This window comes from Candidatus Sodalis endolongispinus, from assembly GCF_018777395.1.
In the GTDB taxonomy this organism is placed as follows: Bacteria; Pseudomonadota; Gammaproteobacteria; order Enterobacterales; family Enterobacteriaceae; genus Sodalis_B; species Sodalis_B endolongispinus.
Genome location: NZ_JAFJYC010000001.1, coordinates 230,081 through 345,423, shown reverse-complemented (window position 1 = coordinate 345,423; position 115,343 = coordinate 230,081). Strand labels below are relative to the sequence as shown.

84 protein-coding genes and 38 pseudogenes (2 of these 122 running past the window's edge) are annotated in these 115,343 nt (G+C 57.4%); 48 read left to right on the top strand and 74 right to left on the bottom strand.

Annotated elements, in window-relative coordinates:
• From flgK to flgB, 10 genes and pseudogenes are all read right to left on the bottom strand, one after another.
• A pseudogene (gene flgK / locus JZM24_RS01800) lies at window positions 1–170 on the bottom strand (flagellar hook-associated protein FlgK) (it extends 1,471 nt beyond the left edge of the window).
• A 121-nt stretch (window positions 171–291) separates the two neighbouring features.
• A pseudogene (gene flgJ, locus JZM24_RS01795) lies at window positions 292–1,163 on the bottom strand (flagellar assembly peptidoglycan hydrolase FlgJ).
• Entirely contained in the window at window positions 1,163–2,269 is a 1,107-nt protein-coding gene (locus JZM24_RS01790; protein ID WP_215668365.1) for a flagellar basal body P-ring protein FlgI, read from the bottom strand. Before JZM24_RS01790 ends, flgJ begins: the two are co-directional and overlap by 1 nt.
• 8 nt (window positions 2,270–2,277) lie before the next feature.
• Window positions 2,278–2,955, bottom strand: coding sequence for a flagellar basal body L-ring protein FlgH (locus JZM24_RS01785; protein ID WP_215668364.1), 678 nt, complete (start codon window positions 2,953–2,955; stop codon window positions 2,278–2,280).
• A 1-nt stretch (window position 2,956) separates the two neighbouring features.
• On the bottom strand, window positions 2,957–3,739 hold the full coding sequence (gene flgG, locus JZM24_RS01780) for a flagellar basal-body rod protein FlgG (protein ID WP_215668363.1): 783 nt from the start codon (window positions 3,737–3,739) through the stop codon (window positions 2,957–2,959).
• An 18-nt stretch (window positions 3,740–3,757) separates the two neighbouring features.
• On the bottom strand, window positions 3,758–4,510 hold the full coding sequence (gene flgF, locus JZM24_RS01775; RefSeq protein WP_215668362.1) for a flagellar basal-body rod protein FlgF: 753 nt from the start codon (window positions 4,508–4,510) through the stop codon (window positions 3,758–3,760).
• An 18-nt stretch (window positions 4,511–4,528) separates the two neighbouring features.
• The gene (gene flgE, locus JZM24_RS01770) at window positions 4,529–5,734 is read right to left on the bottom strand and encodes a flagellar hook protein FlgE (RefSeq protein WP_215668361.1); all 1,206 of its coding nucleotides are present in this window, start codon (window positions 5,732–5,734) and stop codon (window positions 4,529–4,531) included.
• Between the two features lie 54 nt (window positions 5,735–5,788).
• Window positions 5,789–6,454 carry a flagellar hook assembly protein FlgD gene (locus tag JZM24_RS01765; RefSeq protein ID WP_215668360.1) on the bottom strand — a complete coding sequence of 222 codons (666 nt, stop codon included), beginning with the start codon at window positions 6,452–6,454 and terminating at the stop codon, window positions 5,789–5,791.
• A gap of 13 nt (window positions 6,455–6,467) precedes the next feature.
• The gene (gene flgC, locus JZM24_RS01760; RefSeq protein WP_215668359.1) at window positions 6,468–6,872 is read right to left on the bottom strand and encodes a flagellar basal body rod protein FlgC; all 405 of its coding nucleotides are present in this window, start codon (window positions 6,870–6,872) and stop codon (window positions 6,468–6,470) included.
• A 66-nt stretch (window positions 6,873–6,938) separates the two neighbouring features.
• Window positions 6,939–7,298, bottom strand: coding sequence for a flagellar basal body rod protein FlgB (gene flgB / locus JZM24_RS01755; RefSeq protein WP_215668358.1), 360 nt, complete (start codon window positions 7,296–7,298; stop codon window positions 6,939–6,941).
• Between the two features lie 536 nt (window positions 7,299–7,834).
• Here flgB and JZM24_RS01750 point away from each other — a divergent pair.
• The 4 genes from JZM24_RS01750 (at window position 7,835) to JZM24_RS01735 (ending at window position 9,541) form a co-directional block, all read left to right on the top strand.
• On the top strand, window positions 7,835–8,419 hold the full coding sequence (locus tag JZM24_RS01750; protein ID WP_215668357.1) for a hypothetical protein: 585 nt from the start codon (window positions 7,835–7,837) through the stop codon (window positions 8,417–8,419).
• Window positions 8,364–8,738, top strand: coding sequence for a flagellar basal body P-ring formation chaperone FlgA (gene flgA, locus JZM24_RS01745; protein WP_215668356.1), 375 nt, complete (start codon window positions 8,364–8,366; stop codon window positions 8,736–8,738). The genes JZM24_RS01750 and flgA overlap by 56 nt, the downstream gene beginning before the upstream one ends.
• An 83-nt stretch (window positions 8,739–8,821) precedes the next feature.
• Window positions 8,822–9,118 carry a flagellar biosynthesis anti-sigma factor FlgM gene (flgM, locus tag JZM24_RS01740; protein ID WP_215668355.1) on the top strand — a complete coding sequence of 99 codons (297 nt, stop codon included), beginning with the start codon at window positions 8,822–8,824 and terminating at the stop codon, window positions 9,116–9,118.
• Between the two features lie 3 nt (window positions 9,119–9,121).
• Window positions 9,122–9,541 carry a flagellar protein FlgN gene (locus JZM24_RS01735; RefSeq protein WP_215668354.1) on the top strand — a complete coding sequence of 140 codons (420 nt, stop codon included), beginning with the start codon at window positions 9,122–9,124 and terminating at the stop codon, window positions 9,539–9,541.
• A 261-nt stretch (window positions 9,542–9,802) separates the two neighbouring features.
• Here JZM24_RS01735 and JZM24_RS01730 read toward each other — a convergent pair whose 3' ends face one another.
• From JZM24_RS01730 to JZM24_RS01620, 22 genes and pseudogenes are all read right to left on the bottom strand, one after another.
• Complete coding sequence (locus JZM24_RS01730) at window positions 9,803–10,255, bottom strand: flagellar protein FlhE (protein ID WP_215668353.1); 453 nt, start codon at window positions 10,253–10,255, stop codon at window positions 9,803–9,805.
• Window positions 10,255–12,261 (bottom strand): annotated as a pseudogene (locus JZM24_RS01725) (flagellar biosynthesis protein FlhA). The gene JZM24_RS01730 and the pseudogene JZM24_RS01725 overlap by 1 nt, the downstream one beginning before the upstream one ends.
• Before the next feature lies 1 nt (window position 12,262).
• Window positions 12,263–13,397: pseudogene (gene flhB, locus JZM24_RS01720) on the bottom strand (flagellar biosynthesis protein FlhB).
• A 234-nt stretch (window positions 13,398–13,631) separates the two neighbouring features.
• The gene (cheZ, locus tag JZM24_RS01715) at window positions 13,632–14,267 is read right to left on the bottom strand and encodes a protein phosphatase CheZ (protein WP_376775503.1); all 636 of its coding nucleotides are present in this window, start codon (window positions 14,265–14,267) and stop codon (window positions 13,632–13,634) included.
• 12 nt (window positions 14,268–14,279) lie between these two features.
• Window positions 14,280–14,669 carry a chemotaxis response regulator CheY gene (gene cheY, locus JZM24_RS01710; RefSeq protein ID WP_215668352.1) on the bottom strand — a complete coding sequence of 130 codons (390 nt, stop codon included), beginning with the start codon at window positions 14,667–14,669 and terminating at the stop codon, window positions 14,280–14,282.
• Between the two features lie 35 nt (window positions 14,670–14,704).
• Window positions 14,705–15,388: pseudogene (locus JZM24_RS01705) on the bottom strand (chemotaxis protein CheB); the annotation flags it as partial.
• A 56-nt stretch (window positions 15,389–15,444) separates the two neighbouring features.
• Window positions 15,445–16,095: pseudogene (locus JZM24_RS01700) on the bottom strand (methyl-accepting chemotaxis protein); the annotation flags it as partial.
• Between the two features lie 147 nt (window positions 16,096–16,242).
• On the bottom strand, window positions 16,243–16,731 hold the full coding sequence (locus tag JZM24_RS01695) for a Tar ligand binding domain-containing protein (RefSeq protein WP_215668351.1): 489 nt from the start codon (window positions 16,729–16,731) through the stop codon (window positions 16,243–16,245).
• Window positions 16,732–16,774: 43 nt separating this feature from the next.
• A pseudogene (locus JZM24_RS01690) lies at window positions 16,775–17,845 on the bottom strand (methyl-accepting chemotaxis protein); the annotation flags it as partial.
• A 221-nt stretch (window positions 17,846–18,066) separates the two neighbouring features.
• Window positions 18,067–18,390 carry a Tar ligand binding domain-containing protein gene (locus tag JZM24_RS01685; RefSeq protein ID WP_215668350.1) on the bottom strand — a complete coding sequence of 108 codons (324 nt, stop codon included), beginning with the start codon at window positions 18,388–18,390 and terminating at the stop codon, window positions 18,067–18,069.
• Window positions 18,391–18,511: 121 nt separating this feature from the next.
• Window positions 18,512–19,003: a chemotaxis protein CheW gene (gene cheW, locus JZM24_RS01680; protein ID WP_215668349.1), complete on the bottom strand. Its 492-nt coding sequence runs from the start codon at window positions 19,001–19,003 to the stop codon at window positions 18,512–18,514.
• A 36-nt stretch (window positions 19,004–19,039) separates the two neighbouring features.
• Window positions 19,040–20,704 (bottom strand): annotated as a pseudogene (gene cheA / locus JZM24_RS01675) (chemotaxis protein CheA); the annotation flags it as partial.
• A gap of 279 nt (window positions 20,705–20,983) precedes the next feature.
• Window positions 20,984–21,368: pseudogene (locus JZM24_RS01665) on the bottom strand (Hpt domain-containing protein); the annotation flags it as partial.
• A 97-nt stretch (window positions 21,369–21,465) separates the two neighbouring features.
• Window positions 21,466–22,320 carry a flagellar motor protein MotB gene (gene motB / locus JZM24_RS01660; RefSeq protein ID WP_215668348.1) on the bottom strand — a complete coding sequence of 285 codons (855 nt, stop codon included), beginning with the start codon at window positions 22,318–22,320 and terminating at the stop codon, window positions 21,466–21,468.
• Complete coding sequence (motA, locus tag JZM24_RS01655) at window positions 22,320–23,219, bottom strand: flagellar motor stator protein MotA (RefSeq protein WP_215668347.1); 900 nt, start codon at window positions 23,217–23,219, stop codon at window positions 22,320–22,322. The genes motB and motA overlap by 1 nt, the downstream gene beginning before the upstream one ends.
• 108 nt (window positions 23,220–23,327) lie before the next feature.
• Window positions 23,328–23,909, bottom strand: a complete 582-nt coding sequence (flhC, locus tag JZM24_RS01650; RefSeq protein ID WP_215668346.1) for a flagellar transcriptional regulator FlhC — start codon at window positions 23,907–23,909, stop codon at window positions 23,328–23,330.
• A 2-nt stretch (window positions 23,910–23,911) separates the two neighbouring features.
• On the bottom strand, window positions 23,912–24,262 hold the full coding sequence (gene flhD / locus JZM24_RS01645) for a flagellar transcriptional regulator FlhD (protein ID WP_215668345.1): 351 nt from the start codon (window positions 24,260–24,262) through the stop codon (window positions 23,912–23,914).
• 1,821 nt (window positions 24,263–26,083) lie between these two features.
• On the bottom strand, window positions 26,084–26,446 hold the full coding sequence (arsC, locus tag JZM24_RS01640) for an arsenate reductase (glutaredoxin) (RefSeq protein ID WP_215668344.1): 363 nt from the start codon (window positions 26,444–26,446) through the stop codon (window positions 26,084–26,086).
• A gap of 459 nt (window positions 26,447–26,905) precedes the next feature.
• Window positions 26,906–27,403 (bottom strand): FidL-like protein, encoded by a 498-nt coding sequence (locus JZM24_RS01635; RefSeq protein ID WP_215668343.1) that lies wholly within the window; start codon window positions 27,401–27,403, stop codon window positions 26,906–26,908.
• A complete protein-coding gene (locus tag JZM24_RS01630; RefSeq protein WP_215668342.1) occupies window positions 27,400–28,221 on the bottom strand; it encodes a winged helix-turn-helix domain-containing protein in 822 nt (273 codons plus the stop codon). Before JZM24_RS01630 ends, JZM24_RS01635 begins: the two co-directional genes overlap by 4 nt.
• Window positions 28,222–28,368: 147 nt before the next feature.
• A pseudogene (locus JZM24_RS01625) lies at window positions 28,369–29,567 on the bottom strand (IS3 family transposase).
• 573 nt (window positions 29,568–30,140) lie between these two features.
• Window positions 30,141–31,161 (bottom strand): annotated as a pseudogene (locus tag JZM24_RS01620) (phosphotransferase enzyme family protein).
• A 293-nt stretch (window positions 31,162–31,454) separates the two neighbouring features.
• Here JZM24_RS01620 and JZM24_RS01615 point away from each other — a divergent pair.
• Window positions 31,455–32,663, top strand: coding sequence for a pyridoxal phosphate-dependent aminotransferase (locus tag JZM24_RS01615; protein WP_215668341.1), 1,209 nt, complete (start codon window positions 31,455–31,457; stop codon window positions 32,661–32,663).
• Between the two features lie 123 nt (window positions 32,664–32,786).
• On the opposite strand, the gene JZM24_RS01610 is transcribed toward JZM24_RS01615, so the two are convergent.
• Window positions 32,787–34,235 (bottom strand): glycosyltransferase family 39 protein, encoded by a 1,449-nt coding sequence (locus JZM24_RS01610; RefSeq protein WP_215668340.1) that lies wholly within the window; start codon window positions 34,233–34,235, stop codon window positions 32,787–32,789.
• A 183-nt stretch (window positions 34,236–34,418) separates the two neighbouring features.
• Between JZM24_RS01610 and yajD the strand changes: the two genes are divergently transcribed.
• Entirely contained in the window at window positions 34,419–34,760 is a 342-nt protein-coding gene (yajD, locus tag JZM24_RS01605) for a YajD family HNH nuclease (RefSeq protein WP_215668339.1), read from the top strand.
• Window positions 34,761–34,775: 15 nt separating this feature from the next.
• Here yajD and JZM24_RS01600 read toward each other — a convergent pair whose 3' ends face one another.
• The 7 genes and pseudogenes from JZM24_RS01600 to JZM24_RS01565 form a co-directional block, all read right to left on the bottom strand.
• Window positions 34,776–35,375 (bottom strand): hypothetical protein, encoded by a 600-nt coding sequence (locus JZM24_RS01600; protein ID WP_215668338.1) that lies wholly within the window; start codon window positions 35,373–35,375, stop codon window positions 34,776–34,778.
• A gap of 61 nt (window positions 35,376–35,436) precedes the next feature.
• Window positions 35,437–36,039 (bottom strand): hypothetical protein, encoded by a 603-nt coding sequence (locus tag JZM24_RS01595; RefSeq protein WP_215668337.1) that lies wholly within the window; start codon window positions 36,037–36,039, stop codon window positions 35,437–35,439.
• A 25-nt stretch (window positions 36,040–36,064) separates the two neighbouring features.
• Window positions 36,065–36,532: a type III secretion apparatus protein OrgA/MxiK gene (locus tag JZM24_RS01590; RefSeq protein ID WP_220098803.1), complete on the bottom strand. Its 468-nt coding sequence runs from the start codon at window positions 36,530–36,532 to the stop codon at window positions 36,065–36,067.
• Between the two features lie 113 nt (window positions 36,533–36,645).
• Window positions 36,646–36,831, bottom strand: coding sequence for a hypothetical protein (locus JZM24_RS01580; RefSeq protein ID WP_215670174.1), 186 nt, complete (start codon window positions 36,829–36,831; stop codon window positions 36,646–36,648).
• A gap of 335 nt (window positions 36,832–37,166) precedes the next feature.
• Window positions 37,167–37,586 carry a tetratricopeptide repeat protein gene (locus JZM24_RS19065; RefSeq protein WP_281418175.1) on the bottom strand — a complete coding sequence of 140 codons (420 nt, stop codon included), beginning with the start codon at window positions 37,584–37,586 and terminating at the stop codon, window positions 37,167–37,169.
• A 277-nt stretch (window positions 37,587–37,863) separates the two neighbouring features.
• Window positions 37,864–38,948 (bottom strand): annotated as a pseudogene (locus JZM24_RS01570) (IS3 family transposase).
• Between the two features lie 96 nt (window positions 38,949–39,044).
• Window positions 39,045–39,423 (bottom strand): annotated as a pseudogene (locus JZM24_RS01565) (EscU/YscU/HrcU family type III secretion system export apparatus switch protein); the annotation flags it as partial.
• A 141-nt stretch (window positions 39,424–39,564) separates the two neighbouring features.
• On the opposite strand from JZM24_RS01565, the pseudogene JZM24_RS01560 reads away from it, so the two are divergent.
• Window positions 39,565–40,592, top strand: a pseudogene (locus tag JZM24_RS01560) (IS3 family transposase).
• Here JZM24_RS01560 and JZM24_RS01555 read toward each other — a convergent pair.
• The 14 genes and pseudogenes from JZM24_RS01555 to JZM24_RS01490 form a co-directional block, all read right to left on the bottom strand.
• Window positions 40,584–41,192: an EscU/YscU/HrcU family type III secretion system export apparatus switch protein gene (locus JZM24_RS01555; protein WP_312884873.1), complete on the bottom strand. Its 609-nt coding sequence runs from the start codon at window positions 41,190–41,192 to the stop codon at window positions 40,584–40,586. The pseudogene JZM24_RS01560 and the gene JZM24_RS01555 sit on opposite strands and share 9 nt — an antisense overlap.
• A 54-nt stretch (window positions 41,193–41,246) precedes the next feature.
• Window positions 41,247–41,978 carry a type III secretion system export apparatus subunit SctT gene (gene sctT, locus JZM24_RS01550; protein ID WP_215668334.1) on the bottom strand — a complete coding sequence of 244 codons (732 nt, stop codon included), beginning with the start codon at window positions 41,976–41,978 and terminating at the stop codon, window positions 41,247–41,249.
• A 3-nt stretch (window positions 41,979–41,981) separates the two neighbouring features.
• Window positions 41,982–42,242, bottom strand: a complete 261-nt coding sequence (locus tag JZM24_RS01545; protein WP_215668333.1) for an EscS/YscS/HrcS family type III secretion system export apparatus protein — start codon at window positions 42,240–42,242, stop codon at window positions 41,982–41,984.
• Window positions 42,239–42,916: an EscR/YscR/HrcR family type III secretion system export apparatus protein gene (locus JZM24_RS01540; RefSeq protein WP_246579970.1), complete on the bottom strand. Its 678-nt coding sequence runs from the start codon at window positions 42,914–42,916 to the stop codon at window positions 42,239–42,241. The genes JZM24_RS01545 and JZM24_RS01540 overlap by 4 nt, the downstream gene beginning before the upstream one ends.
• A gap of 7 nt (window positions 42,917–42,923) precedes the next feature.
• Window positions 42,924–43,184: a FliM/FliN family flagellar motor switch protein gene (locus JZM24_RS01535; RefSeq protein ID WP_215668331.1), complete on the bottom strand. Its 261-nt coding sequence runs from the start codon at window positions 43,182–43,184 to the stop codon at window positions 42,924–42,926.
• Window positions 43,185–43,208: 24 nt separating this feature from the next.
• Window positions 43,209–44,081, bottom strand: a complete 873-nt coding sequence (locus JZM24_RS01530; RefSeq protein WP_215668330.1) for a hypothetical protein — start codon at window positions 44,079–44,081, stop codon at window positions 43,209–43,211.
• Complete coding sequence (locus JZM24_RS01525; protein WP_215668329.1) at window positions 44,078–44,296, bottom strand: hypothetical protein; 219 nt, start codon at window positions 44,294–44,296, stop codon at window positions 44,078–44,080. Before JZM24_RS01525 ends, JZM24_RS01530 begins: the two co-directional genes overlap by 4 nt.
• Window positions 44,297–44,880: 584 nt before the next feature.
• Window positions 44,881–45,342: a SpaM family type III secretion system protein gene (locus JZM24_RS01520; protein WP_215668328.1), complete on the bottom strand. Its 462-nt coding sequence runs from the start codon at window positions 45,340–45,342 to the stop codon at window positions 44,881–44,883.
• A pseudogene (locus JZM24_RS01515) lies at window positions 45,326–46,003 on the bottom strand (EscN/YscN/HrcN family type III secretion system ATPase); the annotation flags it as partial. The pseudogene JZM24_RS01515 and the gene JZM24_RS01520, both read right to left, overlap by 17 nt.
• A 144-nt stretch (window positions 46,004–46,147) precedes the next feature.
• Window positions 46,148–46,798: pseudogene (locus tag JZM24_RS01510) on the bottom strand (secretin GspD/PilQ domain-containing protein); the annotation flags it as partial.
• Between the two features lie 99 nt (window positions 46,799–46,897).
• Window positions 46,898–47,491, bottom strand: a complete 594-nt coding sequence (locus JZM24_RS01505) for a secretin N-terminal domain-containing protein (protein ID WP_215668326.1) — start codon at window positions 47,489–47,491, stop codon at window positions 46,898–46,900.
• Window positions 47,492–47,593: 102 nt separating this feature from the next.
• Window positions 47,594–47,857, bottom strand: coding sequence for a helix-turn-helix domain-containing protein (locus JZM24_RS01500; RefSeq protein ID WP_215668325.1), 264 nt, complete (start codon window positions 47,855–47,857; stop codon window positions 47,594–47,596).
• A 28-nt stretch (window positions 47,858–47,885) separates the two neighbouring features.
• Window positions 47,886–48,299 carry a hypothetical protein gene (locus JZM24_RS01495; protein WP_215668324.1) on the bottom strand — a complete coding sequence of 138 codons (414 nt, stop codon included), beginning with the start codon at window positions 48,297–48,299 and terminating at the stop codon, window positions 47,886–47,888.
• Window positions 48,300–48,654: 355 nt separating this feature from the next.
• Entirely contained in the window at window positions 48,655–49,536 is an 882-nt protein-coding gene (locus tag JZM24_RS01490) for a winged helix-turn-helix domain-containing protein (protein ID WP_215668323.1), read from the bottom strand.
• Window positions 49,537–50,443: 907 nt separating this feature from the next.
• On the opposite strand from JZM24_RS01490, the pseudogene JZM24_RS01485 reads away from it, so the two are divergent.
• From JZM24_RS01485 to JZM24_RS01470, 5 genes and pseudogenes are all read left to right on the top strand, one after another.
• Window positions 50,444–51,620: pseudogene (locus JZM24_RS01485) on the top strand (MdtA/MuxA family multidrug efflux RND transporter periplasmic adaptor subunit); the annotation flags it as partial.
• On the top strand, window positions 51,606–51,890 hold the full coding sequence (locus tag JZM24_RS18240) for a hypothetical protein (protein WP_246580052.1): 285 nt from the start codon (window positions 51,606–51,608) through the stop codon (window positions 51,888–51,890). The pseudogene JZM24_RS01485 and the gene JZM24_RS18240, both read left to right, overlap by 15 nt.
• Window positions 51,887–55,027: pseudogene (locus JZM24_RS01480) on the top strand (efflux RND transporter permease subunit). Before JZM24_RS18240 ends, JZM24_RS01480 begins: the two are co-directional and overlap by 4 nt.
• A pseudogene (locus tag JZM24_RS01475) lies at window positions 55,024–58,106 on the top strand (efflux RND transporter permease subunit). Before JZM24_RS01480 ends, JZM24_RS01475 begins: the two co-directional pseudogenes overlap by 4 nt.
• Window positions 58,107–58,126: 20 nt before the next feature.
• A pseudogene (locus tag JZM24_RS01470) lies at window positions 58,127–59,533 on the top strand (efflux transporter outer membrane subunit).
• 142 nt (window positions 59,534–59,675) lie between these two features.
• On the opposite strand, the gene JZM24_RS01465 reads toward JZM24_RS01470, so the two are convergent.
• Window positions 59,676–60,350, bottom strand: coding sequence for a TetR/AcrR family transcriptional regulator (locus tag JZM24_RS01465; protein ID WP_215668322.1), 675 nt, complete (start codon window positions 60,348–60,350; stop codon window positions 59,676–59,678).
• 236 nt (window positions 60,351–60,586) lie between these two features.
• On the opposite strand from JZM24_RS01465, the gene JZM24_RS01460 reads away from it, so the two are divergent.
• On the top strand, window positions 60,587–60,838 hold the full coding sequence (locus JZM24_RS01460; protein WP_215668321.1) for a YdgH/BhsA/McbA family protein: 252 nt from the start codon (window positions 60,587–60,589) through the stop codon (window positions 60,836–60,838).
• 1,506 nt (window positions 60,839–62,344) lie between these two features.
• Window positions 62,345–63,227: pseudogene (locus JZM24_RS01455) on the top strand (PhzF family protein).
• A 122-nt stretch (window positions 63,228–63,349) separates the two neighbouring features.
• On the opposite strand, the pseudogene JZM24_RS01450 reads toward JZM24_RS01455, so the two are convergent.
• From JZM24_RS01450 to JZM24_RS01435, 4 genes and pseudogenes are all read right to left on the bottom strand, one after another.
• Window positions 63,350–64,286, bottom strand: a pseudogene (locus tag JZM24_RS01450) (lysylphosphatidylglycerol synthase domain-containing protein).
• Between the two features lie 113 nt (window positions 64,287–64,399).
• Window positions 64,400–65,644 carry a cardiolipin synthase ClsB gene (gene clsB / locus JZM24_RS01445; RefSeq protein ID WP_215669960.1) on the bottom strand — a complete coding sequence of 415 codons (1,245 nt, stop codon included), beginning with the start codon at window positions 65,642–65,644 and terminating at the stop codon, window positions 64,400–64,402.
• 14 nt (window positions 65,645–65,658) lie between these two features.
• A pseudogene (locus tag JZM24_RS01440) lies at window positions 65,659–66,412 on the bottom strand (endonuclease/exonuclease/phosphatase family protein).
• Window positions 66,413–66,525: 113 nt separating this feature from the next.
• On the bottom strand, window positions 66,526–66,789 hold the full coding sequence (locus JZM24_RS01435; protein WP_215668320.1) for a helix-turn-helix domain-containing protein: 264 nt from the start codon (window positions 66,787–66,789) through the stop codon (window positions 66,526–66,528).
• Window positions 66,790–67,095: 306 nt separating this feature from the next.
• On the opposite strand from JZM24_RS01435, the pseudogene phoA reads away from it, so the two are divergent.
• Window positions 67,096–68,535: pseudogene (phoA, locus tag JZM24_RS01430) on the top strand (alkaline phosphatase).
• Window positions 68,536–68,700: 165 nt separating this feature from the next.
• Here the strand turns inward: phoA and JZM24_RS01425 are convergent.
• Complete coding sequence (locus JZM24_RS01425; protein ID WP_215668319.1) at window positions 68,701–69,165, bottom strand: GNAT family N-acetyltransferase; 465 nt, start codon at window positions 69,163–69,165, stop codon at window positions 68,701–68,703.
• A gap of 493 nt (window positions 69,166–69,658) precedes the next feature.
• On the opposite strand from JZM24_RS01425, the pseudogene JZM24_RS01420 reads away from it, so the two are divergent.
• The 4 genes and pseudogenes from JZM24_RS01420 to dmsD all read left to right on the top strand — a co-directional run bounded on the left by JZM24_RS01420 (window position 69,659) and on the right by dmsD (window position 74,427).
• Window positions 69,659–72,103, top strand: a pseudogene (locus JZM24_RS01420) (DmsA/YnfE/YnfF family dimethyl sulfoxide reductase).
• Window positions 72,104–72,113: 10 nt separating this feature from the next.
• Window positions 72,114–72,733: pseudogene (locus JZM24_RS01415) on the top strand (DMSO/selenate family reductase complex B subunit).
• A 1-nt stretch (window position 72,734) separates the two neighbouring features.
• Window positions 72,735–73,580, top strand: coding sequence for a DmsC/YnfH family molybdoenzyme membrane anchor subunit (locus tag JZM24_RS01410; RefSeq protein ID WP_215668318.1), 846 nt, complete (start codon window positions 72,735–72,737; stop codon window positions 73,578–73,580).
• A 209-nt stretch (window positions 73,581–73,789) separates the two neighbouring features.
• Window positions 73,790–74,427: pseudogene (dmsD, locus tag JZM24_RS01405) on the top strand (Tat proofreading chaperone DmsD).
• 151 nt (window positions 74,428–74,578) lie between these two features.
• Here dmsD and JZM24_RS01400 read toward each other — a convergent pair.
• On the bottom strand, window positions 74,579–75,166 hold the full coding sequence (locus JZM24_RS01400; protein WP_215668317.1) for a helix-turn-helix domain-containing protein: 588 nt from the start codon (window positions 75,164–75,166) through the stop codon (window positions 74,579–74,581).
• Between the two features lie 217 nt (window positions 75,167–75,383).
• Here JZM24_RS01400 and JZM24_RS01395 point away from each other — a divergent pair.
• A pseudogene (locus tag JZM24_RS01395) lies at window positions 75,384–76,572 on the top strand (benzoate/H(+) symporter BenE family transporter).
• A 66-nt stretch (window positions 76,573–76,638) separates the two neighbouring features.
• Here the strand turns inward: JZM24_RS01395 and ada are convergent.
• From ada to JZM24_RS01380, 3 genes and pseudogenes are all read right to left on the bottom strand, one after another.
• Window positions 76,639–77,730 (bottom strand): bifunctional DNA-binding transcriptional regulator/O6-methylguanine-DNA methyltransferase Ada, encoded by a 1,092-nt coding sequence (gene ada, locus JZM24_RS01390; protein WP_215668316.1) that lies wholly within the window; start codon window positions 77,728–77,730, stop codon window positions 76,639–76,641.
• A gap of 335 nt (window positions 77,731–78,065) precedes the next feature.
• Window positions 78,066–78,677: pseudogene (locus JZM24_RS19575) on the bottom strand (ATP-binding cassette domain-containing protein).
• A 45-nt stretch (window positions 78,678–78,722) separates the two neighbouring features.
• Window positions 78,723–79,319 (bottom strand): HlyD family efflux transporter periplasmic adaptor subunit, encoded by a 597-nt coding sequence (locus tag JZM24_RS01380; RefSeq protein WP_215668315.1) that lies wholly within the window; start codon window positions 79,317–79,319, stop codon window positions 78,723–78,725.
• Between JZM24_RS01380 and JZM24_RS01375 the strand changes: the two are divergent.
• The 10 genes and pseudogenes from JZM24_RS01375 to JZM24_RS01320 all read left to right on the top strand — a co-directional run.
• Window positions 79,234–80,179: pseudogene (locus tag JZM24_RS01375) on the top strand (MFS transporter); the annotation flags it as partial. The gene JZM24_RS01380 and the pseudogene JZM24_RS01375 overlap by 86 nt on opposite strands.
• A gap of 17 nt (window positions 80,180–80,196) precedes the next feature.
• Window positions 80,197–81,339, top strand: a complete 1,143-nt coding sequence (gene bglB, locus JZM24_RS01370; RefSeq protein ID WP_215668314.1) for a beta-galactosidase BglB — start codon at window positions 80,197–80,199, stop codon at window positions 81,337–81,339.
• Between the two features lie 185 nt (window positions 81,340–81,524).
• Window positions 81,525–81,725 (top strand): winged helix DNA-binding protein, encoded by a 201-nt coding sequence (locus JZM24_RS01365; protein ID WP_215668313.1) that lies wholly within the window; start codon window positions 81,525–81,527, stop codon window positions 81,723–81,725.
• Complete coding sequence (locus JZM24_RS01360; protein ID WP_215668312.1) at window positions 81,726–81,983, top strand: MarR family winged helix-turn-helix transcriptional regulator; 258 nt, start codon at window positions 81,726–81,728, stop codon at window positions 81,981–81,983.
• 6 nt (window positions 81,984–81,989) lie between these two features.
• Window positions 81,990–84,045: pseudogene (locus tag JZM24_RS18230) on the top strand (FUSC family protein).
• Window positions 84,042–84,251 carry a DUF1656 domain-containing protein gene (locus tag JZM24_RS01340; RefSeq protein ID WP_215668309.1) on the top strand — a complete coding sequence of 70 codons (210 nt, stop codon included), beginning with the start codon at window positions 84,042–84,044 and terminating at the stop codon, window positions 84,249–84,251. Before JZM24_RS18230 ends, JZM24_RS01340 begins: the two are co-directional and overlap by 4 nt.
• A gap of 6 nt (window positions 84,252–84,257) precedes the next feature.
• Window positions 84,258–84,488 carry an HlyD family secretion protein gene (locus tag JZM24_RS01335; protein ID WP_215668308.1) on the top strand — a complete coding sequence of 77 codons (231 nt, stop codon included), beginning with the start codon at window positions 84,258–84,260 and terminating at the stop codon, window positions 84,486–84,488.
• A gap of 12 nt (window positions 84,489–84,500) precedes the next feature.
• Window positions 84,501–85,187 (top strand): HlyD family secretion protein, encoded by a 687-nt coding sequence (locus JZM24_RS01330; protein WP_215668307.1) that lies wholly within the window; start codon window positions 84,501–84,503, stop codon window positions 85,185–85,187.
• Entirely contained in the window at window positions 85,172–86,023 is an 852-nt protein-coding gene (locus JZM24_RS18225) for a TolC family protein (RefSeq protein WP_215668306.1), read from the top strand. Before JZM24_RS01330 ends, JZM24_RS18225 begins: the two co-directional genes overlap by 16 nt.
• The gene (locus JZM24_RS01320; RefSeq protein ID WP_215668305.1) at window positions 85,992–86,735 is read left to right on the top strand and encodes a TolC family protein; all 744 of its coding nucleotides are present in this window, start codon (window positions 85,992–85,994) and stop codon (window positions 86,733–86,735) included. Before JZM24_RS18225 ends, JZM24_RS01320 begins: the two co-directional genes overlap by 32 nt.
• Before the next feature lie 248 nt (window positions 86,736–86,983).
• Here the strand turns inward: JZM24_RS01320 and JZM24_RS01315 are convergent.
• Window positions 86,984–87,986 (bottom strand): annotated as a pseudogene (locus JZM24_RS01315) (NAD(P)-dependent alcohol dehydrogenase).
• Between the two features lie 102 nt (window positions 87,987–88,088).
• Window positions 88,089–88,727, bottom strand: a complete 639-nt coding sequence (locus JZM24_RS01310) for a TetR/AcrR family transcriptional regulator (protein WP_215668304.1) — start codon at window positions 88,725–88,727, stop codon at window positions 88,089–88,091.
• An 869-nt stretch (window positions 88,728–89,596) separates the two neighbouring features.
• Here JZM24_RS01310 and bhsA (JZM24_RS01305) point away from each other — a divergent pair.
• Together bhsA (JZM24_RS01305) and bhsA (JZM24_RS01300) are read left to right on the top strand one after the other, a co-directional pair.
• Complete coding sequence (gene bhsA / locus JZM24_RS01305; RefSeq protein WP_215668303.1) at window positions 89,597–89,854, top strand: multiple stress resistance protein BhsA; 258 nt, start codon at window positions 89,597–89,599, stop codon at window positions 89,852–89,854.
• A 192-nt stretch (window positions 89,855–90,046) separates the two neighbouring features.
• On the top strand, window positions 90,047–90,307 hold the full coding sequence (gene bhsA, locus JZM24_RS01300; RefSeq protein ID WP_215668302.1) for a multiple stress resistance protein BhsA: 261 nt from the start codon (window positions 90,047–90,049) through the stop codon (window positions 90,305–90,307).
• 191 nt (window positions 90,308–90,498) lie between these two features.
• Here bhsA (JZM24_RS01300) and JZM24_RS18220 read toward each other — a convergent pair whose 3' ends face one another.
• Both JZM24_RS18220 and JZM24_RS18215 read right to left on the bottom strand, forming a co-directional pair.
• Window positions 90,499–90,786: a hypothetical protein gene (locus JZM24_RS18220; RefSeq protein ID WP_246579850.1), complete on the bottom strand. Its 288-nt coding sequence runs from the start codon at window positions 90,784–90,786 to the stop codon at window positions 90,499–90,501.
• 154 nt (window positions 90,787–90,940) lie between these two features.
• Entirely contained in the window at window positions 90,941–91,426 is a 486-nt protein-coding gene (locus JZM24_RS18215; protein WP_312884868.1) for a LysR family transcriptional regulator, read from the bottom strand.
• Window positions 91,427–92,377: 951 nt separating this feature from the next.
• Between JZM24_RS18215 and JZM24_RS18210 the strand changes: the two genes are divergently transcribed.
• The 5 genes from JZM24_RS18210 to JZM24_RS01275 all read left to right on the top strand — a co-directional run bounded on the left by JZM24_RS18210 (window position 92,378) and on the right by JZM24_RS01275 (window position 95,577).
• A complete protein-coding gene (locus JZM24_RS18210) occupies window positions 92,378–92,518 on the top strand; it encodes a hypothetical protein (RefSeq protein WP_246579849.1) in 141 nt (46 codons plus the stop codon).
• Window positions 92,493–93,350: an agmatinase gene (locus JZM24_RS01290; protein ID WP_246579848.1), complete on the top strand. Its 858-nt coding sequence runs from the start codon at window positions 92,493–92,495 to the stop codon at window positions 93,348–93,350. Before JZM24_RS18210 ends, JZM24_RS01290 begins: the two co-directional genes overlap by 26 nt.
• Before the next feature lie 61 nt (window positions 93,351–93,411).
• Window positions 93,412–94,074, top strand: a complete 663-nt coding sequence (locus JZM24_RS01285) for a transporter substrate-binding domain-containing protein (RefSeq protein ID WP_246579847.1) — start codon at window positions 93,412–93,414, stop codon at window positions 94,072–94,074.
• 89 nt (window positions 94,075–94,163) lie between these two features.
• Window positions 94,164–94,913, top strand: coding sequence for an amino acid ABC transporter permease (locus tag JZM24_RS01280; RefSeq protein ID WP_246579846.1), 750 nt, complete (start codon window positions 94,164–94,166; stop codon window positions 94,911–94,913).
• A complete protein-coding gene (locus JZM24_RS01275; RefSeq protein ID WP_281418173.1) occupies window positions 94,816–95,577 on the top strand; it encodes an amino acid ABC transporter ATP-binding protein in 762 nt (253 codons plus the stop codon). Before JZM24_RS01280 ends, JZM24_RS01275 begins: the two co-directional genes overlap by 98 nt.
• A 61-nt stretch (window positions 95,578–95,638) precedes the next feature.
• Here JZM24_RS01275 and JZM24_RS01270 read toward each other — a convergent pair whose 3' ends face one another.
• The 3 genes from JZM24_RS01270 to JZM24_RS18200 form a co-directional block, all read right to left on the bottom strand.
• Window positions 95,639–96,064, bottom strand: coding sequence for a GNAT family N-acetyltransferase (locus JZM24_RS01270; protein ID WP_215668301.1), 426 nt, complete (start codon window positions 96,062–96,064; stop codon window positions 95,639–95,641).
• A gap of 90 nt (window positions 96,065–96,154) precedes the next feature.
• Complete coding sequence (locus JZM24_RS18205) at window positions 96,155–96,385, bottom strand: cupin domain-containing protein (RefSeq protein ID WP_376775530.1); 231 nt, start codon at window positions 96,383–96,385, stop codon at window positions 96,155–96,157.
• Window positions 96,386–96,406: 21 nt separating this feature from the next.
• Window positions 96,407–96,715: a helix-turn-helix domain-containing protein gene (locus JZM24_RS18200; RefSeq protein ID WP_246579844.1), complete on the bottom strand. Its 309-nt coding sequence runs from the start codon at window positions 96,713–96,715 to the stop codon at window positions 96,407–96,409.
• Window positions 96,716–96,784: 69 nt separating this feature from the next.
• Here JZM24_RS18200 and JZM24_RS01260 point away from each other — a divergent pair, with 69 nt between their 5' ends.
• The 6 genes and pseudogenes from JZM24_RS01260 to JZM24_RS01235 all read left to right on the top strand — a co-directional run bounded on the left by JZM24_RS01260 (window position 96,785) and on the right by JZM24_RS01235 (window position 101,843).
• Window positions 96,785–97,336, top strand: coding sequence for a GNAT family N-acetyltransferase (locus tag JZM24_RS01260; protein ID WP_215668300.1), 552 nt, complete (start codon window positions 96,785–96,787; stop codon window positions 97,334–97,336).
• 324 nt (window positions 97,337–97,660) lie between these two features.
• A complete protein-coding gene (locus JZM24_RS01255; protein WP_215668299.1) occupies window positions 97,661–98,239 on the top strand; it encodes a histidine-type phosphatase in 579 nt (192 codons plus the stop codon).
• Window positions 98,229–99,143: pseudogene (locus JZM24_RS01250) on the top strand (aryl-sulfate sulfotransferase); the annotation flags it as partial. The gene JZM24_RS01255 and the pseudogene JZM24_RS01250, both read left to right, overlap by 11 nt.
• A gap of 36 nt (window positions 99,144–99,179) precedes the next feature.
• Window positions 99,180–99,950, top strand: a complete 771-nt coding sequence (locus JZM24_RS01245; protein WP_215668298.1) for an ABC transporter permease — start codon at window positions 99,180–99,182, stop codon at window positions 99,948–99,950.
• Between the two features lie 14 nt (window positions 99,951–99,964).
• Window positions 99,965–100,768, top strand: a complete 804-nt coding sequence (locus tag JZM24_RS01240) for an ABC transporter ATP-binding protein (RefSeq protein WP_215668297.1) — start codon at window positions 99,965–99,967, stop codon at window positions 100,766–100,768.
• A gap of 277 nt (window positions 100,769–101,045) precedes the next feature.
• The gene (locus JZM24_RS01235; RefSeq protein ID WP_215668296.1) at window positions 101,046–101,843 is read left to right on the top strand and encodes an ABC transporter substrate-binding protein; all 798 of its coding nucleotides are present in this window, start codon (window positions 101,046–101,048) and stop codon (window positions 101,841–101,843) included.
• A gap of 178 nt (window positions 101,844–102,021) precedes the next feature.
• Here JZM24_RS01235 and JZM24_RS01230 read toward each other — a convergent pair.
• Window positions 102,022–103,677 (bottom strand): annotated as a pseudogene (locus JZM24_RS01230) (glucan biosynthesis protein D).
• 398 nt (window positions 103,678–104,075) lie between these two features.
• On the opposite strand from JZM24_RS01230, the gene JZM24_RS01225 reads away from it, so the two are divergent.
• A complete protein-coding gene (locus JZM24_RS01225; protein ID WP_376775502.1) occupies window positions 104,076–105,326 on the top strand; it encodes an MFS transporter in 1,251 nt (416 codons plus the stop codon).
• A 2,127-nt stretch (window positions 105,327–107,453) separates the two neighbouring features.
• Here the strand turns inward: JZM24_RS01225 and JZM24_RS01220 are convergent.
• A complete protein-coding gene (locus JZM24_RS01220) occupies window positions 107,454–107,732 on the bottom strand; it encodes an Rpn/YhgA-type helix-turn-helix domain-containing protein (protein WP_215668295.1) in 279 nt (92 codons plus the stop codon).
• A 450-nt stretch (window positions 107,733–108,182) separates the two neighbouring features.
• On the opposite strand from JZM24_RS01220, the gene JZM24_RS01215 reads away from it, so the two are divergent.
• Window positions 108,183–108,722 carry a GNAT family N-acetyltransferase gene (locus tag JZM24_RS01215; protein WP_312884864.1) on the top strand — a complete coding sequence of 180 codons (540 nt, stop codon included), beginning with the start codon at window positions 108,183–108,185 and terminating at the stop codon, window positions 108,720–108,722.
• A gap of 84 nt (window positions 108,723–108,806) precedes the next feature.
• Here JZM24_RS01215 and JZM24_RS01210 read toward each other — a convergent pair.
• Window positions 108,807–111,224, bottom strand: a pseudogene (locus JZM24_RS01210) (DUF3772 domain-containing protein).
• A gap of 331 nt (window positions 111,225–111,555) precedes the next feature.
• On the opposite strand from JZM24_RS01210, the pseudogene JZM24_RS01205 reads away from it, so the two are divergent.
• From JZM24_RS01205 to JZM24_RS19345, 3 pseudogenes are all read left to right on the top strand, one after another.
• Window positions 111,556–112,644, top strand: a pseudogene (locus JZM24_RS01205) (glycerol dehydrogenase).
• A gap of 7 nt (window positions 112,645–112,651) precedes the next feature.
• A pseudogene (locus JZM24_RS01200) lies at window positions 112,652–113,937 on the top strand (DUF445 domain-containing protein).
• Between the two features lie 193 nt (window positions 113,938–114,130).
• Window positions 114,131–115,343, top strand: a pseudogene (locus JZM24_RS19345) (glycoside hydrolase family 15 protein); it runs 667 nt beyond the window's last position.

Here is a 115,343-nt window from a genome sequence, read left to right as displayed (position 1 = left end):
ATGGTCACGCCATTGCCCAGCGCCCCGCTTTGCTGGGCCTCACTCAGCGTCACGCGCTGCAAATTATAGCCGTCGACATAAGCGTTGCTGATATTGTTAGAGGTCGTGGCCAGCGCTATCTGGGCGGCTTTTAATCCGGAAGAAGCGATACTGTATAATGGGCTGGACATAACTTTTCCTTTCTTCCTGGTGGTAAATAAAAAAACCGGCGGATAATAACGGCAATTAAAAAAATAACGGCGCTAAGGGGCAAAACTTTAGAGCGCATAAAAAAGAATTCGCCGGGCGTTATTAAAACAGCGAGCTTAAATCATGGGTATAGTCTTTTACCGCCCGGTGGGCGGTATCTTTCAATTGGCCGATTATCTGCACCAGTTTTTCCCCATAGCCGGGATCGGTGGCGTAGCCGGCGCGCTGCAGCGCATAAGCCCCCACTTCGGGTTGCCGGGCGTTGACCACCTCACGATAGCGGGGATTGGTGGTGAGCAGCGAAATATAGTCTTCGATGGCTGACAAATAAGAGTCGTATACTTTGAAACGCTGAGGGATTTTTACCGCCCTGCCGTTTTCATATTCCGTCGTCATCACGGTGGTCGATGCGCCCTGCCAATCAGGCGTGGCTTTAATGCCGAAGACGTTATGGCTCGGTTTTCCGTCGGCGGTAGGGATTTCTCGCTTACCCCAGCCGGATTCCATCGCCGCCTGTGCCAAAATTAGATGATGGGAAATACCGCTGCGGGCACCGGCGATCATTGCGGGGATGGCCAGCCGCTCGGTGAAGCTGCCGCCGCCGGTACCTTTATGCCGCCTGCGCTGCTGGGGGAAATGCTGCGGCGCGCGATGCCTCAGCAAGGAGGGAGAGTCGCAGACCTCAATTGCTTCACCATCATATCCGCCAGCCACAGCCCTTTGGCGGAGAGCTGCTGGGCTATTTGCTGATCATACAGGCTGGTGTAGAGCTGTGTTTGGTGATTATCCAGCAGCCCTTCCTGCGGCAGCGCATAGCGCATGCTTTTTAGCATCATCTGCACAAACAGGCACTCGACCTGTTTCGCCACCGCTTTCAGGGCCTGCGGTGACTGGGCCGCCGCCTGCTGATGGAGTTTATTCAGCGCGTTGGCGTCATAAGCGGGGGATAAATCCATACTCTCCAGCGGCGGCATCAAATAATCTCCAGTTCGGCCTGCAGACAGCCGGCGCTTTTCATCGCTTGCAGGATCGACATCAAATCGTTCGGCGTCGCGCCCAGGGCGTTCATCGCCCGGATAACATTATTCAGGCTGGCGCTGGATTCCACTTTTTGCAGCGAACCGCCGTTTTGCCGTACCGAAATCTGGGTCTGCGGCGTGACAACCGTATTGCCGTTGGTGAACGGCGTGTCCGGCTGGCTAACGTTCAGTTGGCTGTCCACCACGACGGAAAGATTGCCCTGCGCCACCGCGCAATTCTCCAGGGTGACATTCCTGTTCATCACGACCGAACCGGTACGCGAGTTGATAATCACCTTCGCATCCATCTGGCCGACGGCGATATCAATATCCTGGATTTGCGCCAGAAAACGAACCTGCGCGCTGTTGTCGGCCGGTAGGCTGACTTCCACGGTGCGGCCATCCAGCGCCAGGGCAACCCCCATCCCGTTAAAGCGATTTATGGCGTCGCTAATGCGCTGGGACAGACTGAAGTTTTCCGTCTTGAGCTGCAACGATAACAGCGGGCTGCGGCCAAAGGTGCTGGGTAATTCCAGCTCAATCACCGCGCCATTGTTTATCCGTCCTCCCGACAGCTGATTGATTTGAACCCGGCTGCCGCCGGCACTGGCGCCCGCGCCGCCGACCAGCAGGTTGCCCTGGGCCAGCGCATAGACCTGACCGTCCGCGCCCTTGAGCGGCGTCATCAACAGCGTGCCGCCGCGCAGGCTTTTGGCCGAACCCATCGACGATACCACGACATCGATGGTCTGGCCGGCGCGGGCAAAAGCCGGATAATTCCCGGTCACCATCGCCGCCGCGACGTTTTTCAGTTGCATATTGGTACCGCTCGGCACGGTGATCCCCAACTGCGATAACATATTTTTCAGGCTTTGGGTGGTAAACGGCGTCTGGGTAGTCTGATCGCCGGTGCCGTCCAGGCCCACAACCAGGCCATAGCCAATGAGCGGGTTATCCCGCACGCCCTGGATATACACCAGATCCCGCAGACGTTCGGCACCGGCGGGCGCCACCAACAGCGAGATGAGCAGCGCGGCGGCGGCGGACGGGTTCCTGGTCATGATGGCCTCTAATAAGGAAGAACATTCAGGAAAAAGCGCTGTAGCCAGCCCATTTCCTGTGCTTCGTTGATATACCCTTTACCCACGTACTCGATGCGGGCGTCCGCCACCTGCGTCGACACCACCGTGTTATCGCCGTTGATGGTGCGCGGGTTTACGACGCCGGAAAAGCGAATGTATTCGGTGCCATGATTGATAGCGATCTGCTTTTCGCCCACCACTCTCAGGTTGCCGTTAGCCAGGACCTCGGCCACCGTCACGGTCATGGTGCCGGTAAAGGTGTTTTTCGCCGAGGCGCCGCCTTTACCGTCAAAATCATTGGTGCCTTTCGCATCCAGGTCCGCTTTCTGGTTACCAATCAACCCGTTAAGCATTTTCGGCACCGTGGCGAACTCAAGCGTGTTGCTACCCTCGCGCGACGCGTTGGCCGACGAGCTTTTGCTGGCGCTGACATTCTCTTGCAAGGTAATCGTCAGGATGTCGCCCACATTACGCGGCCGCCGATCCTCAAATAGGGGTTGATAGCCATAATTCATCGGCTGGACGCCCTGAAAAATCGACCCGTTCGCTACCGGCATCGACGCCGGGGCCGGCTGGGCGGAGGTAGGCCCTGCCACCAGATCTTTGTGGGGCAGATACGCGCAGCCCGCCAGACACAACGCACCCGCGCCGTAGGCGTTCATCATGTTAAAGTTGCGTCAGTTTCTGCAGCATGGCGTCGGAGGTACTGACAGCTTTGCTGTTGATTTCGTAAGCGCGCTGCACCTGGATCATATCCACCAGCTCTTCCGCCACGTTGACGTTCGAGGTTTCCACGTAGCCCTGGTTGAGCAATCCCGCGCCGTTTTGCCCGGGGGTGGACTCATTGGGCGCGCCTGAACTGTCGGTCTCCTGGTACAGGTTCTCCCCCAGACTTTGCAGCCCCGCCTCGTTGATAAAGTTGCTCAGCGTTAACTGCCCCACCTGCGTGGCGTTGGCCTGCCCCTGCACCGTCACGCTCACCACGCCGTCGCGGGCGATGGTCACGGTCAGGACATTGTCGGGAATGGTGATAGCCGGTTGAATCGGGTAGCCACTGGAGGTCACCATCTGGCCGTTTTGATCGACCTGAAACGAGCCATCGCGCGTATAGGCGGTGGAGCCGTCCGGCATTTGCACCTGGAAAAACCCCTTGCCGTTGATGGCTACATCTTTGCTGTTGTCGGTTTGCTCCAAGTTGCCCTGGCTGTGCAGCCGCTCGGTGCCGACGGTACGCACCCCGGTGCCCAATTGCAGCCCCGAGGGCAGCGAGGTCTGCTCCGACGATTGCGCCCCCGGTTGACGGATAATTTGATACAGTAGATCCTCGAACACCGCGCGCTGGCGCTTAAAGCCGTTGGTGCTAACGTTGGCCAGGTTGTTCGATATCACATCCATGTTGGTCTGCTGGGCATCCAGTCCCGTTTTGGCAATCCACAGAGAACGGATCATCCGTTGACTCTCCTGAAATTAGCTAAGGGACAAAAGCTGGTTGGCCTGCTGGGCGTTCTGATCCACGCTGGCAATCACCTTCATTTGCATTTCAAAACGACGGGCGGTGCCAATCATGTCCACCAGGGTTTCGGCCGTATTGACGTTGCTGCCTTCCATCACGCCGGACATGACGCGGACGGCATTATCATTCGGCAACGGCGCCTGTGCGCCCTGGCCGTCGTCGTACTGATGAAACAGGCCGTCATCGCCGCGCACCAGCGCGCCAGTATCGTCGGTTACCCGCTTCAGTTGCCCTACCGGCCCCACGGTGTTCAACGCATCGCCATCGCCCAACGCCGACACGGTACCGTCATCGCCGATAGTGAGGGAAGCCTGCGTCGGCACCGCCAGCGGGCCGTTTTGCCCCATGAGCGGATAACCCTGCACCGTCAGCTGCCCATCGGCATCCTGCTGAATATTGCCGTTGCGGGTATAGGCTTCCTGACCATCGGTCAGTTGCACCGCCAGAAAGCCGTCGCCGCCGAGCGCAACATCCAGCGGACGGTCGGTGGTCTGAATTGGCCCGGGCGTCATTAGCGCGCCCGGCGTCGAGGCTACGCTCAGGGTTCGGGTCGGCAGGGATTCCCCCTCCACCGGCACCGCGCGCGCTGCAGACAGCTGTGCGCGGAAACCCGTGGTAGACGCATTGGCGAGATTGTTGGCAATCACCGCCTGGTGGTCCAACGACGCCGCGGCCGCGCCCATGGCGGTGTAAATAGCGTGATCCATAGGGTTGTTCCGTTACGGTTAGCGCAGGCTGACCAGCGTTTGCAAAATCGCGTCTTGGGTTTTGATGGTTTGCGCGTTGGATTGGTAATCACGCTGGGCGACGATCATGTTCACCAGTTCCTGACTGAGGTTGACGTTGGACGTCTCCAGCGCACCGCTGGTCAAGGTGCCGAACGTCCCGCTACCGGCGGTGCCGACAATGGCCTGACCCGAGGCGGCGGTGGCGGACCACAGGTTGTTGCCGTCGGATTGCAGCCCCTGCGGGTTGGCAAAATTCGCCAGTACAATCTGGCCCAACAGCTGGGTTTTGCCGTTGGAGTAGGTACCGGAAATGGTTCCATCGTCATTAATGGTGTAACTGGTCAAATCGCCGGCGCTGTAGCCGTCTTGGGTCTGGCTGCTCACGCTACTGCTGCTGGCATATTGCTGCCGGGTGCCGTCAAAGGAGAGATTGAAGGTCTGCGCCGGCGCGCCGTTCAGCGCGGCCATATTGATGGAAAACGTATCGGTGCCGGTTAACTGGCCGTTGGTGTCAAAATTGAGCGTGCCGACGTCGTTAACGGTACCGTCGCCGTCACTGTTGTCCACGCTGTAGACTTGCCAGGTGTTATCGTCGGTTTTGGCGAAATACAGGCTCACGTTGTGCGGGTTGCCCAGGCTGTCATAGGTGGTCAACGGCTGGAAAAAACTGTAGGTGCTGCTATCGTCGGGATCAAAGGTGGCCGTGCCGACGGACGTCGCGCTGGAGGTCAGGCTCATCACCATCGAGCCGGTGGTAGTGGCGCTGGCGGACAACCCTTGGCTGGGGATGGTCAGCGCCACCGGGTCGGCCCCCTGCTGGATGGTGGCAGGGTTGCCGCTGGCGGCATAGCCCGTGACCACGTAGCCGCTGCTGTTGACCAACTGGCGATCCGCGTTGAGGGAAAATTCGCCGTTGCGGGAGTAGTATACGGCGCCACTGCTGTCGACCAGCCGGAAAAAACCATTATTGGAGATGGCGACGTCGAGACCATTGTCGGTGGAGCTTACCGTGCCATCATTAAAGTTCTGGGTCACCGAGGCCACCTTCACCCCCAGCCCGACCTTCGAGCTGGAAAATACATCGGCAAACGAGACCGAGCCGGCTTTAAAGCCGTTGGTTTCGGCGTTGGCGATGTTATTGCCAATGACGTCCAGATTGCTTGATGCGGCGTTTAACCCGCTGACCGCCTGTGAAAAACTCATTGATACTCTCCTGTGGGAGTGGCCGCGGCATGCCCTGCGCGCTTTAATTAGTCGTTAAATAATTTGTTTGATCTTATCGAGGGTGACATTTCCAGACAGGCCGAGATTCAGCTGCGTGGTGCCGTTGCTATTACTGACGCCATACACCTCGGCGTATTTCAGCGCCGTCGCGGTGGTGGTGCTGCTACTGACGCTAAAGCTGTAGGAACCTTCGGCCACCGCTGTGCCGGCATCGTCGGTGCCGTCCCAGCTATATGCGTGCGCGCCGGCGGTCTGGCTGCCCAGGTTTACGGTTTTAACCGTGTTGCCACTGGCATCCTGAATAGTGACCACCACATCGCTGGCGGCGGCATCCAGTTCTACGCCGAAAGGCGTGGTGGAGCTATCGCTGCCGACCAGGATGGTATCGCCGTCGATCATCACGCCGTGTCCAACCAGGGTGGTCGCTTGCAGGTTCTGGCTGGTAGTGAGCTGGCTGGAGATCGATCCCAGCGTGGTATTGAGATTTTCGATGCCGCTCAGAGTGCTGATCTGCGCCAGTTGGGTGGTCAATTCGGCGTTATCCAGCGGATTGGTGGGATCCTGATTACGCAACTGCGCCACCAACAGCGTGAGAAAGTTATTCTGCAAATCCGCGCTGCTTTCACTCCCGCTGCTGGACGTCGCGCTTGCGGCACTGGCGCTGGAGGCGGTTTCATTCAAATTCACGGCTAAACTCATTTTTGGCCTCCCGTTACTGACCGAGCGTCAGCGTTTTCTGCATCAATGTTTTGGCGGTATTCAACACTTCGATGTTGGCCTGGTAGCTGCGCGACGCGGACATGCTGTCAACCATTTCATTGACCACATTGACGTTGGGCATGCGGACATAGCCCTTGTCGTCAGCCAGCGGATTGCCAGGCTGATACAGCAACTTATCCGGCTGCGTCGACTCGATAACATCGCTGACCTGGACGCCGCCCATCACCTGCCCGGCCGGCGCGGCGACCTGAAATATCACCTGCTTGGCCCGGTACGGCTGATCGTCAGGACCAGACACACTGTCGGCGTTGGCCAGATTGCTGGCGGCCACGTTCATGCGCTCGGACTGGGCATTAAGCGCCGAGCCAGCGATGGCGAAAATCGAGGTCATCCCCATGGCTTATTACCCCTGTAATACGCTGTTCATACCTTTGATCTGGCCCCCCAGCAGGGTCAGGCCGGTTTAGTATTGCAGGCTATTTTCCGCAAAGGCCGTGCGTTCCCTGTCCATGTTGACGGTGTTGCCGTCCATTGCCGGCTGGTCGGGAATGCGGTACAGCAGCTCGGTTGCGGGTTCAATCTTGCTGGTCCCGGCAATATGGGCGGCGGAAGTGGTGGTAAGCGCTAACGTCTCGCCGCTGGCCCGTCCTTGCGTCAGGGCTTTGGATAATTCCGCCGAGAAATCGATATCGCGCGCTTGATAACCGGGGGTATCGGCGTTGGCAACGTTGGCAGCGATGATGCTTTGGCGCTGCGCGCGTAAGTTGAGGGCTTCTTGTTGAAACCGCATCATGTCATCGAGCTTATACAAGCATATTTGCATATTATTTTAAGGATAATGATTAATGGAACACAGCTTATGCTTAATGCAGCCAGCCCTATCGCCCGAATAAGGGCGAAAAGAAGGGCTATTTTCTCCATTGGGCTGCTGGGGGAAGGGTAAACTACTTGCCACCGGCGGTATCGCCGGCGGCGGCGCCAGGCCCGAAGCCGGAAACCAGAAACCGGAAACCAAAACAGAAATTAGAGACTAAACCAGAAGTCCAAATCGGGAGGCGAACAGCGGGTTCCGTAGCCGCATGCGACAACGCCAAAGTGCGGTGCCGATAAACTGGACGACTACGCTAAGTGCGGTGCCGGTAAACAGGACGGCCACGCCAAAGTCGGTGTCGGTAAACTGGACGCTGTATTCACAGGGCGGTTAGTGGGCACCCGGCATGCGGCAGCCGAAGAGAGGGTCCCGGCGTTGGGTGTTAATAGGTGGGAAAGGGCGCCAGAAGACGGATGCCCTAAATCGCACGTCGTAACATGCCGTTCGCAAATGACAAATCGCAAACCAGCAGAATGGGAGAGGCAGGGGTGACAATAAACATGACTTCCGACGTCTGCGCGCAACGTCACAGCGACGCGGGAGGGGACGCTGGCCAGCCCGTCGGTAAGGTGTCTGTTCCTACCCTGCCTATCGAATGCGGGGGCGCGTCGCGGTTTTGCCCGCCGGCCCGCCTCACCCGTATTATAACGCGGCAGTGGAAAGCGTCATCACACGCCGCCGACGCTGTCGCGCGGCAGCTGGCAACGTTGCCCATCACATCCTGCGACAGGCCGCAACGGCGCAGGCTGGGCTATGCACTGACCTGCATGCTGCTGCTCAGCGCCACCCAGGCCGTCGCCGAAGGGACGCTGACCGCGCAGCTAACGGCGTTTATGCAGCGCCAATTCACGCCGGCGCCGTTGTCGCTGCGGGTGCAGGTAATGACGCCCGCCGAACGGCGATTGACCTGCGCGCAGCCGTTATTTTCACTGCCCGCGCGCACCCGGGTGATGGGCAATCTCAGTCTGCGCATGGTATGTGGCGGCCAGACGCGTTACCTACAGGTCTCCGGTGCAGGTGACCGACCGCTATCTGGTAGCGGCGCGACCCATTGCGGCGCGCCAGACGCTTAGCGATGCCGACATTGACTGGCGCACCGGCCGGCTGGATCTGCCGCCGTTGCGCGATCGCGACGCGGTCACCGGCAGTGTTAGCGAGCGCGTTATCGGCAGCGGCCAGCCGCTGACCGCTGCCTTGCTGCGTCGCGCCTGGCTTATTCACTCGGGACAGAGGGTGACGGTCATCGCCGGCGGCGACGGTTTCGCGCTGCACAGTTTAGGCAAAGCCCTTGGCAACGGCGCCGCAAACGACACCATCAGGGTGAAAATGGATTCCGGCCAACAGGTCAGCGGCACGGTCACTACCGCTGGACAAGTGCGTGTCTTATTATAAATGACTAAAGTTTTCGCGCCTGGCGCCGATAATTAGGTAATAGCGCCGTTCCAATTACCGAACTCAACGTAAGCGAGGCTTGTATGAGTATTGAAAGTAGCCGTCCTGTTCAATCCCTGGCACCGCTGCAAAACATCGACGGCAACACCGTGCAGGCGCAGAAAAACAAAACTGCCGCCAGCGCCGGAAACCAAGATAACCAAAGCACGGTCAGTCTGAGCGACACGCTGGATCACCTGCAAAAGCAAGACAGTCAGGATATCGATGTGGCCAAAGTCGAGCGTATCAAAAATGCCATTCGTGACGGCTCACTGACCATGGATAGCGGTAAAATCGCCGAAGCGCTGATAAGCCAGGCGCAGTCGATGTTGGATGATTAAGCCATGAAAACGTTGCTGGCCGCGATGGCCGAACTGGAGGCAACGCTTGCCCAGGAACAGCAATTATTAAGCGCCGGACAGGTCAATGCGCCGCTGCTGCACCGCACCACCGAAACCAAAGATGAGCAACTAAGCACGCTACAGCATATGAATCATCAGCGTCAGGCGCTGGAACAAGAGACGGGATGGCAGGCGCCTTACGTTAACGATGCCAATCTTCAGGCCGGATGGGAGACTATCGTCGGCCAGACCCGCACGCTACAGCAGCACAATCAGCGTAACGGCCTGCTGCTGGATGTTCATCTCAAATTGAATCAGCGCGGCTTGTCCTCCATGACGGAGCAGCGCAGCCTGAGCAGAATGTACGATCCCAAAGGGCACGCCAGCGCGCATGCATTGCTAGGCCCCAAATTCAGCGTCTAGCGCTATTCCGCAGGTGGTCGCATTCTGCGGGTAACGCTATCCGGCAGGGGGTCACATTCAGCACGTCGCGATATTCAGCATGCGCTCGCATTCAGCGGGTAGCGCTATCCGGCAGGGGGGCACATTCAGCGGATAACGCTTTCTAGCAAGTGGTCACATGTTGCCAGTGACGATACGCAGTTGGTGGTTACATTTATCCTACAACGATAGCCAGCATGTGGTCACTGTCAGCCAATAACGATATTCAGCAAGTGGTTACCTTCAGCGGGTAACGACGCTCCTCCCTGCGCTTTGGTAGTTTATCAGTAGCCGATAGTGCAGCAGACGCACCGGCGGCACAATCGCTCCACGCCCCGACCATTTCAGCCACAGCGTCACCGAATTGCCGGCGGGCTGCCCCGTCAGCGCCAGACTGCGCCCGGCCAATCCATCGGGAAAAAAGCACCGCTCTCCCTGACAAATCGCCAGCCGTACGCCCGCCGCCAGCGGTCGTTCGCTCTCGAGATGCCAGCTGACAGAGGTGACAACGGCATCCGCCGGCGGCGGACGGCGCGGGCGCAGGGCCGGACTGACAACGGCGCCGCCGCGCTGGGTAAGGATTAACTGCGTGCCGCTCCCCTGCCAGGCGCCGTCCACGGCCCGCGCCAGCGGCGCTATCGCCAGTAGTCCCAAGAGCCAGCAGGTCGATACGCCCCCCCCATGCCGCCACTCCATTACGCCTGCCCGCCAATCACGGCGGTCATCCGCAAACGTCGTTCATCGCCGATCTCCTGCGTGGAGAGCACGGCCAGTTGCGGCAACGCGCGGCGTAAAAAGCGGGCCAGCAGCGGCCGCAGCGCCGGCGCCACCAATAATACCAGCGGCGCGTTAAGGCTTTCTTGCCGCTGTACTGCGGATTGCGCCTGTGCCAGCAGCCTGTCCGCCATGCCAGGCTCCATCCCGCCGCCGTTTTGCAGCGCCTGCAGCAATACGCGTTACAGCGTGACGTCCAGGCCGATCACCTGGATCTCTTCACTGTCCTGGAAGTAGTGCTGGGTAATGGCACGGCCCAACGCGCCGCGCACCACCTGGGTCAAATCGGCGGCATCTTTTTTCACCGGCGCATGTTCGGTGAGCACTTCAATAATGGTACGCATATCGCGGATGGGGATACTCTCCGCGAGCAGATTGCGCAGCACTTTCTGAAACTGCGTTGGCGGCAGGGTGGCCGGGATAAAGTCCTCGGTCAATTTGGGCATCTCTTGCGTAACGCGTTCCAGCAGCTGCTGCGTTTCCTGCCGCCCCAACAGCTCGCTGGCGTATTTGCCTATCAGATGGTTTAAATGGGTCGCTACCACGCTACTGGCTTCCACTACGGTATAACCTTGAATCTGCGCCCGCTCTTTTAGTGCGCTATCAATCCACACCGCCGGCAGGCCAAAGGCCGGATCGCGGGTCACATCGCCGCTCAACGCCCCTTCCGCATTGCCGGTATTGATCGCCATCCAGCGGCCGGGAAAGGCTTCGCCGCGCCCGATCTCCACCCCTTTGAGCAAAATGCGGTACGCCGCCGGCTGCATTTCCAAATTATCGCGAATATGCACCACCGGCGGCAAAAAGCCCATTTCCTGAGCGAATTTCTTACGGATGCTGCGGATCCGACCCAGCAGCTCGCCGTTTTGTAGCGCGTCCACCATGGGAATTAACCGGTAGCCCACTTCAATACCCAGCGGATCTTCCAACTGTACGTCGCGCCAGCTGGCCTCGGCCATCTGCGGACTGTCCTCGCGTCGGGCCACCGGCGCGGAGACCGGCGCCGGCGCATCCAGCCGGCCCAACAGCCACAGCACGCCGGCGGCCAGCAACATCACCTGCGGTTTACTGAACAGTTGACTGACCATTTGCTGGCCGACATCCTGATGGGTACCAACGCGGGTCACGATCACGCCGGCGGCGGTGGAGATCACCAGCGCCGGGATTTGCGCCACCAATCCGTCGCCGATGGTCAAGAGGGTATAGCTTTGCGCGGCCTGCCCCAACGCCATATCATGCTGCAATAACCCGACCATCAGACCGCCGACGATATTGATAACCATGATCAATATGCCGGCAATGGCATCGCCGCGTACAAACTTGCTGGCGCCGTCCATCGAGCCGTAAAAGTCGGCCTCCTGGGTAACCTCGCTGCGGCGGCTTTTCGCCTCGTCCTCGCCGATAAGGCCGGCATTGAGGTCCGCGTCGATAGCCATCTGTTTGCCGGGCATACCGTCGAGCACGAAGCGGGCGCCCACTTCGGCAATACGCCCGGCCCCCTTGGTGATGACTGTAAAGTTGATGACCACCAAAATGATAAACACCACAATACCGATGGCGAAATTGCCGCCGACCAGGAAATGGCCGAAGGCCTCCACCACCCTCCCCGCCGCATCCGTGCCGGTATGGCCCTGCAGCAAAATGATCCGCGTGGAGGCCACGTTCAGCGACAGGCGCAGCAAGGTGGAAAATAGCAGCAGGCTGGGAAAAGCGGCGAAATCGAGCGTGCGGCGGGTGAACATCGCCACCAACAGCACAATGATCGACAGCGCGATGTTGAAGGTAAACAACAGATCCAGGATGAACGCCGGTAGCGTCAGCACCATCATCGACAAGATCATCAGGACTAACACCGGTCCCGTCAGGATCTGCCACTGACCGGTATTCATATTGGTGGGCAAGCGCAGTAGCGCAACCAGATTAGCCATATCACTCTTTCTCTGGATCAAAATCCAGCGCCTCAGGCACCGGTAGGTCGATGGGTTTTTTCGGCATGAAGCCCCCTTGGCGCTGCCAGCGACGCAGCTGATAAACCTAGGCCAGCACCTCGGCCACCGCCGCGTACAGCGCGGTGGGAATGGTCTGGCCTATCTCGCTGTGGCGATACAGCGCGCGGGCCAGCGGCGGCGCCTCCAACTGGGGAATGCGGTGCTCCGCCGCCACCGCGCGGATACGTAATGCGATTTCGCCGAAGCCTTTGGCCAGCACTTCCGGCGCGCTGCGTTTACCGTCCTCATAGCGCAGCGCCACCGCAAAATGGGTGGGGTTGGTAATCAACACATCCGCCTTGGGTACATCGGCCATCATACGGCGCCGGGCCATGGCCAGCTGCTGCTGGCGGATGCGGTTTTTTACCTGAGGGTCGCCTTCCTGATTTTTAAATTCATCGCGGATGTCCTGGCGGCTCATGCGCAGTTTTTTCAGGTGACTCCAAAGTTGCCAGAACACGTCGAAACCGACGATGGGGCTAAGGCCGACGATGATAAACAGCATACAGGCGGTGATTGTCCACATGGCATCACCCAGCGCCGGCACCGCGGGCTCCATAACCAGATGCAGCATACGCGGCCAGTTGTGCCATAAAAAGCCGCCGGTGATGCAGCCAAATACCACCGCTTTCAGTATCGCCTTGAACAGCTCCGCCAGGACTTGTGAGGAAAACATCCGCTTTAGTCCGCTGAGCGGATTGACTTTTTTGATATCAAACTTGATCAACGACGGATTGAACGTGATCCCACCCAGCAACATCGGTGCGCCGAGGGCCACCAAAATTAGACCTGCGAACAGCGGTATCAGCGCCAGAACGGTCTGGCTGAGCAGCGGCGGTCAGACTTTGGCGATCGTTGCCGATCAAACCATGATCGAAATGCAGGCCCTGGGCGAGCATCGCCGCCAGTTGGCGGGCCAGGTAAGCGCCGTCCAGCCAGAGCATGGCGCACCCCACCAGCAGCATCAGCATAGAGGTCAGCTCACGCGATCGGGGGATCTGTCCCTCTTCACGGGCTTTTTCCTGCCGGTGCTGGGTGGGCGCCTCGCTTTTTTCTACATCACTGTCTTCCGCCATCCAGGATCCCGCAAGCACAGCGCCGGTTGGAATAATGGGCGTAAGAATGCCAAAAATAGCGCTATTTTTATGGCGCGAACATAAGGCTAAACCGCAGGCTATTCAGCGGATAGATCGGCGTCGCCAACAGGGCCGGCCAGTTGCCCGGTGACACTAGCACGCCTGAGGGTACGGCCACGCCGGCACGCCGCAGAGGGGCCGACCAGCCGCCCGGTGACGCCGCAGATGTCGGTCTTAAAAACCGAGGCTGTCGAGCAGATCGTCCACCTGATCCTGATTCGCCACCACGCCGGCGGCGGTATGATCCAATTGCGGGCCATTGAGCAGCCGTTCACTACCCCGAGGCTGGGCCGGCTTGTCGGGCATGTTTTCCAGCAGCACCATCAGCAGCTGCTTCTCGATTTCCTGTACCACATCCATCATGCGTTTTATCACCTGCCAGGTCAGATCCTGGAAATCCTGCGCCATCATAATTTCCAGCAATTGGGCGTGGGTGAAAGCGGTCTGCTCCGGCACATCGGCCAGATACTGGCGCGTTTCATCCACCAGCTCGCGGGCTTGTTCCAGCGGCATCGGCTCGGCGAACCACGCATCCCAGCGCGACGTCAGCGTGCGCGCCCCTTGCTCAAGCGCGGTTTGGCGAGGTTGTGCGGCCTCGAAGCAATTCAGCGCCCGTTCGGGCGCCTGGGCGGTCATTTGCACCACATAATCCAGCCGATCGCGCGCATCGGGAATGGCTTCTGCCGCCTGGGCGATCGCCTGCTCCAGACCCAGCTCGCGCAGGCTGGTACGCAGCATACGGGTCAATTGTCCGATGCGGGCGATGATATCCGTACCGTTAGCGTCTGAGATATCCATTGGGGTCGTCATGGTCGCTCCTGGTTACATGCCCAGCTTATCGAAAATTTTGCTCAACTTTTCCTCAAGGGTAGCCGCGGTAAAGGGTTTCACCACATAGCCGCTGGCGCCCGCCTGCGCTGCCGCCACTATGTTTTCCTTTTTGGCTTCAGCGGTCACCATCAGTACCGGCATCGCCGCCATGGCGCCGTCGGCGCGAATGGCCTGCAACAAAGACAAGCCATCCATGTTCGGCATATTCCAGTCTGAAATGACAAAGTCGAACGGCGCCGCTTTCAGCTTGACCAGCGCATCGGCGCCGTCCTCAGCCTCTTCAACATTATTAAAACCTGGCTCTTTCAGCAAGTTGCGAACAATGCGCCGCATGGTGGAAAAATCGTCCACCACCAAAAACCTGAGTTCTTTATCTGCCATCACTCCTCCTCACACCCTCTGTACCCTGCCGGGCTTTAGATACGTAACGCCTGAGCGGTACCGATTTGCGCCAGCATCCGCTGGCGCAGATGAGCCAGCGGTACCACTTCATTGCAGGCGCCCAGCGCTACCGCCTCGCGCGGCATCCCATAGACCACGCAGCTGGCCTCATCCTGGCCCAGCGTCCAGGCGCCGGCCTGGCGCATCGCCAGCAGGCCCGCCGCGCCATCGTTGCCCATACCGGTCAAAATAACGCCAACGGCGTTGCGGCCGGCGAATTTCGCCACCGAATGAAACAGTACGTCCACCGATGGACGATGACGGTTAACCGGCGGTCCATCGTGCAGCCGGATCACATATTTGGCGCCGCTGCGCGCCAGTTCCATATGACGGGCGCCGGGGGCGATGTAGGCGTGTCCCGGTAATACCCGCTCCCCTTCCTCCGCCTCTTTCACCGCAATCTGGCAATGTTTGTTTAGCCGATTGGCGAACGAACAAGTGAAGCCGGCGGGCATATGTTGGGTTATCAGCAGCGCCGGACTGGTCACCGGCAGCGGTTCCAGCACCTGGAGAATCGCCTCGGTGCCGCCGGTCGAGGCGCCGATGGAAAACAGCTTTTCGCTGCTGAGCAGTGGACCGTCCAGGATAACCGGCGCCGCCGGCTTCGGGCGATGCGGCGGCAGCCGGACGCGGGCCGCCGTGCGAATTTTTTCGCCAACACGCGGGTAACCGAGCGCACGATTTCATTCATGGTATCGCCGGCGGCGGTCACCATGCGCGAGCCTTGCTGTACCCGGCTGACCGATTCATCAATCAGGCCCTTAATTTGCTTGGCCGCCTGGGCGCTGCGCTGGGCCAAATTGCGCACTTCCCCCGCCACCACCGCAAACCCGCGCCCCTGTTCACCGGCGCGCGCCGCTTCCACCGCGGCGTTAAGCGCCAGGATGTTGGTCTGGAAAGCGATACCGTCAATTACGCCGATGATGTCACCGATTTTCAGCGAGCTGGCGTTAATCTCGGCCATATGTTTCACCACATCGCCGGTGATGGCGTTACCCTTGTTGGCCGCCGAAGACGCCGCCCTGGCCAGATCGCTGGCCTGATGGGCGTTGCCGGCGTTCTGTTTCACGGTCGAGGTAAGCTGTTCCATACTGGTAGCGGTTTCTTCCAGCGACGCCGCCTGTTGCTCGGTACGCGAGGACAGATCGTTGTTGCTGGCGATAATCTCCGACACCCCGCTCAACATGGCATCGGTACCGTTTCGTACCGCGCTGACCGTCCCGGCCAGCTCGTCACGCATCGCCTGCAATTGGCGAAACAGCTGGCTGATTTCATTACTGCCGTGTACCAGAATATGCCGGCTCAGATTGCCGCGGGCGATAGCGTCGAAGTGTTCGCGCATCTCGGTCAGCGGCCGCAGCAACATGCGTTTTAGCCAGATCAGCGCCAGCAACGCCAGCCCCAGCGCAACGCACACAAAAACGCCATTAAGCCAGCCGGAGTAGACATTGATATCGACAATCTCTCTGCCCGCCATGTCAATACTGGCATCGAGCGAAGACAGGTTGGCTTTTTACGCGGCTTCAAAGACATCCTGCGCGCCCTGGGTCGGGCTGGCGATAAAAGCGTCGACGTTGCCGTTATCGAGAAAATCAATCAACCCCTGCAGGTTTTCGGTCAAACCATTAAACGCCTGTACCGTCCGCTCATGCAGGGCTTGCCCGCGGGCGTCGCCGACCGGCATCGTGCTATAGGATTTGAATTGCTTTTCCGCCTCGGCGAGCGTTTGCTTGGCGCTGTCCATCAGCGGTGTAATCAGTGTCAGCGGACTGTGGTAAACATAACGCGTCGCCGCCCGGTTCAGGGTGTTGCGGGTTTGCAGTAAGCTGGACCAGGTCTGATTCAGGTTGTTGCGTTGCTGATTGACCCGTTGCACGCTCTGATTAAGCTCGGTACCGCTGCGCAGGTTATAGTAAGAAACAGCGGCCACCACCACCTGCATCAGGCTAAACAGCACCACCAACACCACCATACTGGTGGAAATTTTGATACGCGATAACATCGAAAACCCCTTACCGTAGCTACAAATAGATAAATCAATACGCTTAGAAACTTTCCCAATTGTCGGCCGAGAGCGCGGCGCTGACCGGCGCACGCGCCGGCGTCCGGCTGGTGACGACCTCGGGTTTGCGGGTAGGGGATTGCGCCTCGGGGGTCGGTTTAGGTCCGCCTTCCGACGGCGCGGCGGCCGCGTCCAGATGGAATACCGACACTGCTTGGGTCAGCCGTTCGGCCTGCTGCTGTAAATTTACCGCGGCGGCGGCGGACTGCTGCACCATGGCGGCGTTTTGCGACGTCGCGCGATCGATATCGATAACCGCCTGGCCAACCTGATCGATGCCGCGGCTCTGTTCGTCCGAGGCGGACGAGATTTCGCCCATAATGTCGGTCACCCGGGTCACCGCCGTGACGATCTCCTGCATGGTTTCGCCGGCGCTTTCCACCAGTACCGATCCTTCTTCCACCCGGCTGACCGAATCGTCGATCAAGGTTTTAATTTCTTTGGCGGCCTGGGCGCTACGCTGGGCCAGATTACGCACCTCGCCGGCCACCACCGCAAAGCCGCTGCCCTGCTCGCCGGCGCGGGCCGCTTCCACCGCCGCGTTAAGCGCCAGGATGTTGGTCTGAAACGCGATACCGTCGATGACGCCGGTGATATCGGCGATTTTCTGCGAACTGCCGGCAATGTCCTGCATAGTATGCACGACGTTGTCCACCACTTTGCCGCCGTGACGCGCGGAGTCCGAGGCATTCATCGCCAATTGTTTCGCCTGACGCGCGTTATCGGCGTTCTGCTTCACGGTAGCGGTCAACTGCTCCATGCTGGCAGCGGTTTCTTCCAGCACCGACGCCTGTTGTTTAGTGCGCGCGGACAAATCATTATTACCGGCAACGATTTCGCCGGTGCCGTTGTAAATCCCGTCGGCGCTGCCGCGGACCGCCATAACCGTATCAATAAGGCTTTGCTGCATCTGACGCACATTGTGCGCCAGCGTGCCCATCTCATTGCGGCTGTCGATGGCCAAACGCTCGGTGAGATCCCCGGCGGCAATGCGCTGTATGTGTTCGATAATGCGGTGCAGCGGCGTCATCAGCACCCGGCTGATGGCAAACCAGAGCACTACGCCCACCGCCACCGCGCACAGGAAGATGCCGAGCATGATGGCCACCGAGCGGTAAATGACCTGGCCGGTTTGCCCCACCGCCCGGTCGAACTGCTGGCTATTGCCGTTCAGAAACTGGCGATAGGCTGCGTCGAATTGCGTCAGCGATGCCTGCAGCGCCGCGCCGTCTACGGTATCGTCGCCGCTGTCTTGCAACGCGAGAGTGGCCTGCTCTAGTGGGTCATGCAGGCGGGTAAAGGTCGTTTGCAGGGCGGTAAAATTGTCGGGTGTCGCCGTGTCTGCCTGCACAGCTCCTCCGGACCGGCACCGTTTAGCACCGAAATGCGCGCTTGATTGAAGCCGTCACGCGCCTGCAGAATGCATACCCAGCTGGCGCTGAGCTGCGTTTGCTGTTCGCGCAGCGTTTGGTAAACCTTGAAATAGTGTCTGTCCTGCGTCTGGACCGAATAGAATAATCCGCCGCTAATTATTTGAATCAAGCCATAGCACACCAGGGCGATTAAAATAACGTCAACCACTTTCAATCTGTTTAACATGTCATTGGTTCCTGATTCACCTAATGCTGTTTTATCGGCATGGGGCCGGCAAACTTTATGGCCGGCGGCAGAAAAAAAGGCGGAAGCCCCGCTTCCGCCTTTCGTTGTCCAGCCCCTGCTATCAGGCAACGCTGTCCACCAGCGCCATCTCTTCGCTTGTTAGCAATCGCTCAATGTCCACTAGGATCAGCATGCGGTCTTCCAGCGATCCCAGGCCGGTCAGATACTCTGTCGCCAGCGTCACCGCGAACTGGGGCGCCGTCCGGATTTGTTCGGCGCTCAGGGACAGGACATCAGATACGCCGTCCACCACAATGCCCACCACCCGCTGTTGAAGGTTCAGTACTATCACCACCGTATTGTCGTTATAGCTGATGTCGCTTTGCGCAAATTTGATCCTGAGATCGACAATCGGCACGATGACGCCGCGCAGGTTGGTCACCCCTTTAATAAACGCCGGCGTGTTGGCGATGCGCGTGACCTGGTCGTAGCCCCGGATTTCCTGGACCTTAAGAATATCGATGCCGTACTCTTCGCTCCCCAGGGTAAAAACCAGAAATTCTTCTCCCGCGCTCTCGCCGGCTAATGTCGTTATATTTGCAAGTCCTGCCATGGTTTACCCTTTTAGTCAACGTGAGTGAAAATCAGGCTAAGCGGCGCTGGCCTGGCATTTGTCACGATTCAGGGACTGCAGAGCGGAAACATCCACAATCAATGCCACGCTGCCATCGCCCATTATGGTCGCGGCGGAAATCCCCGCCACCTTGCGGTAATTGCTTTCCAGATTTTTCACCACAATCTGATGCTGGCCGACCAACTGGTCCACCAGCAGCGCATACCGCCGCCCCGCGCTTTGCAAAATGACCGCGATGCCCTCGGTAGGGTAGGTCTTGGCGCCGGAGACATTGAAGATATGGTGCAGCGCAACCAGCGGCAGATACTCCCCCCGTACCTGTAACACCAACTCATCGCCGCCCATGCGATAAAGATCCTGCGCCTGAGGTTGAAGCGATTCCATCACCGTATTCAGCGGCAAAATAAACGCTTCATCGCTGACCCGCACCGACATGCCGTCAAGAATGGCCAGCGTCAGCGGCAACAGAATACGAACGGTGGTGCCTTGGCCCGCTTCGAACACAATATCGACATGGCCGCCCATCGCCTAAATATTACGTTTCACCACATCCATACCCACGCCGCGCCCGGAAACATCGGTCACCGCTTCAGCGGTGGAGAAGCCCTGCGCGAAAATCAGTCTGCCGACGTCATCATCGCTAAGATGTTCACTGACCACCATGCCCTGTGCGCTGGCCTTGGCGAGGATCTTCGCCCGGTTAAGGCCGGCGCCGTCATCACGCACTTCGATACAGATATTGCCCCCCTGATGCTCGGCGGCCAGCACCAGGGTTCCGACGGCGGATTTACCGGCCGCCAGACGGACGTCGGGAGATTCCAGACCATGATCGAGGCTGTTGCGTACCAGATGGGTCAAGGGATCGATGATGCGTTCAATCAAGCTTTTATCCAATTCAGTGGAGCTTCCCTGCATCTCCAGCCAGACCTCTTTACCGAGTTTGGCGGCTAGATCGCGTACCAGCCGCGGGAAACGACTGAACACGTATTCCATCGGCATCATGCGAATCGACATCACCGACTCCTGCAAATCCCGCGCGTTTCGCTCCAGTTGCCCCATACTGTTGAGCAGTTCGCTGTAGCGGGCCGAGTCCAGCTCGCTGGACCGCTGCGCTAACATGGATTGGGTGATAACCAGTTCACCCACCAGATTTATCAGCTGGTCCACTTTCTCCACCGCCACGCGCAGGCTACCGTCGGTGCTCTTAACCGCCATTTTCTGCGCTGCGGCCGGGGCGGCGGACGCCCCCTGCCGGCCCACGGACGCCGCATCCTGCAACACGACGGCGGCGGCAGGGGTGGTGGCGGACGCCGCCGCCGCATCAACCAAGGCATGGTCCGGTTGCTGCCCGGCGGGCGCATTCTGTTCGCCGGCGGCAGCCTCTGCGGAAACCGGCGGCGCATCGACCGAGGCGTCGGCCGTTTCCTGCCCGGCATGCGCATTTTCGCCGGCAACCGCCTCCGCGACGGCTGTCGTGTGCCGGTCCTGCCCGGCGGCGTTAGCAGGGGTGAAACCGATCTGTTCCGGCTCCAGCACGAAACACAGCACGGCGACGATATCCTCCTCGCCGAGCGTAGTTTGCAGCCGCACGCTGAGGCTGTCCTCGGTTTCACTCTCCGCCAGCAGGTCACCCAAATTCGCCAGTTCGTCGCGCATTAAGGCGATTTCCTGCCGGTTTAGCCCGCTGAGCACGATCCCATGCACGATTTCATCCGTGGTCGCCTGGCCGGCACCGTTACCCGCTAGCGCGGCCACCTTAGCGCTGGCATCCACCGTCAGCGGATATTGCCCCTGCCGCGCCGGAATCGGTTTCTACGGACCTGGCACCTACAGTGCCGGCATCGCCGGCGGCGGACATTGCCCCCCCGTTTTCTGTGGTGATTGTCTCTGCAGCGCCGGAAGCGGCATCAGTGGACGTCGTGCCGGCGGCCGGCTCAGACGCACTACTCTGCTCGCCTCGCGCCGTTCGCGCCAATTCGCGTAATGCTTCGCAAATATACCGGTAACTCTCTTCATCGGGTTGCCGGGCCATTTTGTAGGCGTCCAATTGATCCTGCATAATATCCTTGGTCTTCAAAAACAGATCGACGCTGTCGGTATTCAGGGACATCTCACCGCGCCGCGCCTCATCAAGCAGGTTTTCCAGCAAATGCGTGGTCTCCTGCAATGCGCTAAAACCAAAGGTTCCCGCCCCGCCCTTGATGGAATGCGCGGCCCGAAATATGGCGTTCAATTGCTCGCCGTCCGGTACCTGCGGATCCAACTGCAACAAATGTTGCTCCATGTCGGCCAACAGCTCATCGGCTTCATCAAAAAACGTCTGATAAAAAGCACTTAAATCCATGCTCACGGCTTCACCTCTGCGATGGAAAAATTCATTTTGTCGTCGCAGCGCCGGGCGCGGCGGGGATATCCCGCAGCAGCTCCGGCCGCTGGCGCGCCTAGGTGCCATCAAAGATCACCTCCTGACTCTGGCCGTTTTCATGGGCCAAAGACCGCTCGGTCCGCTTATTCAATACCAATAGGCTAATGCGGCGGTTGATGGCCGCGTCTGGATGCTGATTATCCAGATTGAACGTGGACGCCATCACCACCACGCCCAGCACCTTGTTTTCAGCGAGGCCGCCCAATACTAATTCCCGCCGCGACGCATTAGCTCTGTCCGCAGAGAGTTCCCAATTACTGTAACCGTGACCCGCGTTGGCATACGTCGTGGCGTCGGTATGGCCAGAAATGGAGATCTTGTAGGGAATATCATTCAGCACCGGCTCGATGGTACGCAGGATCACGCTCATATAGGGCGCCACTTCCGCGCTGCCGTTGCTGAACATCGGGCGATTTTGGTTATCGATAATTCGTATCCGCAAACCTTCTTCCACCAGACCGATAAGCAACTGAGGACGCAGCTTTTGCAGACGGGGATCGTTGGCAATTAATTGCTCCAATACGTCCCGCAACTGTTTCAGTTTTACCGCATCCTGGCCGGCCTCCGCTGGCGCAAGCGCTTTATGCACATTGCCTTCCTGGCGGGTAGGATCCTCACCGCCGCCCGGTATCGGGCTGAAATCCGAGCTGCTGCTCTCGCCTTTGGTTAGCGCCACTTCCAGCGGCGTACGGAAATATTCGGCCAGACGCGTCAGCTCTTGCGGGCTAGCGATCGCCAGCAACCACATCACCAGAAAAAAGGCCATCATGCTGGTCATGAAATCAGCGAAAACGATTTTCCAGCTGCCGGCGTGGGTACCCGAAGAACGCGCGGGCTTACGCTTGCGAACGATGACAATAGGCTTTTGCATTACGCCGCTTCTTGCACCCCATCCTGCGCTGCCGCTTTAATCAATCCACGCGCCTGTTTGACATGGTTCTCCAGTTCGAGGAACGAAGGTCGCTCGGTGGTAAAAAGCGATTTACGGCCGAACTCGATGGCGATCTGCGGCGCATAACCATGCAAATTGGACAGCAGTGTGATTTTGATGCATTGCAGGACTTTGACGGTTTCGGTTTTCTTCAGGCGCAGCAGCGAGGCCAGCGGTGAGATGAAGGCATACGCCAGCAAAATACCGAGCAGAGTGCCGACCATTGCCTGGGCAATTAACACGCCCAGCTCCACCGCAGGGCGATCCACCGATCCCAGAGCGTGCACCATGCCAAGCACCGCCGCCACGATACCGAAAGCGGGCAGAGAGTCGCCCAGCAAATTGATACTGTTGGCCGGGATGTCGCACTCCTCCTCAAAAGTGTCGATCTCCACGTCCATCAGCGCTTCGATTTCAAACGCGTTCATGTTGCCGCTTATCATCAGCCGCAGATAGTCAGTGATAAAATCCACCAAGGAGGGGTCGTTAAGAATGCGCGGATACTGCTTAAATATATCGCTTTCGGCGGGGTTTTCGACATCGCGCTCCAGGCTGAACATCCCCTGCTGGCGCGACTTTACCATTAGCCTGAACAGCAACGTCATCAGGTCCATGTAGCGGGCTTTGGAGTATTTGGCGCTGCGAAACAACAGCGGTAGCGCCCGGAGCGTGGCTTTAATGGCCTTGGCATTGTTACCGACGATGAAGGAGCCGATACCGGCACCGCCGATGATTAAGAATTCAGCCGGTTGAAACAGCGCGCCAAGATGGCCGCCTGCCATCAGAAAGCCACCCAAAACGGTCGCAATAACAACAATGTAACCCAGTATGACTAACACGATAGCGCTCCTTCGGCGAAGAGCAGGCAAGCAAAAGCGACCCGGCTGGCACCCTCAGGCTACCCCCCTTCTCCGCCGTGGCGGCAGATACCCCGCTGCCTCAGGCGGTCATACCGCGACGCTTCTCTGCTCATCTGACAACATAGAACTATTATCGGCAGCATCCGGCAAAAGTTTACGTCTTTTTACCGCCCGCGACGGCGGCTGGCAGAGACTGCACACAAAACTCTGGCTTGGCTGGTGGGCGTAGGTGATGAAATGTCCATGACAATGGGCACAGGGGGTCGATTGCAGCATGCCGCTGTCGACAAATTTCACCAGCGTCCAGGCGCGGGGCAGCGCCAGCAACGGAATATCGCCATCCTGCTCCGGGCACTGCTCCAGATAGAGACGATAGGCGCCAATCACGGCCTCCACCCACGAGCAGCGCCCATGATTCAGCAGCACCTGGTAGATGTTGTAGAACATCGACGAATGGATATTGTGTTCCCAGGTCATAAACCAATCGGTGGAGAACGGCAGCATCTCCTTCGGCGGCGGATTACCTCGGATCTCTTTGTAAAGCTTTATCAACCGGCCCCGGCTAAGCTGCGTTTCACTTTCCAGCATCTGCAACCGTGCGCCAAGAGAAATCAACTCCATTGCAAGCTGGATTTCTTTTACCTCTTGGACAATACTTTTTTCGGCCATGTTTAACTCTTTCTTTTAAGCGTTGAGCCAGCTTTCGTCGTTAATTGCTCATTTAGTCGGCTGGACAACAAAATACTGGCGTGTATTTGATTAAGATCTTCCACCCGTGAATCCTGTGTCAGTTGGGTAATTGCTTTCGGATCTTCAAAACGAAAAACGCAGAGAAGCTGATTTGTTTCTGCCAGTTTTACCATTTGCGCCATGGTTAATTTCTGCAAAGTCTCCGCCATGGTTTCGCTAATACCTAAGCGAAACATCGCAGAGGATTTATCATTTTGAATTAAACGTTGCGCTAGTGATAAATAAGACAGATTGATACCATAGATATTCTTCAGCACTTCACTGGTATTCATTTTACATCCCTAATGACTATGTTTAGGTGTAGTCGGGTCATCATAATCTCCCTGGAATATGAGGATGTGATCGATAGAACAGGATATTGGCCAAATTGTGATCACGTGGCCAGCGTACTTTCAGGGCGTACGCCGTTATTACCGTCTGCAAAAAGTGAGGCGACAATAGCAGAGCCGCTGACGTTAGCCTTGTCGGCCCGCCAGGACTCATCCATAAGATTCAGTAACAAATTATACGATTAATCCGAAAGTTGGCTGACTCTACCGCTGAATCTGGCTGTTACACAATCAGTGAAGTGGAAATATTTACTAAAAACGTGATACGAATCACACTTTTGGAACATTTTAGCTGATTTTTCTTAGTCTGCTAGCAGATTTCACATTTGAGTCAAGAATTTTGTCGCTCAAAAGAATTGCCTAAGAATCGTATGATAAAAGCCCAAAATTAGTGATTTAATTCTAAAACCCGTCCTTTAGCAGATCAAATTTCTGACTTTCATTATTTTATAGTCGACTATGCCAATATCAGCTCCATCATTAGACGAAATTACTAATCCATCCGATATGATCATTTTTTAAGCAAAAAAACGACCAATTTCACCTGACGCCCGGCATACAGGGTGCTGATGACGCCTGTACCCTGGCCGCAAGCGTAATCAGCGCTTAAGAAAGCGTGGCGAAAATGTTGGCGTTTAGCGTTGAAGAGTAACCGTGTGTGTACTCATGAGGCAGAGGCTGCGGTCTTTTCGAGTATTAGCCCCAGCATGGACGTTATTATTCATGGCTTATTGTTTTGGAAATGTTATAAAAGTTGCGGTTTCGTTATTTCACTACAGCACTTACGCCAATAACACGGTTATTTGCCAAAACGCGCTGGTGGCATTGGCGCGCTAACCATTAGCGCAGCAGTCGAAGCAGGTAGGGAGTCCTATTGTATATTTTCCTTAAACAACGTTGTCCCAAGCAACGCCCTCTCCCTTATCCTTTATCGCTTTGTCGGCGGGATATGACCTATATACCCCCTTTATTGTTATGCGAACCAGTTCAAATACTGGCCATTATTCGTCTAAAATATAAGCTAATGCGTTGCCGGTGCCCGTTGGCTTCGCGCAATAAGACAGGATTAACGTCTTAGTGATAATAATATTTATCCCATAATAATATACTTACCATAAGGCTTATTAATTCACTCTTTATCACGCGCAACGTTAATTATCGCCGCAAACACAGCGGGATAAACATCTTTATTCGTGGAACAAATCGTCGTACGCCTTTAGTAAAGTCTGGAGTCAGGGTTTAGCTATTACCTTTCTTTAATCACTTGTAACAGGTGTCTGAGAGAGACTATGGCCTGTTAGGCAAATAACACTTATCCCGTTTTAAATAGTAATAAGCGCTAACGTTTGCCGCTTGTGATTTGCTTGCGTGACGCAAAGGCGCGCTGTCCTCAACACATGCCGCGGGCGATAAATAGAAAGCATCGCGCCTGCTCCCGCCAAGAGGCGCCGCAGAATAACCCTCATTGCCTGAAGCATTGCCGGCTGCCCGGCCGTTTTATCCAGCGCGCGTCGGCGCCCGATCCTGATGATATCAAGCAGAAGGCAACGAAGGTTTAGCGATAATGTCTGTTAACGCCGGCTGCCCCACCGTTTTATCAAGCACGCGTTGGCGCCTGCCCCTGATGATAACGAGCAGACGGCAACGCACGTTTAGCGATAATGTCTGTTAACGCCGGCTGCCCCGCCGTTTTATTAAGCACGCGCGGCGCCTGCCCCTGATGATACCGAGCAGACGGCAACGCACGTTTAGCGATAACGTCTGTTAACGCGGCGCTGGTATTATTTCCAGCACGGTTTCCGCAGGGCGGCATAGCCGGGTGCCGAGCGAAGAGACCACGATTGGCCGATTAATCAGGATAGGCGCCTTAAGCATAGCTTCTATGAGAAAGTCTTCGCTATGATGACTCGCATCCAGCCCCTTTTGTTGATAGGGCTCTTCCTTGGCACGCAATAGTTCACGAGCGCTTAATCCCATGGCGCTGAGCATCTCTTTTAGCTGCGTTCGGCTGGGCGGTTGTTCAAGATAGAGGATCACGGTGGGTTCAATCCCGCTGTCACGGATCAAGGCAAGCGTTTTGCGCGACATGCCGCAGGCGGGGTTGTGATAAATCGTTATCGAGGTCATAGTCTTTTCCTGTTGTACCAAGCACGATATGTGTCATACCTGCCCCGCTTTGGGGTAGGCTTGACCTAACAGCGCGTGTTCCGGCCGCATCGTCATCAAATATGTCAACGGATTGCCGTTTAGGCCCGCCGAAGGGGTCGGAAACACTGTCGAAGAGGGTATTATGACCGAACTGTTCTTTCAGGCACACCGCAGTAGCCTGATTTCTCTTTCTCTCTTCGTCTAGATAGTCAAGGTACCGCCCTGCAGTGACGACAGCCCCCGCCTGATTGATCGCATGCGCTGCGAGCGATTGCTCTGCCCTGGCGCTAGCGCAGGTGCCTTCGGCCTCAGCTCGATTATGTCACCTTTATATAAAGAAACGCCTGTTGAGACTGCGGGTGCCGATTTTGTCATGTGCAAATTGAAGTCATCCGCCAGCGGGCCTGTCCCCTGCCGGTCATGCCAACGGGGCGGCGTCTATTGCACAACGCAGGTAAACTGGGGAGAGAAGGCGCTGCTGAAAAGGTAGCTATTACGCGTTAACGGTGACACTGAAAGCAGGAGCACATTTTTGTCGGCAGTGTTTTCGCTCCAAAATTCGTCGAATACGGCTTCCTGAGTCTGGTCTAGTGGCGATTTAACCACATCGTCGATTTGATAACGGTAGGCATCTTTCCCCACCCGCTGCGCATGGCTAAGATAAACCGTGCGGGCGAAATAACTATCACTACCGTTATAATTTATATACCCTTCATAGTACAATATTCCCTGTCCCTTGCCGAATAAGCGTGCACGGACATTGAGGGAAAATCTAATGCGTTGATTATCGTCATCAAGATTATTTACCGTGAAAGCTTTGCAATCAATCTGCGGCGTTCGGTTGAAAAGGTCATCGTCAGCGCCCAGAGCGTGTAACAGTCCGCTAGCGACGACGACGACCGCCAATGCAATCAAAATAAGACGTTTAACCTTCATAACATTTTCCGGTTGTAATAATAGAAATTCTCACAGCTGATATTTTCCTGCTTAGCGCCGATGTGACATAGCGAAAGCAAGGTGCGGCCAAAACTGGCGGGGTCATTATCTTTTTCGCTGACGAAATAGACACGTTTATCCTTATCACACACCCTATGGTTTTCCTTGATGATGGCATTCACTTCTTGCAGCTTACGGGCGCGTGCGGCTGCAGGCAAATCGCGCAGGAAAGTGATTTCGCATTTCCCTGACGCGGGAAGTGTAAGCGTGTTGGCAGCCTCCGCGCCCGAGGTCGACCAAAAAGAATAGCTCAGCCCGCCAAGTATCATCATCAACGCCAGACCCCCACCCAGGGCTAAATGGCGTTGATGATTGCGGTTCGGCCCAGGCTGATGACCGACAACAGGCGGCGGCGCAGGCTCACCCGCATCGGCTAGCCTCTCAAGGTCGTTAAGCGGCGTGTGTTGCCCCATTATCGCGTCCGGTGGCGGAGTGATAGTCATCGCCGGATTCAATTTGAATCCGACCTTCGGTAAGGTATTGATAAAGTTATTGATGCCAAGCCCCGCCAGCGTGCGCCGTAGTACGCTAACGTATTGATTAAGATTATTGCCGGAGGCGGTGAGACCGTATTTACTCCACACATTCTCAAGCAATGATTCGCGGGTGAGAATTATGCCGCCGTAGTTGACGAAATACTCCAGCAAATGCGAGGCGGACAAGGTAAGCGGTATCACATCGCCGGTGTGGATATAGACGAGGACATATTCATCTGCGTTAAATTCAATGATATCATTGATAATATATTTTTTAAGCACGATAAGTTGCACCTGTATGACCTAAGTCAGATGGGTAATGGGTATGAAGCCAGGCAGGTCGCCTTTACAGGCAGATTCATTAGCGATAATTAAGCATGACGGGATAATTCTGATCTTGCCCCGCCATCTCCGTACAGCTTTTGTATCTTAAGTTAACGAAGCCCGCTGCCGCCGGTATTCTCTCGGAGAGTGATATCCCAGCGCGCTGTGCGGATGGTTTTCATTGTAATGCGTGAAAGCTGCTGCAAGGTTTCGCAGGGCTGTTCTCGCATCCGGTTTTGGCATGAACTCGATATAGTCTTCCTTCATCGTCTTCACGAACCGTTCGGCCATGCCATTGCTCTGCGGGCTGCTCACCGCTGTTGTGCAGGGCTCCAGATCCAGTTCTCTGGCGAACCTCTGCGTTTCATGCGCGGTATACGCTGAACCGTTGTCCGTCAACCACTGCACCGCTGTATCGGGTAACCTGTCGCCGAAGCGCTTTTCTACCGACCTCAGCATCACATCCTGCACGGTCGAACTGTCGTAGCCTACAGTGCTCGCAGACCAGTCTATGGCCTCTCTGTCGCAGCAGTCCAGTGCGAACGTGACCCGCAGTTTTTCACCGTTGTCGCAGCCGAACTCGAAGCCATCTGAACACCAGCGCATATCGCTTTCTGCCACCGCGATCCTGCCCTTATGCTCACGCCTCGGCCGCTCTGGTTTTCAATGTAATAACAGCAGGTTATGCTCACACATGATCCTGTAAAGTCGTTTCGCATTTACCGGCGGCAGTCCCTCTGCGCGACGTTGTTTACGCAGGATGCCCCACACCCGCCGATAGCCGTAGCTGGGCATATCGCTGATGATGTCGAGGATGTCCGACAGTATTTCAGCGTCTGCTTCGTCATTACGCCGGTTACAGCGCCTGTCCTGCCAGTCGGCAGAACGCTTAATCCGCAGTGACAGCGGCGCACGCGACACGCTCATGGCGCGGCTGACCTGTGCTATTCCCCGGCCTTTGGCAACAAGGGCGCGTGCGCTATCCATTTTCGTGACTGGCCGTACTCCACGGCTTCTTTTAGGATCTCAATCTCCATCGTCTTCTTACCCAGAAGGCGCTGGAGCTCCCGGACCTGCTTCAATGCAGCTGCAAGCTCAGAGGCAGGAACAACGTCCTTCCCGGCAGTGAGGCTGCCTTCCTGATATTGCTTTTTCCACTTAAACAGCAGGCTGGGCTGGATACCGTGCAGTCGTGCGAGATGGGAGACATTCATGCCGGGCTCCATCCTCTGCTGAATAATGGCCATTTTTTCCTGAGGAGTTTTACGTTTACGGACTTCTTGACCTAACAGGATCCCGGTCATATCAAAATTGGCGTTAGTGTTAGACATATATTCAAGCCTATCTCTTATCTGGAGATACAGCTACTGTCTGGTGTTTCAGGGGATAAATCAATGACGGGATAATTCAGGCGTAATGACCATTGCACTGAAAATCTATCTTTCGGCACAAAAAAGTAACATTCTCCACAAGCCATTAAAATATGAAACCCTGACTTCACAATAAGTAAATTCTAAATACTTATTGGTGATATCAATCATTACACATAAAAAATGATTTGATTATTAAAATACTATAAATTCATTTAATTTACATTTATTGATTGGTCTACTTACTATTAATCGCTTTATCACTTGATAACATAACTCACCCTTCCCGGCCCGTCGTCTCAGGCGTTAAATCGAACCAGGGTCATATATTGACGAACGTGCGTTTTTAGATTTTTTTAACCCTTTTTAACCCTTCGTCAGGTTCATTAAACGCGTTACGTACCACCGTCGGTGATGAGCGTGCGCCGCTGGCATCCCCTGACGCCGGGAACCCGGAACAGCGACGTCACGACGGGGCTCCTTGCCACCCTTCCTCGTCGCCATGGCTCAGCCGGCGCCTATCGGTAGCCCGGCGCTATCCCGATATCGGCGGCAGAGACGCAGCGTTTCATCGACCCATTGCGGCCCGAGGGAGAGCGCCTGCTCGGTATCGGCATGCGATCCTACCCACGCCAGTAATTGGATACGCCGCTGCATAAAAAGCGCCGGCAAATACCGACCAATCTTCTGCGCCTAGGGGGCAGTGGCGCTGGTAGCCTTCCAGCCAGCCCGCCACCCATTCCGGCGCGACGGGATGATGTTCGACAAAGCTTATTGCCGCCGCCACGTCGTGTAAATACCAGCCGAATCCGCAGTCGTCGAAATCAATCACCCGCGTGTCATCCTGACAACGCATAACGTTGGTCAGCCGTAAATCAGCGTGGATAAGCCCAAAACGCGCGGGGGGTTTGCCATAATTTCGCAAGGTGTCCGCCGTCAGGCGAAGGCAATTTTCGATAAGGACGCAATCGTCAGGCCGTAAGCCGGGCACCTCCCGCCAGTTTCCACAGTGTCCTTGCGCGCCGACCATTGCGTCATGGTCCCAGGTCAGGCGGCTGAACCCGGCCGGCAGCAACCACTGCCGGCTCTGCTGGTGCAGACGCGCGGTGATTTCGCCCAGCACCACGAAATCGGCATGGCGCACGCGGTTAACATCGCTCTGCAACACCTCACCGTCAATCCAGTCAAACAGCACCGCATAGCGCGGCGAGCCGTCAGCGGTGCGCACCGTGACGACAGACTGGTCATCCTGCGGCAGCCTGACCTGCGGTACCGGAATTCCATCGGCCTGCAGCGCTTGCAGCCAACAGAGTTCACTGCGGATACCGGCCAATGTGTGGTAATCCGGTCGATGGAGGCGCAGCGCGTAACGTTGATTGCGATGGTCAATGACGCGCAACGTGGCGTTTTCGGAGCGGCAAAACAGATCCACCAGCCGCGGCGTCAGCCAGGGATAGGCGGCGAGCGCCTCGTGGGCCAGGCGGACGATCGCGGCATCATCCAGGCTATCGTTTTGTTTGGCAGCCATACTGCCTCCTATCTCAGAAGCAAAGTAAACAAGCACGCAAATCCAATGCCGTTTTCCCACCGCGCGCTTGGGTCGGTGCGTTGCAAAATGACCGTGGTCGCGACATGCGCGTCCACGGATGGCGGCAATGAACCCTATTGTTGGCGAGGGAGAGTATCGGTTACTCTGATAGTTCATTGTGGCTGCAACACCGCTATCGTGCCATAAGCGCTGCCGCGTTTGTCATGCGGCACCACAGCGTGCGGGTAGTGGGCGCAGCGGATATCTCTTTCTGATAAAAGGCTGCCGTTATAATGTCAGAGACTCCTTTACAGCCCGGTCATCCCGCCCTGGCCCGGGAAGCGGTGCGCGATTTACGTTTCTCCGCGATTCGCGACGTCGCCAACGCCGGCATCGGCCGCGACGATGTATTGCCGTTCTGGTTTAGCGATCCGGACCTCCCGACGCCGGCGTTTATTTGCGCCGCGGCGCAGGCAGCGTTAGCCGCCGGCGACACCTTTTATACGCCGAATTTAGGCGAACCGGCGTTGAGGAAGGTGCTGGCGAACGCCCTTTCGCAATTGCACCGGCCGGTGAGCCCGAGTCGGGTGGTGGTGACCTCTTCCGGTGTGTCGGCGCTGATGCTGACCGCCCAAGCGCTGTATAGCCCGGGGGATCGGGTGGTGGTGGTGACGCCGGTATGGCCTAATCTGGTGGAGATCCCGCGCATTCTCGGTGCGCAGGTTGAGGAAGTGGCGCTGGAGCTGCGGCGGGACGAGCAAGGTATTGCTCGCTGGCATCTCTGTCTGGAGACGTTGTTAAACGCTTTGACGCCGCTGGTGATCAATTCTCCCAACAACCCCAGCGGCTGGGTTATGTCGGCGCAGCAGCAGGCGGTGATACTGGCGCACTGCCGCCGGCACGGTATTTGGATCGTTTCTGATGAGGTCTATAGTCGTATTGTGTTTGACGGCCCGCCTGAGGGTTGCGCACCCTCCTTTCTGGATATCGCCGATCCCAACGACAGGCTGGTGGTGATTAATAGCTTTTCCAAAAGCTGGCTGATGACCGGCTGGCGTCTGGGTTGGGTGGTCGCGCCGCCGGCGCTGATGTATGAGCTGGGCAAGCTGATTGAATATAACAGCAGCTGCGCCCCCGGTTTTGTGCAAAAAGCCGGCCTGGTCGCCGTCAACCAGGGCGAGGCGGTGCGCCAAGAAACGGTGGCCCGCTTTCAGGCCTCGCGCGATTATCTTTATCAGCGGCTCGGCACGCTGGCGGACATCGAGGTGCCGCTGCCCGCGGGCGCCATGTATTTGTTTTTCCGCGTGCGCGGTCTGGACGACAGCCTGGCATTTTGCAAAGCGCTGGTCGCGGAGGCCGGCGTAGGGCTGGCGCCGGGCAGCGCATTCGGCGACGCGGGCGAAGGCTGCCTGCGGTGGTGTATTGCCAGCTCTATAGAAAAGATGGAGCAAGGCGCGGAACGCTTTAGCCGGTTCCTGCACCGATCGCCGTTGCGGCGCTGACCGCTTCACCAGCCGTCTGCATCTGGTGTCTGCGCCTGCCATCTGGCGCCCGCATCCGCCGTCTGCTGCCCGCGTCGGCTTCTGCCGTCTGCATCTGCTGTCTACGCCTGCCGTCTGCCGGAATCACTCCGGCGTCGAAGGCGGCACAAATGCAAGACAAATCGGGATAGGGGACGCGCCGGGATGGGGCACGAAAGCGATCTCCACGCGATAACCCACGTACAATGCCGGCCATGGCGCCAGCAGTTCGCTGAAATCCGCTTCGCCGCAATTCTGGCCGCGCGGCCCCACCAGCGCCACGCCATCGCGCAGCAACTTCTCCACACGCACCGTGCGGGAGTAGATGTTTGGCCGCTGGCTTACCGACCAAGGCGTAATTACCTCTGGACGGTCGTCAATGTAGAACGTTAGCCACTGGGATAAGTAATCACCGCCGACAAAGCGCACCGGCTGGTGATACTGCTGTTGCCAGCGCGCACTAACCTCCTGGCTGAAGGGCTTGATGCCCGCCAATTTTTCGCCGGCGCCGCGCACGTTTAACAGCATCACCGCGCTGTACCCCCCCAGCACCAGCGGCGCGCACAGCGACAGTTTCTTCAGCGCGCCCGCCAGCGGTCGGGTGGGCGGTTGCCTAACACAGGCCATCATCAACGCCGTGGCGGGCATCATATAAGGCTGCAACCATTCAGTGATACGACCGCCGTCATGCAGACTGAATCCTATAAGGATAGGTGCCAGCGGAATCAGCATCATCCCCAGCGCCGCCCGGGCCTGCGGGGCGCAAGGCCATCCCAGCCGGGCACCTAGCCCGACAAGTATGGCGGCCAGTACCGCCAGCGGATAAAACACCGTCAATGCCGATGTTAGTCCGTGCAGCGTCAAACCGGGCGTCACTTGAGAATTCACCCATTTGAAGGCGGCAAAGTCGTTTTGCCATAGCCACCAGCCGTTTGGCGCCACGATCATCAGCCATAGCAGAATAGTCGAATAGAACATCGGCTGACGATAACAGCGGCGGATGGCCGGCACCCAAAGCGTCAACATCCAGGCCGAGAAAATAAAAGAGAAGCTGGAGTATTTTGCCATACAGGCCAGACCTCCCGTCAAAGCAAACGCCAGCCACCAGCCGGGGCGCTCGTAGGCTGCTCGCAGGAAAAACACCCACAGCCAGGGCCACAGCATTACCAGCAGGTAATTATCGTTAAACGAGATGATATCAAAATTGATAACGCCGCTGAGGTTTAGCGCCAGCAGCGCCAGCCAGGCCAGACGACGGTCGCCGCTCAAGCGCCAGGCAAGTTGCCAGACGCCATACATGCCCACCGCTACCGCCAAAAAATGCGTCGCATACCAGTAAAAGCTTAACCAGGTAGCCGACAGCCCCAGCGCCGGACGCATGACCAGACCCACCAGCCACGGGTTTTTAGGAGAACCCAACTCCGCATTCATCGCCCAATTTACCGCCTCGATGGCATCATAAGGCACGGTAGGATCCAACAGGAATGTGACGCCTGCCCATAACATGGCATAGCCCGCACACCAGCCAAGCAGAATAATTCGATCTGTTTTCATGCAACTCGGTTAATAAATTTTTTCCTACCATAGTGCCGCGGCGCTAAACATTGCCTAAACATCAACGTTGCGACTGTGGAAATACGCGCGGCCCCCCGTCGCCGCCAGACGGCTATAGCGACAGCAGCGGGATTTAGGCTACACTCCCTTTGGATTTACTACCGCGCAGAGAGCGTGTCATTTATGGCTTTTATTCCGAAGAATTATGCCCGGCTTGAAAACGGCTATCGCGAAAAAGCGCTAAAACTGTTTCCCTGGGTTTGTGGTCGCTGCAGCCGCGAGTTTACCTACTCCAACCTGCGCGAGTTGACGGTGCATCATATTGATCACGACCACGGCAACAATCCCGAAGACGGCAGCAATTGGGAGATGTTGTGTCTTTATTGTCACGACCATGAGCATGAAAAATACACCGAAGCAAGCCTGTATGGCACGACGGTGGTGGCGGGTGAAGATGCGCAGCAGGATGTGGGAATAGCCACCCACAATCCGTTTGCCAATCTGAAAGCTATGATGAAGAAATAGCCGGAAGCGTGGCGATTAGTGGATCACCAGCATGTCGGTGGGACAATGCACATAACCTGCCGTCGCGGCCTTCCACATCGCTTCATCGTCCATCGGTCTGGTAAGGACACCGGCTGCGGCAAATGAGGACAGGTAGTCGGGCAGATAGGTCGGTTTGCCTATTGCCTGGATGCGCTGGCAGATGGCCTGCCGCCCCTGCTTATCGGCGAGGGTTGCCTTCACCACCATCCAAAATGCCTGTCGCCGACGCTTATCGACGCTTTGCATGGTCTCCGCCAGCAGCATGCTGTGGGCTTCCCGCGCTTCATCGCTATCCACCCGCAGCGCGTCATACCAACTGTAGCTGCCGGCCAGGGCGAACAGCAATACACCGTCCTGGTAATGCTGGGCACGAATACAGCTGGCCAGCGCGCGATACAATATCGGCGGCGTCTGTCGGTTCGTTACGGCGGAGCCCCCCGTGCAACCGGGATCGGCCACGCTTACCAGCCAGGCGCGTGCGGGATTGTCGTCGGCCTGGCCTCTGGCACAGCCGCTTAGCGCCAGCGCCGCCGCCAGCGCGATGGCAACCTCGAGGCGGCGCTTTCGTCCGCGCTGAGGTAAAGATCCATTCATCATTGCTCCCATTATGCTTTTTCAGCTTGCTGCCGCTCTGACGTCAGACTGAGGTTGTACTCTAAGGTTCAAGTATCGACGTAACAGGCTCGCCGGCGAAATGCCGCGTCAGCCGGTCCGCCAGCGCCTGCAACCCTTGTCCACTCAGGCGTTGGGCCTGGCTGTCATAATCAGGGCGAGACGCCAGCTGGCGCGTTGCCGCGTCAATAAACGCTCCAGCATCGAATTCCGCGACCTGATCGCCATACTTCATGATAAAACTGTCGCCCTCGTGGGTAATGATGTCATATTTACCGCTCCACAGTGCGCCTATTTGTCGCTTTAGCCGTAACGCTGCGGCCCGGCTGTCCGTCGGCACCCATAGCTCCAATGGTTCCGGCCTTGACGGCGCTGGCTGTTGCGCCAGACACTCCTCCAGCAACAGCAGATCGGTGTGGGATAACGCAGCCATAACCAGCGCACTGGCGTGCTCCTCAACCTCGCGCTGCAGCGACAAACTTAGCTGTTGGCGTTCGGCGAAGAAGCCGGCCACCGTGTCTGCCGCGGCCAACACCCCTTGCTGATAGCCTTCGTTTCTGGCCTGACTACGCAGCTGCTCCGCCTCTTCTGCGGCTTGTTTAAGGCATTTTACCGCCTCGCGGCGGGCCTGTTTGACTAAATCCATCGCGCAACGCTGGCGTTGGAGGTGTTCACGTTTTATCAATATACCGCCGTAGACCGGCGGCATCCGGCGTAGCGGGATGTCTCTTGGCATGTTGAAAGGCAAGTTTAAGTAATAGTCGACAAGGGGACGGTCGGGATAATCTTGAAGCATTATCCCGGCCCTCTTCCGGCGGGAATAGCAAATCCAGACGCTGACACAGGCTGCGGGGCAAACCGTCCGCAAACGCCAGCAGTTCATATTTCCCCCACGCTAACAGCTGTGCCGGATGCGGTACGTTTTCCGCCGGCGATGAACGCGACGCCACCAGCGGCAACGCGGTAAATTGCCCTAACCAATCAGGTAAGCTGATGCCGTATCCGCCTTTGGCGAGCGACGCCAGATGGCGCTGACAAGCCATCAGCAGCGCGGTCTGCGGTAGCAGATGCCATGCCTCGACCAACTGCCGTGGCAAAGGACTTGGCGGGCAACGCCGGGCGCTCAAGGCTGAGCCCATACAGGCTTATCAGCATACCGTTAAGTATCGAGCGCTGCGCGATGCCGTCCAGACTGGTGGGCAGCGCAAAACGGGCCGTATGGATCCACGCCAGCGGATCGTACATGACGCTATCAAGGGGCACGACACTCATCGCTCATCTCGCGGGTGGGCGAGGACGCGGCCCGTTTTTTTCGCCACCATAATCCGGCCGACAACAGCAAGGCCAGGCCGGCGCCAATGGCCCCCAGCCGCCAACCGTGCAGATAACAAATTATCACTTTCGCCGGCATGATACGCCAATCATGATAGGCGTTCATCGCTGCAATTTATTATTTACCCGCCAGCCCCTTGCCATTGTCGCAATAATATTGTCGCGTTGGCGGCAATCTTCATGAACCAAGATTAATCTCGGGTGTTAACCCGATGGCGCTACCATTCTGTCCCGGAATTAAGGCGGCCTCACTGCCCACCTGACCGCCGTTATCGTCCTTAAGGCATAAACTTCCAATCGCCAATGGAAAGGTGCGACACCTCCCCCTCGGCGTCGGAAACAATTCCTGCCATCAAGGGCAGTCATCCAGGCTGGCGTTATGCTTATCTTGCCCTTGCGCCGGATGATTCAGCTCATGGAGGCTATGGCGCGCCCAGAGGGTCAATTCATTTTGCTGGCAATGATCAATAACCAGTTGAAAATAGCGCTTCGCCTTGTTTTTTTGTGCATAAGCGCTTTACATTGCCCGCTATAAAAGACAGGCCGGTAATCATGCTTCGCCATTGAAAACGCCACCGCATACATATCCGCCGCCTTCTGATACTGCTTTTGTAACTGATAGACCGCGCCGAGACCTATATAATAGTCAGGGTTGTGGCAGTCGTAAATACACAGAAAGCGGAAGAAGGCCGCCGCATTTTCCAGCTGTTGATGAAGATCGTCATTATCGTCACCGCCGGCAAGCTCCGTCAGCCCCCCTTCAGGCATCTCGCACATAGCTCTTTCCCCGGCGCCGCTATTCACCACCTTCCATAATGTTTCAGCAATATTCTTTTTCTGAATATAATTATCAGCGGTCATCTTTATCTCCTGAAAATAGCCATATCAAGTAAGATAAATTATCAGAGTAAAATAGGAGTTAAATGACACACTTAATTATTATGCAAAAGAAATTCTATTCTTCATTCTCTTTTTCATAATCATAACGCCCGGCGTTTTCCACATCCTGCAGCCAGCTTAATAATCGGAGCACCGTATCCAACTCGTTAATCTTAACAAAAGAATAGAGGTGATGCGTATGATATATCCGCCGGGCCAACTTGATCTTGCCCTGCCATCTCCGGACAGCTTTTGTATCTTAAGTTAACGAAGCCCACTGCCGCCGGTATTCTCTCGGAGAGTGATATCCCAGCGCGCTGTGCGGATGGTTTTCATTGTAATGCGTGAACGCTGCTGCAAGGTTTCGCAGGGCTGCTCACCGCTGTTGTGCAGGGCTCCAGATCCAGTTCTCGGCGAACCTCTGTGGTTTCATGCGCGGTATACGCTGAACCGTTGTCCGTCAACCACTGCACCGCTGTATCGGGTAACCTGTCGCCGAAGCGCTTTTCTACCGACATCAGCATCACATCCTGCACGGTCGAACTGTCGTAGCCTCCAGTGCTCGCAGCCCAGTCTATGGCCTCTCTGTCGCAGCAGTCCAGTGCGAACGTGACCCGCAGTTTTTCACCGTTGTCGCAGCCGAACTCGAAGCCATCTGAACACCAGCGCATATCGCTTTCTGCCACCGCGATCCTGCCCTTATGCTCACGCCTCGGCCGCTATGGTTTTCAATGTAATAACAGCAGGTTATGCTCACACATGATCCTGTAAAGTCGTTTCGCATTTACCAGCGTCAGTCCCTCTGCGCGACGTTGTTTACACAGGATGCCCACACCCGCCGATAGCCGTAGCTGGGCATATCGCTGATGATGTCGAGGATGTCCGACAGTATTTCAGCGTCTGCTTCGTCATTACGCCGGTTACAGCGCCTGTCCTGCCAGTCGGCAGAACGCTTAATCCGCAGTGACAGCGGCGCACGCGACACGCTCATGGTGCGGCTGACCTGTGCTATTCCCCGGCCTTTGGCAACAAGGGCGCGTGCGCTATCCATTTTCGTGACTGGCCGTACTCCACGGCTTCTTTTAGGATCCCAGAAGGCGCTGGAGCTCCCGGACCTGCTTCAATGCAGCTGCAAGCTCAGAGGCAGGAACAACGTCCTCCCGGCAGTGAGGCTGCCTTCCTGATATTGCTTTTTCCACTTAAACAGCAGGCTTGGCTGGATACCGTGCAGTCGTGCGAGATGGAGACATTCATGCCGGGCTCCATCCTCTGCTGAATAATGGCCATTTTTTCCTGAGGAGTTTTACGTTTACGGACTTCTTGACCTAACAGGATCCCGGTCATATCAAAATGGCGTTAGTGTTAGACATATATTCAAGCCTATCTCTTATCTGGAGATACAGCTACTGTCTGGTGTTTCAGGGGGATAAATCATCCGCCGGCCAACTTCACATCTTCAATCACCGGCACGCCGACTTTTTTCGCATAGGCGCGCACGGCCAACGCCCGTTGATTGCGTTCCAGTACCGAGATAAACGCAACGGGTTAAGTCAGGATTATGATAAATGCCCACGGCCAGATGGGTAGGGTTCGCAATGATTAATTGCGACCCTTTAATATCGGATTGGGTCTGCTCGGACAAGATCTCCATATGGGCTTCGCGACGACGATGTTTTAATCTCCTGGTCCCCTTCCTGCTCTTTCATCTCCCTTTAATCTCTTGCTTATCCATTTTAAGCTTCGCGCCGATGCAGAAAAATAATCGGCTACGATATCAATGTATCAGTATGCAGACAATACATAGCATACAGGTAATGATTTAGCCCCTGAAACACCAGACAGTAGATGTATCTCCAGATAAGAGATAGGCTTGAATATATGTCTAACACTAACGCCAATTTGATATGACCGGGATCCGTTAGGTCAAGAAGTCCGTAAACGTAAAACTCCTCAGGAAAAAATGGCCATTATTCAGCAGAGATGGAGCCCGGCATGAATGTCTCCATCTCGCACGACTGCACGGTATCCAGCCCAGCCTGCTGTTTAAGTGGAAAAAGCAATATCAGGAAGGCAGCCTCACTGCCGGGAGGACGTTGTTCCTGCCTCTGAGCTTGCAGCTGCATTGAAGCAGGTCCGGGAGCTCCAGCGCCTTCTGGGATCCTAAAAGAAGCCGTGGAGTACGGCCAGTCACGAAAATGGATAGCGCACGCGCCCTTGTTGCCAAAGGCCGGGGAATAGCACAGGTCAGCCGCGCCATGAGCGTGTCGCGTGCGCCGCTGTCACTGCGGATTAAGCGTTCTGCCGACTGGCAGGACAGGCGCTGTAACCGGCGTAATGACGAAGCAGACGCTGAAATACTGTCGGACATCCTCGACATCATCAGCGATATGCCCAGCTACGGCTATCGGCGGGTGTGGGGCATCCTGTGTAAACAACGTCGCGCAGATGGACTGACGCTGGTAAATGCGAAACGACTTTACAGGATCATGTGTGAGCATAACCTGCTGTTATTACATTGAAAACCAGAGCGGCCGAGGCGTGAGCATAAGGGCAGGATCGCGGTGGCAGAAAGCGATATGCGCTGGTGTTCAGATGGCTTCGAGTTCGGCTGCGACAACGGTGAAAAACTGCGGGTCACCTTCGCACTGGACTGCTGCGACAGAGAGGCCATAGACTGGGCTGCGAGCACTGTAGGCTACGACAGTTCGACCGTGCAGGATGTGATGCTGATGTCGGTAGAAAAGCGCTTCGGCGACAGGTTACCCGATACAGCGGTGCAGTGGTTGACGGACAACGGTTCAGCGTATACCGCGCATGAAACACAGAGGTTCGCCAGAGAACTGGATCTGGAGCCCTGCACAACAGCGGTGAGCAGCCCTGCGAAACCTTGCAGCAGCGTTCACGCATTACAATGAAAACCATCCGCACAGCGCGCTGGGATATCACTCTCCGAGAGAATACCGGCGGCAGTGGGCTTCGTTAACTTAAGATACAAAAGCTGTACGGAGATGGCGGGGCAAGATCACATAGCAGACAGGTAAGTACCAGTGACATTAGTAATTGTTGCCAAATGGTCACGATGTCCTGCGGATTGGCAAACAGTTGCCCAAACAAGAGTTGCCGATGGTTGCGCCAAACTATCACCAGCGCCACGGCGAAACCGGCCAGATACAATATCGCTTTGACACCGTCTTTCGCGGTGCGCAGGCTGAAGATTTTCTTGATACCGCGGGTGGGGTTAAGTGCTTGAAAATTCAGCTTGAACGCCCGAGTCGCCAGCATGAAGCCGGTTTGCAGCAACACCGGCAGCGCTGACGCCACAATCCCTATGGCTATGACGGGCAACAGCATTTTTAGCGCGATAAACACCAGCGCATTGCGGTAGGCGGTCAGCGATAACGAGAAATTGCCAGCCACTAATTGGCGATATAATTCCATCAGGCTGTCAAGGGAGGTGAAGGAGGTTAACCAGCTGACGCCGCATAACATCATGCAGGCAATGATAGCGTCGCGGGACTTGAAGGTTTGCCCTTTTTTCGAGGCGTCGCGCAGACGCTTAGGCGTCGGCTTCTCGGTTTTATTACTCACATTCCCCCCCTGGCGGTTGCCCGCTACTGAGCCAGAGTTCCAATTGGGAGGGCGTCACCAATATTGACGAAACATCTCCGGCAACAGCGGTGCAAAATAAATCAAAATGATGATGAAGGTTACGCCGCTTTTGAGCGTCAACGCGATGGCAAAGGCATTCATCTGCGGCGCGAAGTGGAAAAGCAGGCCCAGCAAAATTTCAATGAGCAACAGCGCCGCCAATACCGGGCTCGACAGAACCAGAATACGCGTCGCCATCATCTGTAACAGCGTTGTCACTCTGGCGAGCGACGGCAGGCAAGGCTGCAGAGGATCGCACAGTTGATAACTGCCAAGAAAAACCTCAAGTAACAAGGTCATACCGCATCCTTGCAAGAACACGGCGGCAAAAAACAGATTAAACAGGTTGGCCAGTTCCGAAGTATTGACGCCGCTGATGGGATCATAGGCGCTGCTGAGTAAAGCGCAGCGCTGATAGTCAATCAGCGCTCCCAGCCCATGCATAATCCAAAAAGGCAGCGCCAGCAGTATTGCCAATAGCAGACCGATCGCTACCTCGCGCAGCAGGATGTTTATTATCCGCGCACTGTCGAGCGACGCCATGGCGTCGTAGGAATAAGGCCACAGGGCAGCACCGATGAAAAAAATAACCGGCGTGCGGATGGTGATGCTAAGCACGCTGACGCTAAAAAACGGCAGCAGAAAAAACACCGGCGTAATGCGCGCCGACACGACCGTCAGGGTGACCAGCCATTCAAACAGTGAAGACCACAGCGGTAAGATCATCAGTCAGGAGCGGCTTAACGCCAGCCTTATCACTTCATGGCCAAACTGCAGCAGCATTTCGCCATACCAGCCCGATAGCAAAAAAAGGCATAGCGTGACGCTCAGCAGCTTAATGCCGAAAGGCAGGGTTTGCTCCTGCAGTTGCAGCACGGTCTGAAACAGCCCCACCAGCAGTCCCACAAGCGTCGCCACAACAATCGGCCCCGCCGCCATAATAAGCACCAGATACAGGGCCTTATTGCCGGCAAACAACAGATTGTTCATCCCGGGCCTCCTGCGATATCTGCGCCGATGCCCATATCGAGATACTGCAGCACCAGCCCCTGAGACAGCAGCTTCCAGCCGTCGAGCACGACAAACAACACCAATTTTATCGGCACCGACAGGGTTATCGGGCTCATCATCATCATGCCAAGCGCCAGCAAAACGCTGGAAATCAGTAGGTCCACCACCACAAAGGGCAGGTACAGATAAAAGCCGATTCTGAACGAGTCCTTGATTTCACTCGGCGCATAGGCGGGCAATAGCGCCAACATGGAGGGCGTATGACCGGGCGCGGGGGCGTCATGCGCGCCGCCACCGTGGGCCCGATCGAAGAATTCCGTCAGGATCGGGTCGGCGTATTTCTGCAAATAATGCCGGTAGGACTCCATACTGTTTTCCAGAAATTCCAGCACCGAGGCGGCGCTGCCCAACGCCCCCGGCTGCGCCTGGTAGGCATTATAGGCATCGCCGGCGATTGGCCCCATGATAAACATCGCCAGCATCAGCGCGATACCGTTCAGAGTAAGATTAGAAGGTACCTGCTGCAGGCCCAGGGCATTACGCACCATAACGAAAACAATGGAGAATTTGATATAGCAGGTGCCGGAGGCAATGATAAAAGGCAATAGGGTAGCCAGCGCCAGGATCCCGATAAGACCCATGTCGTTGGGCAGGCCGAGATTAGCGATCATAACGGTTATCCAGCGACAACTCCATCAATTCTACGCCGAGACGATCTTCGAGTTGTACCAGTTCACCGAGCGCCAGCAGATGTCCGTTGGCGCGTATCTCGATATGTTTTTCACCCTCGGGATCCAGCTTCAGCACTTTACCCTGGCGAAATTGCTGGATTTCCCCTAGCGACAAATAACGGCGCTGCAAAATAAACTCCAGCGTTAGCGGCAGGTTAGCCAGCGGATCCGCCGCCGTATCGTCGCCCAATGCGAGCCGCCCCGCCGGGATTGGTCATTCGCCGCCGGCATCGGAACCCGATCCGCCAAGGGACCCAGGGCCCGCCGGCGGCTGCGGTATCCCAGGCGCGGCGGCGGCAAGGCGCTCACGTACCTGCGGATGTCCCGCCGCTGCGGCATGGGAGAGGTGGTGGGAATGACCGGCGGCGTGCGCATTGCCGGACGAAGCGGCAACGCCGGCCGCGGCTGAAGTAAAATCGGGCAACCGTGAAATAGGGCCGGCCACCAGCGCGCCATCATCGTTATCATTGGCCTTCATGCTGATCTTTCCTTCCTGTTGTAAATAAAAACCGATCGGTCGCCCTTGGCATTTCACCTGGCGGGTGACTCGCGAGATAAGCAAGACGTCGCCAGACGCCAGCTGGCCGCGCATCGTCGCCGGAAGGAGACTGCTGCCAATCACCCATTCCACGACCAAAGGTACGCCGGACAAGCAGGGCGCTCCGGCGGCGGGCAGCTTGGGTAATGGCGCGTTGAAGTGCGTCAGCCAGACCGGGCATTCCCGCGCAGGCAGATACAGGCAGGGGGTGTCACCGGCCCGGTAGTGCACAAGCGGACCAATCTCAAGGGCCCGACCGGACAATACCGGCGGCTCAAAAGACAAAGGCTTGGGCATGGCCTCTATCAGCGTCTGGATCTGGCGTTCGCTTATGGCTTCGCGCGCCAACGTCGCCAGCTGCGGACTGTGCCAGGTCAGCCATTGGCGCGGATCGATAAGCCCGCGCCAATACTCGTCACCGATAGACAGATAAACGCCCTCGGGCGGACTGCGCAAACGGACGGCTATGCCCAGGGCGTTCCAAGCCGCTTGTAGCTGACGCCAGTGGCCGTCGGCGGGTGTCAGTCTGCGTAACCGGAATGCCTTCACGTCGGCGCCTCCGGCAGCGTCGGCGGTGTTGTCGGGACATTCATCAGGCGAACGCCCGATGGCGCGCCCGGGAGATATGCCGTCAGGCGATCCCGCACCTGATGGCTTGAGGGGATCAGACGATACCCGCCTTCGTCGTTCGTCGCCTGGATCTGTACGAATGCCCCCTCTTCACTGTGAGAGCGGTAGATCCACTGCGTGACCTCAGCCACCATTTCCTGCCGCACAGGCGCCGGCAGGGGCTGCGGCTCCCCGCCGGCGCGGTGTCCGCCACTTCTGCCGATCGCGGACGCCCCGAGGATCTGAACGCTCGGCAAGCGCGGCGGACATCAGCAGCGGATCGGCAGCACGCTGCAGCGTCAGCCATTGGCTTTGCTCTAATTATCGGGTAAGCGTGCTAATCAGCGCTTCCGCCGCCGATCGCGGCTCCGGCAGCGCGACGGGCGCGCGCAGTTTACCCGCGCCAAGCGGGGGCTGTTCCGCAGCACGGATGCGCAGGGGCAATAGCGTTGACCGCCGCCGTGCTGGCGCCCTTTGCCGGCCAGGAGCGACGCTGGCTTGCGCCACTGGGTCTTCAGTCGATACGGAGACGAAGACGCTTGCTCCCCCCAAGCGGGCGGACGCTCATCCAGCGTGCGATCATTGGTGTCGGCGTACCGCCCACATTGATGTTCCCCATCGCCGCTCGACGGTGGCGCGTCGCGTCGCTCCAGATCCACACTCTCTGGCGATGAGGCTGAAACTCTCTCCTCCAGCGGCGTAATAGCCGCGGACGCCGCCGTTACCGACGGGCAGTCCTTTATCCTCGCGAGCGGTTCCATGTCATCATCTCCTCTGTTTCTGTCTCCTGCCGGTACAATTGCATCAGCCGATGGGCCTGCCGCTGTCGCTCAAGCCAGCCATCATATTTTTCCCGCTTACGCTGCCATGCGCGCTGCTGGCAAAGCGCGTCGCGCTGCTGCTCGTCCAGCGCCATCACGTCCTGCTCCAGCTGCTGCTGCCGGTCTGCCAACTGTCGGTTTTCTTCGCGCCGAGCCATCAATCGCCGCTGATGCAGCATCAGGGCGCGGTGACTGACCACCCCTTGCGGCCACGTCAGCGCCATCTGCTGCACCAGTACCTGCTGCTGCTCCGCCAGCGTCCTGAGCCGTGCGACAAGCGTCTCCCTTTGCCGCGCCAGCGCCGCCAGGGTCGCTGCCAATGTCTGCCGGCGCTGCTCGCAGCGCGCGCGGAGCCGTTCGATATCACGCCTCAAACGCATGCATTAACCTCAGCGTTTGCCCGAACTCTTCCGCCTTTTCGGCGTCCTGACGCAGAAAGTCCCAGAGCAGCTGTTTTTTCGCCTGCGCATGATCATTTTCCGCATTATCTCCGGGGCGGTATTCTCCTAAATCTATCAGGGTCTGCATCTCTTCCAGCCGGGTCAGCAGACCGCGCATGGCGCCGGCCAGCGCCTGTTGCCGGGCGTCCGTCACCTGCCCTGCCACGCGGCTGGCGCTGCGCAGGATATCGATAGCGGGAAAGTGATTCGCCGCCGCCAGCTTGCGGCTGAGATAGATATGGCCATCGAGAATCGAGCGGATTTCGTCAGCGATGGGGTCCTGCTCGTCATCGCCTTCCAGGAGTACCGTATAAAATGCGGTAATACTGCCGGTGGGGCTGTTGCCGGGCCGCTCCAGAATACGGGGCAGCGCGTCAAATACCGAAGCGGGGTAGCCTCTCCTGGCCGGTGCTTCCCCCGCGGCGAGGGCTACATCCCGCAGCGCGCGGGAAAATCGGGTCAGGGAATCGAGAAACAGCACTACCCGCCTGCCTTGATCGCGAAAATATTCCGCCACCGTTGTCGCCACCAGCGCGGTGTTGCACCGTTCCAGCGAAGAGTAGTTGGAGGTGGCGTATACCAACACACATTGATGCCGGCGGGGGTTAAGGGTTCCCGCATGGCTACGCGCGACAATGGAACGGGCAAACGCGGCGGTGTCTTGCTGCAGCGGCTCAGAAATTTCCCGCGGCTGAATGAGAAAAATTCTGACCGTATTGGCCTGTTTATCGATGCGATGGTGAAACAACCCGCCAATCAGCGGTAACGACCCCAAACCGGGTAACCGGTCGCGGTTATTCCTGATTTCATCGCGGGTGTAAGCCGCCAATCAGCAGGCTTTTCCCCGCGGCACGCGCGCGACGGTGCTGATATGGGTCCGTCCCACTTCCGGCAGGTCGTCAGGCCCGGGATTACTGTGCTGCCGGGCGACCTCGCCGCCGTCTTCGATGGTCAGCACCATCTCAATCTGATCGTCGCCGGAAAACCGCGGTAGAACGCTTATCATGGTGCCGTAGGTTACTTCGCGCAGCTCAACGCTGTGTTCTCCCAGGAGCCGCGTATAAAACGTCCGATTGTTATCAAAAATCGCCGGCACATTCTCCTGGGTCAGGATAATCGGCCGCGAAACAATGTTGGCGCGGTGTTTTCGCGCCAACGCCAGTATCGATGCGACAAACCTGGTGCCGTCCAAGGCGCTATAGGATCCCTGATTGAGCGTGACGCCACCCCGCTGGCCAATGCGGGCGCCGCCCTGCCAATCGATGCCGAACTGATCGAGATCGCTTTTCTCCAAATCAATTATCCATAACGATAACTCCACATGGCGCTTCGGAATATCCAGTGATCGCACCAGATTGCGTACGAATTGGACCTGACGTCCGCTGCCTTTGACCAGCAGGCTGTTATTGCTGGGATTGGCAATGACCTGTACCGGCCATGACGACAGCGGCTCCGCGTCTTGTTCCGCCCGCGCCTCCGCCGCAGGCAGCAGGGCCTACGCCGGCGTCAGCGGAACAGGGGCGCCAGCCACCGCCAACCGCCCCTCCCGTCTCATCAGCCGCTCGATCACCGTGGCGATACCGGGAATGGTCACCTTCTCGCCGCGCAAGGCATAATAGCGATCGCCGACAAAGGTGTAACTTAGCGGGATAACTTCGGCCTGTTCGCGCTCGTGAATTCCGTCCGGTTCCTTATCCAGCAAACGGGCCGCATTTTCCACCAGTTCGATATACACCGGCGGTCCCGAAAGATAAAGGATCCGCCCGCCAGACTCCCCCCGCAGCGGATAGCGCGGGTCGTGCAACTGGGCCTGCTGGAGAAAATGACGCAGCGCCGCCGGCGAGATGGTGCGCAACGCCACCACCGCATGACGCATTTCGCTGGCATCATAAATGTAAATAGCCTGACCGTCGCTATACCACATCAGCCCCATCTGTTGGGTAATGCGCACCAGTAATGCCTGTGGATCGGCCAGATTGAACTCGCCGCTAATCTGCTTACGCGCCGCCAGCTTGCTGACAATAACCGGTTGGTTGAGGCGCGCCGATAGCGCGTCAAAAAACACTTTTACGCCGTCTTTGTTTGCCACATAGCCGTCGCCTTGTCGCGGTAACTCCGCCGCCCGCGCGCTGGCCGGAGCAGGCCAGTAATATTACGCAGAGCAAGCCGCGGCCTATCAGAGCGATGTTATTCATTGTTCCGCTTTCTTGTTGATCATATTCCATATCCCACGGGGGGAGACCCCAAAGGCGTCCCTGACATCGTTGGAGAGGTGCGAGGACGAGGCATAGCCATAGCGCATGGCCACCTCGGTAAGGCTTTGCCGCTCTTCGACCATATCCAGCAGCGCCCTGGCGATACGCCAGCCACGCAGCTCATTTTTAGCCGAGTTTCCCAGCGCATTGCGGCACAGGCGGCGGAAATGGGAATAGGACAAGCCGTAACGCGCGCCCATAACGTTTAACTTCCCGTTATTGACCGATTCATTTAATAAAAATCGTATTAGCCAATAGCACTCCGTCTGGCGTAAAAATACCGCCAGCGCGTTCATCTGGGATGGCGCGCGCTGATAATTGCCCAACATCCACTGCTCTATTATCAGCACAGGTGCCAATATTCGGGTAATCGTCCAGTTCGACCTGCGCCCACTGCTGCTGGGCGTAATCGACCTGGACGCCGCGGGACTCGTCGATAAATACCTGCAGTTTCGCCAAGGCGAACAGCGGTAGTTCCTGGTGCCGCGCCGTGCCGGCGCGCAGCGCCAGATTCAGGCGCTGCATTAATAGCATGCCGCGCCAGCCGGCGGATAATGCCAGACGTGTCGATTCATTCGCCCAGCGAACATGAATATCGCAATCACCGTCGGGAATTTCCAGCAACCAGCATTTGGGCTCCAAGATATCCTGCTGATGATGTTCGTCCAGCAGCGAAGCGGGAGAGACAATGATTTTTTGCTCATCATTATCTCAGTTCGCTTTTGCTTAATATTCATAGCCATACATTGCCTATCTCTTCTAAAGAAATCATGATGAAAATATGACTCACGGTGGGAAAGAATTGCAAAAGTCTCTCAATGTCAAAGCGTTTCACAGCATGCCTGACGCGTGATAAACGCTCTCTCTCATTGCAGGCATTGGCGAACAGGACGCCACGTGAAGGCTACTTGGATTGTGCTGCGAAATAATGCGCCCGCTCCCAAGGGCCTTGCCCGGCCCTTGCCGGCTTCGCCTACGCTGCCCAAAAGCAGCCAGTTCATTTTCTTATTTCGTCCTTACCCGGCATATAAGGCCCCCCGGGCTCCGTCTCCGTCGTGTTCCCCACTGCCAGCCCCATCGCTTTCATACCGGGCAATGCACCTAAAATCATGGGCTTCAGCGTTTGCAGAAAGCGCCCATCGCCCCCCAAATGGTCTTTGGCCACCCGTTCGCGCAGCAGTACCAGATGATCTTCGGCGCGCCTCAGTTCGATACGCAGCGAAGGTGCGCCACCGAGGTTTAGTTCGTAACTGGTGAGGTAATAGTCGGGCCGGATTTTATCCAGCAACTGCAGCGTAGCATCCGTCGTGTGGCAGTTCATGGTCAGTGAGGTCGGCAGTACATGCAGCCCCAGCGGCGAGCACGGTGCAAGCTGCTGTACGATGGCATCCTGCAGACCCACTGTGTCGATATCCCCGGCCAGCCGAAAGGGAAATACCGCCAGCACGCAACGTGCCGGCATGCCGGGCCGGGCCGGCAAAATGCGCGTTACCGGTAAGGTGAACCGATAGCCTTTACCGTAGACGGTATCGATATAGCGGCGGTCCTTCTCTTCTTGCAAAATACGCCGTAATACGTATATACAGCGCGTCAGCGATTCTTCACCGACATTGCCACCATACCAGACCTCATGAATAATCTGCGCCTTGGTCACCAGTTCGCCGGCGGATTCCAGCAATAAACTCAGCACCCCGAGTTCCTTGGGGGAGATGCTGAGCCGTTTGTCTTTATGAAACAACACACGGGAGGAGTTCAGCAGAAAATCGCCAAAAGCGTATTGTACGGGCGGCAGAGAATGTTTGCCTCCGCCAGCCGGGCCGATGGGCGCTAAGGGCGTGCATGCGTAAGACGCCTGATCTTTTTTCAGAGCTATATCCATCCTTTAATATCTCCTGTTGTCCGATAAACTTCCATTTCATTATTTCATCACGGAATAGTGTCCAGCGTAGCTCATGGCAAATGCATCATTCTTCAATACGACACTTAATTCTCCACTAAAAATAATGATTATTAATCTTGTGACTTAACGAATAAATCCTCATCTAATTATTAAAGGTTATAGTAATGACTTAAACCAAAGATAAACATCCGGGCCTATAACCCGCAGGAGAATCGAGAAATTAAAAACTAATTAACCCGGTATTTCTGTGAATAGATGATGGAATTAAACCAACTCATAAATATTACCCGTTTATTTTATTCAAATAAAATAATATATTTTGATATAATTATTTTTTCGCGACCGACGTCGGTGTTATCCACCAAGGTCATCCGCAGTGGGACTTTATCCTGGAAAGGAACTGAACGAACGCCCGGCGAGGAGTGATGTCCGATACCGCGCTGGCAATGGCCGCCGGCGCCTAAGTTACGCTCGAAGCCGGGCGCGTACCAAGGCGCTCAGAAGGTTGCGCGGATCCTTGACGTCGGCGTGGACAAACGCACAGTGCCATGCGTTCAGGGTGCTGCCAATACGCACCCCTCTGCTCGGTTTGACGAGCGCCGGGTTGCCGCCGCGTCTGACCATTATGCCCCGAGCCGCTATACTTGACATGCCCTGTGCCCCGGCGCGGGCCGCCGGGCGTTAGCGCGCTTGAAAAGGCATAGCATGATGTTTCTCTTGTTGCCGCGTCTGGCAGGTCGAAATCCCTGCGGCTGAAGGGCCTTAACACCACGTTACGCGGCGGCGGGCGCGGTACGGCAAATGAAACGCTTACAGAATAAGCATCCGAATTACTTTAATCTGATAAGATAACACGATTTTAACCGGAACTGGCCAGCCCCATCCCATGAGAAGATATTCAAAGCAGACGATTAAGTGGCGTAATGTTTTAGTAGTGGTTTTTTTACTGTTAATAGTTGCCGGCCTTGGTTACTACCTTTTCGCTCACCGCAGCGGCGGCGACGCGGCCCCAACCGGCAGAGCGGGCGGCATGAGAATGGGTATGGGCATGGGCGGCCCGACAGCGGTACACGGCGGTGTTACCAGGCAGGCGGACGTTCCCGTTACCTTGTCGGCCCTGGGGACGGTGGTGGCTAACGCCAGCGTCACCGTGACCAGCCGGGTGGATGGCCAGTTGCTCAAGGTCTATTTTACCGAGGGGCAAAAGGTTGAGCAGGGGCAATTACTGGCGCAGATCGACCCGCGCAGCTACCAGGCCAGCCTGGCGCAATATCAGGGCAGTCTAGCGCAAAACCAGGCGCTATTGAAAAGCGCCCAGCTGACGCTGGCGCGTTACCAGAAACTTTATGCGCAGGACTCGCTATCGCGTCAGGATCTGGAAACCCAGACCGCTACCGTGGGGCAATACGCCGGAGCAATCAAATCCTATCAGGCGCAAATCGACGCCGCAAAATTGGATCTGGACTATGCGCGAATTACCGCGCCGGTCAGCGGCCGGGTTGGGCTGCGGCTGGTGGATCCTGGCAATATGGTGCACAGTAGCGACACCACCGGCATCGTGACGATTACCCAGACCCAGCCTATCGCCGTCACCTTTAGCGTCCCGCAGGCCAATTTACCCACGCTGTTGCAGGCGCTGCATCACGACCAAACCTTGCCCGCCACCGCGCTGGATCAAGATGCCACAACGGTGCTGGCAGAGGGAGAGCTGAATTTTATCAGCAACGAAATTGACAGCGACACCGGCAGTATCAAGCTTAAAGCCATGTTTGCCAATAAAGATAAAAAACTCTACCCCAACCAATTCGTCAATGTGCGTTTGCAAACCAATGTTCTGAAGGACGCGACGGTTATCCCCGCCCAGGCGTTGCAGTTGAGCAGCGATGGGGATTTCGTCTACGTCATCAAGCCGGATAACAGCGTCGAACGCCGTCAAGGTAAAGGCAGGACCGAGCTTCGGGACCTCTTTGCAGGCCGTTATAAGCGGTGTCTCGCCGGGAGAACGGGTGGTCACCGAAGGCATCGACCGGTTGAGCAATGGCGCGAAAGTGACAATTGTCAGCGACAATGATAACGGCGGCGGCAGTGCCGTCGAGAGCGGCGCGCCAGGTAGCGCCACCCGCGTCAAGGGCAGCGCCGGCACAACGAATAGCCGTGCCACGGGCCCTAACACCAGCGCAGATACGGCTACCGGCACGACCGGCGATAGCGGCACGGCGAAGGGTACCACCGGCGATAGCGGCACGACGGAAGGCGGCACCAGCCGCCCTACCGGCAGCGCGGCGACGCAGCGCGCCTCGAACACCGGCGGTAACGACGGCGCCGCGCAATGAATCCTTCCAGACTCTTTATCGAGCGCCCGGTCGCCACCATTTTGCTGATGATTGCGGTGCTGATTTCCGGGCTGTTCGCCTACAAAATGCTTTCCACCTCGGCGCTGCCCCAGGTGGATTATCCCACGATTCAGGTTACCACGCTTTACCCGGGCGCCAGTCCTGATGTGATGGCGTCGTCGGTCACCGCGCCGCTGGAACGGCAGCTCGGCCAGATGGCCGGCCTTAGCCAGATGTATTCCACCAGTTCAGGCAGGGCATCGGTCATTACCCTGAAATTCTCTCTCGATTTGTCGCTGGATGTGGCGGAGCAAGAAGTACAGGCGGCAATCAATGCCGCCAACAGCCTGCTGCCGAGCGATCTGCCCAATCCGCCAACCTATAAAAAGGTTAACCCGGCGGATACCGCCGTCATCACCCTGGCGGCGAGTTCGGATACGCTGCCGCTGATTCAGGTGCAGGATCTGGTCAATACCCGCCTGGCGCTGAAATTATCGCAGATCGCCGGCGTCGGCATGGTTACCCTGGCCGGCGGCCATCAGGCGGCGATTCGGGTGCGGATGGATCCCCGCGCGCTCGCGGCTCACCACCTGACGCTGGAAGATGTCAACACCCTTATCAGCAACAGCAACGTTAACACCGCTAAAGGTGGCTTTGACGGCCGCTATCACTCGATTACCATCGACGCCAACGATCAGCTGCGTACCGCCGCCGAATACGGTAATTTGATCCTGACTTATCAGGACGGCGCCGCGCTGCGGCTGAAAGATATCGCCCAAATCGAGGAGGCGGAGGAAAACACCTTCCAATCCGCCTGGGCCAACCGGAATCCGGCGATTGTCATCAGCGTCCAGCGCCAGCCGGGCGCCAATGTTATTTAGGTGGTGGATAATATCAAGGCGCAGCTCCCCACGCTGCAGGCGGCGCTGCCGGACGGTGTCAAAATACAGATCCTCTCCGATCGTACCCAAACCATTCGCGCCTCCATCAGCGATGTGCAGTTTGAGCTGATGCTGTCCATTGCGTTGGTCGTGATGGTGACCTTTCTTTTCCTGCGTAATATCGCCGCGACCCTGATTCCCAGCGTGGCGGTTACGCTGTCGCTGGTGGGCACCTTCAGCGTCATGTATCTGGCCGGTTTCAGTCTGAATAACCTGTCGTTGATGGCGTTAACCATCGCCACCGGGTTTGTCATTGATGACGCGATCGTGGTGGTGGAAAATATCTCGCGCCGGCTGGAAGAGGGCGAAACGCCGATGCAGGCGGCGCTTAATGGCTCCAGGCAGATAGGCTTTACCATCATCTCGCTGACCTTTTCACTCATCGCGGTATTAATTCCGCTGTTATTCATGGGCGATGTAGTCGGACGGCTGTTCCGGGAGTTCGCCATTACCCTGGCGGTGTCGATTCTGGTGTCGATGTTGGTGTCGCTCACGCTGACGCCGATGCTGTGCGCCTATCTGCTGCGCCATATCACCGAGGCGGAGCAAAGCCGTTTTTACCGCAAGGGCGGCGAGATTTTCGACCGGCTTATCGCCGGCTATGATCGGCTGCTGATAATCGTGCTTGATCATCAGCGCCTCACCCTGCTGGCGACCCTGGCGTTGACCGCGCTGCTTTATCTGGTGGTGCCGAAAGGCTTCTTCCCACAGCAGGATACCTGTCTGATCCAGGGGGTGACGGTCGCCTCGCAGGATGTGTCTTTCGGCGAAATGACCCGACGCCAGCAGGCGCTGGTGGATGATATCCTCAAGAATCCACAGGTGGAAAGCGTCTCCTCCACCGTCGGCATCGACGGCAACAATACCAGCCTGAATAGCGGCCGCCTGCAGATCAACCTGAAACCCTTTGGGGATCGCGCCGATGTGATTATCAAACAGCTGAAAGAGGCCACACAACAGGTCGCCGGCATCAAGCTGTATCTGCAATCCTCACATGATCTAACAGTTAACGATCAGGTGACACCCAGCCAATACCAATTCACGCTCGACGATGCCGATAGCGAAAATCTGGTGAACTGGACGCCGAAACTTATCGCGCGCCTGCAGCAGGAGCCGGAATTCAGCGATGTGGTCAGCAATCTGCAGGATCAGGGGCAAACGGTGTATGTGGAGCTCAACCGCGACGCCGCGGCGCGCTACGGCATCAGCGCCGCGGATGTCGATACCGCGCTTTACAACGCTTTCGGTCAGCGGCTGGTGTCGACAATTTTCACCCAGTCCAACCAGTACCGGGTGGTGCTGGAGGTCCAGACCAAGTACCAGCAATCGCCGGCCTCGCTGGATGATATTTATCTCGCCGCCAGTTCCAGCTCCAGCTCCGGTTCAAGCTCTAGTTCCAGCTCAAGCTCGAGTGCCAGCAGCACGACGGCAATGGTCAAACTGACTTCCATCGCCACACTCCATCGTCGGACGGGTTCCCTGGTTCATGTCAGGCTGAATCAGTTCCCTGCGGTCACCGTATCCTTCAACTTGAATGACGGCTATACGATTGAAGACGCGCAACAGGCGATAGCCAAAGTGAGTCAGTCTCTTGAGCAACCGGTAAGCATTACCTTGCGCTATCAAGGGGAAACCTCGGCGTTCAAGAGCGCCACAGGCAATACGCTGTGGCTTATCCTGGCGGCGTTGCTCACCATGTACGTGGTGCTCGGTATCCTGTATGAGAGCTTTATTCATCCGGTCACCATTCTTTCCACCCTGCCCTCGGCCGCGGTCGGTGCGCTGTTGACGTTGCTGCTCGCCGACACGGAATTCAGTCTGATCGCACTCATAGGCGTCATCCTGTTGATAGGCATAGTGAAAAAGAATGCCATCATGATGATCGACTTCGCGCTTGAGGCGGAAAATAAGCATCACATGACGCCGCGCGAGGCCATCCATCAGGCCTGCCTGCTGCGTTTCCGGCCAATTCTGATGACCACGATGGCCGCCTTGCTCGGGGCGCTGCCGTTAATGCTGGCGCACGGCTCCGGCGCCGAACAGCGCCAGCCGCTGGGGCTGGTGATTGTCGGCGGTCTTATTTTCAGCCAGGTGCTGACGTTGTTCTCGACGCCGGTGATTTATCTTTGGTTTGACGGCCTAGCGCAGCGAGGACAGCGTTATATGCGGCGCAAAAGCAGGCAAGCATCGCAATGAATATCTCTCGGCTGTTTATCTTTCGTCCGGTGGCGACGCTGCTGCTCACGCTTGCCATTTTGTTGCTCGGCTTGTTGGGTTACCGACTGCTGCCGGTGGCGCCGCTGCCGCAGGTTGATTTTCCTACCATTATGGTCAGCGCCAGCCTGTCTGGCGCCAGTCCGGAAACCATGGCGGCTACCGTGGCCACCCCGCTTGAGCGTTCGCTGGGCCAGATAGCCGGTGTTACCGAAATGACCTCCAGCAGCAGCACGGGGTCGACGCGGATTATTTTGCAATTCGAGCTAGACCGCGATATCAATGGCGCCGCCCGCGATGTGCAGGCGGCCATCAATGCCGCACGCAGTTTGCTGCCAAGCAGCATGCCGTCGTTACCCACCTACCGCAAAGCCAATCCGTCCGATGCGCCTATCGTTATGTTGGCGATGACCTCCAACACCCGCGCCAGCGGCGAGTTATACGATCTGGCGTCCAGCACCATCCAGCAAAAGATCGCTCAGGTGCAGGGAGTCGGTCAGGTGTCGCTGCTCGGCAGTGCACTGCCTGCGGTGCGCATCGATCTGCAGCCGCAAATGCTGAACCATATGGGGATTTCGCTGGACACGGTACGCAGCGCCATTGCCAATAGCACCACCAATCTGCCCAAAGGGATGTTGCAGGGCGAACGGACCTCGTTTCTGGTGGACAGTAACGGGCAGTTGGACAAAGCGCGTGATTATCGTTCGCTTATTGTTACCTATATCAACGGTACCGCCATCCGCCTTAGCGATGTCGCCACCGTCATCGACTCGGTGGAAGATAAATACAACATCGGCTATTACAATCAAAACCCGTCGGTAATGATAGGCGTCACCCGCCAGGCTGGCGCGAATATGCTGGAAACCATCGACGCCATCAACGCCGCGCTACCGGCGCTGCAGGCGGAATTGCCCGGCGATGTCGAGCTGCATAAAGTGGTGGACCGTTCGCCCACCATTCGCGCCTCGCTGTACGACACCGAAGAGACGCTGCTGATTGCGATTTTCCTGGTGATCGCCGTGGTGTTTGTCTTTCTGCGCAACCTGCAGGCGGTGATCATTCCGGCACTGGCGTTGCCGGTATCGCTTATCGGCACCTGCGTGGTGATGTACCTGCTAGATTACAGTTTGGATAACCTGTCGCTTATGGCGCTTATCATCTGCACCGGCTTTGTGGTCGATGACGCCATTGTGGTATTGGAAAACATCACCCGCTATATCGAAGAAGGTCTTGGACCAGTACGCGCCTCGATCAAGGGCGCGCAGGAAGTCGGTTTTACCGTCCTGGCAATGACGCTGTCGCTGGTGGCGGTGTTCATTCCCATTCTGCTGATGGGCAGTATTGTCGGTCGGCTGTTTCGGGAATTCGCCGTCACGCTATTGATTTCGATGGTCGTGTCGCTTAGCCTGACGCCGATGCTGTGCTCGCGGCTGCTGCGGCGCAAACCGCCGGTGAGCAAACGCCCCAACCGGGTCTATTTGCTGATAGAGCACGGACTGGCCCGGATGCTGGCGGGATATGCGCTAGCGCTGGGCTGGGTGATGCGCCATCAAAGGCTGACGCTCTTCAGCCTGGTGCTGACCATCATGCTCAACCTTTTTTATACGGCGTGGTGCAAAAGGGGGTCTTCCCCAACCAGGATACCGTCCTGCTGATGGGGATGGTGCGAGCCGATCAAAATATTTCGTTCCAGGCGATGAAACCCAAAGTGGAAGCGATAGCCAAGCTTATCCAGCAGGACCCGGCGGTGGATGGCGTGATGTCGTCCATCGGCGGCGGCGCCTTCGGATCGCGCAACAGCGGTACCTTCTTTGTGCGCCTGAAGGATTATGACCAGCGCAGCGATAGCGCCACCGAAGTCGCTAACCGGCTGACCAATAAGTTTCGCAACGAGGCGGGTATGCAGCTGTTTTTGATGGCGGCGCAGGATATCCATATCGGCGGACGCCGCGCCAACGCGTCATATCAATATAGCCTGCAGGCCGATGATCTCAATCTGTTGCGTGTCTGGACGCCGAAAGTGAAAGCGGCGCTGGAAAAACTGCCCGAGCTGACCAGCGTGGACGCCGACAGTGAAAACGGCGGTCAAGAGATCATGCTGAACATAGATCGCGATAAAGCCACCCGGCTGGGAGTGAATGCCGATATGCTCGACGCGATGCTCAATAATTCATTCAGCCAGCTCCAGGTGGCGACAATCTATAAAACCCTGAATCAATATCATGTGATTATGGGACTTAACGAGGCGTATACTGGCGATGCCGAGGTGCTGAAAAAACTGTTTGTGGTCAACGACAACGATGAAACAATACCCCTGTCGGCGTTCGTTACCTTCAGCAGCGCCAACGCGGCGCTGTCGGTGGCGCATCAGGGGCAGTCCGCCACCAGCACCGTCGCCTTTAATCTGGCCGATGGCGTGTCGCTGGAACAGGCGCAGACGGCCATCAAGGACGCGATGGTAAAAATTGCCCTGCCCAGCACCATTCAGGCCGGTTTCCAGGGGACCGCCAAAGCGTTCGCCGCGCTGGCCGCGTCCATGCCCTGGTTGATCCTGGCGGCGGTCTATATTGTGCTCGGCGTCCTGTATGAGAGCTATATTCATCCGCTGACGATATTATCCACCCTGCCTTCAGCGGGCCTGGGCGCATTGCTGCTGATGCTGGCTACTGGCACCCAACTGACGGTAATCGCCTTGATCGGTATCTTACTGCTGATAGGGATTGTGAAGAAGAACGCGATCATGATGATTGATTTTGCCCTGGCGGCCGAACGCACTCAGGGGCTGACGCCGCAGCAGGCCATCACCCAGGCCTGCTTGATGCGATTTCGGCCGATCATGATGACCACTCTGGCGGCCTTTTTTGGCGCGCTGCCGCTGGCGCTCGGCAGCGGAGGTGACGCGGATCTGCGCAGCCACCTGGGTATGGCCATCGCCGGCGGGTTGGCCCTGAGCCAGCTGTTGCCCCTGTTTACCACACCCGTGGTTTATCTCTATCTTGATCGCCTTAGCCGCAAAAGCCAGCGCGCCTGGCATCGCTTACGGAAAACCGGCACGGCATGACGCCGCTATAAGAGTGAAACATGACAATGAATGATACACACCGCGCACTGAAGTTGCTTCCCCTGGCGCTGGCCTTGACGCTGGCGGGCTGTAGCGTGGGACCGGACTATCACCGACCAGCGACGGAGGTGCCGCTGCAGTACAAAGAAGCCAAGGGCTGGACCAGGGCGACGCCGCAGGATCAAGTCAGCAAGGGCGAATGGTGGGCAGTTTACCGCGATCCGGTCCTGTCTGATTTGTTACGTCAGGTGCAAATTTCCAACCAGAACGTCGCGCAATATCAGGCGCTGTATCGTCAGGCGCTGGCGCCTGGCGCGGCAATCACGCGCCGATCTCTACCCCAGCGTCACCGGCACGGCGTCTAGCACCCGTTCTGGCAACCGCAGCGCGACCAGCACTAGTCATAGCGCCACCGCCAGCTGGGAGCTAGATCTGTGGGGCAAGCTGCGCCGCACGCTGGAAGAAAACCGAGCCAGCGCCCAGGCGAGCGAGGCGGAACTGGCTAATATCACCCTCAGCGCGCAGTCAACGCTGGCGCAGGACTATTTCCAACTGCGGGTGATGGATCAGCAGTTGGCTCTCTATCAGCAAAGTATTGCCGCTTATGAGCGTTATGTGCGTATCATCAACAATAAATATCAGGCCGGCAGCGAAGGGCGTGACACGCTGGCCCAGGCGCAAACTACCCTTGATAGCGCCCGCGCATCGGCGCTGGATGTGCAATGGCAGCGCGCCCAGCTTGAGCATGCGATTGCGGTCTTGATGGGCAAACCGCCCTCGGCGTTAAGCCTGCCCGCCGCACCGCTTATCGCCACCCTGCCCGCTATCCCGCAAGCGCTGCCGTCGCAATTATTGCGGCGCCGTCCGATATTGCCTATGCAGAACGTAATGTGGTGGCCGCCAATGCCGCGATAGGCGTCGCCAAAGCCGCTTATTATCCCGATTTAACCCTGAGCGCCAGCGGCGGCTTCAGTAGCTCGGCGTTGCACAATCTGTTGTCGTTGCCTAACCGGACCTGGTCACTTGGGCCGGAATTGAGCGGCACCCTGCTGGATTTCGGCGCCACCAAAGCGCAGGTGGAACAGGCGGAGGCCAGCTACGATGCAAGCGTCGCCAGCTATCGCCAAACGGTGCTGGCAGGGTTCCAGGAAGTGGAAGATTATCTGGTGCAGTTGCAGACCCTGGAGAACGAGATCGCGGCCCGGCAGCGGGCGGCGCAGGCGGCGCAAGAGTCAGCGCGGGTGACCTACAACCAATACGAAGCGGGGATGATTGATTACCTTGATGTGGCCACCACGCAAAATACCAGCCTTTCCCAGCAGCAGAGTCTGCTATCGCTGCAAAGCACGCAATGGGTGGCCAGCGTCCAGCTGATCGTGGCTCTTGGCGGTGGCTGGCAGGCGCCGGAGGCCATTACTGCGCAATAGAAGAGCGCGTCGGGGGTACCGGCGCGGGTCAATGGCTCAAGTCATCGTGCGTCAGTTGTCTCGGCGCAGGTTAACGGCGCAGGCAACAGTGCGTCGATGGTATCAGCGAAGAACTATCAGCTCTTGCGTCAGCCACGCGGTGTTAGGCGTGTTCCGTCGCTAACGCACCGCTCATCTGGCGGCAGGTCTGGGTTAACGTCGGCCAGACGGCCATCAAGGTGGTGACAATGCCATTAAGATCCCCCTCGCTGGCGCCGTCACGCGCCTGGACCGACATCCCCTGCAGCGTGCAGGCGAGGTATTTCGCCAGTGCGGCACAGTCGGTGCCGGCAGGGAGTTCCCCATGATGTTGCCGCGCCAGCAAGAAATCTAGCAGCGTATGCTCCTGCAAATGATGACGCGAGCGCAAGATTTGCGCCACTTCATCTGACGACGCGGCCAGCGCCGCCGAGGTACAAATAATGAAGCAGCCGGACGGCAGGCTCTTATCGGTAAACATACCGGCTGCGGCGCGGTAAAAATCCTCGATAGCCTGGGTGACGGTATAACCGGGACGCGCCAGCAGGGCCTTACCCTTCTCGGCGAACTTGGTCACATAGCGTTCCGCCGCAGCGCGGAACAGCCCTTCTTTATTACCGAATTCCGCATAAAGCGTAGGCGCCTTGGCACCCGTGGCTTCGACAAGATCGGCAAGGGATGTCGCTTCATAGCCATGGCGCCAAAACAGTTGCAACGCCTGGTCCAGGGCGGCTTCACGGTCGAATTGTTTCGGACGCCCGCGCCCCTTTTTGACACAGGCGGCTTGATGGTCGCTCATAGATCCTCTCTTGCCGAATGGGTGAAAAAATGCACTAAATTAATGGTCATTATAAAAAATACTTACCCCCATGTCGAGGGGCTTTTCGCAATATGTGCCCAGCGGTATAAATTATATTAACGTTCATTAAAAAATTATATTTCCTGCGTGGCCGCTGCGGTCTATCATTTAGTTATCAAATGTTAATTATTTATCCAGCCGCCATCATTCTGACGGTGAAGTCGGGAGATAATTCTATGAAAAACATGAGATTATTTATTTTTGCTGTTGCCCTTAGCCTGCTGTCTTCCGGCGCGATGGCCGCCGGTCTGCGCCCTACGGCGGATTGCCTGCCTCTTACGCTTGCCGCTACATCGAGCCATAGTGGTCTTACCCTATATTCTGGCGAGCCGGGAGATAAAGTGAGCGGCGATCACTCGCCGAGCTACCCACCGACATCGTTGTCGGGACAACGCAATATGCACAGTACCGCCGTTATCTATAACTAAACCCTCACCCGGCAAAGCCGTGGTTACCGCTGTCTGCAAGTTGACCGTCTAAAAGGGCGGTCTTTTTTATAGTGGCAAGCGTTAAACTTGTATGGCGCCCTTAAGAGGCAGGCAAAGAATAATGCAGCTTGCCGCTGCAATAAACGGTGGCCAATAAGCCATGATAGAATAAATTAAGACTCTTCCTGATTGTAATTTTGGCGCTGTCAGCCGAACTTTATTCGGCTTCTTCCTATAGCGTTCATCGCTACTATTTCTATTTTTTGCGCTGTCCGTATTATTTATCTTCACCTTGTTACAGCCGTCACTGGTTTTACAGTTCCTTTACTCTGTCATGCATTGATCAAAATACTTTGTCGGTAAATGATTTGACGTATCGAATTATTTACTCATGGAGTTAACGCATGCGTCATTTAATCATGTTTCTCGGCATTGTCTTTCTGAGCGCCGCTTTAAGCGGCTGTCTGTGGCCACCTCCCGGCGGCGGCGGTCCGCACTGGCAAGGTGGAGCGCCACACTAACCATCCCCGTCAGCGCCTTTTGTATTTCTGCCGTGGGCGAGTCATTCAGTCCCGGCCTGAATAAAGGCCGGTTTTCTCAGGCTTTGCTTGCCCAGAGGCGGGTTTCACTACGCTTATCCCGCCCGCCGCGGGGTCTTTCAGAATGTCCCTGTTACAGGCCGTATTTATTAACACCACCCGCCCGCCAACGAATTTCTTAATGCGTTTCCCGGTCCATGTCCCGGTCGCAGGCCGCTTTTATTAACACCACCCGGCCGACAACGAATTTCTTAGTGCGTTTCCCTGCCCATGTTCCGGTCGCAGGCCGCTCTTATTAACACCACCCGCCCGCCCGCGAGTTTCTTAGTGCGTTTCCCGGCCAATGTCCCGATCGCAGGCCGCTTTTATTAACACCACCCGCCCGCCGGCGAATTTATCAATGCGTTTCCCGGCCGCAGGTTGCTCTCACCCCGCTTATCCCGCCTGTCGATGGATCTTCAAGAATGTCCCGTTCGCAGGCCGGTCTGGTCAAACTGATGTCCCCTGGTGCGTTTGTGCCAACACGTTGCTTCTCAAGCCGATAGGCATCGGTAAATCTGTTAGCGTTGCGACTTTAATACCCTCGTCGGGGTAGGGATGGTGAGCGGTACTGGTTGTCAGGTGGGGATATTGGGCGCGTGAATTCACAGCGGCGGTGATTACCGTTTCACATCAGAAGCGTTGTGACCTGGATGTTGACTTTATTGGCCTGAAGTGAATTTTCATTATTGCGCGCTGGCGTCAATAACTTAACGTTAGCTTTATTTGCCAACGAATCCTTTATTGTCAAATCTATTCCCTTGTGACGCCCCTGGCAGCAAAATGTACTGCGGGCGACAACGATGCCAAAATAACGCGACCGGTATGGCTTAACAGGAATTTTCTCATTATACGCCACTTGGAGTAGTCTTAATCTTGAAAGCCCGCACGCGGCAATCCTTTTGGCTAGAAGATTACCAGGAAAATTATGAGTGAATTACGCCGTTTTAAACAAGTCGATGTTTTCTCCGCGGTGCCGCTCAATGGCAATCCGCTGGCGGTGGTGATGGATGCGGATGGCCTGTCTGACGGCCAGATGCTGGCTATCGCCCGTTGGACCAACCTGTCAGAAACCACGTTTGTGATGCCGCCTTCCGAGCCGCAGGCCGATTATCAGGTGAAAATATATTCTCCGGCCGGCGAATTGCCCTTTGCCGGCCATCCCACTTTGGGCACCGCCCATGCGTTGCTGGAGAACGGCTTTAAACCCAAGCTGCCCGGCCATCCTGGTGCAACAATGTGGCGTCGGAAATGTCGCTATCACTATCGCCCGTGACGGCATGCTGGCTTTCGAGTCCCCCCGGGCGACGATGACGCCGCTCGCCGCGCCACGCTATGCGTTATTGACCACGGCTGCCGGGGAAGAGCCTTCGGCCGTCGACGTGGCACCAACCGTGGTGAATATGGGCATACGCTGGTTGATGGTCGATGTGGCCAGCGCTGAGGTTTGTCTCAGGCTGCAACCGGAGAGTACCGCGCTGGGCGAACTGTTGACGCAATGCGACGCCACCGGCGTGGCGTTTTATGGCCGGCATGGCCCGGCAAGCGATGTCGACTTTGAAATGCGGGCGTTTATTATCGAACACGGCAGCCTGGTGGAAGATCCGGTCACAGGCAGCGCCAACGCCTGTTTGGCGCTGCTGCTGCCGCAGCGTGATTTTGCCGGCAATCCGGCGTTTGCCGAAAGTTATCGGGTGCGCCAGGGTACTTGCAAACAGCGCGACGGACGGGTATTTGTCGATTACCTGCGGGGCGAGCCGTGGATCGACGGTTATTCTTCGACGCTTATTGAAGGGCACATCACGCTATGAACCGTTCCTGCCCGGGTGCTAATCCCTATCGGGCATCGAGCAACGGCCGATCCCGCTACCTCGCGGCCCCCCCGGCCGGTCGACCGCCGTTAGCCGCGGCAGGCGACGGCCGTCTCTGACGCCTACGCCGGCGGCACCTCGTCGCCAGCGGGGGCATGTCGCTGCGCGTCACGCTCGTTTTTGGCACGCAGCGCCTTGGCGCGGGCTTTCCATGCCGAGGTAGAGCACAATCGCCAGCAGCAAGGGCGCGATAAAATAGATGGCGCGGTAGGCCAGGAGCGCGGCGATAATGGTGCCATGGGAAATCGACTGCCCGTGCAACATGGCAACAAATACCGCCTCCAATACCCCGATCCCGGCCGGAATATGGATGATGACGCCGGCAATACTGCTCACCAGCAGCACACCCAGCACCAGAGGGAAGTTCACTTTGTCATTCAGCAAAATATAAATGATGCCGGCCATGACCAGCCAATTAGCGACGGACACCGACAACTGCGCTATCGCCATACGCAACGACGGTAACACCAGCTTTTGCCCGCGAACCATCCAGCGGCGACGTTTGGAGAAGGTGCATAAGCCGAGATAGACCACAATAAACGCCAGCAGCCCGACACCTATCAGCCGCAGCGCGACTTCACCAATCCCCCAGTTGGCCGGCAGCTTAATGACGCCGAAAGCGCAAACCAGTCCGGCCAGCAGGATATACCCCAGCCAGTTGGTGGCGATACTCAGGGTAAACACGCGGGTGATGGCGCTGTTGGAGAGTCCCAGCCGGGAATACAGCCGGTAGCGCATGCCGATACCCCCCACCCAGGTGCTGAGCGTGAGGGTAAAGGCGTAGCAGATAAACGACACCAGCATCACCTGATGCCTGGCCAGCTTGTGGCCGTAATAGGCGCGGCCAATCAGATCGTAGACGCCATAGATGAGGTAACTCACTACCACCAGGCCAATTGCCGCCAGCATGGCGCCGGGGCTATAGTTTTTCAGTGACTGGAGTACGTCATCCCAGTCCACCTTACCGGCGTATACCCCCATCAGCACTACCACGCCCAGTAAGAATACCCAGGTGATAATCTTCTTGGCCCAGCTCAGCCAACGAGGCTTGGCACCGCCGCCGGATCCCTCGCCGTGCCGGGTGCCCTGGCGCGCGCGGGAAGAGGAAGGACTCATGGTTTTAAGCCCCCCTTCTCCGCGTCGGTCCGATCCTGGTTCTCCATTTCCGGCTGCACCGGCGCGGGGACCAGCGCCAGCTTCGGTGTATGCGCCGGCAACCAGCCGACCCAGGCCGGGAAGTGGCGCAGGAAGTGAAACACCACCACGCTTTTCGCCAAATGCCAATAGGTCTGCCGCGGCACTTTGCTTTCATCTACCCATTGGCAATCGTTAGCGATAAGACGGTTAAGGTTGTCGCGCAAGGTGTGGTTAAAGCCGCGATCGTGAATGATCACATTGGCTTCCAGATTGAGCGCCAGACTCAGCGGGTCAAGATTGCTGGACCCAACGGTAGCCCAGGCATCGTCTTTCACCGCCACTTTGGCGTGCAGCGGCCGACGGCAGTATTCATAAATTCTCACCACCTCAGGCACCAGATAGTGATACAACATGCGCGCACCCACCTGAACTATCGGCATGTCCGGTTCGCCCTGTACGATCAGCACAACATTGACGCCGCGCCGGGCGGCGTTGCGCATCTCTTTTAGCAGGCGATAACCGGGGAAAAAGTAGGCGTTAGCAATGATCACATCCCGTTTGGCGGTGCGCAGCATTTCCAGATAATGCCGCTCGATATCGGTCGCATGCTCATCGTTATCACGATAAACGAACAGCGCCTGGGCATCGCCGGGCTGGCGGTTAGCGGCAGGCGGACGGGAGCGCCGGCCCCACCAGTTGCGCTGCTCGTCGCGCTTATATAATGCCTGCAGGCAATAGCGGTGGATATCCTCCATCACCGGTCCTTCAATCTCCACCGCATAATCCTGTTTGGCCTGCGGCCCGTAATCGCTTAAGTGCTCATGGGAAAAGTTGATGCCGCCGACGAACGCCAGATGGGCGTCGATCACCACTATTTTCCGGTGCAGGCGGCGCAACAGATTGGTACGCATCCCCATAAACGCCGGCCGGGGATCGTAATAGCGAAAACGGACGCCGGCGCTGGTCATCGCACCAATGAAGTCGTCGGAAAGATCGGGCGAGCCGTAGCCGTCTACCGTGCATTCCACCCGCACGCCGCGCTGGGCGGCGGCGATCAGCACCTGTTGCAGTTCGCGGCCGACTTTATCCTCGAACAGAATAAAGGTCTCAAGCAGCACTTCCTTTTCGGCGGCGTTAATGCTTTCGTGCAGACGCGGAAAGAACGCTTCGCCATTCTCCAACAATTTGATGCGATTTCCCTCGCGCCACTCCATGTTCATGGTGTCGGGCTTACTCATAAATGGATCTCCACCGCCAGCGGCGCATGATCGGACAGATGAGACCAGGAACGTTTCGCCAGCAGCGTCGGCTGGCTGATGCGGACGTTGCGCACATAAATGCGATCCAGCCGTAGAAGGGGAAAACGTGCGGGCAGGCCGGCCATGGGCTTCGGTAAACACCTCCTTTAGCCCGGCGGCGCGATGCAAAATCGGGCTGGCTCGCTGGCGCCAATCGTTAAAATCCCCCGCCACCACCACCGGCGCATCGGCGGGCAACGTGTTGATATGATCGCTCATCTGCCGCAGTTGGGCCTGTCGGTCCTGCTCGCGCAGCCCGAGATGCACGCAAATCATATGCAACGGCGCACCCGCGTAGCCGGGGACCGTCAGCTCGCAGTGCAGCATACCGCGCTTCTCCTCGCCCGCTACCGAGACATCGACGTTCTGATAACGACTAATAGGAAAGCGGGAAAGCAACGCATTGCCATGGTCGCCATCGGGGTAAACCGCGTTGCGGCCATAGGCGAAATCTTCCCATAAACTGTCGGCAAGAAATTCATATTGCGGCACTACCGGCCAATTATCGAAGCGCCGGGCGTGTTTCTCATTGGCGCCCAGCACCTCTTGCAAAAACACCACATCCGGCGAGACGGTTCGGACCGCTTCCCGCAGTTCAGGCAAAATGAAGCGCCGATTGAAGGCGGAAAAGCCCTTATGGGTATTGATGGTCAGAACCTTGAATGAAAAACCCTGACCGGCGCGGGTGATCCTGGTGTGCGTATTATCATCCTGAATTTCAGCTCGAAGCATGTCGCCAAACCCCTAGTAAACAAACAACGCCTCACGTTCGGTCAATCGACCAGCGCGGGCTTAAGGCCACCTCAACGGGCATTTTCGTCTTGTCGCTGCCGGGTGAGAAAACGTTCAAGGGAGTAATTTCCCTGCAAAACAGCACGCAAGTCGAACCCCGCCGCGTACAGCAGGCGCACCAGCGCGGAGACGCTCATGTCGTTATTGGCCTGCGTCTCCATACGCGCCACGGTAGTGCGCGCCACGCCGGCACGCTGCGCCAAAATCTCCTGCGATAGGCCGGCGTGGCGGCGGGCGCGTTTTAACATCACCGAGATATCAGCCAGTGTCGTCATCGAAATATCCATTTAAACGTTATAAAATAATCATGCTTATAATAGTAGCTTCCAAGACACAACTGCGCCACCCGCTGTAGCGCGGGGGCATCAGCCATAGCCCGTCTGCTGCCGCGCGGGCCGGCCGAACTTACGCCCTTCGCTGTCGCGTGTGCCCGTTCCCAACTCGCCGCCCGCCAGGTTTGCGCCGCCTGCTGTCGCAGGGGGCCCTAACGCCCGCGGCGAATTGTCATAAAAGCGTCATCGCGCTTTCGTAGACTCCGGTCAGGTTTAAGACACTAAAATGACAATGTGAGCTCTTTTATTATGTTGCATTCCTCTGGTTCACGTTCACTTCTCTCCTTAGCAATCAGCGCCACTATTTTTGCAGCCAGCGGTCTCGCCGCGCCGGCGATAGCCGCGGATGATGTCCTGGCCGATCGCGTGGCCCATGGCGATATCACACAACCCGGCGGCGCCCGACGTCTGCAGGGCGATCAAACCGCCGCGCTGGTGGCATAGCTCAATAACCGCCAGGCCAAAAACGTGATTCTGCTGATCGGCGACGGCATGGGAGATTCCGAAATCACCGCCGCACGCAACTATGCTTATGGCGCGGGAAAAATGTTTCCGGGCATTGACGCGCTGCCGATCACCGGTCAATACACCCACTATTCTTTGGATAAAACCAGCCATAAGCCGAGTTATGTGACCGATTCCTCCGCGTCGGCCACCGCTTGGACGACCGGCGTAAAAACCTATAATGGCGCGCTGGGCGTCGATGTGCGCGGACAAGACCGACCGACGATCCTGGAGATGGCCAAAGCGGCGGGTAAAGCGACCGGCAACGTCTCAACAGCCGAACTCGAAGACGCCACGCCGGCGGCGTTGGTGGCCCATGTTAGTTCACGGAAATGCTATGGGCCGGTGAAAACCAGTGAACTTTGCAGCGCGCAGGCGCTGAAAAATAACGGCCGCGGCTCGATTGCGGAACAGTTGCTGGCGGCGCGGGCCGACGTCACCCTGGGCGGCGGCGGCAAAACCTTTGCCGAGCAGGCGAAAGCCGGCCAATGGCAGGGCAAAACCCTACATGAGCAGGCCCTGGCGCGGGGATACCGGCTGGTAGACGATGCCGACAGCTTACAAGCCGTTACCGTCGCCAATCAGCAGCAACCGCTGCTCGGACTGTTCGCCGAGGGCAATATGCCGGTACGCTGGCAGGGACCGAAGGCGGTGTATCACGGCAACGTCGATGGTCAATCCGTCACCTGTGTCGACAATCCCGACCGTAGCGCCAGCGTACCCACGCTGGCGATGATGACCCAAAAGGCCATCGATTTATTGAAAGTCAATCCGCAGGGCTTTTTCCTGCAGGTAGAGGGTGCATCGATAGATAAGCAAGATCACGCCGCCAACCCCTGCGGTCAATTTGGTGAAACGGTGGATTTGGATGAGGCGGTTCAAATTGCGCTGGAATTTGCCCGTGCCGACGGGAATACGCTGGTGGTGGTCACTGCGGACCATGCCCATTCCAGCCAGATCATCGAGGCCGATGCCAAGGCGCCGGGTTTGACGCAGGCGCTGAGCACCAAAGATGGCGCGGTAATGGCGATAAGCTACGGCAACTCGGAAGATGCGGAATCCCAGGGCCATACCGGCACCCAGTTGCGCATCGCCGCCTATGGTCCCCATGCGGCCAACGTTGCCGGCCTGACGGACCAGACCGATCTGTACTATACCCTGCGTGATGCTCTGGTATTAAAATAATCCCGCGTTGCGCCGTCGGGGAGCAACGCTGCCCGGCGGCGATAGGCCCCTGTGAGCACTGGCCTACCGACCTCAGGGGCAACAGGCCGCCACGCGCATGTCTCTCAGTTCCGCACCCATTGCCGGGCCATGGTGTAGCCGAAGAGACCGCCACGCGCCTGTCTCTCAGTTCCGCACCAGTTGTCGAGCCATAGTGTAACCTGTAAGGCGGAAGGCATGACGTTCATACAGCGCGCGGGCGTGAGGATTATTGGCCGCCACCCGCAACGCCACCTCGGTGCATCCCGCGGCCATAAGCTCGCTATCCAGCGCCGTCAGCGCGGCACGACCGTAACCCCGCCGACGCCACTGGGGCAGGATACTGAAATCGCAGATATAAGCCTCAGGTAAGTTACGCAGGCTGACCCAAAGGTAGCCCACCCGCTCGTGGTCGCTGACGACACACCATAACCGGTGGTCGGCGGTATCAGTCCCCTCAGGAAGATAATCATGCATAATGCGCGCGGCGTTATCGCGGCCAACGGTCAGGGAATAGCCGTGATTGTCGCTGAGATCGCGCGCATAATCTTCAATCGCGCCGGGCAGGTAGACGGCAAACTCCGCCGCGGTCATTTTTCGTAGTGTAATCATTTGTTTTCCGTCGTGCTTAATAATTAATGCCTGCGGGTGCCAATCCCCGAGCGATGATACCGCTAATACGTCAGTTCATCACGTCCGTTCCCTCTTTGCTACCCACCGCTGCCCGTCCACCCTCACAGGTTGTGGCGCCTGCGCGCTTGTGCCCCCCCGCAGCAAACCCGACACCCGCGCCCTACCTCATCTACCCTGCAATGTCGCGCCCTACCTTACCTGCCCTGCAACGTCTTACCTTGCCTTACCTGCCCTTTAATGTCGCACCTTGTATTGCCTTGCCGGCGTGCCATAACGCGATACCGCCGCCAATAACGCTATCCCTGTCACATTCTTGAGCCGCGACGGCGATTAACCACATTAACATTGCGTGAAAACAAATTACGACTGCGTTCATAGGTTCATTATTAGTCTGCAAGCAAATAGTTTTCATAACAAATAATGTGCTTGCGCTGAGCGGTTAAATTTTATGTCAGCAATCAATGGGTGATCGATGAAAACTAACTCCCTTTCCCCGCAGGAGCCGGTAGCTATCAGCCGGCGCAACCTGCTTAAAGGTGGCACCGCAGCCGGCGGTTTATTGCTGGCCAGCCACGTTATTCCCCTGCCTTTTCGCCAGGCGCACGCCGAGTCTACCGTGCCCGTCGTCGCGCAAGATAACGTCGTCTGGAGTATGTGCTCGGTAAACTGCGGCAGCCGCTGCGCGCTGCGCATGCATGTGCGCGATGACGAGGTGTACTGGGTGGAAACCGATCACACCGGCGACGATCAGTATGGCGATCATCAGGTGCGCGCCTGCCTGCGCGGCCGCTCTATTCGCCGCCGCATGAACCATCCCGACCGCCTGAATTACCCGATGAAGCGGGTTGGCAAGCGTGGCGAAGGTAAATTTCAACGCATCAGCTGGGACGAAGCGCTGGACACCCTGAGCGCCAATTTAAAGCGAATTGTCAAAGATTACGGCAACGAAGCGGTATACATTCATTACAGCTCCGGCATAACCGGCGGCAACTTTTGCCGGTCGTCCCCTTCCGGCTCGCTGGTCACCCGGCTAATGAATTGCTATGGCGGATCGCTTGGCCAGTACGGTACCTACAGCACCGTGCAGATTGCCGCCGCCATGCCCTATACCTACGGCAGCAATGAAGGCAATAGCACCTCAGACATTGTCAATACCAAATTGGTGGTGATGTTCGGCAATAACCCGGCGGAAACCCGCATGAGCGGCGCCGGCATTACCTATCATCTGGAGCAGGCGCGGGAACGCTCGCAGGCGCGCATGATAGTCATCGACCCACGCTATACCGACACCGCTGCCGGCCGCGAGGACGAATGGATTCCCATCCGCCCGGGCACCGACGCCGCGCTGGTGAACGCCATCGCCTGGGTTCTCATCACCGAAAATCTGGTGGATCAGGCGTTTCTCGATACTTACTGTATCGGCTATGACGAGAAGACCCTGCCGGCGGACGCCCCCGCCAACGGGCATTACAAGGCGTACATTCTTGGCGATGGTGACGATGGCATCGCCAAAACCCCCGCCTGGGCGGAAAAAATCACCACGATACCGCGCGATCGCATCATCAAGCTGGCGCGGGAAATCGGCAGCACCAAACCAGCCTATATCTGCCAGGGGTGGGGACCGCAACGGCAGGCCAACGGCGAGCAAACCTCGCGCGCCATCGCCATGCTGCCGATCCTTACCGGCAATGTCGGTATCAACGGCGGTAACAGCGGCGCCCGGGAATCCACCTACACCATTAGCATCTAACGGTTGCCGGTGGGCACCAACCCGGTGAAAACCAAGATACCGGTGTTTTTATGGACCGACGCCATTGCCCGCGGCCGGGAATTGACCGCGCTGAAAGATGGCATTCAGGGCAAGGATAAACTCGACGTTCCAATTAAATTTATCTGGAATTACGCCGGCAATACGCTGGTGAATCAGCACTCTGACATCAATCGCACCCACGAGATCCTGCAAAACGACAAAGATTGCGAGATGATCGTGGTGGTGGAGAATTTTATGACCTCGTCGGCGAAGTACGCCGACCTGCTGCTACCGGACTTGATGACCACCGAGCAGGAAGATATCGTGCCAAACGATTATGCCGGCAATATGGGATACCTGATTTTTGGCCAGCCGGCCACCAGCGCGAAATTTGAACGCCGGTCTCTTTACTGGATGACCAGCGAAATCGCCCGCCGGTTGGGCGATGATGTCTTGCAACGATTCACCGAGGGCCGCAGTCAATCGGAGTGGCTGCACTATCTGTATGCCAAAATACGCGCGCGCGATCCTGATCTGCCAGACTATGACACCCTCAAGGCCCAGGGCATATACAAACGGCGCGATCCCGACGGCCATTTTGTCGCCTATCGCCAATTCCGCGAGGATCCCGCAGGCCATCCGTTAAAAACCCCGTCAGGGAAAATCGAGATCTACTCGCCGCGCCTGGCGGATATCGCCGCCCGCTGGCAATTGCCACAAGGTGATGCCATTACGCCGCTGCCGCAGTATGCCTCGACCTTTGAGGGCTGGGATGACCCGCTGCGCACGCGCTTCCCCCTGCAACTGGCGGGATTCCACTATAAAGCGCGGACGCACTCCAGCTACGGCAATATCGATGTCCTGCAGGCGGCCTGCCAGCAGGAAATCTGGATAAATCCCCTCGACGCCCGAGCGCGGGAGATTAAAAACGGCGATTGGGTCAGAGTCTTTAACGACCGCGGCGAGGTCGGCATTCTGGCAAAAGTCACGCCGCGCATTTTGCCCGGGGCAACCGCAATTGGCCAAGGCGCCTGGCACCAGGCCGATATGAACGGCGATAAGGTGGATCACGGCGGCTGCATCAATACCCTCACCACGCAGCGTCCGTCGCCGCTGGCGAAGGGCAATCCGCAGCATACCAATCTTATCCAGATAGAGAAGGCGTAGGGAGCCGGTCATGAGTACTCAATACGGATTGAGTGTTGATTCCGAACGTTGCACCGGCTGTAAAACCTGCGAGCTGGCCTGCAAGGATTATAAAAACCTGTCGCCGCAGGTGAGTTTTCGTCGTATTTATGAGTATGCCGGCGGCGACACTGGCAGCAGGATGGCGACAGCTATCATCAGAACGTCTTTGCATATTATCTGTCTATCGCTTGCAACCATTGCGAGGATCCTGCCTGCGTTAAAGTTTGCCCGAGCGGCGCTATGCATAAAGGGGAAGACGGTTTTGTGGTGGTGAATGAAGAGATTTGCATCGGCTGCCGCTATTGCCATATGGCGTGCCCTTACGGCGCGCCGCAGTTTGATGCCGTCAAAGGCCACATGACCAAATGCGATGGCTGCCACGAGCGGGTGGCGGTGGGGCAAAAACCCATTTGCGTTGAATCCTGCCCCTTACGGGCGCTGGATCTGGCGCCTATCGAACAGCTACGCGCCAAGTACGGTCAACTGGCGGAAGTCGCTCCGTTGCCGACGGCACGTTTCACCCGGCCCAATCTGGTGCTGAAGGCCAATAGCAATAGCCGGACGGTGGGCGATACCACCGGCTACCTGGCTAACCAGCGGGAGGTGTAACATGGGTAATGGATGGCATGAATGGCCGTTAATGTTTTTCACCGTGGCCGGCGGCTATCTGGCGATGGCGGCGCTACTGCTCGGCGGGCGGTTGTCGGCAGACAGCGGTCGCCGGGTGCGCAGAATGATGTTTTTTCTGTGGGCGCTGATGGGGGTGGGCTTCGCCGCATCCATGCTGCATTTGGGGTCGCCGCTGCGCGCGATGAACGCCCTCAACCGGCTGGGTGCCTCGCCGTTGAGCAACGAGATAGCGACCGGCTCGCTGTTTTTCGCCCTGGGCGGACTTTACTGGCTATTGGCGGTGCTAAATCGCCTGCCGGTCGGGCTGTATAAACTCTGGCTGGTGGTGACAGCGCTTGCGGGACTGGTGTTTCTGTACGCCATGGGGCGTGTCTATCTTATTGATACCGTGCCGACCTGGTACAGCGTCTTTACGCCGCTCGGTTTTGTGTTGACGGTATTGATAGGCGGTCCGCTGCTCGGCTATCTGCTGCTGCGCGCGGCGGGGATCCCGGATGATGCCATGCGCTATCTGCCCTGGGTAAGCTCGCTTTCCCTATTGGCCAGCCTGCTGGTGGTCATTTTGCAGGCCAGCCAGTTGCCCACAATCCACAGCTCCGTCCAGCAGGCGGTAACGCTGATTCCCGATTACGGTTTGCTGATGGCCGGCCGTCTGGTGCTGTTGGTGCTTGGGCTGGCGTTCTGGCTGCTGCCGCTGCTGCGCGGAAAAACGCCGCCGGTCGGCGGATTGGCGTTCGGGATGCTGTGGGTATTGTGCGGCGAACTCATCGGCCGGGCCGTGTTTTACGGGCTGCATATGACCGTCGGTATGGCGGTGGCCGGTTAACCACGCGTGGGCGGCTGAGGGCAGCCCGCTTTGCGAGGGGGTGGATGATGACTGAGATTTCCGGTACCGACGGCCGAGAGGGGCTAGCGCAGCCGCAGACGGATCGCCCGCCAGCCGGCGCGGATTGTCGCAGGGATCCAGCCGCACGCTGCCCCAACGACAACGGCGCGGCAGCGGCTCACCGCGACGCGACCGAAAACGGCGCGGCAATGGCTGACAGCAGCACGGCCATCGCGTCGGCGGAGGCGTGCGACACCATCGCCTTCACCGGCAGGACGCTGGGCACGTTGCTTTACTACTCCCCCGAGGGGCCGGCCAGCCGCTACTGGCTGCGCTGTCCGGGAATGCCTGGCAGGCAGAATGGCCGGCGCTACCGGGGTTGGCCGAAGCAGCGGCGTTAATACGGCAAGGACTGGCCGCTGGCCGGCGTGAAACGCTGGCGCAGGAATTCCAGCGCTTGTTTCTTGGACCGCATGCGCTGCCGGCGCCCCCGTGGTGGTCGGTTTGCCTGGACGAGGAAAGCGTAGTGTACGGCGATTCCACCTTGGCGTTGCGCGCCTGGCTACGTCAGCAAGGGATCGTTCCCGCCATGGCGAGAAATGAGCCGGAAGATCACTGCGGCTTATTGCTGTTGCTCAGCGCCTGGCTCGCGGAAAATAACCCGTTCCGGTTGGATACACTGCTGGCTGAGCATCTGCTGCCTTGGGCGCCGCGCTTTCTGACGCTGCTTAATGACGGCACCGCGCACCCTTTTTATCAAGGCCTTGGCCTTCTGACGCGGCAGACGCGGGCGTATTGGCGTCGATGCCGCAGGGTTACGCCAACGCTGCGCAAATTATACCGCTGAGCGCTTAGCGCCCAACGCCGGCTGGAGTAATCGCCGGCAGGATCGATTGTCCGCGGGCCATAGCGCCACCCTGACCGCACACCCGCGGAAGCAGGCGCCGGTCGGGTCGGGCACTCTCTGCGGCAAACGCCGCCCGAACAGGGCGAGCGCTTCATGTTGACCATGCAGGGGAGCGCTCACACCAGGGGGGGTAGTGGATCAGATCATGAAACCGTACTCGCTCTACGCCCGGGTTGTGGTAGCTATGCGGGCAATCGGCAGCAAAGCGTATCCCCTGCCCCGAGCTTAGGCGATGCGCCCCCCCATCCACCGTCAGCGCCAGAACGCCTTCGATTACCGCGACATGCTCCACCACGCCGTTTGCATGCGGTGACGACTCGCTGCGCGCGGCGGGAATCAGATCGACGATGAACATTTCAAAACTCAAGGTAGGCTCGTAGGGAAACAGCGACTCCACGCGCATCCCGCCGCCGGTTTCAAGGAAGACCGGTGTTTCAGCTCGGCGTGCGTCGCCGGCGACAGTACTACCCTGCGTCTCAAGGAAAGCCGAAAAGGCGACATGCATGCCGCTGGCGATTTTCCATAGCGTGGCAACGGTGGGGCTGGATTCGCCGCGCTCAATTTGCCCCAGCATCGCTTTGCTCACCCCGGTATGCTGCGCGGTATGCGACAGGCTCCAGCCGCGCATTTTACGAATGGATTTGAGCGTATGGGCTATCCGTTCGGTTACTCCCTGCATAATGCTCCTTTTGGTTCAACGTCAGGGCAAAGCCCCAGCATAAGCACAACGGGCAGTTGTGCCTTATCACGCATAATGGTATCTTTCCGGGCAAATCATGCGTTATAACGCACGGAGGGGAATTCCCTGATGGCATGCTTTACGCGCAGCGCTATGGCGCATCATCACGTTTGGCGCCAATCGTACGTTATCGCGCCCAATTTGGAGATGTTATACAATGTCTGCACGCGCAAGGCTATCCGATCTGTCATTATCCGCGGTTGTCGCCGGGTTTATCGCGGTGTTGGTGGGCTATACCTACCAGCACCGCGGCAATTATCTTTCAAGCGGCGGGCGCGGCGGAGGCCTCATCGCTGCAAATCGGCGGCTGGCTGACAATGTTCGGCCTGGGAATAGGCATCACCTCACTCGGCCTGTCGCTGTGGTACAAGATGCCGATACTGACCGCCTGGTCGACGCCCGGCGCGGCCCGGCTGGTCACCAGCCTCCCGGGGATACCCTTGGCGGAGGCGATAGGCGTTTTTGTCTTCGCCGCCGGGTTGACCCTGCTTTGCGGCGTTACCGGCGTCTTTGCCCGGCTCATGGCGCATATCCCCCAAGGAATTGCGGCGGCGATGTTGGCCAGTATTCTGCTGCCTTTTGGCCTGTCGGCGTTTGTCTCGCTGCAAAGCCAATTTGCCATGACGTTCACGATGAGCCTTTGTTTCTTGCTCGCCCGTCGGTGGTTGCCGCGTTTTGCCGTCCTCATGGCGCTAGCGGCGGGATTAGTGGTGGCGGCCTGGCAGGGGGATCTCGCGATTAGCGCACAACCGGTGCCGTTCGCCCCGCCGCAGTGGATTACGCCGCGCTTCCACTTTGCCTCATTGTTGGGCATCGCCCTGCCGTTTTTTATCGTCACCATGGCCTCGCAGAATGCGCCTGGCGTCGCGACGCTGAAAGCCGCTGGCTACCCTGCACCGATATCCCCCCTTATTTCCTGGACCGCGCTGACCACGCTGCTGCTGTCCCCCTTCGGCGGCTTCTCCATTTGTATCGCCGCCATCAGCGCCGCCGTCTGCCTCGGCTCGGAGGCGCACCACGATCCCGGCCGGCGCTATATGGCGGCGGCAGGGGGATTCTATCTGCTGACCGGTCTGTTTGGCGGTTCCATTGGCCTGCTGTTCAGAGCGCTACCGGTGTCGCTGATTCACACCCTCGCCGGCCTGGCGCTGCTCAGCACGATTGCCGGCAGTCTGCACAGCGCGCTTTTGGATGAGAAACACCGGAATGCGGCCATTATCACCTTTTTGGTAACAGTATCCGGCATCACGCTGCTGGGTATCGGCGCGGCCTTCTGGGGACTTCTGTCTGGCATCATGGCATGGGGACTACAGCTGCTGCCCGTAGGGCGCCGGAAAAAGGGTTAAGCGTCAACGCCCGCTGCCCCAGGGGACCGCCGCCCGCATACTGCTTCCTGCGCCAGCAGCCAGTGTTCATCGTCCTGCTGGCGCCTCACCGTCGTCGTCTTCCTGCGCCAGCAGCCGGCGTTTACGGTCAATTCCCCAGCGGTAGCCCGACAGCGTGCCATCGCTGCGGACCACCCGATGACAAGGGATAACCACCGCCAGCCGATTGGCGGCACAAGCGTTGGCGACCGCCCGCACGGCACCAGGCGCACCGACGCGTTCCGCCACCTGTCGATAGCTGAGCGTCTCCCCTGGCGCGATAGTGCGTAACACCTGCCAAACCCGTTGCTGAAAAGCGGTACCACGAATATCCAGCGGCAAATCAAACGTGTGGCACGGTGCGTCGACAAAACGCACCACCTGCGCGACCCGCTGGCGATAAGCCGAATCGCTATCGTGCAACTCGGCGTGGGGAAAGGTATCGCACAGCTCTTGCCGCAGTTGAACTGCGTCATCGCCAAGCAAAATGGCGCAAATACCGCGATCGCTATGGGCAACCAGAATATAGCCTAGTGAGCACGGCCCGATCGCGACGTCAATGCGCATGCCTTTACCGCCAGCGCGAAACTCGCCGGGCGTCATTCCCAATGTCTGCTCCGCCTCGGTGTAGAAACGACCGCTGGAAGGGTAACCGGCATCATGCATCGCTCCGGTCACCTTCTCGGCACCGGTCAGCGCCTGGCTCAAGCGGCCCTGGCGGCAACCAACGGCATAAGCGTGCGGCGTAACACCGGTAATGGCTTTGAATACCCGATGAAAATGACTGGCGCTCATACCGGCCTGTGCAGCTAGGGCAGGCAGTGCCGGAGGCCGCTGCGCCGCCTCTATCTGTCGACAGGCGCGCGCGATACGCGCCGCGTGATCTGACGCCCGTGACGGCAGACCCTGCCGGCTGCGTTTGCAGGGGCGAAAACCCGCCGCTAGCGCGTGGTCACCGTCGCTGAAAAAGCGAACATTTTCCGGCCGCGGCCGGCGCGAAGCGCAGGAGGGTGAGCAAAAAATGCCGGTAGTGACGACCCCATAAACGAACGACCCATCGGCGGCCGTGTCCCGGCGCGCTATCGCTCGCCAGCGCGGATCTTGGGTGATGTCGTTTATCAGCATAGTAGTCGAAGCCATCGTATTCTCCCGTGTTAATACCGCGGCCGTAGCCGACCTTTACCTGTGTGAACAGAATGCCACGTTGACCGAAGGAAGAAATACCGGATCTGACTTTTTAATTCTGATGAAAGTGACGTGACCTCGTCAAGCCAAACGCTGGCCGGCGACTGCTTAGAGATCGCCACAGCTTATTCACCAGCAGACTCTCCACGCTCTTGCGATAGAGCGATAGTGGATGTTGCGATAGTGGGATAGTGGTTTGATGCCAGTTTGGCAAACGAAGGGTCCAATGAGGTTCGGGTAATATCCTTTACCGGTATACGTCCTTAACATGGGGGCCTTCCTTTTATCATTTAGTTAATATAGCCGCCCCTCATCATGACAACACCGCTGGCATTGCCTGCGGCATCTTCGGAATGGGTCACAATAATAATGGTGGTCCCATGAAGATGAATTGACGCAGCAGCGTAAGCATGTCGCGGCTGTTTTTACTGTCCAGATTGCCAGTAGGCTCATCCGCCAGAATCAGCGCTGGCCGGGCGATCATGGCGCGGACGATAGCCACCCGCTGTTGCTGCCCGCCGCAAAGCTGAGCCGGATAAAGCTGAGCGCGGTTTCGCAACCCGAGCGACACCAGCGCGGCGGAGATCCGTTGCCGTCGCTCGGCCGCCGGCACGCTGCGATATTTCAGCGGCAGGGCACAATTTCCTCCACCGTTAGCGGACTGATGAAATTAAATGATTAAAAAAATATAGCCTATCAGTTGCCTGCGCAGCGCCATTTTCTTCGCATTGCCCGGACCGGCGGCGTCATGTCCCGCCAGCGTCAGACGTCCCGCAGCCAGGGTTTCAAACAAGACAACACGTTCAGCAGCGTGGCTTTCCCCGATCCTGATGTCCCCATCACCGCCATAAATTCGCCGGCCTCACCGACAGACTCAGCTCGTTGAGCGCCAAGATCTTCATGGTCCGCGCCAGGAAATATTTTCAGCCTTTCCAATACCACTCATATTACTTGAACTCGATAATGTTATTTCTCGGGTACTGGTTATGGGTGAAGGCGACAACCTGTTGGCCTTCTTGCAGGCCGCTTATGACTGCGGTTTGTGCCCCTCCCGTGGGCTTGATTGTCACCGCCGTTTTCACGGCACGTCGCCGTTGTGCATAGCTGACAAACAGCCTGGCCTGCCCCTGCTGGTAGAAAATCGCCCGGGAGGGGACCAGCAGCGCCTCACCCGCAGCGGCCAGCGCCACACGTACCTCAATGGACTGACCCCGCTTCAGGTACCGTTGCAGTGGCTGATGCAAAACCAGTTTGGCTTTGAATTTGCCGTTATCGACCATCGACGAAACCGAATCGATGACCAGCGGGAAATCCGCATCGCCGCTGTGCGCCATCACCTCCATACCGCGACGGATCTTATCCAGGTAGAATTCGCTAAACTCAGCCTCGAAGTGATAGACGGCCAATTTGTCGATCACCGCCACTTTTTCACCTGGCTTTATCTGCTGGCCGGGTTTGATGTCCAGCGAGGAAGATAAGCAACAGCTTACGCTGAAACAAAGCCTACAGCGGTTGCATGTCGAACTGACCTCGACGTTACGCATCCGCATTTTCCGCCAGCATTTGGGGCTGTATCTCGGTGGTTATATTGCGCAGGATGTATTTAATGCGGTGTTTACCTATTACGTGGTATTCGTGCTGATGCAAAGCGCGACCGTCGCCTCCAACCTGCTTGGGCGTGATGGCGATTCTGCAATTCGTCGCCGTGATCGGCATGATCCCACTGTGCATCCGCTTCGGGCCGGCCCCCTCTTATCGCCTGGTGGTCTCGCTGTTCGGCCTGAGCGTTGTCGCCTATTCCGTCCTGTGGTACGCCGGGTTAAGCGATATCTATGCGCTACTGCTTCTGGTGTCGGCGATAGCCGGTCTGGGACGCGGCGGCATCAACTATGTGCCGTGGAATATTTATACCTACATCGCCGATGTGGATGAGACCATCACCGCCCAGCGCAGCGAAGGGATTTTCGCCGGCATCATGACCTTGACACGTAAAGCCTCTCAGGCCGGCGCGGTGATGCTGGTAGGTATCGTGCTGCAATTGTCCGGCTTCGTTTCGGGACAAAGCCAGCAGGCGCCGGAAGTGGCCAATACCATTATGGCTGTCCTGAGCGTGGGCACGGTCATCGTGCTGGCTATCGGCTTTTTCATCTCGTTACGCTTTAAACTTAACCTGGAAACGCACGGCGTGCTGGCAGCAGAGACGCGCAAAATACGCGATGCCAATCGTCTGGTGCCGGAACAGATTACGCCGGAAAACAAAGCCATCGTCGAGATGCTGACAGGCATGAAATATGAATATCTGTGGGGGAACAATAATATCGGCTACCTTAACCGGCATAAGCCGGCGCGGGTAAACGAGCGACCATACCTTCCACTGCCGACCCCGGATTCAGAGAGACGATAAACTTGCAGGAAAAGATGATGACGATTTTCAGCGTGAAGCACAGTGCCCTGCTACGGCAGCCGGAATACCTTTTCTCCCGCGACCGTCTCCAGGCGCTGATTGAGAAAGTGACCGATAATCTGGTGAATATCACCGATGATAGCGGCGAATTCCTGCTGCGGTTGGACGACGGGCGGGTCATTGATACCAAGGGCTGGGCCGCCGGCTGGGAATGGACCCACGGCGTCGTCTTGTACGGTATTTATCAGTATTATCAGCAAACGGGCGACGACCGGATGCGCGCCATTATCGATGATTGGTTCACGCAGCAATTGGCGCAGGGCACGCCGACCAAAAACGTGAATACCGTCTGTCCGTTTCTTACCCTGGCCTATCGCTATGAGGAGACCGGCAATACTGCGTGGCGCCCCTATCTGGAGCGCTGGGCGGAGTGGGCCATGTACGAGATGCCGCGCACCGAGAAGCAGGGCATGCAGCATATCGTCTACAACAATGAGAATCATCAGCAGATGTGGGACGATACGTTGATGATGACCGTGCTGCCGCTGGCAAAAATTGGCAAGCTGCTAGACAGGCCGGAATTTGTCGCCGAGGCCACCTATCAGTTTCTGCTGCATGTGCAATATCTGATGGATCGGCAAACCGGCTTATGGTTCCATGGCTGGAGCTTCGATGGTAATCATAATTTCGCCAACGCGCGCTGGGCGCGGGGCAACATCTGGCTGACGGTCGTCATCCCTGAATTCATCGAACTGTTGGATTTGCCGGCCCATGACGCTACCCGACGTTTCCTGTTGCAGGTGCTGCAAAGCCAGGTCAGCGCACTGGCCGCCTGCCAGGACGACAGCGGTTTATGGCACACGCTGTTGGATGATCCCAACTCCTACCTGGAGAGCTCCGCCACCGCGGGTTTCGCCTACGGAATCCTCAAGGGTATCCGTAAGCGTTATTTGGACGCCAGCTGGCAGCCGGTTGCGGAAAAAGCGGTGCGCGTCGTGATTGAAAGGATCAATGCCAATGGCGAGCTAAGCCAGGTATCCTTCGGTACCGCCATGGGCGCCGACCTGGATTATTACCGTCAAATCCCCCTGACCTCCATGCCTTATGGCCAGGCGATGGCGATTCTCTGCCTGGGAGAGTATCTGCGGGTGTACCTCTAACGCACGCCGCGCCATGGACGGCGCGGCGAGTATCTGGCAAAGCGCTAAGGATTCGCCTGCCTGACTGCCGACGCGGCACCAAGAAGTAATTGACTCATGTAGGCGCTCACCATATATTTAGCAACCTATCTATTTATCCACTAACAAAATATACTCTCATGACGCTTCTTCGCCAACAGGCCTTAATGGCTTTTACGGTGTCAATGGTGCCCGTCGCCCGCGCCTATCGCGCCCGCGCCGATAAAGTCGTGGCGCCGCTGGGCCTGTCCGCCGCTATCGCCTGGCCGTTAGTGCTCATCGTGCGCCACCCGCAAGGCATCCGCCCCGGCAGCTTGTCCTTGGAATTGGATATCGAGGGGCCGTCGTTGGTGCGTTCGCTTAATTAGTTGGTGGAAGCCGGCCTGGTTTTACGCCGGGAAGACAGCGTCGACAAACGCGCCAAGATGCTGTTTCTCACCGAGGCCGGCGCAAAAATCAGCGTGCGTATTGAAGATCTGCTTAATGACTTGCGCGACCAGCTGTTTGCCGGGGTAGCGCAGGCTGATCTTGAGGTATGCCTGCGCACTTTCAGCCTGCTGGAGCAGCGGCTGGTCATCAATGGACTGTCCACGCTGGATAACGACGACGCCGGCACCAAGGACTGAACCGTGATGTCCCTGCCGGCATGGCCGCTTTTTTCCCGCGGCGAAATCCTTTATTCGCTGAAGAGCTACACCGCGGCGCTGCTGGCGCTGTATCTTTCCAGCCGGGCCGGACTGCCCAATACCTTCTGGTCGCTGATGACGGTCTATGTGGTCAGCCAGCCGCTGGCGGGGATGGTGCGGTCAAAAGCCCTATTTCGTATCACCTGGACCTTTATCGGCAGCGCCGCCAAGGTGCTGTTGATTCCGGCGTTATCCAATGCGCCGGTGCTACTGACGTTGGCGATGGGTGTGTGGGTCAGCGTTTGCCTGTTCGTGTCGCTGTTGGACCGGACGCCGCGCGCTTACGCGTTCATGCTGGCCGGTTATACCGCCGCGCTGATCGGTTTCCCCGCCGTACAGAATCCGGCCGCCATCTTTGATACCGCGGTGTCGCGGGTCGAGGAAATTTGCCTGGGCATTCTGTGCGCCACTTTGGTTCATAGCATGGTGTTGCCCGCCGGCCTCAGCGCCAGCGTCATGGGATTGATGGATAAAACGCTGAAGGACACCCGCCGCCGGCTGACGGATATCTTCGCGGACGCGGCGCCACCGCCGCCGGATGAGGAGGGTGCGCTGTCCGCTGCCCGGGTCCGTCTGTCACTGGACATTACCCAGTTGCGCCTGCTGGCAACCCATATTCCCTTCGATACCGGCAACTTACGCTGGACCGCGGCCGCGGTACGTGCTCTGCAAGACCGGGTGGCGGCGCTGCTGCCGACGCTGTCTGCGGTGGACGATCGCCCGCAGGGGCTTTATCAGGCGGAAGGCGGTTGGCGCCCGGATGTGTGGACGGTGAAACAGCACATCAACCGCTGGCTGGCCTCCCAAGAGCCGCTGCTGTCGACGGGCAGCACGCCGGCGCCCGATCGCGCGGCCAATCTGGCGCTGCGCGACGCGGTACGCGTGCTGGAAACCACTCGCGGCGACAGCGACTAGACCCAGGCACTGCGCATTTCGCTCGCCGGCTATCTGGAAGATCTGCTAAGCCAGTGGCAGGAATGTCTGCTGCTGCGTCGGGATATCCAGATCGGCGTGGCGCAAGGGGTGATGCCGAAGCGCCGTACGCCGGCCCTGGGTGACCGGGTGCTGCACCGCGATATCGGCATGGCACTGTTATCGGCGCTGGCGGCGTTTGTCGCCATCGGCCTGACCTGCTTTCTTTGGATCCTCGGCGGCTGGACCGACGGCGACACGGCGGCGATTTTTTGCAGTGATGGACGATCCTGTTCCCGCCATCAATATGTTTTTAAAATATACGCTGTGGTCGGTGCCCTTGTCCGCTCTCTATATTCTGGTGTTGCTGCCGGACGTGCAGTATTTTGGCATGATCGTGCTGGTTTGCGCGCCGTTGTTCATCATTCTCGGCTGCTACAGCGCCCGACCGGCGCTGCTGATGGTTGCCCTACCGTTGCTGTTCGGCGTCGCCGGCCCGCTCTCTTTGCATGATAGCGCCCGCGCCGACGTCACCAGTTTCATCAATACCACCACCGCGCAGGTGCTGGGCACCTTCATCGCCGCCCGCGTTACCCGGCTTATCCGCTCGGTGGGGGCCGATTGGAGCGCGCGCCGGATCCGCCGCGCCATCCGCCGCGAGATGGTGATGATCGCCAGCAGCAGCCGGGCGTATCAACTGCAGGTGTTCGCGGTACGGATGCTCGACCGCATTGGTCTGTTGGTGGCGCGAGTTGCCCAGGGCGAGGTCACGCGTCATAACACCGTCGCCCGAGAGTCGCTGCGCGATTTGCGCCTTGGCGCCAATATCATCGCCCTGCAACAGGTGAAAAAGCACTTTCCGTCCCTGCCGCTGCCGGGCCTGCTCAGGCAGTTGGCGGTGCTGTTCAACCGGGCGGAAAATCAGCCGCCCGCGCCGCTGTTGTTAACGGTTGACCAATCCATCACCGCGATCTTATCCCTGCCGGAAACCACCCATCACCGCCGCACATTGATTACCGCGCTGGTGGGACTTCGCCATAACCTGTTTCCTCATGCGCCGCACTACCTGACCGCCGGAGAGACGCCATGATAGGCGAAGCGAGCTTTTATGGCATGTTCATCCCCTGGCTAATGCTGCTGGCCCTGGGCGCGCTGGGGCTATTTTTCGTCGTCCGCCGGCTGCTGGCCGCTCTCGGGCTGTATCACTGGATCTGGCATCCGGCGCTGTTCGATATCGCCTTTTACTGTTTGTTATTGCATGGGCTCACCTATGCTACCTCTCTTTTACAGCGATAATGCGCAATGAAATCAGAAACTTTTACCTTACGGGGCCGACAGCTTATCCGGGTGCTGATAACGCTGGGGGTGACGCTGGCGGCGTTATGGGCGGTGGTGCAATTGTGGGATCATTATGAGCTGGCTCCCTGGACGCGGGACGGGCGCGTGCGCGCCAATGTGGTGCCGATAGCCCCCGACGTCTCCGGCCTGGTGACCGAGGTAATGGTGCACGATAACCAGCATGTCGCGGCATGAACGCTGCTGTTCGTGGTGGACCGCAGCCGTTACGAGCTGGCGGTGCGTCAGGCGGAGGGGGCGGTAAATGCGCAACGTATCGCCATGGCGCAGGCGCAGCGGGAAGATAAACTCAATGCCCAGTTGGCTACCCTGGTGCCGCAAGAGGAGCGCGAACGCAGCCGCACCCAATACGAGCAGGCGCAGAACGGCCTGGCGCAGGCGCAGGTGGCGCTGGATAGCGCGCGCCTCAACCTGGCGCGCGCTCAGGTGCGAGCGCCCGTCGACGGGATGATAACCAATCTGGTGTTGCGTCAGGGCAGCTACGCCACTACCGGGAAACCCGTGTTGGCGCTGGTGGACAGTGGTTCTTTTTATGTCGAAGGCTATTTTGAAGAAACCAAGCTGCCGCGTATTCATATCGGCGCGGCGGTGCGGGTGATCCCGATGGGGGGAAATGGCCCCTTTACCGGCAGGGTAGAGAGTATTGCCGCCGGTATCGCCGAACGCGATCGCGTTACCGGCGATAATCTGCTGCCCAGCGTTAATCCGACATTTAATTGGGTAAGGCTGGCGCAGCGGATCCCGGTACGCGTCAGAATCGATCCGCTGCCGGCGACGCAGCGGCTGGTGGCGGGGCAAACGGTGACCGTGGAAGTCCAGGCGGTGAATAATGCTCATGCCGCCTCCGGACAGGCTTCCCGGTGGCATGGCGCATGATCCTCAGCGCATTAACCGGCGGCGCTTTCTCGCAGCCAGCTCCGGGGTCTGTCTCCGGCAACGGCGCCTGTGACCGGCGATCCCCGCGGGCGCTGGCGCTGTTTATTGCCGGCTGCGGCGGCCATCCGGTCGGACCCGATTATCGCCCGCCGGCAACGGCACTCATCAGCAGGGCCGGTAGCCTGCCGCTGCACAACACCGACGCCGGCGCGCCGATGACCGCGGCCGACGCACTCGCCAGTGCCCGGCCGCTGCCGCCGTACTGGTGGCGGCTGTATCAAGATCCGCAATTGGACGCCTTGGTGCGTCAGGCGCTGGCGCGCAATACCGATTTACGCCTTGCCATGGCAAATCTAGAACGGCAACAGGCCTTGCTCAAAGAAGCTGCCAGCGCGCAAAATCCGTCGTTGAGCGCCAATGCCGAACCCTATTATGGTCACCCATCGGGACTGTCGGTGCTGGAACCGGGCTACGTTCCGGACAATGCCTGGCGCTACGATGGCGGGCTGTCCCTTTCGTATCAATTAGATCTCTTCGGCCAGATCCAGCGTGCGCTGGAGGCCGCCAGCGCCGATAGCGAAGCGGCACAGGCCGCGCTGGATCTGGTGAAAATCAACGTCGCCGCCAATACCGCCCGTGCCTATGCCGATCTGTGCGCCACCGGCCTACAGTTAATGACCACGCGCCACTCTATCGAATTGCAGCAACGCTCAGTTGATCTCACCCGTCGCCTGCTGCAGGCCGGCCGCACCGGGGAACTGGATACGGTACGCTCCCGCGCAACTGCAACAGCTCAAGGCCACGTTGCCGCCGCTGGAAGCGCGGCGTCAGAATAATCTTTATCAACTTGCCACGATTACGGGCGCCCTGCCGCAGGATTTCCCACGCCAGGTGGCGGATTGCACCACACCGCCGCGCCTGACGCAGGTCATACCCGTGGGCGATGGCGCCGCCCTACTGCGCCGCCGGCCGGATATTCGCCAGAACGAGCTTCGTCTAGCGGCGGAAACCGCGCGTATTGGCGTAGCGATGGCGGACCTGTATCCCAAAGTGACCCTGGGACTTTCCGGCACTTCGGCCGGGTTGCTTAACGGCATTGGCCAAAAGGATACTTACGGTTGGAGCCTCGGTCCGCTCATTTCCTGGACTCTACCGTCCAGTGGCGCGGTTCAGGCGCGTATCGAGCAGGCGCAGGCCGGCACCCGCGCTGAGCTGGCCCGTTTCGATGGCTCCGTACTGACGGCCCTGCGGGAAGTGGAAACCGCACTGAACAATTACGCCCGCGACCTGGATCGCTACCGGGCGCTGCCGGCGGCGCGCGCCGAAACCCGCGATGTCGCCGAGAAAACCCGTCTGCTGTATAGCAGCGGCAAAATCGGCTATCTGGACGTATTGGATGCACAGCGCAGTCTGGCGTCGAGCGATGCGGCGCTGGCGCAGTCCGCCGGTCAGCTTTCCGACGATCAGGTCATGCTGTTCCTGTCGCTCGGCGGCGGCTGGGAAGCCCCGTCACAGCAAGATGCACCGATACGACCTGCGGCAGGTTGAGATAACGTCTAACCTCGGCGAAGGCTTAAAGCCTTGGCGTGGTTTGATGCGCCTGCACTCCCCGCCGCGGACGGCGATGAGGTAGAGTGTGCGAATTTAGGTAGGGTGTGCGGGTTGAATTAGGGTGTGCGGGTTGAGTTAGGGTATGCGGGTTGAGTTAGGGCGTGCGGGTTGAATTAGGTCGGGTGCTGCGGTTTGCGAGAACGTGAAGTGGTAACCAGGCGCGGCTGACGCCGCGCCCGCCGCCGTCAAGCAGACTGCTTCAGTGAGGCAATATCAATGACGAAACGGTATTTGACGTCGCTGTTCAGCATACGCTCATAGGCTTCGTTGATGTATTGCATATCGATCATTTCAATGTCGCAAGTAATGCCTTTTTCGGCGCAGAAATCCAGCATTTCCTGGGTTTCCGCAATCCCGCCAATTAATGAACCGGCGATGGATTTACGCCCCATGATAAGCGGACCGGTGTGCGGTACCGGCTCAATGTTGCCAATCATCCCTACCAACACCAGGGTGCCGTTAAGTTTCAGCGTTGCGGTGTAAGGATTAACATCGTGCCGGGTCGGGACGGTATCGATTATCAGATCGAAATGGCCGGCCACCGCCGCCATCTGCTGATTATCGGTCGACAGCACCACATGATCAGCGCCCAGACGACGGGCTTCGCTTTCTTTACCAGACGAGCGTGTAAACAGCGTCACCTCTGCCCCCATTCCTTTCGCTAGTTTCAGCGCCATATGGCCCAATCCGCCTAGTCCCACCACGCCGATTTTGTCGCCCGGCTGTACGTTCCAGTGGCGCAGCGGAACGCGGATCCAGTTTCTCCGGGATCCGCAGCACAAATTTTTCCGACACGACGATCTTTTCCGAATAACCGCCGAAAGTGACCTGACCGTCATGGCGATCTTTGCTGTTATAGGTACCGGTAAACCCGTCCAGGCAGTACTGTTCCAGCCCCGCCTGGCACGATTCGCATTGCTGGCAGGAATCCACCATACAGCCGACGCCAACCATATCGCCGACGCGGAAGGAGGTTACGTCCCGTCCAACCTGCGTCACCTTACCGATAATTTCATGGCCGGGGATCAACGGGAACATCGACCCACCCCAGTCATTGCGGGCCTGATGGAGATCGGAATGGCAAACGCCACAATAAAGTATGTCGATGACCACATCATCCGCGCGCGGACTGCGGCGGACGAAACGGTGTGCCGCCAGCGCCGCATCGGGCTGCAAAGCCGAGAACATTAAAGGACATTTTCTTCTCCAGTCTCATGTCAAAGCCAGCGCCTGTGTATCAGACGCCGGCGGGGGAACCAAAACGCGGTTTAATAAAGGGAGACTCTAAGTTTAGGCGTTTTCTACCAATTGGGGCCACTGCGCCAGCAAGGTGGTAACGATAGCATCGAGATCCTCGCGGCCGGCGCCGTCACGCGCCTGCACCGACATACCCCGCAGCGTACAGGTGAGATATTTGGCCAGACGCCCGCAATCAGCAACGCCAGCCAATTGCCCCTGCTGCTGCTGGCGCTGCAAAAAGGCCAGCAGCGTTTGTTCCTGCAGATGATGGTGCGCCCGCAATCTTTCCTCTACGGCCTGCGAAGAGGCGGCGAGCGTTGAGGACGTACAGATAATAAAGCATCCGGTCGGCAGGTTTTTGTCCGTATAGAGCGCAGCGGCGGCGCGAAAGAAATTTTCCAATGCCTGCAGTGTCGTTAATCCGGGTAGGGATAAGCGCTCGCGGGCCGCCGCGGAAAATTTTACCACATAGAGGTCCATGACGGCGCAAAATAGCCCCTCCTTGTTGCCGAACTCACCATACAGTGTCGGCGCTTTAGCCCCCGTGGCATCGACCAGATCGACGAGCGACGTCGCGTCAAAGCCATGACGCCAAAACAGTTCCAATGCCTTATCCAGGGCCTCTTCGCGGCAAAATTTTTTTGGCCGGCCGCGGCCGCGTCTGGCGACGGTGACTGATTCAGTTTTCATGGCATCCTCTCTTGGTTACCGGAGAGAGTAGCATATAATTAATGATCGTTAAAAATTAAGTTTCACCGCAGGTCGCTTTGCGCTATACTCCCTCATGTCCACAAGGTCAGTTCCACACCCTGCCCGGTCAACGCGCCTGTGTAGCCGGCTTGAGAGGCGTGTTCGTTACCTACTGGTGGCGCCACGGCAGGCATCATAATGCCTGGGACCGATGTTAACTCCCGCGCCTTGTTTAATGACACCGGCGACAGCTTACCGGTTGCGGCTTACCCGGTGATAGTTTGCCGCCGGCACCCTGTTATCAGTCGCGTACCATGCTCATACCGGTAAGGTTTAACCGACAGCGACTGACAGTCGTAAACGTTCGACGCGCGCAGCGAATTGAGCGGGCGCATAATTCAGCCCTGCCATTACGGCGATGCCGCAGCCCTCTCACCTATTTCGTCACTTAGGGCACCGGCTACTCCGACCTCCTCCTTGTCATACTGTCGCTAAAAACCATCGGCAGCCTGTACGCATCGGCAATCGGTAGCCGTGGCATCAAGGGGCAAACAAATCTCTGACCGGCGAACCGACGCGTAGAGATATGACGCCGATGTTCCCCGTCTTGGACTACCTCAAGCGGCTCTGGCTTCTCACTCCGCCTGACGGTGATATTCCGACATACCTGCTGACCTGAATTGACAGTCTGTGACTTTTAATGACAGTGAATTCAATAACATGACAAATAAATTAATAATCATTAAAAAAATAGGTTGATCGGTGCCACAGACAAGATTAGTATTTAGTTATCGAACGTTAACAAATAACGTCGCCGACCATCAATCGCATTACCAATACCCAATTCTAATTATAAGAGAGAAGACATTATGAAAACCATCAAATACACCATCGCCGCCCTTGCTCTTGCTACCTTATCCTTTGGCAGCTTCGCCGCCGATCTGGTTAACACCGTTCCCGTCGATCAGCAGAAAGTCGGCGTCGTCTCCGCCACGGGTGGTACCAACCTGTCCTCGCTGGAAAGCCAGCTGGCCGCACAGGCTGACGCCGCCGGCGCAAAATCTTTCAAGATTACCTCTACCTCGGGCCAAAATAACCTGCACGGTACCGCGGTAATTTATCAGTAAGCTCTACGGCCTGCCCGCCGCCGTTAACCGCTGGCGCCTACGTTTCCTTATGGCCTGAATCGGTGTTGCATCGCCGGAGTGGACCAACACAGTATTCCGATGCCAGCCGTGCATCAGTGACCGGCGCCATCGCATAATCTTCTCTCCGGCAGAGCATAACCTGCCGGTGGGACACTAAAGAGAGAACAGAAGATGAAAAACATTAAAACCCTGATCGCCGCCATTGCACTGGGCACGCTGTCCTTCGGTAGCTTCGCCGCTCAGGAAGTCACCTCCACACCGGCGGGCCAACAGCGTATCGGTGTCGTCTCCGCTACCACCAACAGCAGCAACCTGTCTGATTTGCAAGCTCAGCTGGCAGCCAAAGCGGATGCAGCTAATGCCAGTTCGTATCGCATCATCTCCGCCGGCGGTAACGATACCCTGAGCGGCAATGCCGAGCTGTACAAATAAGGTGTTAGTCATAAGGGCTGAGCTGTACAATTAAGGTGTTAGCCATAAGGTACTGCGCAGCGGTACCTTTGTATTGCAGCTGATAGGAGTAAAGATTTCGTAAGAGAGAGTAGTGCTTCGGTGCTTCGCAGGATATTCCCTCCCTTTTTATTGCCAGCAATGATGCTGTCGCCGCCCATGACGGCGTATTCTCATGGCGCGCGGTTACCTGAAGAGGCATGTTCCGCGGCCAACAATTCCACCAGCACCTCGGCGCTACGTGGTAGCGGCCGGGCGTTATTGAACACTGCGCTGAACGTCACCTTATAGTTCGGCGTATCATTAATCACCTGCATCGGAATGCGCGGGCTGAGCAAAGCGGCGTAATGCGCCGGCAGAATGCCCGAATAATAGCCCGTCGCGATAAGCGTATCGACCGACTCCAGACCAAACGCCCCCGGCCCGCGGCGAAAACCCTGCTGTTGCAGGGCATCTTCCACGAAAGGCTACTCGGCCCGATAAACCAAGGGTAAATTTCGTCCCGGTTTTGCCATGGCCGCGGCGCCGCTGACAGAGCCTTCGGCCAGACCGTAAATGTAATGCTGTTCAGTAAACAAATCGGCATATTCAAGCGAAGCCACGCGCCACTAGCTACTAGTATACCCCTTTAATAGCGACATGCAACCGGCGATCAAGCAACGCACGAATCAATTCTCGGGTGGTCAGGGTTTCGACGGTCAAATCCACCTCCGGCGCCATGCGACACAGAGCACCCAGCGCCAGATGGATCCGCACGGCCGGATTGCCTATCACGTTATCCGTCAATCCCAGGGATAATTTGCCGCTTAAGACCTGGCGCGCGGCATCCACCTCTGGACGAATACGGTCCAGGGCATCCAGGGCTTCCTGTGTCGCGAGTAATGCGGCGCGCCCCGCGTCGGTCAGCTCGAACCCCTGCGGACCCCGCGTACAAAGGCGGGCACCAAGCCGATCCTCGATATCCTTGATTTTCCGGCTTATCGTGGCCTTAGTCATACCAAGTAACCTTTCAGCGGCCGAGAAACCCCTGGCCTGCGCGGCGACGCGGAATATACGCAGAGCGCGCAAGTCTCGTTCATTAAGGGGTGATATTTTTTTCACGCAAGCCTTCCCGTTGCATAAAGCGTAACCATGATTGCAAAAAATGGCAGTTTTTTAACCGGCCAGGGTTTGGCAGGATAGGTCTACGGGGCAAATCTCGATTTTGTCGCCCCCGCCTTGTTTTACCCAATGCCGGTCGTCACTCCCGGCCGGCAACCAATAAGTGAAAAGCGGCGGAACGTTGAGATGAGCATTATTGCTCTCGCCTGTCCCCGGGCGATAGTCACCGCTGCAACACCGGGGGTAATGTTACGGCCTTTGGCCATGATAATAACGAAGTTCGCGACACGCAGGCTGTTCACCGGCTTTTGACCGGTATAACAATAAAACAACGCCTCACCAGGGCATTTTTTCCCGGTGTTTGGCCGGCATAACGATAAAAAGCGCCGCACCAGGGCCATTTTTACCGGTCTTTACCGGCATAACAATAAATACTGCCTTACCAGTGCACTGTTTTATCGGCACCCTGACCAAAAACAATAACAACATGGCCTCTTCACGGCCCTTTTTTAACGGCCTTTGGCCGTAATAACTAATAGAACAGCAACACCTTTCAGGGCATTTTTCTACCGGGCTCTTGGCCGGTATAGCGACGTCTTGACCGCCTTAACGAGGCATTTTCGACCTGCGGCCGTTATCATCCTGCGGGAACCACCTCATCCAGGCTATGTTTTCACCGGCCCGGGACGAAATCGCCCGGTGCGGTTTGCCGTCCCGATCGTGTTCCGACGGCAGTATCCCCCGGCATTATTCGGTATTTTTGCATACCGATGTTATGGTGCCGTGGGCAAACGATTGCTTTTATACGCAAGTATTCAATGATTACCGGCGTTAGCCGCAGGCAGCTTTCCCGCGACGCGAATAGCTTAGCTCGCCGCAGCACAGGGATCAGGCCAAACAGTACATCACCCGTTATCATCAGTCAGCTTTATTTATGCCAGGGGCATGTCAATGAATAAGCCATTAACCGTTAAACCGAAAACTAACCACCTATCTCTGCTGTTTTCCGAGCTCGCGCTCGACCTGGATAATCTCGATGCCGATTTCGCGGTCCTCGGCATGCCTTATGGTAAACCCTATACCCCCCGATGATGCCGCCAACGATCAAACCCGCGCGCCGACGGCGATTCGCCAGGCCTCCGATCGGGTCATCCGCGCGCCGGAGCGTTATGATTTTGATATCGATGGTCCGTTGCTGCAAAATCGCGACGACATCCGCTTTGTCGATTGCGGCGACGTGGTGCCGGATTTTGACGATCCCGATGGGCATTATCAACGTGCCGAACAGGCGACCCGCAAAATTCTTCAGGCCGGTGCCATTCCTATCGTTCTCGGCGGCGATCACGGCATTACCAACCCCATCCTGCGCGCGTTCGATGATCAGGGCCCGCTGACCATTGTCCATTTGGATGCCCATCTCGACTGGCGCGACGAGGTCAACGGCGTGCACGATGGTCTGTCAAGCCCGATGCGTCGCGCGTCGGAACATCCTTTCGTCAAAGATATCATCCAAATCGGCATGCGCGCCACCGGTAGCTCCCGCCAGGAAGAGGCGGACTACGCCCGTGAATGGGGCGCGCAGATTATTACCGCCTATGAGCTGCACGATATCGGTATGGATGAAGTGCTAAAACGCATTCCCGACGGCGGGCGTTATTACCTTTCCATTGACGCCGACGGTCTTGATCCGTCGATTATGCCCGCAGTTGCCGGACCCGCGCCGGGTGGCGTCACTTTTGTCCAGGCGCGTAAACTTATTCACGGCCTAGTGGCCAAGGGCCGGGTCGTAGGAATGGATATTGTGGAGATTGTCCCGTCGCGCGATATTCATCAAATATCATGCATGATTGCCGGCCGCCTCGTCCTGAACCTGATTGGCGCCGCCATACGCGCCGGCTACTTTGACGGTAAACGAGGCGAATAAAGCAGGGGTGAGTTACACTGTTTCCAAATACATCTATTAACTGGTTAATAAGTGAGGAAAAATGAAGCTGTCACGTTGCCTTGTCCCTGCGTTATTACTGCTTGGTTCTCATATTGTCGGCGCGCAAGCGGCCGACAAGCCGTTGCGTATTGCGGTCGATCCGACCTTCCCGCCGATGGAATATATCGACCAGGATCAGCATACCGGTTTTGATATTGAATTGGCGCATGCGCTGGCCAAAGAGTTGAAGCGTACGGTCCAGTTTGTTGATATAGACTATAAAGGATTGGTCCCGGCGGTATTGGCCAACCGGGCGGATATTGCACTGTCGGCAATCTATATTACCGACGAACGCAAAAAAGTGGTCGATTTCTCCGATCCCTATTATGCCGGCGGCCTGGTCATTATGGTCCAGAAGAATAATCAAACCATCAATGGCCCGAAAGATTTAGCGTATAAAAAGATCGCCGTTCAGGTGGGCACCAAGTCGGTCCAGTTTGTTAAAGAGCATTTCCCCAAGGCCCAGGTATTTGAGGTGGAGAAAAACCAGGAAATGTTCAATATGCTGGAAACCGGCCGGGCCAATGCGGTGGTGACAGGCAAACCCGCAGCCAAACTCTATGCCAGGGTACGTCAGACTACCCGCGTGTTGGATGAACAATTGACCGTGGAGCAATACGGCGTGGTGGTCGGTAAAAACCACCCGGAATTAACCCAGCGCTGAAAACGCTCAAGGACAACGGCGTCTACGATGCGCTGGTAAAAAAATGGTTTGAATCGGCTTCATCTTAATTTCAGCACTAAGGGTACATTATGGATCTCGATTTTACCCCCGCCTTTGCCGGCTGGGCGGATTTATTGCGGGGTGCGGAGATCACCATAGGCGTTACCGCGGCATCCCTGTTATTGGGATGCCTGCTGGGAATGCTAATTGGCATTGGCCGTCTCAATCCCAAACGACGCTTGGTGTATGGGATTTGCACCGCTTATCCGGGGAACGCCGCTGCTGGTGCAGCTGTTTATTCTATTTTACGTCTGCCGCAGTTCGGTGTCCTGCTGCCCGCCTACCTGTGCGGCATCATGGGATTGGGCGTGTATTCTGGCGCCTACGTGTCGGAAATTGTGCGCGGCGCGATCCAATCGGTGGAGCGTGGTCAAATGGAGGCGGCACGGTCTGTCGGCATGTCGTCGGGACAGGCCATGCGGCTTATCATTATTCCCCAGGCCATCGTGCGGATGATCCCGCCCCTCGGTAACGAATTTATCGCGCTTATCAAGAATTCATCGCTGACTTCGCTACTGACCATCGATGATTTGATGCACGAAGGACAAAAAATCATCAGCGTTTCCTACCGTTCGGTTGAAGTGTACCTGGTCATTGCGGTGATCTATTTAGTCATGACGCTGTGCACGGCACAATTACTGACCCGGCTTGAACGCCGACTGCATGCGGGGGGATGGTGCAATGAGCGAGTCTCCGATGGTAAGCGTGCGCGGTCTGGTAAAGTCTTATGCAGAGCATACCGTGCTGCATCAGGTGGATTTCGATGTGCAGCAAAATGAGGTGGTGGTGATCATCGGCTCCAGCGGCTCCGGTAAAAGTACCCTGTGGCGCTGCTGTAACGGATTGGAACTGCCGGAGCGTGGCACCGTGCATATCGGCGGATCCTGCCTGATCCGCGACGGTAAGACCTTACCCGATAAACAGTTAAATCATCTGCGTACGCGCGTGGGCATGGTGTTCCAATCCTTCAATTTATTCCCCCATCTTTCGGTGCTGGACAATGTCGCCATTGGCCCGCGCAAATTGTTGTGGCTGTCGGTGACCGACGCCCACCAGCTGGCGATGACGTTGTTGGGTAAGGTAGGCCTGGAGCAAAAGGCGCAGGCAATGCCCGCGAGCCTGTCCGGCGGTCAGAAACAGCGGGTCGCCATCGAGCGCGCGCTGGCCATGCAGCCGGAAGTGATGCTGTTCGATGAGCCGACGTCGGCGCTGGATCCTGAGCTGGTCGGCGAAGTGCTCGGCGTGATGAAGCTGCTGGCCAAAGAGGGCATGACCATGATTGTGGTTACCCATGAGATGGGATTTTCCCGCCAGGTGGCGGATCGGGTAGTGGTGATGGATCATGGCCGCATCGTGGAATCCGGCCCGGCGGAACAGATTTTTTCAAATCCACAGCAGCCGCGCACCCGCACCTTTTTGCAGCGGGTACTGTCTGCCGATTAACGGTCTTCCCCGACCTGACGCCGCCGGCGCAACCACGCGGCCAGGTCGGTATCCGTCGGTGTTATAATTCCTTAGACATAAAAATGCGGCTGGTGCCGGGCGGCGCGCAGGGAATTTCACCGAACGCCCGCCAGCCGTAGCGAGCATAAAACGCGGGGGCCTGAAAATTAATGGTGTACAGCACGGCGCAGCGGCAACCGCGTTCGCGGCCCTGCTGCTCGAAGGTTGCAAGCAGTGTGCTGCCGAGACAGTTGCCGCGCAGCGCGGGGGGTAAATAAAACAGCTCCAGAAACAGCAGCCCGAGCGACGAGCGTCCAAGGATGCCGCCCAACGGGGCCTCCGTTACGGCATCTCGTACAATGACCGCCAGCGGTTGTCGATCGTTATAACCGGTCATTTCATCATTGAATCGATTCAGACCCCCGGCAATAACCTGCTCAAATGCCGGCTCGATTTCATCGGTCACCGACAGGGTGTAATTTTCCATTGGGCGTATGCATCCATCGTTGACTAAGTCAGGCTTGGCGCGACAGCGTCGCTGGCGGGCTGTCTTAAACTTACCTTCCGCATGATGTCATTATTTGGCCGCTATCACCAGTAAATAACGGCCGTCCTGAACACCAGGATTGCTAAAATCAAGCGGTAAATCAACGCCAAACGTCAGGCAATCGCCGGCGGAAAGGGCATAATGCCCTTCACCGTAGGTCACCTCCAGCACGCCCGTCACCAGCCATAATCGCTGCCGGTAAGGGGACGAACTCCAGCGGGGATAGCTGACGCTGGCGCCGGGCGGCAGCGTAATCTCCACCAATTCCAGCCCCTAATCGGCCTAGCGCTCCGTCACCTGGCGGCGAAGATAGCCCACCGCAGGATCGCGCCATACGGTTTGTTTCTCTCGTGGCCGCAATAACTCGCCGTCGCTGCCGTTCATTTCGTCAATAAGCAATGCCGTTAACGATACGCCCAGACCGGCCGCCAATTTGCCCAGCACATGCGCACTGGGGCTGCTGTCCCGCCGTTCGATTTTTGAAATCATCCCGCGACTCACGCCCGATTTGGCCGCCAATGTCTCGATGGTCAACCCCTGAAGTTTACGCAGCCGCTGCAAACGCGCGGCAATGAGATAATCAATTGACATGACAGCGGATCCTTGATTAATTTAGTGTAGTTTTATTATAGTAGAAATCAGAATTTGGAGACGCCTATTATGCAATTGATTACCTGCCAGGAAACACAGCATGCCGACGCCATGCTGGCTATTTTTAATGAGGCAATTGTGCATTCCACCGCGCTGTATGATTATCGTCCGCGCACCCGCGCCAGCATGACGACATGGTTTGCGGCCAAGGCCAGCGGTTCATTTCCGGTTATCGGCCTGCAAACCGATGCGGGGGAATTGGCCGGTTTCGCAAGCTATGGCACCTTCTGCGCATGGCCAGCCTATCGCTATACCGTGGAGCATTCCCTTTACCTGCATCAGGCTTACCGCGGCCGCGGTCTGGGCCAGCAGCTGTTACAGGCGTTGATTAGCGCCGCCGGACAACAGGGTGGTCATGTTTTGGTTGGCGGTATCGATAGCACCAATCAGGCCAGCATTCGCCTGCACGAACGTGCCGGCTTCCGCCATATCGGCACCCTGAATCACGTCGCCTATAAATTTGGCCGCTGGCTGGATTTGGCCTTTTATCAGTTGATTCTGCCAACGCCCGCGGAACCTGAAGAAACCGAAGCACCGTTGCCGCCAATCGTGGTGCGCTAACGGCAGCCGGGGAGGATACCGCCTTAAAACCACCGACCACGGCAGCTCTGATGCCGCTGGGTATCAGCCAGAGCAGCGCCGGGTCGGGTCGGGGAGCTTAGCCATGGTCACAGTCATCGTGCTCGGTTGTGACACCCGGGGGTGCCATGACATCGTGGTGTTAGGTGGGTAGTGCCACGCAGGCGCGGTTATGGTCAGAGTGTCGCGGTGTGATAAGGGTCCCTCTATTTTGCCCATTATCCATTATGCTGGCGTTTCGATAGCCTACCTCTTACGCTTATCCTTTGTGCCCGTGCGGCCTTTCCAAATGAATGGGAAACGTTTATGACGAAAGTGTTGTCCTGCCTGACCACCACCTTGTTGACCTTGTCGTTTTCCGCCGGCGCCCCCGCGCAGGCGTCAGAGCCAGCTGGTGCTACGCCGGCCACTTACCATTTGGTCCAGGTGGTGGCGCTCAGTCGTCACGGCATCCGCGCCCCGCTGGTGAATTATGGCGACGCGCTGGCTGAAGCGACGCCACACCACTGGCCAACATGGCAAATCCAGGGGGGACTGCTTACGCCCAAGGGCGGCAAGGTGGAAAGCCATGTCGGACACTATTTTCAGGCGTGTCTGGCGCAAAATCATCTGTTCGGTAAACGCGGCTGCCCCGAGAGTGGCGCGGTGTTCGCCTACGCCAACAGCCTGCCGCGCACCATTGATACCGCCAAATTCTTTCTCGACGGCGCGTTTCCCGGCTGCGATATTCCGGTTAATCATCAAGCGGCGGTGGGCACGATGGACCACACCTTCAACCCCATCATTACCGCCGCAGTGACCGAAGACTTCAAAACCGCGGCGCTGAACTCGATTGCCGAGCATGCCGGACCCGGCGGTGTCGATGGCCTGAATTCTTGGTTATAACGGTAGCCATGCCACCTCTGCCGCGCTATATCCGGCGTGGGATATCTGGCACGGCGGCGATTTTTATGAAGTCACCCCCGCAGGTGACATCGTTTGGCATTACGAAGATATCTACCACCACCACGATGCCCAATGGCTAGCCAATGGCAATTTGCTTTACACCGCCGCGGAACCTATCCCGGCGGAGATTGCCGCGCGCATCTGCGGTGGCGACCAACGCCGCGATGCACCCGATGGCGTTATTCAGGGGGACGTGGTGCGTGAAGTTAACCGCGCCGGGGAAATCGTTTGGGAGTGGCGCGCCTGGCAACACCTGCGGCCGGAGGACTTTTCGGTCCACACTATCTTTGATCGCCGCCATTGGCCCATGATCAATGGTCTGTCTCTGACGCCGGAGGGATTGGTGCTGATGAGTTCGCGCGTCACGTCGGGCGTGGTGGCGGTCAGCCGCGCCAGTGGCGAGGTGGTCTGGCATGTCGGCCATGATGTCCTGGCGCAACAGCATACCCCGGTGCAGACCGCGAGCGGTACGATACTGGTTTTTGATAACGGCAACCTGCGCGCCGGCGCTACCTCGCCGCACTCGAAGGCGTTGGAGTTCGATCCGAGTAACGGCAACATTACCTGGCAATACCGCGACCCTCTGCCGACGGCCTTTTTCTCGCCTTATATGGGCAGCGCCCAACGCCTGGCCAACGGCAATACTTTCATCTGTGAATCAGCATTCGGCCGGCTGTTTGAAGTCACCCCCGTAGGAGAGACGGTTTGGGAATATGTTATCCCATTTTTTGCCGAGTACCCTGACAGCGTGAAAGGCGTGATAAGCGGCTATCAAAAAAGCGCTTTTCGCGCCCACCGCTATCCGTCGGCGGCTATCCCCTGGCTTCAGGCCGGGAAACCCTGAGGTGGCGGCAATTCGTTTTGCCTGAAGGAGCCGAGAATGACCGATGCCGTTGCTGATCATGTCGCCTCCGCGCTGCGTCAACTGCTCTCTTTTGCCGCCGTATTGCTGCTTTGGAGTGGGTTGTCGGCGCTGGGGCTATTTCCTGAAACGATTGTACCGTCGCCGTGGAGCGTCTGGACGGCGGCAGTGGACATGGCCCGCAGCGGCGTGCTGCAAAGCGATTTGGCCATTTCGGCCGGCAGGGCGGCCGCGGGCTTTGCTCTCGGCGCCAGCCTGGGGGTTATTACCGGGTTACTGACCGGACGGATGGCGATATTCCGCCTGCTGCTGGCGCCGTTTTTGAATTTAATGCGGCCTATTCCGGCCATCGCGCTGATCCCGGTCGCCATTGTCTGGTTCGGCATCGGCGAGGGATCGAAGTATTTCGTTATCGCCTACACGGTTTTTTTAACGGTGTGGTTTAACACCCATCACGGCATGGAGTACGTCCCGGAAATCTATTTGCGCGCCGCGCGCTCGCTGGGGGCCAGCCGGACGCGGAAATTTTTGGTGGTGGTGATTCCGGCGGCGCCGCCGCATATTTTCGCCGGTATCCGATTGGGCGTCGCGCTGGCTTTTTTGAGCCTGGTGGCGGCCGAATTATCCGGTGCGTCTTCCGGCATCGGTTACCGCTTACAGGAAGCCCGTCAATATATCAGTACCGATCGCATGTTCGCCCTGCTTATTGAACTGGGCATTCTCGGCGCGCTGATGGACGCGCTTATTCACCGCATCGGGCGTCGTCTGGTGCATTGGCAGCAGCATTAATCCGGGAGGGGGGTATGTCAGGCCACGTCGCGATTGACGATATCAGTATCCGTTATAGCGCCCGGCGTCAGTCACAATTGGCGCTCGATGTTACCCGCCTGGCGTTGGCGCCGGGTACCTTTAGCGCCATTATCGGCCCGTCCGGCTGCGGCAAGTCGACATTTTTAAACGCCATCGCCGGGTTTATTCCTCCCGCCAGCGGCGAAATCCGCCTTGACGGCCGCGTGTTAAACGGGCCTTGTGCGGACGTCGGCGTCATATTCCAGCAGTATGCGCTTTTTCCCTGGCTGACGGCGCTGGGCAACGTAAAGTTCGCGCTAAAACGTTTTAAATTACCCCGCGCGGAACTGCATCGGCGCGCATTGGCAGCGTTGGAAGAGGTGGGTCTTGCCTCGCTAGGCCATCATTACCCCGGACAATTATCCGGTGGCCAGAAACAGCGGGTGGGTATCGCCCGTACGCTGGCGTTCGAGCCACGGGTGTTGCTGATGGATGAACCCTTTGGGGCGCTGGATGCGCAGACGCGGGGGGTGATGCAGGATCTGCTGTTGCGCGTGTGGCAAAAACACCGGGCAACGGTGCTGTTTATCACCCACGATGTGGATGAAGCGTTGCTGCTGGCGGACCGCATTGAGGTGATGTCCGCCGCGTCCGGTAAAATTATCCGCAGCTATGGCTTGAGTCAGCTGCGGTCGGCCGCGGGCGCTCAATCGCGACAATGCCGATTTGCTGGATATCCGCGAAGAAATTCTGACACTGCTGCGGCCGCAGGCTTTGCCGTCCTGACGCAATGCACCGCCGGCTGCTTGGCTTCATGACGCCAACGTAGCAGCCAATAGAGTCGATGTAGTCGACATGGTCGACGTGGTTTAGTCGATGTGGTCGACATGGTCGGTGTAGTCGACGTAGACATCGCCGTAAAAGGCGTTGAAGTCGTCACAGCAAGCGACACCGACAACGCTCGCGACGGCGTCGCAGCAGCCACGATGCCAGGCATACCGCTATTAACAGTTCCAGGCGACAACCGGCCGAAACCTGCCGTGGGTTACCAATCATGACCACCGACACCGAGCTTCACCAACAACGGGAAAAACGATGAGATTAACACCATTATGGCGCACCGCTGCGGCGTTGCTGGCACTGAAAATCATGGCGGCGTCGGCGGCGACGGAAACGGTTAATCTCGCGTGGTCGCCGACGCCGCTGATGCTGATGCCGCAAGTCGAAATCGCCATGGCCAAGGGATATTTCAGCGATGCCGGCATCAAGGTGCAGCGGATTAATTTTCCCAGCGGCCGGGAAGCCTTCGAGGCGCTGCTGGGTGGACAAGTGGACGTGGCTACCCTCACGGAATTCCCGGCCATCACCGGCGCACTGCGCCAGCAGCCCTTTGGCATCGTTGCCGACGTCGCCCGCTACCGGGGAACGCGGGTCATCAGCTCGGCCAAGTACACCCCGCTGCGCACCGTCAGCGATTTAGCCGGGATGAAGATCGGCACCCCTCTCGGCACCAACACTGATTACTATCTCAGTCAGCTTTTGGCTGCGGCCAAGGTGAGCGCCGAACGCGTCAATGTCGCGCCGGTGGATTTGATCCCCGCGCTAATCCGCGGTGATATCCAGGCTATCGTGCCTTTTGCCGGCGTTGAAAACGTGGCGCGCAAAGCGCTGGGAGAGGACTATCGCGAGCTGAAAAGCGAAAGCTATCAATCCCATTTTTTGCTGGCGGCGTCTCAGACCGTTCTCAACGATAAACCAGCAGTGGTCAACGGGCTGTTGACGGCATTACTGCGCGCGGACGCCGATTTAAAACGCGACCCCGCCGGCGCCATGACGCTGGTGACTCAGTCAATGCACGGCACCCTGCCGCAAAGCGCGCTGGAAACGATGTGACGTGACACCGATTTTGGCATCCAGTTAAAGAGCGATTTGCCGGCGCTTATGACATCGGAAGGACAGTGGATCGTGCAGCAGCGCATCATCAAGGCCGGCGCTCCTACGCCTCAAAGCCGGCGGGCGCTGGACGCGCCGCGCCGACCTGAATCGGGCGGTAAGCAGCTCGGCGCGGGCGTCAGCTCATCGTGCGATCGTCGATATACTTGCGTTTATCCGGCGGCGGCTGGAAATATTGGTACAGCCAGGTTTCGCTCAGCGCCTCCTGTCCGGTACGCAAGAACATGCGCAGCTCGACCGGATCGACGGCATCGCTGGTCGGCGTCCAGTCGAACAGGATGCGGTAACCGTCCATCGGCTTCACGTACAGAATTTCAATATTGCTCACCTTACCGCTGGAAAGCGTAATAACCGGCTCAATACCCTTGTCCGCCGACGCTTTTAACTGCCCGCCAACGAAGTCGACGCCAAAACGACGCGCCCAGGTATCCGGGAAGTGTTCACCGGGGGCCCACCCCTTCAGGAAAACCGCCCATGCCGGTACGGGTCGCCTTAACCAGGGCCAGCGGACTGCTGACGGGCGGCTCGCCGCTCCAAAACAACCGATAGCGGAAACTGTATTCATTACCGGCTTTGATCGGCTCGGCGGGCTGCCAGAAACACACGATATTATCCAGCGTCTCGCCGGTGGTCGGGATTTCCAGCAGATTGACGCTGCCTTTGCCCCAAGGCCCGACAGGCTCCACCCATAGACTGGGCCGCTGGTTATACCACCCAATAACATCCTGATAGTTATCAAAATTATGGTCTAGCTGCAGCAAACCGAACCCTTTAGGATCCTCATCCTGATAGGCATTAAACTGCAATTTCTGCGGATTATTCAGCGGACGACAGACCCATTCGCCGTTGCCGCGCCACATCGCCAGCCGATCGGAGTCGTGGATTTGCGGATGAATGGTGTCGCACATGCGGCGCTCGTTGGTGCCACAGCTGAACATGCTGGTCATCGGCGAGATGCCGAGCTGCTTGATATCGCTACGGGCATGAATATGTTTTTCGATATCCATCACGACGCGCTGCGGTTCACAGTGAATGACGAAGCGGTAGGCGCCGGTCGCGCTCGGACCGTCCAGCAGCGCGTAAACGGTGAAAGTGGTGTCGCTGGCTTTCGGGGTTTCAAACCAGAAAGCGACAAAATCGGGAAACTCTTCCAGCTTATCGGTAAAAGTGTCGATGGCGAGGCCACGGGCCGACAGGCCGTACTGGTAAGTGTCATCCACCGCGTGGAAATAGCTGGCGCCCAGGAAAGACACTATATCGCGCCGGGTAAGCTCCGGGGCTTTGTTGACCTTAAAACCGGCAAACCAGAGGTTGTCGCGCCCTTCAATCTGTTGGGTATCAACACCGGCATTGTGGTAGTTGAACAATTCCGGCCGGAAATGGATCTCGCGCGCCAGTGCCTGGGTTTGGTCAACGGCGTATACGCGCACCCGGCGCTTGAAGACCATCCCGACATGGAACAGGTGGACATCCAACTGGCGATTGGGAATGTCATGCCAAAGCGAATGATCGGCGTCGTACTGAATTTCGTTGTAGGCCTGCGGGGTAAGCTCCGCCAGCGTTTTGGGCAGCTCCGCCGGGGGACCGCCGAAAGGATTGCGTGAGAGTTCGGCGGCCAGGGTTTTCAGCGTGGAGAAATCGAAGTGGCTCGCGCTGTGCCGTCGGCGATGTTTTCCGCGGCCTGCGTTGAACGTGTAAACAATGTGGCCATGGTGGGCGCGCCGCAGTAGGCGGCCAGCGCCAGGGACGCTTTGATAAATGATCTTCGTTCCATGCCGGAATAGGTTCCTGTACTGGGCGATGTATTGTCCGCGTGGAGCCGTTTAAAGGCAACAAAGACACCGGACTGCGGGCATCATGCTCCACCGGGTTGCGAAAATTTTCGACAACGCTGAGTGGAGAAAATTCATTGCGACGCTGAACTCGCACCAAAGTTTACCGTAAAACGGCACCGCCGAGATAGCCTAAATGCGGGCCTCACTGGACAAACCGACCACCGCCGTTATTGCCCTAATTCGCAACATGTTTCTGCATTCTCCACCGTCGCTGGCCGCTTATACTCCAGCATTACGACTGGGGCGACAGCGCGGCCGTATGACGGCCCGCGCATTGCGCCGCCCCCGCAGTTTATTTCCGGACGTGGTCAGAGTAATTAGCGGTAACTTTTTAGAAATGTATGATTTCATGGTATTTGGCTATTACGCCAGCGCCATTGCCGCCACCTTTTTTCCTGCCGATACGCCCTTCGCCTCGTTGATGTTGACTATGATGACGTTCGGCGCCGGATTTCTGATGCGCCCGCTGGGTGCATTGGTGCTTGGTGCCTATATCGACCGCTGCGGCCGCCGCGCCGGACTGGTGTTAACACTCGGACTCATAACGTTCGGTACGCTGACCATTGCCTGCGCGCCCGGTTACGCCACGCTCGGTCTGCTGGCGCCGGCGCTGGTGTTGGCCGGCAGGCTGTTGCAGGGGTTTTCCGCCGGGGTTGAGCTGGGGGGCGTGTCGGTGTATCTGGCGGAAGTTGCGCCCGCCGGCAGAAAAGGCTTGTACATCAGTTGGCAATCCGCCAGCCAGCAGTTAGCGGTCATTTTTGCCGCCCTGTTGGGTATGGCGCTCAATCGTTACGTTGGCGAGGACATGATGTCGCGTTGGGGCTGGCGTATTCCGTTTATCGTCGGCTGCATGATCCTGCCCTGCCTGTTCTGGATCCGGCGCATGCTGGAGGAGAGCGAGGCTTTCCAAAAACGCCGGCCTGTGCCGCGCACGCGCGAAATTTTTCGCTCCGTGGCGCGCAGCTGGCCGTTGATCGGCCTTGGCGTGTGCATGGTCGCCGCCACCACCGTCTCGTTTTATATGATCACCGCGTTCACGCCTACCTATGGCAAAGCGGTACTGCATTTCAGCGCCGGGGAAAGTTTTATCGTCACGCTCGGCGTGGGCCTCTCCAATCTTTTTTGGCTGCCGCGAATGGGCACGCTATCGGATAAAATCGGTCGCCGCCCACTCTTGTTGACCTTTACCAGTCTGATGTTGCTGACGGCCTATCCGGTATTGTACTGGCTGGCGGCCGCACCCTCCATGCCGCGTCTCATTGCCGCGGAACTCTGGCTTTCCTTTCTCTACGCCGGCTACAACGCGGCGATGGTGGTGACGCTGACGGAAATTATGCCCCCCGCCGTACGCGCTACCGGTTTTTCCATCGCCTACAGCTTGGCGGCGGCGGTTTTTGGCGGCTTTAACCCCGCCATCGCCAGCGTGCTTATCCATGAGAGCGGGGATAATGCGCTGCCTGGCGCCTGGCTGTCGCTGGCGGCCTTGCTTGGGTTGATGGCCGCGTTACGTTTGCCAACCTCATACCGGGAAGGCGCCGTCGACACGGCATACGCATCACCCGCGATGAAGACCCTACGCCAGAAGTAATATATACCTGATACAGAGAGAGGCCGCGTGTAAAAGGTTAGATAATCAACCATTCTAGTTATAAATTAACTAAATTACGGAAAGTGATTATTCTAAACACTACGCGAAAAAATAGATCTAATACAATCCACCGCGGGATTAAATTCCCTTTCTCCATTAATGGAACCTTTTATCACTCAGTTGTTTACAACGGGTTGTAAATTAAACTATACTGCCGCCTCTATATGTTATAAAACAAACGCATTTAGCGTTTTTTTGGAAATTTTTTAGCCGCTCACCGTTTACGGCGCGGCTTTTTTCATACTTTTAACAACACTAACATCTGTTATTTCCTTAATATTGCCTGACGGCCAACATAAAATTATTTTTTTGACAATCAACTTACCAGTAATTATTACTTAACTTATTCTGGTAATAACAAAATGTGAGTTCAGCACCCCGGTCCTAACAGACAAAGAGGGGGTTTCCCCGTGCGCGGCGTGGGCACGCGTTTTAGCCATAGACGCTTTAACCAGGCCAGCGGCCTTTTTGCCATGATAATTAAGGTTTAACGTCATCCTGTTGCGATTGCAGCCCCCATGCCGAACTGCGTCATCGGACTGGCCACGCGAACGACGAGTGCTACCGGGCGACGCCTCCCTCCACTGCGGCTTACCTCGCCACTCGACGCTGATAGCGCTGAATCGGCAAATATCTGACCGGCTCACCCCTTCCCGGAATGCGTTGGTTCGCGCCCACTATCCTGTTCAGCGCACCGGCGCCGGCGGCACCCTGCGCCATTTTCTGTTTATGGGCCCCGTCCTGCGTCCTGTGCCGTGCTGCGGCGCCGAACCCAACGATATTCGCGCCCTTTGTCATTTAATGACGTCGATGCTGAAGATATCTGCGCCCTTTGTCATTTAATGACGTCGATGCTGAAGATATCTGCGCCATTTGCCGTTTAATGACGTCGATGCTGAGGATATCTGCGCCATTTGCCGTTTAATGGCGCCAGCACAAAGGATATTCGCACGCTTTGCCGTTCATTACCGGTGGCCAGAACGATGCGGCGTGATTATCCCGGTGCTCAGCGCTGTATTGACGGCATCAGCGAAATTTACCCGCACCGGGGCACCCAGAGAGGTAGTGCCTGCTGCGCCAAAGTGGCCGGCATTAAGCGTCCAGCGACTAGCGAGGAATGACGACCTGGAATGAAAGCGCCGCTAACCTGCCCCCAAGATCGACGAACGCCAATGACCCGAGCAGATGTCGCTGGCCTGGCTTTTACACCGTTGACCAGACATTTCCGCCTTAGCTGCGTCGCCGTTTAAGGAGGGCGTCAGACGACTTAGCGGCGCCGGCATTCTCCTGGCCGCAGGCTTGCCCGCGCCGCTCAAAGTCACGGTCTTACTGACATCGGGACACCACAGCCCGTGCTTACTTTCCGATATTGCGCCGCCGTGCCGTAACGCGCGCACGCTTAACGATACAGCAGTTTAAGCCAGGCACCAAGCGGCTCAACACCGGGTGGCACCGGCTTATCCACACCCGATTGCTCGCCTTGGCGCACCTGGGATACGCTTTCTCCACATCGTCTGGCATTCAGGCGCCGCTGTTAACACGACGCCCCGTGGCAAGATCGACATTTTTCGATTAATAAGACCACCGTCAGGCACAGATTAATTAACTCAATAATAAAAAATACGATAGGCAAAAATTATAATTTAACAAATTGTCAGTACGGTAACATGATGAGGTATAACGACCGGCGGTCGTAATCCCTAATGCTATTGATGATAATTAATAGGGTTTTAATGCTGTACCGGACATCGGCTAATCGGACAGAAATTATTATGCTGAGTTAACGACTTCGGTATTTACAGCGTAATTTTCTTTCAATTATACTGAGATCGCTGTAAGACTAAACCTTACTTGAGATTTTATGGAAACAATATTGCCGCGCATGTTTTCGGCGCGGCTTTTTTCTTAGCCTGCGAGCAATAATAATGCAGAATTATCATAAATTAGTTTTAAATATCGATTATCTCAACGTTATTGATTATTATTCAGTAAAACTTATTATTTACGCTTAACAGATTGAAGACCTCCTCCCTATTCTGCCACTTTAGGAATAAGGTAAATACCTTATTAAATTAATTTCATAAAATATTCCGCGTGCAGATGCTGCAGTTCTTTTTCAGTCAGTCCGGTGCAGTTTTTGATGAGCGTGTGATCAACGCCGCCTGCCAGCAAATGCATGGCGATGCTGCGCGTGGCCTGCCGGCGTCCTTCTTTTTTTCCTTCCAGCCTGCCCTTGTCCATCCCCTCAAGCAACCCCTCGAGCATCCTTTTACGCATGCCTTCCATCAACCCCTCCAGCCTGCCTTTTTTCATGCCCTGCAATTCGAGATAATGCGCAATATTCATTGTTTCCTCACTGTCCCTATGGTTTATTACGACGCTAATAAATAGAGGCCACACAGGCGCGCGATGACGTTTCTTCCCTGGGTCATCCGCTCCTCAGTCCAATAGTATTTTCAGCCGTTTGAGTCTAACAAAAGGGGGAAACAACGGGAATATGGTGGCGCTTATTACATTTGTTACATGCGAAACATGTGATCCGTTTTTGATTTATCGATCACCTTGTGACATACCTCACTCAATATCCCCTTCATTACAAGCCGTCATTTACCGACAGCGGTGGTGCCAGGCCCGCTCTGCCGTAGAGAAACGGTCGTGTCACCCGGCATCAGGCGTGCCATGTCGGCTTTTGGCGCTAACATTTTTTGTTATGGCGATTATCGGTTGGCGAGGCTAGGTTTAACTATTATTGGCGTTATCGTCAACGTCAGCAGAATCTGCGCCAAAGGAGGTACAGTGACACATTCGGCTATTCTCATCAGCGATGCCCAAGAGGCGGATTTGCTAGCCATTCGTGATCTCTATGCCTGGCATGTGCAACACGGTATCGCGAGTTTCGAGACCGAGCCGCCGTCGCTAAACGATATGATGGCCCGCTATACCGCGGTAAAGGCGCAAGGGCTGCCTTGGCTTGTGGCCCGGCAAGACGGCGAACTGCTGGGCTATTGTTATCTTTCCCCTTGTCGTCCCCGTTACGCCTACCGTTTCACCGTCGAAGATTACGTGTATATTCATCCGGCCAAAATCGGACGCGGACTCGGCGAGTTACTGTTGCGCGAAGCCATTACCCGGGCGGAACAGGGTGGCTGGCGTCAGATGCTGGCAATTATTGGCAATGCGGACAATCATGCCTCATTACGTTTGCATCAAAAGCTCGGTTTTCAATTGATTGGACAGCTGACGGCGGTGGGCTTTAAACATGGCCGTTGGGTAGATACCCTGTTGATGCAGCGTAGTCTGGGAGAAGGCCAGCAAACACCGCCCCATGATGGCTAGCGCCGTCACAGACGGCGCCGCGCCCGCAGCCCTACCTATAGCGCCGGCACGTGCAGTCCCGATTACAGGTCGGCGAGGGAAGGATCAGGCTTCAGGCGGCGTCGCGGGGGTAACGTTGGCGTTCTCGACAATCATTTTTTGCGGCATCGACAGCGTAATGCCGTCGGCACGCAGGCGCTTTAGGATCTCGAACAGCAGATCGCTTTTGGTCGATGCCACGACGCGCGGACTGCTGACGAAACCGGTTACGCTCAGCACGATACCCGACGGCGTCAACTGGCTGAAAGTGAACGAGGGCGCCGGGGCGCTTTGGATCGCTTCGTGCTCGCGGTAGGCCTCCAGCAGCAGAGTGCGTACCTGTTCAGGATCGATATCCAGCGGGAACGTCAGCGCGATGGTGGCCACCCCTTGCGCGTTGCCCATGGTCGCGTTGCGCACGTTCTGGGAAATCAACTGGGAATTCGGCACGATGACCGTCGACCGATCGCCGAGCTGGATTTCGGTCGCGCGCACATTGATACGGCGAATATCGCCTTCAATGCCGCTGATGCTTATCAGATCGCCGACTTTAACCGGTCGTTCCGTCAGCAGGATCAAGCCGGAAATGAAGTTCTTCACGATCTCCTGCAAACCAAAACCGATCCCCACCGACAGCGCGCTGACGATCCAGGCCAGATTATTCCATTGTATGCCGAGGGTGGACAGCGCCAGCAGGATCACCAACACATAACCGACATTGCTAAACATTGTCACCAGCGAGGAACGCATTCCCGGTTCCATCATGGTCTTCGGCAGGAAATCTTTTTCCAGCCAGCGTCTGGCGGAGCGCAGGACATAAAGGGAGATGGCCAGGAAAATCAAAGCGTTCAACACATGTGCGGGGACGATATTGAGCTTCTCAAGCCATTTGCCGCCCTAGACTTCGAGCACTTTATGCAACAACGCCAACGGCGTGGTGGAACCGAAATTGCCGTTGATCAGGGCCACGGCGCCGAACACAATCAGCAGCGTTTTGCCGATAGCCGCGAGCAGGATGGCCACCTGGGATAAATGGCGGTCATCGAGATTGAACATGTGCTTAATGCGCATCCCCAGCGGCGTATTCGGTGCAAACAGACCGTCACATAAATCCACTACCAGATGAATCAGCAAATAAAGAAGCGACAGCACCATCGCCAACCACACCAGCTCATAGGTCAGGAAGCGGGCCAGCGAGATATAGCCAATCAGCAAGGTAATCAAAATCGCGGTGGCGGTAATGCAAACTTGTATCAGACCCACCACGGCCGACCGCGTTTCCAGCGGCGCGCCCTCGGCCAGCAATTTACGCCGCGTGCGCTTGATGCGAAGCGGGCCGCTGAACGCCACCAGCGCCACCAGCAGCGCCGAAAGCCCATAGCCGAAAATGGTCGTCGACACACTGGTGCCGACGCTGCTGTTGAGCTGCTCAATAGCGCCTGAAATCAGCACGAAGGTGGCCAGCAGCGGCGGCAGCGGCTTCATGGCAAGGGCGATGGCGTCGGGGATCGCCGGCAGGCGCCATGAGGGGCGGTGATTGGATAAAAACGCGCGGCCCAGCCCGGCGATGAGCGAGGCAAAAAACGTCAAACGCAACACGCCATCGGCAAAATCTACCAGCTCGTCGGAGACATCCGGCAGACGGGTGAGCAGCCAATAAAGCAATTGCGCCCCTACCCCTACGCTTAACACGGTGACCAGCGCGGTGAAGCAGGCAAGAAAGCTGCGGCGCAGGCGGCCTTCGGGCATAATGTGGATACTGAACCAACCCAGGGGTCTATCCAGCCAGCGAGAGCTGAAACCCCACACCAGCAGCGCCAGCACCAGCAATGCGGCGGAGCCGACGCGCCATTCCGGCGACCAGTCTTGCTGCAAGGCGTCGGCCACGTCGTCGGAGAAACTGGCCAGCCGGCGCTTATCCTCAGACTGGGGCTGCGTCACCGGCGTCCAGAAGCGCGCCGACAAAATACTGCCCGAATTGAGCGCCATCTGCGAGCACATGGTATTGCAGCGAATATCGGCTATCTGCACCGACAGCTTGGTGGCGCTGGAGCTGACGGTTCTGGCGCGCTCGATTTGGCTGTCCAGCAGCGCTTTGCGCGCGTTTAAACTATTGCGGCTCTGGACGACGGCGCTGGTTTCCTTCATCGCGCCGGCCGCCGGCGGCGGGCCCAGCACGTCCAGCTGTCCCTGTAGCTGCGTGCGATCGGGCTGCAACGCGGTCATCAGCGTATCGGCGTCGTTGGCTAATTGCATGGCGCTGTCGTTCAGGGCGCTCAACTGGTTGTCGGCGGTGGCATTCGACACTTGTTGCTTTAGCGTATCGAGGCCTTTTTGCAATTTGTTCAGCTCCGCCGCGGCATTGATTTTCACCGGCTTGGCGCTGTCGGCGGCAGCCTCCTGCGCGTCATCCGCACGCGCCCCGGTTGAGAGAGTGCCAAACGCCAGCATGACGCTGAAAAGAAGGATCCAAACAGCCTTCATAATACAATTGGAAAACCTAGGCATAGCGTAATTTATCTCGCAATCGTTAAAGCAGCAGCCAGACGTGCCGGGGACCGGTCGCGTCGCAAATCTTCCATCGCCGGCGAATGCAGGGTGGCGTCAACAATCTTACCAGCTTATTATGTTTTTAGCGTCATCGTCAGCTGACAGTCAGCACCTTCGCGGATCGCGCCATTTATTGAAAACGGCCTTAGGCATATTCAGTCCCTCACTATCCGCTCGTCTGTACTACAATCGTAGCAACTGTCTACCCTGGCGCACGCCGGTGCCCGCCGGCGCCTTTTTCAACAAAGACCGAGGTAAAAAAACTATGAGAAACTTTATCTTTTCGTCACCGGGAAAGTATGTTCAGGGTAGCGGCGTCCTGGATGAATTGGGTCATTACCTGTCCGCTTTGGGCAGCAAAGCCTTTCTCATCGCCGACGATGTGGTGTGGGGCATCACCGGGGAGCGGGTGCAGGCCACGCTGAAAACAGCCGACATCGCCTACCGCTATGAACGTTTTAACGGCGAGGCATCGGGCAACGAAATCCTCCGTCTGGCGAGCGTGGCCCGCGATGAGCAAACCGCCGTTGTGGTCGGTCTCGGCGGCGGCAAGACGCTGGATACCGCCAAAGCGGTGGCGGATGAATTGAAACATCCGGTGGCCATTGTGCCGACCGTCGCCTCCACCGATGCGCCGTGCAGCGCGCTGTCGGTCATTTATAGCGACGATGGCGTGTTTGACAGTTACCGTTTTTACACTAAAAATCCGGAATTGGTGCTGGTGGATACCGCCGTCTGCGCCCAGGCGCCGGTGCGGCTGTTTGCTTCTGGCATCGCCGATGGCCTGGCGACCTACGTGTAAGCCCAGGCGGTCAAACGCACCAATGCCCTGTCGATGGTCGGCGGCAAACCGACCATCGCCGGTATGGCAATTGCCGCCGCCTGTGAGGAAACCTTGCTCACGTATGGCTACAGCGCTTACCAGGCGGTTGCGATGCGCATGGTCACGCCCGCGGTGGAAGCCAATACGCTGCTTTCCGGGTTGGGATTTGAAAACGGCGGTCTGGCGGGCGCTTATGCGATTCACAATGGCTTTACCGCCATTCAGGGGGATATCCATCACCTGACCCACGGCGAAAAAGTCGCTTACGGCACGCTGACGCATATGGTGCTGGAGCAGCGGCCGGATGAAGAAATCGCCCGTTATATCCGCTTTTACCGCGCCATCGCCATGCCGACCACGCTTAAGGCGCTGCATTTGGAAAACGAGCCCTATGAAAACCTGGTAAAAGTGGGCGCGCTTGCCTGCGCTGAAGGAGACACCCTGCGCAACTTGAATCTTTATCTAAGCGCTGAGGACGTGGCGCAGGCAATTATCGCCGTCGACGCATTCAGCCGTACCGTTGCCGATTGATGGCCCCATGACCGCAAAAGAAGCCGAACTACGGAAAGTGAAGCGTCTGGCGCTGGCCTTGCTGGTCAGCGCCGCGGCGGTCTTTATCCTCACGCTTTTCCTGCCGGCCAATTTCTGGGTCAACGGCCTGAAAGCCGTTTCTGAAGCGGCCATGGTAGGGGCGTTGGCGGATTGGTTCGCGGTGATCGCACTGTTTCACCGCGTACCGCTGCCTTATTATTGCGCGACATACCGCCATCATTCCGCGTAATAAGGCGAAAATCGCCGATAATCTAGCGCTGTTCGTCCAGGATAAATTTCTGGATACCGCGTCGATAGTTGCCCTGATACGCCGTCACGATCCGGCACAGCTCATTGCCGGCTGGCTCACCGCGCCGGAGAACGCCGCCCGGCTAAGCGGTTATCTCTTGCCGTTGCTGCGCGGCTTGCTGGATTTCACCGACGATCGGCGTATTCAAGCTTTTCTGCGCCAGGCGGTGCATGCGGCGATCGACAAAATCGATTTGACCCGCTCCACGGCCTCGATTCTGGATATCCTGACCCGCGACGGGCGCCACCAGGCCCTGCTGGATGCGGCGATTTCCCAATTAACTTTGTTGCTGAACAAGCCGGAAGCCCGTGCGCTTATCAGCGAACAGATCGTGCGCTGGTTCAAACGCGAGCATCCCATCAAGGAACGACTGCTGCCGACGGACTGGCTGGGTGAACACAGCGCTGAGCTGATTTCCAACGCGGTCAATGCCATTTTGGACGATATCAGCCAGGACAGCGACCACGCCTTACGCCGGCGGTTCGATAGGATCACGCGCCATCTTATCACCCGGCTTAAGCAGGACTCGGCAATGGCCCTCAGAGCCGTTGAGATCAAGGCGTATCTGAAAAATGATGAGGCGCTTAACCGCTACATCCGCGAAGCTGTGGGGCGATATGCGCACCTGGCTGAAATCGGATCTCGCGAGCGATAGTTCGTTGCTGCATGCCCGGGTGGCGGGATCTGGCCGCTGGCTGGGCGAAACCCTGTCGCGCGATCCCGGCCTGCGCGCATCGTTAAACCATCATATGGAATTAGCGGCGACGAAAATGGCGCCGGAATTCGCCCTGTTTCTCACCCGCCATATCAGCGATACGTTAAAAAGCTGGGATCCGCGGGACATGTCGCGGCAAATAGAGCTCAATATCGGCCGTGACCTCCAGTTTATCCGTATCAACGGCACGTTGGTGGGGGGACTTATTGGCGTCGTCCTCTATCTGCTATCACAACTGCCGACGCTGCTGACGTTGCTCTCGGGGTGACGTGCCGGCGGGCATTAGCCGAGCACCGGGACAAACGTCGCCGCGACAACCGCCGCCGCCCTCGTGTTGCCCGGCGGGCAGGCTTTTTTTGTCCGCCCGTGCGTTTTCCAGGCGCCGACGTCGGGCCTTTATTGCGCGTCAGCTACACTGAGAGGTAACCGATTTCAGACTTGCTGGAAGGAAAGCGCCTGTTATGACGGATTTACCTAAAGCCGGCATTACCCGCAATATTGGCGATCGCGGAATTATCGGCGACCTGCGCTCCTGTGCGCTGGTGGCGCACGACGCAACCATTGATTACTTCTGCTGGCCCGATCTCGACAGTCCGTCGGTCTTCGCCGCACTCTTGGACAGCGAGCAAGCCGGCCTGTTCAGACTGCAACCGGACTGGTCCGACGCGCGGCTACAACAGTTGTACCTGCCGGATACCAATATTCTGCAAACCCGCTGGCTATCGCAACAGGGGGTGGCGGAGGTAACGGACTATATGCCGATCGGCGACGATACCGATCGGATGCCGCTTATCGTACGTCGATTACAGGTGCTAAAGGGCAGCGCGAATTGGCGCATGCGCTGCGCGCCGATGCCCGACTACGCGCGCGCGCCCCGATGCCAGGTACCATGATGGCGCGGTGACGTTTGTCACCGACGGCCAGCCTTCTTTGCGGCTGGCCGCAAGCGTCGCGCTCAAGTGCGACGAGCATGCCGCGATGGCGGCATTTTCACTGGGTCCGGGCGAACAGGCGACTTTCGTTTTCGGCGGCGCCGACGATGACCGGGTAGCGGTGGAGAATACCGACCTTCTCTTCGCCGAGACGCTGCATTATTGGCAACTCTGGTCGGCCCGCAGCAATTACCGCGGCCGCTGGCGGGAAATGGTTAACCGGTCGGCGCTGGCGTTAAAATTGCTCACCTCCGCGCGGCATGGTTCCATTGCCGCCGCCGCCACTTTCGGACTGCCGGAGACGCCGGGGGGGGGAACGCAACTGGGATTATCGCGCCTCCTGGCTGCGCGATGCCTCGTTTAGCGTCTATGCCTTGATGCGACTGGGCTATACCGAAGAGGCGAAGGCGTTTAACCACTGGGTCGGCCAGTGTATGGCCAACAGCCAGTTTGAACCGGAGAAGTTGCAGGTTGTTTACCGTCTCGACAGCGGCACCGAACTGCCGGAAGCCGAATTGCCCCATCTGGCCGGCTATGGCGTGGCTAAACCAGTACGCGTCGGTAACCTGGCCTATCGCCAGTTACAGCTGGATATCTATGGCGAACTGCTGGACGCCATTTATCTGGCCAATAAATATGGCGATGCCATTCAAAATCAGGGCTGGCAGTATGTAGTGAATACCGTCAATCACGTGTGTGAGTGCTGGCAACAGGCGGACGCCGGTATTTGGGAAATGCGCGG

Bases quoted from the DNA above. Each gene is read 5' to 3' on its own strand.
- clsB (WP_215669960.1), bottom strand. From the start codon at position 65,644: ATGAACATGGAGTGGCGCGAGGGAAATCGCATCAAATTGTTGGAGAAT.
- JZM24_RS01240 (WP_215668297.1), top strand. From the start codon at position 99,965: ATGTCAGGCCACGTCGCGATTGACGATATCAGTATCCGTTATAGCGCC.
- JZM24_RS01435 (WP_215668320.1), bottom strand. From the start codon at position 66,789: ATGACGACACTGGCTGATATCTCGGTGATGTTAAAACGCGCCCGCCGC.
- flhD (WP_215668345.1), bottom strand. From the start codon at position 24,262: ATGAATACCAGTGAAGTGCTGAAGAATATCTATGGTATCAATCTGTCT.
- ada (WP_215668316.1), bottom strand. From the start codon at position 77,730: ATGGCTTCGACTACTATGCTGATAAACGACATCACCCAAGATCCGCGC.
- JZM24_RS01400 (WP_215668317.1), bottom strand. From the start codon at position 75,166: ATGCAGGGAGTAACCGAACGGATAGCCCATACGCTCAAATCCATTCGT.
- JZM24_RS01365 (WP_215668313.1), top strand. From the start codon at position 81,525: ATGGCTTTTACGGTGTCAATGGTGCCCGTCGCCCGCGCCTATCGCGCC.
- JZM24_RS01790 (WP_215668365.1), bottom strand. From the start codon at position 2,269: ATGACCAGGAACCCGTCCGCCGCCGCCGCGCTGCTCATCTCGCTGTTG.
- JZM24_RS01220 (WP_215668295.1), bottom strand. From the start codon at position 107,732: ATGAATATTGCGCATTATCTCGAATTGCAGGGCATGAAAAAAGGCAGG.
- cheZ (WP_376775503.1), bottom strand. From the start codon at position 14,267: ATGACGACCCCAATGGATATCTCAGACGCTAACGGTACGGATATCATC.
- flgC (WP_215668359.1), bottom strand. From the start codon at position 6,872: ATGGGGATGACCTCGATTTTCGCCATCGCTGGCTCGGCGCTTAATGCC.
- JZM24_RS01520 (WP_215668328.1), bottom strand. From the start codon at position 45,342: ATGCGTTTGAGGCGTGATATCGAACGGCTCCGCGCGCGCTGCGAGCAG.
- JZM24_RS01245 (WP_215668298.1), top strand. From the start codon at position 99,180: ATGACCGATGCCGTTGCTGATCATGTCGCCTCCGCGCTGCGTCAACTG.
- cheY (WP_215668352.1), bottom strand. From the start codon at position 14,669: ATGGCAGATAAAGAACTCAGGTTTTTGGTGGTGGACGATTTTTCCACC.
- JZM24_RS01465 (WP_215668322.1), bottom strand. From the start codon at position 60,350: ATGAGCGACCATCAAGCCGCCTGTGTCAAAAAGGGGCGCGGGCGTCCG.
- JZM24_RS01580 (WP_215670174.1), bottom strand. From the start codon at position 36,831: ATGAACGCCTATCATGATTGGCGTATCATGCCGGCGAAAGTGATAATT.
- JZM24_RS01380 (WP_215668315.1), bottom strand. From the start codon at position 79,319: ATGCGTAACGTCGAGGTCAGTTCGACATGCAACCGCTGTAGGCTTTGT.
- bhsA (WP_215668303.1), top strand. From the start codon at position 89,597: ATGAAAACCATCAAATACACCATCGCCGCCCTTGCTCTTGCTACCTTA.
- JZM24_RS01545 (WP_215668333.1), bottom strand. From the start codon at position 42,242: ATGAACAATCTGTTGTTTGCCGGCAATAAGGCCCTGTATCTGGTGCTT.
- JZM24_RS01275 (WP_281418173.1), top strand. From the start codon at position 94,816: ATGAGCGAGTCTCCGATGGTAAGCGTGCGCGGTCTGGTAAAGTCTTAT.
- flgF (WP_215668362.1), bottom strand. From the start codon at position 4,510: ATGGATCACGCTATTTACACCGCCATGGGCGCGGCCGCGGCGTCGTTG.
- flgM (WP_215668355.1), top strand. From the start codon at position 8,822: ATGAGTATTGAAAGTAGCCGTCCTGTTCAATCCCTGGCACCGCTGCAA.
- JZM24_RS01525 (WP_215668329.1), bottom strand. From the start codon at position 44,296: ATGGTGGCTGAGGTCACGCAGTGGATCTACCGCTCTCACAGTGAAGAG.
- JZM24_RS01500 (WP_215668325.1), bottom strand. From the start codon at position 47,857: ATGGGCGCGCGTTACGGCTTGTCCTATTCCCATTTCCGCCGCCTGTGC.
- JZM24_RS01285 (WP_246579847.1), top strand. From the start codon at position 93,412: ATGAAGCTGTCACGTTGCCTTGTCCCTGCGTTATTACTGCTTGGTTCT.
- bhsA (WP_215668302.1), top strand. From the start codon at position 90,047: ATGAAAAACATTAAAACCCTGATCGCCGCCATTGCACTGGGCACGCTG.
- JZM24_RS18200 (WP_246579844.1), bottom strand. From the start codon at position 96,715: ATGTCAATTGATTATCTCATTGCCGCGCGTTTGCAGCGGCTGCGTAAA.
- JZM24_RS01615 (WP_215668341.1), top strand. From the start codon at position 31,455: ATGTCAGAGACTCCTTTACAGCCCGGTCATCCCGCCCTGGCCCGGGAA.
- flgG (WP_215668363.1), bottom strand. From the start codon at position 3,739: ATGATCCGTTCTCTGTGGATTGCCAAAACGGGACTGGATGCCCAGCAG.
- JZM24_RS19065 (WP_281418175.1), bottom strand. From the start codon at position 37,586: ATGACCGCTGATAATTATATTCAGAAAAAGAATATTGCTGAAACATTA.
- JZM24_RS01290 (WP_246579848.1), top strand. From the start codon at position 92,493: ATGGTAAACCCTATACCCCCCGATGATGCCGCCAACGATCAAACCCGC.
- JZM24_RS01410 (WP_215668318.1), top strand. From the start codon at position 72,735: ATGGGTAATGGATGGCATGAATGGCCGTTAATGTTTTTCACCGTGGCC.
- flgE (WP_215668361.1), bottom strand. From the start codon at position 5,734: ATGAGTTTTTCACAGGCGGTCAGCGGGTTAAACGCCGCATCAAGCAAT.
- JZM24_RS01460 (WP_215668321.1), top strand. From the start codon at position 60,587: ATGAAAAACATGAGATTATTTATTTTTGCTGTTGCCCTTAGCCTGCTG.
- JZM24_RS01310 (WP_215668304.1), bottom strand. From the start codon at position 88,727: ATGAAAACTGAATCAGTCACCGTCGCCAGACGCGGCCGCGGCCGGCCA.
- JZM24_RS01280 (WP_246579846.1), top strand. From the start codon at position 94,164: ATGGATCTCGATTTTACCCCCGCCTTTGCCGGCTGGGCGGATTTATTG.
- JZM24_RS01335 (WP_215668308.1), top strand. From the start codon at position 84,258: ATGAAATCAGAAACTTTTACCTTACGGGGCCGACAGCTTATCCGGGTG.
- JZM24_RS01235 (WP_215668296.1), top strand. From the start codon at position 101,046: ATGAGATTAACACCATTATGGCGCACCGCTGCGGCGTTGCTGGCACTG.
- JZM24_RS01255 (WP_215668299.1), top strand. From the start codon at position 97,661: ATGACGAAAGTGTTGTCCTGCCTGACCACCACCTTGTTGACCTTGTCG.
- JZM24_RS18210 (WP_246579849.1), top strand. From the start codon at position 92,378: ATGAATAAGCCATTAACCGTTAAACCGAAAACTAACCACCTATCTCTG.
- flhC (WP_215668346.1), bottom strand. From the start codon at position 23,909: ATGGCCGAAAAAAGTATTGTCCAAGAGGTAAAAGAAATCCAGCTTGCA.
- JZM24_RS01730 (WP_215668353.1), bottom strand. From the start codon at position 10,255: ATGGAGTGGCGGCATGGGGGGGGCGTATCGACCTGCTGGCTCTTGGGA.
- flgB (WP_215668358.1), bottom strand. From the start codon at position 7,298: ATGCAAATATGCTTGTATAAGCTCGATGACATGATGCGGTTTCAACAA.
- bglB (WP_215668314.1), top strand. From the start codon at position 80,197: ATGACGATTTTCAGCGTGAAGCACAGTGCCCTGCTACGGCAGCCGGAA.
- JZM24_RS01600 (WP_215668338.1), bottom strand. From the start codon at position 35,375: ATGAATGGATCTTTACCTCAGCGCGGACGAAAGCGCCGCCTCGAGGTT.
- yajD (WP_215668339.1), top strand. From the start codon at position 34,419: ATGGCTTTTATTCCGAAGAATTATGCCCGGCTTGAAAACGGCTATCGC.
- JZM24_RS01610 (WP_215668340.1), bottom strand. From the start codon at position 34,235: ATGAAAACAGATCGAATTATTCTGCTTGGCTGGTGTGCGGGCTATGCC.
- JZM24_RS01685 (WP_215668350.1), bottom strand. From the start codon at position 18,390: ATGTTAAACAGATTGAAAGTGGTTGACGTTATTTTAATCGCCCTGGTG.
- JZM24_RS01490 (WP_215668323.1), bottom strand. From the start codon at position 49,536: ATGGATATAGCTCTGAAAAAAGATCAGGCGTCTTACGCATGCACGCCC.
- JZM24_RS01785 (WP_215668364.1), bottom strand. From the start codon at position 2,955: ATGATGAACGCCTACGGCGCGGGTGCGTTGTGTCTGGCGGGCTGCGCG.
- JZM24_RS01590 (WP_220098803.1), bottom strand. From the start codon at position 36,532: ATGGGCTCAGCCTTGAGCGCCCGGCGTTGCCCGCCAAGTCCTTTGCCA.
- JZM24_RS01735 (WP_215668354.1), top strand. From the start codon at position 9,122: ATGAAAACGTTGCTGGCCGCGATGGCCGAACTGGAGGCAACGCTTGCC.
- JZM24_RS01260 (WP_215668300.1), top strand. From the start codon at position 96,785: ATGCAATTGATTACCTGCCAGGAAACACAGCATGCCGACGCCATGCTG.
- JZM24_RS01635 (WP_215668343.1), bottom strand. From the start codon at position 27,403: ATGAAGGTTAAACGTCTTATTTTGATTGCATTGGCGGTCGTCGTCGTC.
- JZM24_RS01340 (WP_215668309.1), top strand. From the start codon at position 84,042: ATGATAGGCGAAGCGAGCTTTTATGGCATGTTCATCCCCTGGCTAATG.
- sctT (WP_215668334.1), bottom strand. From the start codon at position 41,978: ATGATCTTACCGCTGTGGTCTTCACTGTTTGAATGGCTGGTCACCCTG.
- JZM24_RS01270 (WP_215668301.1), bottom strand. From the start codon at position 96,064: ATGGAAAATTACACCCTGTCGGTGACCGATGAAATCGAGCCGGCATTT.
- motB (WP_215668348.1), bottom strand. From the start codon at position 22,320: ATGCAAAAGCCTATTGTCATCGTTCGCAAGCGTAAGCCCGCGCGTTCT.
- JZM24_RS01225 (WP_376775502.1), top strand. From the start codon at position 104,076: ATGTATGATTTCATGGTATTTGGCTATTACGCCAGCGCCATTGCCGCC.
- JZM24_RS01595 (WP_215668337.1), bottom strand. From the start codon at position 36,039: ATGGATTTAGTCAAACAGGCCCGCCGCGAGGCGGTAAAATGCCTTAAA.
- JZM24_RS01695 (WP_215668351.1), bottom strand. From the start codon at position 16,731: ATGTTATCGCGTATCAAAATTTCCACCAGTATGGTGGTGTTGGTGGTG.
- JZM24_RS01425 (WP_215668319.1), bottom strand. From the start codon at position 69,165: ATGATTACACTACGAAAAATGACCGCGGCGGAGTTTGCCGTCTACCTG.
- arsC (WP_215668344.1), bottom strand. From the start codon at position 26,446: ATGACCTCGATAACGATTTATCACAACCCCGCCTGCGGCATGTCGCGC.
- JZM24_RS01765 (WP_215668360.1), bottom strand. From the start codon at position 6,454: ATGAGTTTAGCCGTGAATTTGAATGAAACCGCCTCCAGCGCCAGTGCC.
- cheW (WP_215668349.1), bottom strand. From the start codon at position 19,003: ATGGCAGGACTTGCAAATATAACGACATTAGCCGGCGAGAGCGCGGGA.